115 protein-coding genes, 1 tRNA gene and 1 riboswitch (2 of these 117 cut by a window edge) are annotated in these 107,971 nt (G+C 71.8%); of the genes, 49 read left to right on the forward strand and 67 right to left on the reverse strand.

The window, feature by feature from the left end:
* The 4 genes from ychF to PHZ_RS15895 form a co-directional block, all read left to right on the forward strand.
* A protein-coding gene (gene ychF / locus PHZ_RS15880) for a redox-regulated ATPase YchF (protein WP_012523412.1) crosses the window boundary here: on the forward strand, window positions 1-1,051 show its 3' portion. The gene continues 47 nt to the left of window position 1, outside the view; the window shows 1,051 of its 1,098 coding nt (coding positions 48-1,098); the start codon falls outside the window, past its left edge; its stop codon occupies window positions 1,049-1,051.
* A 62-nt stretch (window positions 1,052-1,113) separates the two neighbouring features.
* Window positions 1,114-1,911 (forward strand): sulfotransferase family protein, encoded by a 798-nt coding sequence (locus PHZ_RS15885; protein ID WP_041373615.1) that lies wholly within the window; start codon window positions 1,114-1,116, stop codon window positions 1,909-1,911.
* Between the two features lie 93 nt (window positions 1,912-2,004).
* Entirely contained in the window at window positions 2,005-2,688 is a 684-nt protein-coding gene (locus tag PHZ_RS15890) for a dienelactone hydrolase family protein (RefSeq protein ID WP_012523413.1), read from the forward strand.
* A 14-nt stretch (window positions 2,689-2,702) separates the two neighbouring features.
* Window positions 2,703-3,383, forward strand: a complete 681-nt coding sequence (locus PHZ_RS15895) for a dienelactone hydrolase family protein (RefSeq protein WP_012523414.1) — start codon at window positions 2,703-2,705, stop codon at window positions 3,381-3,383.
* A gap of 26 nt (window positions 3,384-3,409) precedes the next feature.
* Here PHZ_RS15895 and PHZ_RS15900 read toward each other — a convergent pair whose 3' ends face one another.
* Window positions 3,410-3,877 (reverse strand): hypothetical protein, encoded by a 468-nt coding sequence (locus tag PHZ_RS15900; RefSeq protein ID WP_041373616.1) that lies wholly within the window; start codon window positions 3,875-3,877, stop codon window positions 3,410-3,412.
* 81 nt (window positions 3,878-3,958) lie between these two features.
* On the opposite strand from PHZ_RS15900, the gene PHZ_RS21860 reads away from it, so the two are divergent.
* Complete coding sequence (locus PHZ_RS21860) at window positions 3,959-4,762, forward strand: pepsin/retropepsin-like aspartic protease family protein (RefSeq protein WP_012523415.1); 804 nt, start codon at window positions 3,959-3,961, stop codon at window positions 4,760-4,762.
* Between the two features lie 7 nt (window positions 4,763-4,769).
* On the opposite strand, the gene PHZ_RS15910 is transcribed toward PHZ_RS21860, so the two are convergent.
* From PHZ_RS15910 to petA, 4 genes are all read right to left on the reverse strand, one after another.
* On the reverse strand, window positions 4,770-5,690 hold the full coding sequence (locus tag PHZ_RS15910; RefSeq protein ID WP_012523416.1) for a CPBP family intramembrane glutamic endopeptidase: 921 nt from the start codon (window positions 5,688-5,690) through the stop codon (window positions 4,770-4,772).
* 173 nt (window positions 5,691-5,863) lie between these two features.
* Window positions 5,864-6,709 (reverse strand): cytochrome c1, encoded by an 846-nt coding sequence (locus PHZ_RS15915; RefSeq protein WP_012523417.1) that lies wholly within the window; start codon window positions 6,707-6,709, stop codon window positions 5,864-5,866.
* A 7-nt stretch (window positions 6,710-6,716) separates the two neighbouring features.
* Complete coding sequence (locus tag PHZ_RS15920; protein WP_012523418.1) at window positions 6,717-8,039, reverse strand: cytochrome b; 1,323 nt, start codon at window positions 8,037-8,039, stop codon at window positions 6,717-6,719.
* A 5-nt stretch (window positions 8,040-8,044) separates the two neighbouring features.
* Complete coding sequence (gene petA, locus PHZ_RS15925; protein ID WP_407946685.1) at window positions 8,045-8,614, reverse strand: ubiquinol-cytochrome c reductase iron-sulfur subunit; 570 nt, start codon at window positions 8,612-8,614, stop codon at window positions 8,045-8,047.
* Window positions 8,615-8,818: 204 nt separating this feature from the next.
* On the opposite strand from petA, the gene PHZ_RS15930 reads away from it, so the two are divergent.
* Together PHZ_RS15930 and hemF are read left to right on the forward strand one after the other, a co-directional pair.
* The gene (locus tag PHZ_RS15930; RefSeq protein WP_012523420.1) at window positions 8,819-9,283 is read left to right on the forward strand and encodes a tRNA (cytidine(34)-2'-O)-methyltransferase; all 465 of its coding nucleotides are present in this window, start codon (window positions 8,819-8,821) and stop codon (window positions 9,281-9,283) included.
* Window positions 9,284-9,293: 10 nt separating this feature from the next.
* Window positions 9,294-10,184 (forward strand): oxygen-dependent coproporphyrinogen oxidase, encoded by an 891-nt coding sequence (hemF, locus tag PHZ_RS15935; protein ID WP_012523421.1) that lies wholly within the window; start codon window positions 9,294-9,296, stop codon window positions 10,182-10,184.
* A 159-nt stretch (window positions 10,185-10,343) separates the two neighbouring features.
* Here hemF and PHZ_RS23215 read toward each other — a convergent pair whose 3' ends face one another.
* The 7 genes from PHZ_RS23215 to PHZ_RS15965 are packed head-to-tail and all read right to left on the reverse strand — an operon-like array spanning window position 10,344 to window position 14,463.
* Window positions 10,344-10,484, reverse strand: a complete 141-nt coding sequence (locus PHZ_RS23215) for a hypothetical protein (protein WP_183280118.1) — start codon at window positions 10,482-10,484, stop codon at window positions 10,344-10,346.
* Complete coding sequence (locus PHZ_RS15940) at window positions 10,481-11,227, reverse strand: GMP synthase (RefSeq protein WP_012523422.1); 747 nt, start codon at window positions 11,225-11,227, stop codon at window positions 10,481-10,483. The genes PHZ_RS23215 and PHZ_RS15940 overlap by 4 nt, the downstream gene beginning before the upstream one ends.
* Complete coding sequence (locus PHZ_RS15945) at window positions 11,224-12,474, reverse strand: CCA tRNA nucleotidyltransferase (protein ID WP_012523423.1); 1,251 nt, start codon at window positions 12,472-12,474, stop codon at window positions 11,224-11,226. The genes PHZ_RS15940 and PHZ_RS15945 overlap by 4 nt, the downstream gene beginning before the upstream one ends.
* Window positions 12,471-12,734 (reverse strand): hypothetical protein, encoded by a 264-nt coding sequence (locus PHZ_RS15950; RefSeq protein WP_148216890.1) that lies wholly within the window; start codon window positions 12,732-12,734, stop codon window positions 12,471-12,473. The genes PHZ_RS15945 and PHZ_RS15950 overlap by 4 nt, the downstream gene beginning before the upstream one ends.
* Window positions 12,727-13,383: an NUDIX hydrolase gene (locus tag PHZ_RS15955; protein WP_041373618.1), complete on the reverse strand. Its 657-nt coding sequence runs from the start codon at window positions 13,381-13,383 to the stop codon at window positions 12,727-12,729. The genes PHZ_RS15950 and PHZ_RS15955 overlap by 8 nt, the downstream gene beginning before the upstream one ends.
* The gene (locus PHZ_RS15960) at window positions 13,380-13,910 is read right to left on the reverse strand and encodes a DUF1285 domain-containing protein (RefSeq protein WP_012523425.1); all 531 of its coding nucleotides are present in this window, start codon (window positions 13,908-13,910) and stop codon (window positions 13,380-13,382) included. The genes PHZ_RS15955 and PHZ_RS15960 overlap by 4 nt, the downstream gene beginning before the upstream one ends.
* A gap of 52 nt (window positions 13,911-13,962) precedes the next feature.
* Window positions 13,963-14,463 carry a GNAT family N-acetyltransferase gene (locus PHZ_RS15965; RefSeq protein ID WP_012523426.1) on the reverse strand — a complete coding sequence of 167 codons (501 nt, stop codon included), beginning with the start codon at window positions 14,461-14,463 and terminating at the stop codon, window positions 13,963-13,965.
* A 213-nt stretch (window positions 14,464-14,676) separates the two neighbouring features.
* Between PHZ_RS15965 and PHZ_RS15970 the strand changes: the two genes are divergently transcribed.
* Complete coding sequence (locus PHZ_RS15970) at window positions 14,677-15,930, forward strand: MFS transporter (RefSeq protein ID WP_012523427.1); 1,254 nt, start codon at window positions 14,677-14,679, stop codon at window positions 15,928-15,930.
* A gap of 3 nt (window positions 15,931-15,933) precedes the next feature.
* On the opposite strand, the gene PHZ_RS15975 is transcribed toward PHZ_RS15970, so the two are convergent.
* From PHZ_RS15975 to thrB, 10 genes are all read right to left on the reverse strand, one after another.
* A complete protein-coding gene (locus tag PHZ_RS15975) occupies window positions 15,934-16,548 on the reverse strand; it encodes a GNAT family N-acetyltransferase (protein ID WP_012523428.1) in 615 nt (204 codons plus the stop codon).
* Window positions 16,545-17,027 carry a GNAT family N-acetyltransferase gene (locus PHZ_RS15980; protein ID WP_012523429.1) on the reverse strand — a complete coding sequence of 161 codons (483 nt, stop codon included), beginning with the start codon at window positions 17,025-17,027 and terminating at the stop codon, window positions 16,545-16,547. Before PHZ_RS15980 ends, PHZ_RS15975 begins: the two co-directional genes overlap by 4 nt.
* Complete coding sequence (locus PHZ_RS15985) at window positions 17,024-17,908, reverse strand: SDR family oxidoreductase (protein WP_012523430.1); 885 nt, start codon at window positions 17,906-17,908, stop codon at window positions 17,024-17,026. The genes PHZ_RS15980 and PHZ_RS15985 overlap by 4 nt, the downstream gene beginning before the upstream one ends.
* Window positions 17,909-17,993: 85 nt before the next feature.
* Window positions 17,994-19,058, reverse strand: coding sequence for an MBL fold metallo-hydrolase (locus PHZ_RS15990; protein WP_041373619.1), 1,065 nt, complete (start codon window positions 19,056-19,058; stop codon window positions 17,994-17,996).
* Between the two features lie 52 nt (window positions 19,059-19,110).
* The gene (locus PHZ_RS15995; protein ID WP_012523432.1) at window positions 19,111-19,557 is read right to left on the reverse strand and encodes a MarR family winged helix-turn-helix transcriptional regulator; all 447 of its coding nucleotides are present in this window, start codon (window positions 19,555-19,557) and stop codon (window positions 19,111-19,113) included.
* Window positions 19,558-19,710: 153 nt separating this feature from the next.
* Entirely contained in the window at window positions 19,711-20,148 is a 438-nt protein-coding gene (locus tag PHZ_RS16000; RefSeq protein WP_012523433.1) for an RrF2 family transcriptional regulator, read from the reverse strand.
* Between the two features lie 81 nt (window positions 20,149-20,229).
* Entirely contained in the window at window positions 20,230-22,047 is a 1,818-nt protein-coding gene (locus PHZ_RS23220) for a DUF885 domain-containing protein (RefSeq protein ID WP_012523434.1), read from the reverse strand.
* 341 nt (window positions 22,048-22,388) lie between these two features.
* Window positions 22,389-23,735: an NADP-specific glutamate dehydrogenase gene (gene gdhA, locus PHZ_RS16010; protein ID WP_012523435.1), complete on the reverse strand. Its 1,347-nt coding sequence runs from the start codon at window positions 23,733-23,735 to the stop codon at window positions 22,389-22,391.
* A gap of 232 nt (window positions 23,736-23,967) precedes the next feature.
* Window positions 23,968-24,429: a ribonuclease HI gene (gene rnhA, locus PHZ_RS16015; RefSeq protein ID WP_012523436.1), complete on the reverse strand. Its 462-nt coding sequence runs from the start codon at window positions 24,427-24,429 to the stop codon at window positions 23,968-23,970.
* Window positions 24,426-25,397 (reverse strand): homoserine kinase, encoded by a 972-nt coding sequence (thrB, locus tag PHZ_RS16020; protein WP_012523437.1) that lies wholly within the window; start codon window positions 25,395-25,397, stop codon window positions 24,426-24,428. Before thrB ends, rnhA begins: the two co-directional genes overlap by 4 nt.
* Window positions 25,398-25,491: 94 nt before the next feature.
* On the opposite strand from thrB, the gene PHZ_RS16025 reads away from it, so the two are divergent.
* From PHZ_RS16025 to PHZ_RS16035, 3 genes are all read left to right on the forward strand, one after another.
* Complete coding sequence (locus tag PHZ_RS16025; protein WP_041373621.1) at window positions 25,492-25,719, forward strand: AbrB/MazE/SpoVT family DNA-binding domain-containing protein; 228 nt, start codon at window positions 25,492-25,494, stop codon at window positions 25,717-25,719.
* A gap of 72 nt (window positions 25,720-25,791) precedes the next feature.
* Entirely contained in the window at window positions 25,792-26,019 is a 228-nt protein-coding gene (locus tag PHZ_RS16030) for an AbrB/MazE/SpoVT family DNA-binding domain-containing protein (RefSeq protein ID WP_012523438.1), read from the forward strand.
* Entirely contained in the window at window positions 26,016-26,411 is a 396-nt protein-coding gene (locus tag PHZ_RS16035) for a type II toxin-antitoxin system death-on-curing family toxin (RefSeq protein ID WP_012523439.1), read from the forward strand. The genes PHZ_RS16030 and PHZ_RS16035 overlap by 4 nt, the downstream gene beginning before the upstream one ends.
* Here PHZ_RS16035 and ispH read toward each other — a convergent pair.
* Complete coding sequence (gene ispH, locus PHZ_RS16040) at window positions 26,408-27,352, reverse strand: 4-hydroxy-3-methylbut-2-enyl diphosphate reductase (RefSeq protein WP_012523440.1); 945 nt, start codon at window positions 27,350-27,352, stop codon at window positions 26,408-26,410. The two genes, PHZ_RS16035 and ispH, sit on opposite strands and share 4 nt — an antisense overlap.
* Window positions 27,353-27,470: 118 nt before the next feature.
* Between ispH and PHZ_RS16045 the strand changes: the two genes are divergently transcribed.
* The 3 genes from PHZ_RS16045 to PHZ_RS21865 all read left to right on the forward strand — a co-directional run bounded on the left by PHZ_RS16045 (window position 27,471) and on the right by PHZ_RS21865 (window position 32,225).
* On the forward strand, window positions 27,471-28,166 hold the full coding sequence (locus PHZ_RS16045; protein ID WP_041373622.1) for a hypothetical protein: 696 nt from the start codon (window positions 27,471-27,473) through the stop codon (window positions 28,164-28,166).
* Window positions 28,163-29,944, forward strand: a complete 1,782-nt coding sequence (gene argS / locus PHZ_RS16050) for an arginine--tRNA ligase (protein ID WP_012523442.1) — start codon at window positions 28,163-28,165, stop codon at window positions 29,942-29,944. The genes PHZ_RS16045 and argS overlap by 4 nt, the downstream gene beginning before the upstream one ends.
* 196 nt (window positions 29,945-30,140) lie before the next feature.
* Complete coding sequence (locus tag PHZ_RS21865) at window positions 30,141-32,225, forward strand: calcium-binding protein (protein WP_049758296.1); 2,085 nt, start codon at window positions 30,141-30,143, stop codon at window positions 32,223-32,225.
* 27 nt (window positions 32,226-32,252) lie between these two features.
* Here the strand turns inward: PHZ_RS21865 and PHZ_RS23225 are convergent, their stop codons facing one another.
* Window positions 32,253-32,420 carry a hypothetical protein gene (locus PHZ_RS23225; RefSeq protein ID WP_187149089.1) on the reverse strand — a complete coding sequence of 56 codons (168 nt, stop codon included), beginning with the start codon at window positions 32,418-32,420 and terminating at the stop codon, window positions 32,253-32,255.
* 302 nt (window positions 32,421-32,722) lie between these two features.
* On the opposite strand from PHZ_RS23225, the gene PHZ_RS16060 reads away from it, so the two are divergent.
* On the forward strand, window positions 32,723-33,760 hold the full coding sequence (locus tag PHZ_RS16060) for a DJ-1/PfpI family protein (protein ID WP_012523444.1): 1,038 nt from the start codon (window positions 32,723-32,725) through the stop codon (window positions 33,758-33,760).
* 67 nt (window positions 33,761-33,827) lie between these two features.
* Window positions 33,828-34,220 carry a VOC family protein gene (locus PHZ_RS16065; protein WP_012523445.1) on the forward strand — a complete coding sequence of 131 codons (393 nt, stop codon included), beginning with the start codon at window positions 33,828-33,830 and terminating at the stop codon, window positions 34,218-34,220.
* A gap of 15 nt (window positions 34,221-34,235) precedes the next feature.
* On the opposite strand, the gene PHZ_RS16070 is transcribed toward PHZ_RS16065, so the two are convergent.
* The gene (locus PHZ_RS16070; protein ID WP_041373623.1) at window positions 34,236-34,457 is read right to left on the reverse strand and encodes a hypothetical protein; all 222 of its coding nucleotides are present in this window, start codon (window positions 34,455-34,457) and stop codon (window positions 34,236-34,238) included.
* Window positions 34,458-34,672: 215 nt separating this feature from the next.
* On the opposite strand from PHZ_RS16070, the gene katG reads away from it, so the two are divergent.
* Complete coding sequence (gene katG / locus PHZ_RS16075; RefSeq protein WP_012523446.1) at window positions 34,673-36,910, forward strand: catalase/peroxidase HPI; 2,238 nt, start codon at window positions 34,673-34,675, stop codon at window positions 36,908-36,910.
* A gap of 75 nt (window positions 36,911-36,985) precedes the next feature.
* Here katG and PHZ_RS16080 read toward each other — a convergent pair whose 3' ends face one another.
* Window positions 36,986-37,240: a hypothetical protein gene (locus PHZ_RS16080; RefSeq protein WP_041373624.1), complete on the reverse strand. Its 255-nt coding sequence runs from the start codon at window positions 37,238-37,240 to the stop codon at window positions 36,986-36,988.
* A 159-nt stretch (window positions 37,241-37,399) separates the two neighbouring features.
* Between PHZ_RS16080 and PHZ_RS16085 the strand changes: the two genes are divergently transcribed.
* Both PHZ_RS16085 and PHZ_RS16090 read left to right on the forward strand, forming a co-directional pair.
* Window positions 37,400-37,843 (forward strand): membrane protein, encoded by a 444-nt coding sequence (locus tag PHZ_RS16085; protein ID WP_012523447.1) that lies wholly within the window; start codon window positions 37,400-37,402, stop codon window positions 37,841-37,843.
* Between the two features lie 268 nt (window positions 37,844-38,111).
* Window positions 38,112-39,431: a cation:proton antiporter gene (locus PHZ_RS16090; RefSeq protein ID WP_012523448.1), complete on the forward strand. Its 1,320-nt coding sequence runs from the start codon at window positions 38,112-38,114 to the stop codon at window positions 39,429-39,431.
* Here PHZ_RS16090 and PHZ_RS16095 read toward each other — a convergent pair.
* Entirely contained in the window at window positions 39,404-40,267 is an 864-nt protein-coding gene (locus PHZ_RS16095) for a DUF2189 domain-containing protein (protein ID WP_012523449.1), read from the reverse strand. The two genes, PHZ_RS16090 and PHZ_RS16095, sit on opposite strands and share 28 nt — an antisense overlap.
* A gap of 233 nt (window positions 40,268-40,500) precedes the next feature.
* On the opposite strand from PHZ_RS16095, the gene PHZ_RS16100 reads away from it, so the two are divergent.
* Window positions 40,501-41,241: a hypothetical protein gene (locus PHZ_RS16100; protein WP_148216891.1), complete on the forward strand. Its 741-nt coding sequence runs from the start codon at window positions 40,501-40,503 to the stop codon at window positions 41,239-41,241.
* Between the two features lie 10 nt (window positions 41,242-41,251).
* On the opposite strand, the gene PHZ_RS16105 is transcribed toward PHZ_RS16100, so the two are convergent.
* Window positions 41,252-41,503 carry a hypothetical protein gene (locus tag PHZ_RS16105; protein ID WP_041373626.1) on the reverse strand — a complete coding sequence of 84 codons (252 nt, stop codon included), beginning with the start codon at window positions 41,501-41,503 and terminating at the stop codon, window positions 41,252-41,254.
* A gap of 156 nt (window positions 41,504-41,659) precedes the next feature.
* Here PHZ_RS16105 and PHZ_RS16110 point away from each other — a divergent pair, with 156 nt between their 5' ends.
* Both PHZ_RS16110 and PHZ_RS16115 read left to right on the forward strand, forming a co-directional pair.
* Window positions 41,660-42,106: a DUF2231 domain-containing protein gene (locus PHZ_RS16110; RefSeq protein WP_012523450.1), complete on the forward strand. Its 447-nt coding sequence runs from the start codon at window positions 41,660-41,662 to the stop codon at window positions 42,104-42,106.
* A complete protein-coding gene (locus PHZ_RS16115; protein WP_012523451.1) occupies window positions 42,103-43,452 on the forward strand; it encodes a PQQ-dependent sugar dehydrogenase in 1,350 nt (449 codons plus the stop codon). Before PHZ_RS16110 ends, PHZ_RS16115 begins: the two co-directional genes overlap by 4 nt.
* A gap of 16 nt (window positions 43,453-43,468) precedes the next feature.
* On the opposite strand, the gene arr is transcribed toward PHZ_RS16115, so the two are convergent.
* Window positions 43,469-43,876, reverse strand: coding sequence for an NAD(+)--rifampin ADP-ribosyltransferase (gene arr / locus PHZ_RS16120; protein ID WP_041373627.1), 408 nt, complete (start codon window positions 43,874-43,876; stop codon window positions 43,469-43,471).
* A gap of 196 nt (window positions 43,877-44,072) precedes the next feature.
* Between arr and PHZ_RS23230 the strand changes: the two genes are divergently transcribed.
* Window positions 44,073-44,276 carry a hypothetical protein gene (locus PHZ_RS23230; protein ID WP_041373628.1) on the forward strand — a complete coding sequence of 68 codons (204 nt, stop codon included), beginning with the start codon at window positions 44,073-44,075 and terminating at the stop codon, window positions 44,274-44,276.
* A gap of 19 nt (window positions 44,277-44,295) precedes the next feature.
* Here the strand turns inward: PHZ_RS23230 and PHZ_RS16130 are convergent, their stop codons facing one another.
* The gene (locus PHZ_RS16130) at window positions 44,296-44,646 is read right to left on the reverse strand and encodes a DUF2200 domain-containing protein (protein ID WP_012523453.1); all 351 of its coding nucleotides are present in this window, start codon (window positions 44,644-44,646) and stop codon (window positions 44,296-44,298) included.
* 117 nt (window positions 44,647-44,763) lie between these two features.
* Here PHZ_RS16130 and PHZ_RS16135 point away from each other — a divergent pair, with 117 nt between their 5' ends.
* The gene (locus PHZ_RS16135; protein WP_012523454.1) at window positions 44,764-45,384 is read left to right on the forward strand and encodes a DUF938 domain-containing protein; all 621 of its coding nucleotides are present in this window, start codon (window positions 44,764-44,766) and stop codon (window positions 45,382-45,384) included.
* Here the strand turns inward: PHZ_RS16135 and PHZ_RS16140 are convergent.
* The gene (locus PHZ_RS16140) at window positions 45,381-46,028 is read right to left on the reverse strand and encodes a glutathione S-transferase family protein (protein WP_012523455.1); all 648 of its coding nucleotides are present in this window, start codon (window positions 46,026-46,028) and stop codon (window positions 45,381-45,383) included. The two genes, PHZ_RS16135 and PHZ_RS16140, sit on opposite strands and share 4 nt — an antisense overlap.
* Before the next feature lie 116 nt (window positions 46,029-46,144).
* Here PHZ_RS16140 and PHZ_RS16145 point away from each other — a divergent pair, with 116 nt between their 5' ends.
* Entirely contained in the window at window positions 46,145-46,366 is a 222-nt protein-coding gene (locus PHZ_RS16145) for a hypothetical protein (RefSeq protein ID WP_041373629.1), read from the forward strand.
* A 4-nt stretch (window positions 46,367-46,370) separates the two neighbouring features.
* Here PHZ_RS16145 and thiC read toward each other — a convergent pair whose 3' ends face one another.
* Window positions 46,371-48,206: a phosphomethylpyrimidine synthase ThiC gene (gene thiC / locus PHZ_RS16150; protein WP_012523456.1), complete on the reverse strand. Its 1,836-nt coding sequence runs from the start codon at window positions 48,204-48,206 to the stop codon at window positions 46,371-46,373.
* Between the two features lie 44 nt (window positions 48,207-48,250).
* A riboswitch (TPP riboswitch) is annotated at window positions 48,251-48,358 on the reverse strand.
* Between the two features lie 116 nt (window positions 48,359-48,474).
* Here thiC and PHZ_RS16155 point away from each other — a divergent pair.
* The 4 genes from PHZ_RS16155 (at window position 48,475) to cuyB (ending at window position 51,760) form a co-directional block, all read left to right on the forward strand.
* The gene (locus PHZ_RS16155) at window positions 48,475-49,497 is read left to right on the forward strand and encodes a DUF2804 domain-containing protein (protein ID WP_012523457.1); all 1,023 of its coding nucleotides are present in this window, start codon (window positions 48,475-48,477) and stop codon (window positions 49,495-49,497) included.
* Between the two features lie 72 nt (window positions 49,498-49,569).
* On the forward strand, window positions 49,570-50,007 hold the full coding sequence (locus tag PHZ_RS23235) for a DUF6491 family protein (RefSeq protein ID WP_012523458.1): 438 nt from the start codon (window positions 49,570-49,572) through the stop codon (window positions 50,005-50,007).
* A 23-nt stretch (window positions 50,008-50,030) separates the two neighbouring features.
* Complete coding sequence (cuyA, locus tag PHZ_RS16165; RefSeq protein ID WP_012523459.1) at window positions 50,031-51,050, forward strand: D-cysteate sulfo-lyase; 1,020 nt, start codon at window positions 50,031-50,033, stop codon at window positions 51,048-51,050.
* A complete protein-coding gene (gene cuyB / locus PHZ_RS16170) occupies window positions 51,047-51,760 on the forward strand; it encodes a cysteate racemase (protein WP_012523460.1) in 714 nt (237 codons plus the stop codon). Before cuyA ends, cuyB begins: the two co-directional genes overlap by 4 nt.
* 235 nt (window positions 51,761-51,995) lie before the next feature.
* Here cuyB and ypfJ read toward each other — a convergent pair whose 3' ends face one another.
* From ypfJ to PHZ_RS16195, 4 genes are all read right to left on the reverse strand, one after another.
* Window positions 51,996-52,835, reverse strand: a complete 840-nt coding sequence (gene ypfJ / locus PHZ_RS16175; RefSeq protein ID WP_012523461.1) for a KPN_02809 family neutral zinc metallopeptidase — start codon at window positions 52,833-52,835, stop codon at window positions 51,996-51,998.
* Between the two features lie 41 nt (window positions 52,836-52,876).
* The gene (locus PHZ_RS21870; protein ID WP_049758297.1) at window positions 52,877-53,260 is read right to left on the reverse strand and encodes a hypothetical protein; all 384 of its coding nucleotides are present in this window, start codon (window positions 53,258-53,260) and stop codon (window positions 52,877-52,879) included.
* 45 nt (window positions 53,261-53,305) lie between these two features.
* Window positions 53,306-53,878 carry a tetratricopeptide repeat protein gene (locus PHZ_RS16190; protein WP_041373632.1) on the reverse strand — a complete coding sequence of 191 codons (573 nt, stop codon included), beginning with the start codon at window positions 53,876-53,878 and terminating at the stop codon, window positions 53,306-53,308.
* Window positions 53,879-53,946: 68 nt separating this feature from the next.
* The gene (locus tag PHZ_RS16195) at window positions 53,947-54,543 is read right to left on the reverse strand and encodes a TetR/AcrR family transcriptional regulator (RefSeq protein WP_041373633.1); all 597 of its coding nucleotides are present in this window, start codon (window positions 54,541-54,543) and stop codon (window positions 53,947-53,949) included.
* A gap of 146 nt (window positions 54,544-54,689) precedes the next feature.
* Between PHZ_RS16195 and PHZ_RS16200 the strand changes: the two genes are divergently transcribed.
* The 3 genes from PHZ_RS16200 to PHZ_RS16210 all read left to right on the forward strand — a co-directional run bounded on the left by PHZ_RS16200 (window position 54,690) and on the right by PHZ_RS16210 (window position 59,396).
* Window positions 54,690-56,651: a type II and III secretion system protein gene (locus PHZ_RS16200; RefSeq protein ID WP_041373634.1), complete on the forward strand. Its 1,962-nt coding sequence runs from the start codon at window positions 54,690-54,692 to the stop codon at window positions 56,649-56,651.
* 29 nt (window positions 56,652-56,680) lie between these two features.
* On the forward strand, window positions 56,681-58,819 hold the full coding sequence (locus PHZ_RS16205) for a hypothetical protein (protein WP_012523465.1): 2,139 nt from the start codon (window positions 56,681-56,683) through the stop codon (window positions 58,817-58,819).
* A 67-nt stretch (window positions 58,820-58,886) separates the two neighbouring features.
* Window positions 58,887-59,396, forward strand: a complete 510-nt coding sequence (locus tag PHZ_RS16210) for a DUF6790 family protein (RefSeq protein WP_012523466.1) — start codon at window positions 58,887-58,889, stop codon at window positions 59,394-59,396.
* 7 nt (window positions 59,397-59,403) lie between these two features.
* Here the strand turns inward: PHZ_RS16210 and PHZ_RS16215 are convergent, their stop codons facing one another.
* The 8 genes from PHZ_RS16215 to PHZ_RS16250 all read right to left on the reverse strand — a co-directional run bounded on the left by PHZ_RS16215 (window position 59,404) and on the right by PHZ_RS16250 (window position 71,477).
* The gene (locus PHZ_RS16215; RefSeq protein WP_012523467.1) at window positions 59,404-60,312 is read right to left on the reverse strand and encodes a DMT family transporter; all 909 of its coding nucleotides are present in this window, start codon (window positions 60,310-60,312) and stop codon (window positions 59,404-59,406) included.
* Between the two features lie 80 nt (window positions 60,313-60,392).
* Entirely contained in the window at window positions 60,393-60,914 is a 522-nt protein-coding gene (locus PHZ_RS16220; protein ID WP_012523468.1) for a GNAT family N-acetyltransferase, read from the reverse strand.
* A gap of 50 nt (window positions 60,915-60,964) precedes the next feature.
* Entirely contained in the window at window positions 60,965-62,464 is a 1,500-nt protein-coding gene (locus PHZ_RS16225; protein WP_012523469.1) for a tryptophan halogenase family protein, read from the reverse strand.
* A 50-nt stretch (window positions 62,465-62,514) separates the two neighbouring features.
* A complete protein-coding gene (locus tag PHZ_RS16230; RefSeq protein WP_012523470.1) occupies window positions 62,515-63,546 on the reverse strand; it encodes a cupin-like domain-containing protein in 1,032 nt (343 codons plus the stop codon).
* Window positions 63,543-64,271, reverse strand: a complete 729-nt coding sequence (locus PHZ_RS16235; protein WP_041374323.1) for a SapC family protein — start codon at window positions 64,269-64,271, stop codon at window positions 63,543-63,545. The genes PHZ_RS16230 and PHZ_RS16235 overlap by 4 nt, the downstream gene beginning before the upstream one ends.
* 79 nt (window positions 64,272-64,350) lie before the next feature.
* A complete protein-coding gene (locus PHZ_RS16240) occupies window positions 64,351-67,464 on the reverse strand; it encodes a TonB-dependent receptor (RefSeq protein WP_012523472.1) in 3,114 nt (1,037 codons plus the stop codon).
* Between the two features lie 243 nt (window positions 67,465-67,707).
* Window positions 67,708-70,194 (reverse strand): glycoside hydrolase family 3 protein, encoded by a 2,487-nt coding sequence (locus PHZ_RS16245; protein ID WP_012523473.1) that lies wholly within the window; start codon window positions 70,192-70,194, stop codon window positions 67,708-67,710.
* Between the two features lie 239 nt (window positions 70,195-70,433).
* Entirely contained in the window at window positions 70,434-71,477 is a 1,044-nt protein-coding gene (locus PHZ_RS16250; protein ID WP_012523474.1) for a LacI family DNA-binding transcriptional regulator, read from the reverse strand.
* A 106-nt stretch (window positions 71,478-71,583) separates the two neighbouring features.
* Between PHZ_RS16250 and PHZ_RS16255 the strand changes: the two genes are divergently transcribed.
* The gene (locus PHZ_RS16255; RefSeq protein ID WP_041374324.1) at window positions 71,584-72,837 is read left to right on the forward strand and encodes an MFS transporter; all 1,254 of its coding nucleotides are present in this window, start codon (window positions 71,584-71,586) and stop codon (window positions 72,835-72,837) included.
* 4 nt (window positions 72,838-72,841) lie between these two features.
* On the opposite strand, the gene PHZ_RS16260 is transcribed toward PHZ_RS16255, so the two are convergent.
* Window positions 72,842-75,526: a glycoside hydrolase family 3 protein gene (locus tag PHZ_RS16260; RefSeq protein WP_236611846.1), complete on the reverse strand. Its 2,685-nt coding sequence runs from the start codon at window positions 75,524-75,526 to the stop codon at window positions 72,842-72,844.
* Between the two features lie 116 nt (window positions 75,527-75,642).
* Window positions 75,643-75,717: transfer RNA gene (locus PHZ_RS16265), tRNA-Gly, on the reverse strand.
* A 107-nt stretch (window positions 75,718-75,824) separates the two neighbouring features.
* Between PHZ_RS16265 and PHZ_RS16270 the strand changes: the two genes are divergently transcribed.
* A complete protein-coding gene (locus tag PHZ_RS16270) occupies window positions 75,825-76,616 on the forward strand; it encodes a tryptophan 2,3-dioxygenase (protein ID WP_012523477.1) in 792 nt (263 codons plus the stop codon).
* Window positions 76,592-77,788: a kynureninase/PvdN C-terminal domain-containing protein gene (locus tag PHZ_RS16275; protein ID WP_012523478.1), complete on the forward strand. Its 1,197-nt coding sequence runs from the start codon at window positions 76,592-76,594 to the stop codon at window positions 77,786-77,788. The genes PHZ_RS16270 and PHZ_RS16275 overlap by 25 nt, the downstream gene beginning before the upstream one ends.
* Window positions 77,789-77,923: 135 nt before the next feature.
* On the opposite strand, the gene PHZ_RS16280 is transcribed toward PHZ_RS16275, so the two are convergent.
* From PHZ_RS16280 to PHZ_RS16295, 5 genes are all read right to left on the reverse strand, one after another.
* Window positions 77,924-78,817: a TraB/GumN family protein gene (locus PHZ_RS16280; protein WP_012523479.1), complete on the reverse strand. Its 894-nt coding sequence runs from the start codon at window positions 78,815-78,817 to the stop codon at window positions 77,924-77,926.
* 18 nt (window positions 78,818-78,835) lie between these two features.
* Entirely contained in the window at window positions 78,836-79,033 is a 198-nt protein-coding gene (locus tag PHZ_RS16285) for a helix-turn-helix transcriptional regulator (protein WP_041373635.1), read from the reverse strand.
* Window positions 79,030-79,155 (reverse strand): hypothetical protein, encoded by a 126-nt coding sequence (locus PHZ_RS23790; RefSeq protein ID WP_269079162.1) that lies wholly within the window; start codon window positions 79,153-79,155, stop codon window positions 79,030-79,032. Before PHZ_RS23790 ends, PHZ_RS16285 begins: the two co-directional genes overlap by 4 nt.
* Window positions 79,152-79,574: a hypothetical protein gene (locus PHZ_RS16290; RefSeq protein WP_012523481.1), complete on the reverse strand. Its 423-nt coding sequence runs from the start codon at window positions 79,572-79,574 to the stop codon at window positions 79,152-79,154. The genes PHZ_RS23790 and PHZ_RS16290 overlap by 4 nt, the downstream gene beginning before the upstream one ends.
* Before the next feature lie 172 nt (window positions 79,575-79,746).
* Window positions 79,747-80,766 (reverse strand): 2'-deoxycytidine 5'-triphosphate deaminase, encoded by a 1,020-nt coding sequence (locus tag PHZ_RS16295; RefSeq protein WP_012523482.1) that lies wholly within the window; start codon window positions 80,764-80,766, stop codon window positions 79,747-79,749.
* A gap of 134 nt (window positions 80,767-80,900) precedes the next feature.
* Between PHZ_RS16295 and metZ the strand changes: the two genes are divergently transcribed.
* Window positions 80,901-82,085 (forward strand): O-succinylhomoserine sulfhydrylase, encoded by a 1,185-nt coding sequence (gene metZ / locus PHZ_RS16300; protein ID WP_012523483.1) that lies wholly within the window; start codon window positions 80,901-80,903, stop codon window positions 82,083-82,085.
* Here metZ and PHZ_RS16305 read toward each other — a convergent pair.
* The 4 genes from PHZ_RS16305 to PHZ_RS16320 form a co-directional block, all read right to left on the reverse strand.
* Window positions 82,082-83,005, reverse strand: a complete 924-nt coding sequence (locus tag PHZ_RS16305; protein WP_041373636.1) for an Hsp33 family molecular chaperone — start codon at window positions 83,003-83,005, stop codon at window positions 82,082-82,084. The genes metZ and PHZ_RS16305 overlap by 4 nt on opposite strands.
* A 50-nt stretch (window positions 83,006-83,055) precedes the next feature.
* On the reverse strand, window positions 83,056-83,994 hold the full coding sequence (argF, locus tag PHZ_RS16310) for an ornithine carbamoyltransferase (protein ID WP_012523485.1): 939 nt from the start codon (window positions 83,992-83,994) through the stop codon (window positions 83,056-83,058).
* Window positions 83,991-85,181 carry an aspartate aminotransferase family protein gene (locus PHZ_RS16315; protein ID WP_041374327.1) on the reverse strand — a complete coding sequence of 397 codons (1,191 nt, stop codon included), beginning with the start codon at window positions 85,179-85,181 and terminating at the stop codon, window positions 83,991-83,993. Before PHZ_RS16315 ends, argF begins: the two co-directional genes overlap by 4 nt.
* 142 nt (window positions 85,182-85,323) lie before the next feature.
* Window positions 85,324-85,815, reverse strand: coding sequence for a hypothetical protein (locus tag PHZ_RS16320; RefSeq protein ID WP_012523487.1), 492 nt, complete (start codon window positions 85,813-85,815; stop codon window positions 85,324-85,326).
* A gap of 150 nt (window positions 85,816-85,965) precedes the next feature.
* Between PHZ_RS16320 and PHZ_RS16325 the strand changes: the two genes are divergently transcribed.
* Complete coding sequence (locus tag PHZ_RS16325; RefSeq protein ID WP_012523488.1) at window positions 85,966-86,817, forward strand: helix-turn-helix transcriptional regulator; 852 nt, start codon at window positions 85,966-85,968, stop codon at window positions 86,815-86,817.
* Here the strand turns inward: PHZ_RS16325 and PHZ_RS16330 are convergent.
* A complete protein-coding gene (locus tag PHZ_RS16330) occupies window positions 86,807-87,625 on the reverse strand; it encodes an ABC transporter permease (protein ID WP_012523489.1) in 819 nt (272 codons plus the stop codon). The two genes, PHZ_RS16325 and PHZ_RS16330, sit on opposite strands and share 11 nt — an antisense overlap.
* Window positions 87,626-87,854: 229 nt before the next feature.
* On the opposite strand from PHZ_RS16330, the gene gcrA reads away from it, so the two are divergent.
* The 3 genes from gcrA (at window position 87,855) to PHZ_RS16345 (ending at window position 90,202) form a co-directional block, all read left to right on the forward strand.
* Window positions 87,855-88,355: a cell cycle sigma 70 cofactor GcrA gene (gene gcrA, locus PHZ_RS16335; RefSeq protein WP_041373637.1), complete on the forward strand. Its 501-nt coding sequence runs from the start codon at window positions 87,855-87,857 to the stop codon at window positions 88,353-88,355.
* A gap of 130 nt (window positions 88,356-88,485) precedes the next feature.
* Window positions 88,486-89,949, forward strand: a complete 1,464-nt coding sequence (gene xseA / locus PHZ_RS16340) for an exodeoxyribonuclease VII large subunit (protein ID WP_012523491.1) — start codon at window positions 88,486-88,488, stop codon at window positions 89,947-89,949.
* Window positions 89,950-89,977: 28 nt separating this feature from the next.
* Entirely contained in the window at window positions 89,978-90,202 is a 225-nt protein-coding gene (locus PHZ_RS16345) for a DUF2093 domain-containing protein (protein WP_012523492.1), read from the forward strand.
* Window positions 90,203-90,226: 24 nt separating this feature from the next.
* Here PHZ_RS16345 and PHZ_RS16350 read toward each other — a convergent pair whose 3' ends face one another.
* The gene (locus PHZ_RS16350; RefSeq protein WP_012523493.1) at window positions 90,227-91,156 is read right to left on the reverse strand and encodes a lysophospholipid acyltransferase family protein; all 930 of its coding nucleotides are present in this window, start codon (window positions 91,154-91,156) and stop codon (window positions 90,227-90,229) included.
* Between the two features lie 90 nt (window positions 91,157-91,246).
* On the opposite strand from PHZ_RS16350, the gene PHZ_RS16355 reads away from it, so the two are divergent.
* Window positions 91,247-91,621 carry a helix-turn-helix domain-containing protein gene (locus PHZ_RS16355; protein WP_012523494.1) on the forward strand — a complete coding sequence of 125 codons (375 nt, stop codon included), beginning with the start codon at window positions 91,247-91,249 and terminating at the stop codon, window positions 91,619-91,621.
* A 31-nt stretch (window positions 91,622-91,652) separates the two neighbouring features.
* Window positions 91,653-92,480 carry a histidinol-phosphatase gene (gene hisN / locus PHZ_RS16360; protein ID WP_012523495.1) on the forward strand — a complete coding sequence of 276 codons (828 nt, stop codon included), beginning with the start codon at window positions 91,653-91,655 and terminating at the stop codon, window positions 92,478-92,480.
* A gap of 51 nt (window positions 92,481-92,531) precedes the next feature.
* On the opposite strand, the gene PHZ_RS23240 is transcribed toward hisN, so the two are convergent.
* The 4 genes from PHZ_RS23240 to PHZ_RS16380 all read right to left on the reverse strand — a co-directional run bounded on the left by PHZ_RS23240 (window position 92,532) and on the right by PHZ_RS16380 (window position 96,293).
* Entirely contained in the window at window positions 92,532-94,052 is a 1,521-nt protein-coding gene (locus PHZ_RS23240; protein ID WP_012523496.1) for an alpha/beta fold hydrolase, read from the reverse strand.
* A gap of 11 nt (window positions 94,053-94,063) precedes the next feature.
* Window positions 94,064-94,372: an SCP2 sterol-binding domain-containing protein gene (locus PHZ_RS16370; protein ID WP_012523497.1), complete on the reverse strand. Its 309-nt coding sequence runs from the start codon at window positions 94,370-94,372 to the stop codon at window positions 94,064-94,066.
* 108 nt (window positions 94,373-94,480) lie between these two features.
* Window positions 94,481-95,362 carry a class I SAM-dependent methyltransferase gene (locus PHZ_RS16375; protein ID WP_012523498.1) on the reverse strand — a complete coding sequence of 294 codons (882 nt, stop codon included), beginning with the start codon at window positions 95,360-95,362 and terminating at the stop codon, window positions 94,481-94,483.
* Window positions 95,363-95,444: 82 nt separating this feature from the next.
* Entirely contained in the window at window positions 95,445-96,293 is an 849-nt protein-coding gene (locus tag PHZ_RS16380) for a class I SAM-dependent methyltransferase (RefSeq protein ID WP_012523499.1), read from the reverse strand.
* A 217-nt stretch (window positions 96,294-96,510) separates the two neighbouring features.
* Here PHZ_RS16380 and PHZ_RS16385 point away from each other — a divergent pair, with 217 nt between their 5' ends.
* Complete coding sequence (locus PHZ_RS16385; RefSeq protein WP_041374331.1) at window positions 96,511-96,963, forward strand: Hsp20 family protein; 453 nt, start codon at window positions 96,511-96,513, stop codon at window positions 96,961-96,963.
* Between the two features lie 62 nt (window positions 96,964-97,025).
* Here PHZ_RS16385 and PHZ_RS16390 read toward each other — a convergent pair whose 3' ends face one another.
* Genes PHZ_RS16390 through gpmA form a run of 4 tightly spaced genes read right to left on the reverse strand, consistent with a single transcriptional unit; the run spans window position 97,026 to window position 100,713 of the window.
* A complete protein-coding gene (locus PHZ_RS16390) occupies window positions 97,026-98,225 on the reverse strand; it encodes a pentapeptide repeat-containing protein (RefSeq protein WP_148216894.1) in 1,200 nt (399 codons plus the stop codon).
* Window positions 98,226-98,229: 4 nt separating this feature from the next.
* Window positions 98,230-99,495 carry a pentapeptide repeat-containing protein gene (locus tag PHZ_RS16395; protein WP_012523502.1) on the reverse strand — a complete coding sequence of 422 codons (1,266 nt, stop codon included), beginning with the start codon at window positions 99,493-99,495 and terminating at the stop codon, window positions 98,230-98,232.
* A gap of 48 nt (window positions 99,496-99,543) precedes the next feature.
* Complete coding sequence (locus PHZ_RS16400) at window positions 99,544-99,993, reverse strand: bifunctional diaminohydroxyphosphoribosylaminopyrimidine deaminase/5-amino-6-(5-phosphoribosylamino)uracil reductase RibD (protein WP_041373638.1); 450 nt, start codon at window positions 99,991-99,993, stop codon at window positions 99,544-99,546.
* 9 nt (window positions 99,994-100,002) lie between these two features.
* Entirely contained in the window at window positions 100,003-100,713 is a 711-nt protein-coding gene (gene gpmA, locus PHZ_RS16405) for a 2,3-diphosphoglycerate-dependent phosphoglycerate mutase (protein ID WP_012523504.1), read from the reverse strand.
* An 84-nt stretch (window positions 100,714-100,797) separates the two neighbouring features.
* Between gpmA and PHZ_RS16410 the strand changes: the two genes are divergently transcribed.
* The 5 genes from PHZ_RS16410 (at window position 100,798) to PHZ_RS16430 (ending at window position 105,349) form a co-directional block, all read left to right on the forward strand.
* On the forward strand, window positions 100,798-101,097 hold the full coding sequence (locus PHZ_RS16410) for a DUF6968 family protein (RefSeq protein ID WP_148216895.1): 300 nt from the start codon (window positions 100,798-100,800) through the stop codon (window positions 101,095-101,097).
* Between the two features lie 33 nt (window positions 101,098-101,130).
* Window positions 101,131-101,376, forward strand: a complete 246-nt coding sequence (locus PHZ_RS16415) for a hypothetical protein (protein ID WP_012523505.1) — start codon at window positions 101,131-101,133, stop codon at window positions 101,374-101,376.
* On the forward strand, window positions 101,373-102,338 hold the full coding sequence (locus PHZ_RS16420; protein WP_012523506.1) for a KpsF/GutQ family sugar-phosphate isomerase: 966 nt from the start codon (window positions 101,373-101,375) through the stop codon (window positions 102,336-102,338). Before PHZ_RS16415 ends, PHZ_RS16420 begins: the two co-directional genes overlap by 4 nt.
* Window positions 102,339-102,466: 128 nt before the next feature.
* Window positions 102,467-103,969 (forward strand): phosphomannomutase/phosphoglucomutase, encoded by a 1,503-nt coding sequence (locus PHZ_RS16425; RefSeq protein WP_012523507.1) that lies wholly within the window; start codon window positions 102,467-102,469, stop codon window positions 103,967-103,969.
* A gap of 75 nt (window positions 103,970-104,044) precedes the next feature.
* Window positions 104,045-105,349, forward strand: coding sequence for a UDP-glucose dehydrogenase family protein (locus tag PHZ_RS16430; RefSeq protein ID WP_012523508.1), 1,305 nt, complete (start codon window positions 104,045-104,047; stop codon window positions 105,347-105,349).
* Between the two features lie 18 nt (window positions 105,350-105,367).
* On the opposite strand, the gene PHZ_RS23245 is transcribed toward PHZ_RS16430, so the two are convergent.
* Window positions 105,368-105,526 carry a hypothetical protein gene (locus PHZ_RS23245; protein ID WP_183280173.1) on the reverse strand — a complete coding sequence of 53 codons (159 nt, stop codon included), beginning with the start codon at window positions 105,524-105,526 and terminating at the stop codon, window positions 105,368-105,370.
* A gap of 165 nt (window positions 105,527-105,691) precedes the next feature.
* Complete coding sequence (gene glmM, locus PHZ_RS16435; RefSeq protein ID WP_012523509.1) at window positions 105,692-107,044, reverse strand: phosphoglucosamine mutase; 1,353 nt, start codon at window positions 107,042-107,044, stop codon at window positions 105,692-105,694.
* A 123-nt stretch (window positions 107,045-107,167) separates the two neighbouring features.
* Here glmM and glmS point away from each other — a divergent pair, with 123 nt between their 5' ends.
* Window positions 107,168-107,971, forward strand: partial view of a glutamine--fructose-6-phosphate transaminase (isomerizing) gene (gene glmS / locus PHZ_RS16440; RefSeq protein ID WP_012523510.1) — the start only. The gene runs 1,014 nt beyond the window's last position; only the first 804 of its 1,818 coding nucleotides appear in the window; the start codon lies at window positions 107,168-107,170; its stop codon lies off the right edge, out of view.

The following is a 107,971-nucleotide window of genomic DNA, read 5'->3' on the forward strand; positions in this document are numbered from 1 at the left end:
GACCCTCTTTAACGCGCTCACCCAGACCGCCGCGGCCCAGGCCGCGAACTATCCCTTCTGCACCATCGAGCCTAACGTGGGCGACGTGGCCGTGCCCGAGCCGCGCCTGGAGGCGCTGGCCAAGATCATCCCGTCCAAGGAGATCATCCCGGCCCGCATCAACTTCGTGGACGTCGCCGGCCTGGTGCGCGGCGCGTCCAAGGGCGAGGGCCTGGGCAACCAGTTCCTGGCCAACATCCGCGACTGCGACGCCGTCTGCTTCGTCGCCCGCTGCTTCATCGACGACGACATCACCCACGTCGAGGGCCGGGTCGATCCGCTCGCCGACCTCGACACCATCGAGACCGAGCTGATGCTGGCCGACATGGAGAGCCTGGAGAAGCGGGTGGTGAACCTCGAGAAGCGCGCCAAGGTCGGCGACAAGGAGGCCGCCCAGACGCTGCGCCTGATCAAGCTGGCGCTCGCCGAGCTGAACGAGGGCCGCCCGGCCCGCGTCGCCAAGATCGCCGCCGAGGACGAGAAGGCCTGGCGGATGCTTCAGCTCCTGACGTCCAAGCCGGCCCTCTACGTCGCCAACGTCGACGAGGGCTCGGCCGCCACCGGCAACGAGCTCTCGAAGGCCGTGCAGGAGCGCGCCGCCCGCGACGGGGCCGACAGCGTCGTCATCTCGGCCAAGATCGAGAGCGAGATCGCCCTGCTCGAGCCCGAGGAGCGCGCCGAGTTCCTCGAGACCCTGGGCCTGGAGGAGCCGGGCCTGAACCGCCTGATCCGCGAGGCCTACCACCTGCTCGGCCTGCAGACCTACTTCACCGTGGGTCCCAAGGAGGCGCGCGCCTGGACGATCCACAAGGGCGACACCGCCCCCCAGGCCGCCGGCGTCATCCACACCGACTTCGAGAAGGGCTTCATCCGCGCCGAGACGATCGCCTACGAGGACTACGTCCGCCTGGGCGGCGAGGCGGGCGCGAGAGACGCCGGCAAGCTGCGCTCGGAAGGCAAGGAGTACGTCGTCAAGGACGGCGACGTGATGAACTTCCGCTTCAACGTCTAGGACGGTATCCACGCAGAAGCTGGTCGCAGCGCCACGCGAGCAGAAACCAACAGGGGAGCGTGATGTCGGCTGAAGAGACCTTTCCGGCGAAGCTCGTCTTCGTGGGCGGCGCGCCGCGCTCGGGGACGACCATCGCCCATGCGCTGCTCTGCACAGCGCCGGGCGCCAGCCCCTATACGCCGGAAATCAGCTTCTTCTCCTTCATGGTGCAGGCTTACTGGGCCGGCACGGCGAACTGGGACATCCACACCCACGGCCTGTTTCCCGACAGGGAGACGTTCCGGCGGGTTCTGGCCGACGGCGCCCGGAGCGCCCTGGCCGGCATCTGGCGGCATCTGGGCGAGCCGCAGATCCTGTGCCTCAAGGATCCCATGCTCACGCCCCACTTCCCGGTGCTGAGCGAGCTGCTCCCGGAGGCGAAATTCGTCACGATCTGCCGACATCCCCACGACGTGGTCCGTTCGCGGCAGGAGGTGCACGAGAAGGGCGGGCGCGGAGTTTTCGGCCCTGACGACGTGAAGCAGGTCGCCGAAGAGTATCGGCATTTCTACTGGACCATCTTCGAGCACAATTTCGGCGAGCGGAACTTCATCTTCCGCTACGAGGACATGGAGGACGCGGGCCTCCAGGCGCGGCTGGCCGCCTTCGTGGGCGCCTCCGGATTCGACCATAGCCGCCTCTGGGTGATGGCCGACGGGAAGAAGCGGGACACCGAGGCTTCGCAGGCCGACCCGACCCACTCGCCGAAGTACAGCGGCGGCCTCGACCTCTCCCCCCGGCTCGACGCCCTGCGGCCCGATTTCCAGGAAGTGGTGACCGCCATCTGCAATCCCATCATGCGGCCGATGAACTACTGCTGACGCCCCGGTCCCTGCGCGAGACCGTTGCGTGCGGAGGCCCCCGGTGTTCAGGATCGGGCCCGGGACGCCGCTGAACGAGGGAGACGCGTCGACATGGCCGAGACGATCACCATCGCCGGGGCGGACGGCTTCGAGTTCTCCGCCTACCACGAGCCGGCGTTCACGCCCCGCAAGGGCGGGGTGATCGTGCTCCAGGAGATCTTCGGCATCGACCGGCACGTCCGCGCCGACGTCGGCCGCTGGGCCAAGATGGGTTACGAGGCGATCGCGCCGGCCCTGTTCGACCGCCGCCAGCGCGACTTCCACGCCGAGCATGACGATGCGGGCATCCAGGCGGGCCTCGCCCACGCCCGCGCCACGCCGCTGGACCAGGCGCTGTCCGACATCGCCGCCTGCCGCGATTTCCTCGCCCAGCATGGCGGCAAGGTCTGCGTGGTGGGCTACTGCTACGGCGGCTCGCTGGCCTGGCTCGCCGCGGCGCGGGTCGAGGGGATCGCCGCCGCGTCCAGCTACTATGGGAGCCTCGTCAAGCAGTTCGCCGCCGAGCCGCTGAAGTGCCCCGTGGTCGTCCACCTCGGCCGCACCGATCCCGGCATCGACGCCGACGAGGTCGAGGCCGCGGTCCGCGCGCACCATCCGAAGACCCCGGTCCACATCTACGAAGCCGCCGGCCACGGCTTCAACAACCAGAGCCCCGAGCGGTACAACGCCGAGGCCGCAGACCTCGCCCGCCACCGCACCCTCGAACTCTTCGACCGGGCCTGCAGGGGGGCCTGAAGGGGAGCCAGACCATGGGCGAGACGATCACCCTGCAGAGCCGCTTCGACGGCTTCGAGCTGTCCGCCTACCACGCCGCGCCTCAGGACGCCCGGCGCGGGGGCCTGCTGCTGATCCAGGAGATCTTCGGCGTCACCGACCACATCCGCGAGCTGGCCGACGGCTTCGCCGCCGACGGCTATGAGGTGATCGCCCCGTCGTTCTACGACCGGCTCGAGCGGGACTTCCAGGCCGACTACAGCCAGCCGTCCATCCAGAAGGGCGTGCAATACTCCACCGCCACGCCGTGGGACCAGGTGGCCGGCGACGCCCAGGCCGCCATCGAGGCCCTGCGTCCGCCGGTGTTCGTGACCGGCTACTGCTGGGGCGGCGCGGCGACCTGGCTGGTCGCCTGCCGCTGCGAGGGCGTGGCCGCCGCCGCCTGCTTCTACGGCCGGCGGATCAGCGAACTCGTGGACGAGACCCCGCGCTGCCCCACCATCCTGCACTTCGGCAAGACGGACGCCTCGATCCCGATGGAGAAGGTGGACGAGATCCGCGAGAAGCATCCCGACCTGCCGGTCTATCTCTACGACGCCGGCCACGGCTTCGTGTCGGACCGCCGCTCCGACTACCACGCGGACTCGGCGCGCCTGGCGCGCCTGCGCACCCTGCAGCTCTTCGCCCGCGCGGGCGGCGGCAAGGCCGAGGCGTAGGGGTCCCTCCCCTCCCGGGGAGGAGGTCAGGCCTCGATCTCCTTCTTCACGTCGGGATGCTGCTCCAGCACCCGCACCAGAAGCGCCTGGGCGGCCAGGATGCCGATGCCAGCCGCGTAGCCCGAAAAGACGCCCGCCGGATAGCGCCCGCCCGCCGCCGCCCCGGCGATCTGCCAGTACATGAACAGGGCCGCCCCCAGCAGCAGGCCCACCCCCAGCACGACCGAGCCGGGGGTCTGGCCGAAGCCGGCCTTGAAGCTCATCCAGACGTAGCGGACGAGCGGGCGGCGCAGGACGCCCACCGCCAGCGGCAGCCCCAGCGACAGCAGCAGGAAGATCCCCGGCCAGACCAGCGTCCGCTGGACGATCAGCGCCGTGCTCCCGGGCAGACGGTCGAAGGCGTGCAGCACCGCGCCGGCGTAGATCAGCCCCGCCGCGGCCACGGTGATGTCCTGCATGCGCTTGAAGTTCCGCCAGGCGGGAATATGGGCCATCGCCCAATGTAGTCAGGCCGGTGCGGCCCGCGTAAGGCGCCCCGCCTGGGAAAAAGGGGCTCGGCAAGGTTATGGTCGGTCGTGGCGCGGGCGCGACTCACCCTCCTTCCGGTCCTGGCGGCGCTGGCCGTCCCGGCCGCCCTCCCCGCGCCGGCGCGCGCGGGCGAGGTCGCCTGCGCCTTCCAGGGCGGGGTGGTGGTGGTCCCGGCCCAGGTCGCCGGGATCGCCGGGGACTACATCCTGGACACCGGCGCCCCGCGCACCCTGCTGCACGACACCAAGGCCCGGGCCGAGGGGATCGAGGCCGAGGCGCTGATGGGCGAGGTGCGGCTGGCCGGGCTCGCCCTCGCCGCCCGCCCCGTCGGGGTGGCCGACCTCGACGTGCGCGGCTGGAACCTGCCCACCCCGATCGCGGGGCTGGTCGGCGCCGACGTGCTGAAGGACTTCGTGGTCGACGTGGCCTTCGCCCCCTGCCGGGTGGGGATCTGGCGCCGGGGCGCGGCCCCGCCGTTCCGCGCCGCCCGCAGCCTGCCGCTGGCGTGGGACGCCGGCCGGCCCGCCGTGCGCGCCTGGGTCGGCGACGAGGCGCGGACGCTGGAAGGACTGTTCGTCGTCTCCACCGGAGCGAACACCGCCGTGCGGCTGGCCGAGGATCTGGCCGCCGCGCCCGGCGCGCCTGCCGGAGAGATCGGTCCCGACGGCCGCTGGCTGGCGCGCCTGGCCGAACTGGGCTTCGCCGGCCGCACGCTGCGCGATGCGGGCGCGGGCCTCACGCCCCCCGAGGGGGAGGCGGCGGGCGTCATCGGCGGGCCGGCCCTGGCGGGGCCCGCCTTGCGCTTCGATTTCCCCGCCGGGCGGCTGCGGGTGGCCCCCGCACCGCGCTAGCGGGCCCCTAGCGAGCCCACGTCTCGATGAATTCCGGCATGTTCGGCAGCACGTCCACGCTGGCGTGCAGCAGCACGACCAGCAGGAGGCTGCGGGTGCGCGCCCACAGGGTCCCGAACAGCAGGGAGATCGGCGACAGCGTGGCGATCGTGAAGGCGACCACCTGCAGGGGGTCTGTGGACCAGCCGTCCACGCCGGGCTCCCCGCGCAGGAACAGGCCGGGGGCGTGCGCCAGGGCGAACAGCACCGAGCCCACGACCACCGCGCCGGCCTCGCTCTTCAGGAAGGCCGCCAGCCGCGTCTGCAGCACCGCCCGGAACAGGAACTCCTCGCTGAGCCCCGCCTCCAGGGCGAGCCAGAGGAAGGTCGCCGGCGCAGCCCAGGCCAGCAGCGCCGCCGAGGGCTGCAGGGCGGCGATGTTGCGCAGCGACGGGCTGACGACCGCGAGCAGCGCCAGGAGGATCAGGCCCAGCACCACCAGCGGCGGCCAGAAGCCCGGCCGGCCCGCATGGGCGCTGAACAGCGGCCGCACCGGCGCCCGCAGCGCCAGGAGCAGCAGCACTGGGATCCCCACGTGGACCGCCAGCTTCAAGGCCAGGACCAGCAGCTCCTGCCCCTGGCCGGGCGGCAGGGCCGCGCGGGCCGCGCCCATGCCCCAGCCGAGGAAGCCGACGGCGTAGAGCGCCAGGAACGCCAGCAGCGCGCCCAGCTCGAGCTTCGGCCGCGGGACCGGCGCGGCCGGCGGCCGCGCCTTGCGGGTCAGCAGCACCGCCAGGCCCGTCAGCCCCAGGCCGAACACGCCCATGGAGATCAGCGGAAAGGTCCAGTCAGCGCCCTTCACGGCCAGATAGGCGGTGGCCGCGGCCCAGAGGGCGGCGTAGGCGGCGACGAGCGCGGCGCCGCGGCCGCGCGGAAGCGAGATGGTCATGGCGGGTCCCCCCCAGGGACTTTGTCGAATGTCGCGCCGCCTTAGGCGCAGGGCCCGCCCGCCCCAACTTAAGTCTCGTTCATGACCTTTCCGTCATGGGGCCACAGCATGGGCCGGAACGCAAAAGGCCCCGGCTTTCGCCGGGGCCTTCGAAGCGCGTCGCGCGGTCGCCGCTAGTGGGCGACGTTGCGCCAGATGCGGCGGTAGCTGAACCACAGCAGCACCGAGAACAGCAGCAGGTAGATCATCGCGCCGAAGCCGAACTGCTTGCGCTCGATCATCTTGGGCTCGGCGGCCCAGGTCAGGAACGCGGTGACGTCCTTGGCCTGCTGGTCGATGGTCGACTTGGTGCCGTCGTCGAAGGTCACCTTGTCGGGCGCCAGCTGCGGCGGCATCGCCAGGGTGCCGCCCGGCGGCACGTGGTGGGCGTCGCCGCTCCAGTAGGCCGTCAGGTCGCCCGGGAAGTAGGGGTTGTAGTAGGCGCCCGCCGGCACCGTAAGGCCCGCGGGCGGGTTCACGTAGCCGGTCAGCAGCGAGTAGATGTACGCCGGGCCGCCCGAACGGGCCTTGGTGATCACCGACAGGTCCGGCGGATAGGCGCCGCCGTTCGAGGCGCGCGCAGCGGCCTCGTTCGGGAACGGCGCGGGGAACCGGTCGGCCGTGGTGGCCGGACGCTGGATCACATCGCCCGTCTCGGAATCGATGTCGTTGACCTGCACGTCGGCGGCCAGCGCCTTCACGTACGGGTTGTCGTTCGGGTTCGGGTACTTCGGGTCGTAGAACGGCCCGCCCTTCTCGGCCAGGGTCCGGAAGTAGACTAGGTCCATGGAGTGGCAGGCCGAGCAGACCTCCCGGTAGACCTTGTAGCCCCGTTGCAGCTGGGCCTGGTCGAACTTGCCGAACGGTCCCTCGAAGCCCCAGGACACGTCCCTGGGCTCCTTCGGGTGCGTAGCCGACAGGGCCGGGCCTGCGAGGAAGGCGAGCCCCAGCGCCGCGAGCGCGATACCTTTGCGCAGCATCTTAGGCTCAACCCCTCTTTTCAGGCGACGCCACGGCGCCCGCGGGCGTGGTGGCGGGATGCGACAGGACAGGCGCGGAGATCGACTCCGGCACCGGAAGCGGCTTCTCGGTCAGGCCGAGGATCGGCAGCACGAGCAGGAAGTAGGCGAAGTAGTAGGCGGTCGCGACGCGGCTCAGCCAGACGTAGCTGTTGATGTTCGCGTCCAGCAGCTGGAAGCCGCCGCCCACGCCCGGGATCACCGGATCGTCGGGGAGCTTCGCGCCGCACAGGCCCAGCACGATGCAGGCCAGCACGAAGATCAGGAAGTACAGCCGCGCCGTCGGCCGGTAGCGCATCGAGCGCACCTTGGACGTGTCGAGCCAGGGCAGCACGAACAGCACGCCGATCGCGCCGAACATGGCCAGCACGCCGCCCAGCTTGTCCGGGATGGCCCGCAGGATCGCGTAGAACGGCAGGAAGTACCATTCGGGGACGATGTGGGCCGGCGTCACCAGCGGGTTGGCCGGGATGTAGTTGTCGGCGTGGCCCAGGATGTTCGGGTTGTAGAACACGAAGCTGGCGAACAGGATCAGGAAGATGCTGATCGCGAAGCCGTCCTTCACCGTATAGTACGGATGGAAGGGAACGGTGTCCTCGCTGGACTTCACGTTCACGCCGAGCGGGTTGTTGTTCCCCGGCACGTGCAGCGCCCAGATGTGCAGGCCGACGAGGCCAGCGAGCACGAACGGCAGCAGATAGTGCAGCGAGAAGAAGCGGTTCAGCGTCGGGTTGTCGACGGCGAAGCCGCCCCACAGCCAGGTGGTGATGCTCTCGCCGACGATCGGCAGGGCGCCCAGCAGGTTGGTGATCACGACGGCGCCGTGGAAGCTCATCTGGCCCCAGGGCAGCACGTAGCCCATGAAGGCGGTGGCCATCATGACGAGGTAGATCAGGCAGCCGATGATCCACAGCACCTCGCGCGGGGCCTTGTACGAGCCGTAGTAGAGGTTGCGCAGGATGTGGATGTAGACGGCCACGAAGAACATCGAGGCGCCGTTGGCGTGCATGTAGCGGATCAGCCAACCGTAGTTGACGTCCCGCATGATGCGCTCGACCGACGCGAAGGCGTGGTCCACGTGGGGCACGTAATGCATCACCAGCACGATGCCGGTGACGATCTGGACGCCCAGCATCAGCGCCAGGATGCCGCCGAAGGTCCACCAGTAGTTCAGGTTCTTCGGGGTCGGGAAGGCGACCACGCTGTCATAGGCCAGCCGGATGACCGGCAGGCGCATGTCCATCCAGCGCTCGAAGCCGGTCTTCGGCTCGTAAGTCGAATGTCCGCTCATCGCCCTTAGCCGATCTTGATCTTGGTGTCGGAGACGAAGTCCCAGGTCGGGACCTCGAGGTTCTTCGGCGCGGGGCCCTTACGGATCCGGCCCGACACGTCGTAGTGCGAACCGTGGCACGGGCAGAACCAGCCGCCGTAGTCGCCGCCGCCGAAGGTGGGCACGCAGCCCAGGTGCGTGCAGGTGCCGACCAGCACCAGCCACTCGGGCTTGCCGGGCTTGTGCCGCGCCTCGTCGGGCTGCGGGTCGGGCATCGGCGCGCCGTCGTCCTTGATCGCCGCGGCGATCTGCTGGGGCGTGCGGTTGCGGATGAACAGCGGCTTGCCGCGCCACTTCACGACCACCTGCTGGCCCTCGGCGACCTTGCTCAGGTCGAACTCGATCGAGGCCAGGGCGAGGGTGTCGCCCGAGGGGTTCATCTGGTCGATCATCGGCCAGGCGAGCGCGGCCACCGCGCCCACCGCGGCCGCGCCGGCCGCGATGTGGATGAAGTCGCGCCGGTTCGGGTCGCCCTCCGAAGAAGACGCGCCCGAGGCGTGCGGATCGGGATTTTCGCCCACGACGGTGTCGGCCACCTTTAAGCTACCCTTCGATGACGGCCATCCGAGCGTTGGAAGGCCAGAAGCTTCCGGCCCCCGCCAGGCGACTGGTATGGGCCGTTTTCCGAAACCCGGTCGTGGGAAGGACATGCTCCACGGAAGGCTGTCGAACTTCGCGAACGCCTGCCCGTGATTCTCTGTCTTTGCGCCCCGGCCTAGTCCCGTGGCGGGTGCCTTAGAATGCGTTTGGCCCTTTTTCAACCGGACATTCCGCAAAACCTCGGCGCGGCGGTGCGGCTGGCGGCCTGCCTGGGCGTCCCGCTGGACGTGATCGAGCCCTGCGGCTTCCCCCTGAGCGACCGCGCCGTCGCCCGCGCGGCGATGGATTACGCGGCCCGCGCCGACGTCGTCCGGCACGCCGGATGGGGCGACTTCCGGGCCGCGTCCCAGGGGCGGCTGGTGCTGTTCACCACCCGGGCCGCCCAGCCGTTCCAGGACTTCGACTTCCGGCCGGGCGACGTCCTGCTGTTCGGGCGCGAGAGCGCCGGCGTCCCAGACGAGGTGCACGCGGCCGCCGACGCGCGCCTCTTCATACCGCTGGTCGCCGGTGCAAGGTCGCTGAACGTCGTCACCGCCGCGGCCATGGCCCTTTCCGAAGCGCTCCGGCAGACCGGCGGCTTCCCAACCCCCGCCGCGGCGGAGTAGCAGAGCGGCCATGTCCGAGCCCGCCCCCACCCTGCCGCCCGAGATCCTCGCCCGCCGCGACCGCGCCAAGGCCTGGTTCGAGGATCTGCAGGCCCGCATCTGCGCCGAGCTGGAGCGGCTCGAGGACGAGGCCCCGCCCGAGCTCTACCCGGACGCCCCGGGCCGCTTCGAGATGCGCCCCTGGACGCGGGAGACCGGCGTCGGCGGCGGGACCGGCGGCCACCTCAAGGGCCGGCTGTTCGAGAAGGCCGGCGTCCACACCTCGGCCGCCACCGCGCGCTTCTCGCCCGAGATGGCCGCCCAGATGCCGGGCGCGGACAAGGACCCGTCCTACGTCTCGGCCTCGATCAGCCTGATCGTCCATCCGGTAAGCCCGCGGGTGCCCACCGTGCACATGAACACCCGCTTCCTCTCCACGGCCGAGAGCTGGTTCGGCGGCGGCGCCGACCTCACCCCCATGCTGGACGAGCAGCGCAGCCAGGACGCCGACGACGCGAAGCTCTTCCACGCCGCCATGAAGGCCGCCTGCGATCCCTTCGATCCCGAGTGGCACCCCCGCTACAAGGCCTGGTGCGACGAGTACTTCTTCCTGCCGCACCGGGGCGAGCCGCGCGGCATCGGCGGCATCTTCTACGACCGCCACAACACTGGCGACTTCGAGACCGACTTCGCCTTCACCCGCGCCGTCGGCGAGGCGTTCCTGGACGTCTATCCGAAGATCGTCCGCCACCGGATGAGCGAGCCTTGGACCGACGCCGACCGCGCCGAGCAGCTCGTCCGCCGCGGCCGCTACGTCGAGTTCAACCTGCTCTACGACCGCGGCACCATGTTCGGCCTCAAGGCGGGCGGCAACATCGAGACCATCCTCTCGTCCATGCCCCCCCTGGTCGCCTGGCCGTAGGCGCCGCCGCCCTCCTCCCTCCATCGGGGGAGGGGGACCGCGAAGCGGTGGAGGGGGCCCGCCCCATCCGCCGCGCTCCCGGCAAGCCCGCACCACCATGCTGCGCATGGTCCCCCTCCGATGGGGAGGAGGGCGCGGCCTGCCCAGTGTGAAGGCCTCCTAGTTCAGCCCCGACAGGCTCTGCGCGGCGGCCAGCACGTCCTGCGGCCGGCCGTCCCGGGCGGTGTCCACGCCCACGCCGAACACCAGGGCGGCCAGGGCCGCGGCGGCGATCAGCGCATAGCTCCAGGGCTGCTTCATCCGGCGTGAACCCCTCGCCCGTCCAGGAAGTTGCGGATCCAGCCCCCGACGCGGGCCCGGTCCCGATGAGTGAGGTCGTCCGGGCCGCCGTAGCTGGCGATCGCGGCGTCGGCCTGGACGTCGGGATAGACCCGCCCGCGCCGGGCCTCGATCAGGGCGACGGCATAGTCCGGCTCGAACTCGGGATGCAACTGGATCGAGATCGCCGGCTGGTCCCGCCAGGCCAGCGCGCCGAACGGCGTGAAGTCGCTGGCGGCGATCACCTCGGCGCCCGGCGGGGCCTTCACCACCTGGTCCTGGTGCGAGGCCGGCAGGCGGACCGCGTCCGCGCCCGGCGTCATCCACGCCTCGCGCGAGATCACCTGGTAGTCGTGCGCGCCGATGGCCCAGCCCTTGTCCGACTTGACCACCTCGCCGCCGAACGCCTGGGCCATGGCCTGGTGGCCGAAGCAGACCCCGACCAGCTTGGCCCGCCCCCTGGCGGCCCGCAGGAAGTCCATCAGCTCGCCGACCCACGGCTCGGGATCGTAGACCCCGCAGGCCGAGCCGGTGACGATGTAGGCCTCGCACGCCTCCGGGCTCTGCGGCCACTCGCCCTCGTCCGCCGCGTAGGTGCGCCAGTCGTAGGCGTCGGCGCCCAGCAGGCGCATGAACATCTCGGGATAGGTCCCGAACCGCTCGATCGCCGGCTTCGGCGGCCGGCCGGTCTTGAGGATTCCGATCCTCCGGCGGTCCGGCCTCAATACGCCATCCCCTGCACCACGGCCTTCAGCTTCTCGATGGCGCTGAGCTTGTCGTCGAGGAAGTCGTGGTCGATCCACCAGTCCTCCACCTCGCGCAGCACCTGGCCCACCATCGGCCCCTTCGGCGCGCCGGCCTTCATCACGTCGTCGCCGGTCAGCGGGAAGGCCGGCGGGCTCCAGCCCTCGGCCAGGGCGATCATGCCGCGCCACTGGGACGCCGCCGCGCTCTCTGGCGCCCGCGCCCAGGCGAGCTTGGCCCGGTCGCGGAACGCCGCCTGGCCCTCGCGGTAGACCGCCCGGCGGATCTCGCGCGGGCTCATCCAGCTCTTCAGCGCCGGCGAGGTCGCCAGGGCCGCCACGATCCGATCGCGGTCGGCGTTCGACAGCCGCAGCCGCTCGGCGAGCTTGGCCGCGGCCAGCTGGTCGGCGGGCAGCAGGGCGGCCAGCCGCAGCACCGCCTCGGTCTCGAACAGCTGCTCGCTCTCGATGGCGACCAGACCCTCGAAGCGTTCCAGGTCCGGCGCCGTCCCCAGGATCAGCGGCAGCACGCCCGCCCCATCCATCAGCCGCACGGCGGCGCGCGGGTCGTCGGCGGCCAGCAGCTTCAGCAGCTCCTTCGAGATCCGCTCGGCCGCCAGGCTCTGGATGTTGTCCTTCGCCGCCGCGCAGGCGGCCACCGCCGCCGCGTCGGGCTCGCCCTTCCCGTACCAGGCGTAGAAGCGGAAGAAGCGCAGGATGCGCAGGTAGTCCTCGGCCAGCCGCTGGGCGGGCTCGCCCATGAAGACGATCCGCCCCGCCTTCGCGTCGGCGACGCCGTGGCCGGTGGGGTCGAAGATGGTCCCGTCGCGGCGGGCGTAGAGCGAGTTGAGGGTGAAGTCCCGCCGGTCGGCGTCCTCCATCCAGTCGTCGGTGAAGGCCACGGTGGCGCGTCGCCCGTCGGTGCTGACGTCCCGGCGCAGGGTGGTGATCTCGTAGGGCCGGTGATTGGCCACCGCCGTGACCGTCCCGTGGTCGATCCCGGTGGGCACGGGTCGGATCTTCGCGGCCTGCAGCGCCGCCGTGACCTCATCGGGCGTCAGCCGCGTGGCGATGTCCACGTCGTCCACCGGCGCGCCGATCAGCGTGTTGCGCACGCAGCCGCCGACGAAGCGGGCGCAGTCGGCCCCGCCCGCCGCCTCGAGGGCGTCCATCACCGCCACGGCCTCGGGCGCGGTCATCCACGCCGGCTGTCCCAGAGTATCGCTCATCGGTCCTCGTAGCGGCCCTCGGTGACCCGGCCGTCGGCCGTCACCTCCCCGGGCACATAGGTCTGCCCGCGGGTGTCCTTATGGAAGACCGCCGTCGCCATCAACGACAGGCCGAGCAGGACGCCGGCGATCCCCACCAGCCAGGCCCAGGGCGTCTCGCCGGGGTCGCGCCCGTTGCGCCGCGCCCAGGCCCGCCAGGCGAACCACAGCACGAAGGGCAGCGCCATCAGCGCCGCCCGCAGGAGCAGCACCCTAAGCAACGGCGGCCCCATACAGCCGGTCGTACAGCGCCCGCAGGATGCCCGCGGTGGCGCCCCAGATCAGCCGTTCGGCATGGGTCATGGCGTAGAATCTGCGCCGCTCGCCGTTCGGCAGCTCGCGCTCGTGCTCCTCGTAGTTCTTCGGGTCCATCAGGAAGCCGAAGGGGGTCTCGAAGATGTCGGCCACCTCATGCGGGTTGGGGACCAGGCTGAAGCCCGGCGTCACGAAACCCACCACCGGGGTGATCAGGTAGCCGGTGCCGGTCTGGTAGGGCGTGGACAGTCCCGCCAGCGAGACGAAGTGGCGCTCCAGCCCGATCTCCTCGTGGCTCTCGCGCAGCGCGGTCTGCCAGGGCGTCTCGCCGGGATCCTGCCGCCCGCCGGGAAGCGCCACCTGGCCGGTGTGCCGGCGCAGGGTGTCCGAGCGGCGGGTGAGCAGGACGCTGTAGCCCTCCTCCCGTTCGACGAGGCCGATCAGCACGGCCGCCGGCTTCAGGGGCTCGTCGGGCGCGGCCGACCAGCCGCCGGGCGTGAGGTCGTAGTCCGACCGGGGCCGGACGCCGGCCACGCCCGCGCCGTCGTCCAGCGGGTCCAGGTGGTCGGCGATCCAGCTTCGCAGCCTGTCGCTGGGCGGGGACAGGGCGTTCATGCCGGGCCCAGCCCGAACCAGGCGCCGTTGGAGACGACGCCCAGTTCCCCGCCCCGTTCCTGCGCCATCTCGGCCAGCTCGTAGAACACCGGACGGGTGATCAGGGCCTCCAGCCCGCCGCGCACGTGGACATAGGGCCGCGGCTCGCCATCCGCCCCGGTCTCGATCCGGATCGGATGGTCCAGCCCCGCCTCGACCTCGTCGCCGACGTTGGTCGTAAAGCGCAGCGCCTCGCCGGCCCGGTCGACGCGCACCGCCGTGAAGGGCGCGTCCTCCACCGTGATCCGCAGCTTCTCGACCGGCGTGACCAGCCAGGTACCGTCGGGGTCCTTGCGCAGGATGGTCGAGAACAGCCGCACCAGCGCCTCGCGCCCGATGACGCCGCCCTCGTGCACCCAGCTCCCGTCCTTGCGGATGACGATGTCGATGGTCCCCGACCGCTCGGGCTTCCACAGGTGCACAGGCGGCAGGCCGCGCTTGGGGCTCGCCGCCCGCGCCAGGTCGTCCAGGTTGGTCTTGCCAGTCACGCCTGCAAGGTAAGGGCCCGGCCCCGGCGCCTCAATACGGCGTCTCCTCCACTCAGCGCGGCCGCACCGGCCCCGACAGCGCCACGTCGGCGAAGCGCAGGGCCAGCACCCGCGCGCGGTCCACCGGCCCCGGCATCACCGCGTCGGGCGCGCCCTCGAATCCGAAGCGGGCGAAATAGGGCGGATCGCCCACCAGCAGCACCGCGGCCTCGCCCGCTGCCTTCGCCGCCGCGCAGGCGCGCTGGACCAGCAGGCCGCCGACCCCGCCGCTCTGCAGCTCGGGCTCGACCGCGAGAGGCCCCAGGAACACCACAGGCGTTTCGCCCACGTTCACCCGCCACATCCGCACCACCCCGGCCAGCCGGCCGTCCTCACGGGCGCAGAACGACAGCTCGGGGGCGAAGTCGGCGAACTCGCGCACCCGCTCGGACGACTTGGCCAGGCGGCCGGGGCCGAAGGCGCGGTCCAGCAGCGCCTCGATGAGCGCGGCGTCGGCGGGGTCTTCAGGGGTCAGGACAGGCGCCGGCGGCGGCGCGCAGGGTTCGGCGGACATTTCGGGCGGAATCTCGAGATGCGGGGCTGACGACGGCGGCCGGGCGGCTTCAATGCCGGGCCGGCGGGAAGGTTCATGGCGCTAGGCGCGCGGACGTCGTCGCATCTCGGGGCCCTCCGGGCCGTGGAAGAGAGCCGCGCACATAGGGCCGGCCGCCCCCCTCGTCAACGAGATTGCCCGCCGGCCCGACGCAGGGCAGCTTCCGCTGCGCCCATGGCCGACGTCCCGCCCGAACCGTCCCCCTCCGCCCGCGAGCTGCTGGGCCATCGGGACTACGTCTTCTTCTGGGGCTCGCGCTGGGCCGGCGCCTTCGCCGCCCAGATCCAGTCGGTGGCCATGGGCTGGCACATGTACGTGCTGGCGCGCGAGACCCGCTCGGTCGAGGAGAGCGCCTTCCTCGTCGGCATGATCGGCCTGGCCGCCTTCCTGCCGGTGCTGCTGCTCACCCTGCCGGCCGGCGAGGCCGCCGACCGCTACGACCGCCGCAAGGTGCTGCTGCTGTGCCTGACCGGCGAGATCGCCAGCGTGCTCTCCCTCGCCATCGCCACCGTCAACGGCTGGGCCTCGCCCGCCCTGCTGCTGGCCATCGCCGTGGTGTTCGGGGCAAGCCGGGCCTTCTTCGCCCCGGCCAACACCGCGCTTGGGCCCATGCTGGTGCCGCGCCGCCTGCTGCCGCGCGCCATCGCCTGGAACTCGCTGGCCTGGCAGACCGCCTCCATCGCCGGGCCGGCGGCGGGGGGCTTCCTGCTCGCCCACGCGCCCCAGACGGCCTACTTCACCACCTTCGGGCTGTACGCCCTGGCGATGGTGTTCGTCGCCTCGATCCGCGGGAACACCCGGCCCGAGGTGAACCCCGGCTCGCGCTGGCAGCTGATGAAGGAGGGCCTGGCCTACGTCTGGCGCCAGAAGATCGTCTTCGGCGCCATCTCCCTCGACCTGTTCGCCGTTCTGCTGGGCGGGGCGACGGCCCTGCTGCCGGTGTTCGCCCGCGACGTGCTGCACGTGGGCTCGGAGGGCTTCGGCGTGCTGCGGGCCTCGCCGGCCATCGGCGCGACCCTGGTGGCCCTGTGGCTCGCCGCCAATCCCCTGCGCCGCTACGCCGGCGGCTTCATGTTCGCGGGCGTGGCGGTGTTCGGCGCGGCCACCGTCGTGTTCGGCCTCTCCAAGGCCATGTGGCTGTCGGTGGCGGCCCTGATCGTGCTCGGCGGCGCCGACATGCTCAGCGTCTACGTGCGCCAGACCCTGGTCCAGCTCGTCACCCCCGACCAGATGCGCGGCCGGGTGGCGGCGGTCTCATCGGTGTTCATCGGCGCCTCCAACGAGCTGGGCGAGTTCGAGAGCGGCGTCGTCGCCCGCATCCTCGGCCCCGTGGGCGCGGCGGTGTTCGGCGGGACGGGCGCGATGATCGTCACCGCTCTCTGGGCCAAACTGTTCCCCGACCTGCGCCGCGCCGACCGGCTGGAGTAGCCGCTACAGCCGGTGGACCCGCCGCCACTCCTCGGCGGTCATCTCCCAGTACAGCGAGCGCCGGGTCGTCCCGTCGGGCCGCACGGCCTCGCGCTCGCCCATCGGCCGGAAGCCCGCCGCCTCGATCAGCTTCGCCGAGCGGACGTTGTCCAGGGCCGCGGTCAGGCACATCAGCCGCACGCCGAGCCGTTGGAAGATCCAGCCGAAGGTGTGGGCCGCCCCGCTGCCGCCCTGGCCGCGCCCCTGCAGGTCGGCGCGCATCGCCCCGGCCAGCTCGGCCGAGGCCCGCTCGGGCCAGACGGTGATCATGGAATAGCCCGCGACCTCGCCGGCCGGGTCGAGGTTCACCACCAGCAGCCCCTCGCCGGCCAGCGCCCTGGCCTGGGCCTCGGCGACCCAGCGGGTGACGCTGTCCTCGGTGATCGGCCGCGGCAGGTCGTACAGCGGCGCCGAGACCTGCGGGTCCGACAGCAGCGCCAGGAGGCCGGGGACGTGCTCCATCCCGGCCCGTACGCGCCCTGGGCCCGGTTCGGCGACGTCGGCCGTGCGCACCGCCTGCCGGATCGCCGCGGCCTCGGCGTCAGAGGCGTGCAGCACCGTCTTGGGCGGGGCGCTCATGAGGCGGCGAGCCGGGTCAGGGCCTCCCCGTCCAGCCGCCGCACCGTCCAGTCGGTCATCGCCCCCGCCCCGAGGCTGTCGTAGAAGGCGATCGACGGCGCGTTCCAGTTCAGCACCGCCCATTCCAGGCGCCCGAGATCGGCCTCCACGCACCGTTGGGCCAGCCGGCGCAAGAGGGCCTTGCCGGCCCCGATCCCCCGCGCCTCGGGCCGCACGAACAGGTCCTCCAGGTAGATCCCCGCCCGGCCGCGGAAGGTCGAGTAGTTGTAGAACCACAACGCGAAGCCCACGGGGACGCCGTCCGCCTCGGCGATCTCGCAGAAGCAGCGGGGGTTCTCGCCGAACAGGTCGCGGCGGATGTCGGCCTCGGTCGCCTCCACCTCGTGCAGCAGCCGCTCGTACTCGGCCAGCTCCCGGATGAACGACAGGATGAGGGGCGCATCCCCCACCGTCGCGACGCGGATGGTCACCTGGCTCATGCTTGCGACGGGCTCCCGCCGCCGACGATGACGCCCGGCGGCGGCGGAATGTCCTCGGGGACGAAGAAGTCCGGCATCAGCGGCGCGGTCGGGTCGACCCGGTACTGCTCGAAATCCCGCACCCCCTCGCCGTGCAGGAAGGTGTCGTCGATCAGGAAATTGCCGCTGAACTCGCGCGCCGGCTTGACGAAGATCGCGTGCGCCGCGTCGGCCATGATCTCGGGCGTGCGGCAGGCCCGCATCCCCTCCTCCCCCGCCAGGGCGAAGCGGATCGCCGCCGTGGCGATCCCCGTGCGGGGCCACAGCGCGTTGAAGGCGATCCCATCGGACCGGAACTCCTCGGCCATGCCCAGCACGCACATGCTCATGCCGAACTTGGCCATGGTGTAGGCCACGTGCGGCCCGAACCACTTCGGGTTCATGTCCAGCGGCGGCGACAGCATCAGCACGTGCGGATTGGCGCTGCGCTTCAGGTGCGGGATGCAGGCCTTCGAGGTCACGAACGTCCCGCGCGTGTTGATCTGGTGCATCAGGTCGTAGCGCTTCATGTCCGTGCCCAGCGTGCCGGTGAGCTGGATGGCCGAGGCGTTGTTGACGCAGATGTCGATGCCGCCGAACCGCTGGACCGTCTGCTCGACGGCCTCCACGACATTGTCCTCGTCGCGCACGTCGACGATCAGCGGCAGGGCCTGGCCGCCGGCCCTCTCGATCTCCTCGGCGGCCGAATAGATCGTCCCGGGCAGGTGCTTGTGCGGCTCGGCGGTCTTGGCGGCGACGGCGACGTTCGCCCCGTCCCTGGCCGCCCGCAGCGCGATGGCCAGGCCGATGCCCCGGCTCGCCCCGGTGATGAACAGGGTCTTGCCCTTCAGCGTCTGCGACATGTCTGGTGCTCCCGTCGCCGAACCTTAGCCATTCCGTCCGGCGCAGGAGAACCCCTTCCCGCGCCGCTTCGCGCCGCGCCCCCGCCTACGCCGCCCGGTACCAGTCGATCCCCTCGGCGTCCCGCTTGCGCACCGCCAGGCCCCGGCCGATCAGGCAGGAGAGGTGCGCCAGGCTCTCGCCCGTCGCCAGCCCGAGCAGCTCGGGGCCGATCGGCCGGCGGAACAGCACGTGGAAGACGTCCACCACCCGCCGCGGCTCGGCGAGCTCTGCGGCCAGCCGCTTCAGGCCCCGCTCGTGACCGGCGATAAGGTGGTCGAGCCGCGCGTGCAGGCCGTGGAACGGCTCGTTGTGGGCCGGCAACACCAGGACGTCGTCCGGCACCCGCGCCTTGATCCGGGCCAGCGAGTCCAGCCAGTCGCTCAAGGGGTCGGCCTCGGGCTCGGTGGGGAACAGCGAGACGTTCGACGAGATCTTCGGCAGCACCTGATCGCCCGAGATCATCAGCTTCAGGTCCCGGCAGTAGAGCGAGGCGTGCTCGGGACTGTGGCCGGAGCCGACCACCACCTCCCAGTCGTGGCCGCCGATCTCGATCCGCTCGCCGTCGGTCAGGCGCCGGAAGCTGTCGGGCAGCACGTGCAGGCCGCGGCCGAAGCCGCCGAACTTGGCCTTGTACTGGTCGAGGGCGTCCTCGTCCCAGCCGGCGGCCTTGTAGAACCGCAGCGCCACCTCCGGCGCCTCGCGGCCGGTGTCCAAGGCGAGCGACCGGCAGGTCACGAACTCCAGGCGCGTGATCCAAAGCTGGCAGTCGAACTTGCGGGTCAGCCAGCCGGCCATGCCGATGTGGTCGGGATGCATGTGGGTGACGAACACCCGCGTCACCGGCCGTCCCTCCAGCGGCCCGACGAAGGCCGCGCGCCAGCCGTCGCGGGTCGCCACCCCGCCCATGCCGGTGTCGACGATGGCCCAGCCCTCTCCCTCGCGGATCGCCCAGACGTTGATGAAGCCCAGGGGGCCGCCCAGCGGCATGCGCAGCCACTTCACGCCCGGCGCCACGTCCACCGCCTCGCCGGTCTGCGGGACGGTCTCGAAGGGATAAGTCAGCCTGGGCCGCGGAAGGTCCGCCGCCGTTTCCTCGATGCCGTCGCGCACGCCCGAACTCCTGTTTTCCGTAGTGTCCGCCGGCTTCCCCTGCGGAGCGCAATCAGCCCTGTTCCGTCATCCAGACCCGCAGGGCGCGAAGGAACGGCAGGGCCTCGCGGAACTCCTTCTGGGTGAAGGCCTCGCGCAGCTTCTCCATCTTGGGTCGGATCGCCGCCATGGAGCGGCCATAGGCTTCGCGCCCCAGGGCCGTCATCCGCACGCGCTTCTTGCGTCGGTCGGCGCCGCACGGTTCCAGGACGATCAGCGCCATGGCCTCCAGCCGCTGCAGGGTGTTGGTGATCGCCCCCGGCGTCATCTGCAAGGCCGTGGCGATCCGCGCCGGCGTCAGGTCCTCGCCCCGCCGGGCGATAAGGTTCAGCACTTCGAACTGCGGATAGCTGAGCCCCACCGGCAGGCAGCCGCCGATCACCGTGCGCACCCCGTGCTCGATCATGCTGATCTCGTCGAACACCTGGACTTCCGGGTGCTCCTCGACCACCGCCGCCATCCGCCGATCCCTCCGCCCACTGAAGCTTCAGGATTTTAGCATTCGCGCGGAAACGCAAGATATTCGTTCGATGTTGAAGGACTGGGGCCGCCATCTCCCTCCTCCTCGCGCCCTCGTCGTGGGCCGGGATGACGAACCGGAGGGTGGCGCGCCCTAGAGCCCCGCGAGCGGATCGCGGCCGGTCTGTTGGGCGGTCTCCAGCGTCCAGGTCTCCAGCACCGCCGCCACGGCGTCCCGCGCCTTGGCCAGCGCCGGATGCACGGGACAGTCCTCGACCGTGGGGCAGGTCTCGCATGGCCGATAGGCGGTCTTGGACGCGCAGGGCGCCAGCGCCAGCGGCCCGTCCAGGGCGCGGATCACGTCGGCGAAACTGATCTCAGAGGCCGGCCGCGCCAGCCGGTAGCCGCCGAAGCGCCCGCGCGTGCTGACCAGCAGCTGGCGGCGCTTCAGCTCCAGCAGGATGGCTTCCAGGAACTTGCGCGGCGTCGCCGCCGCCTCGGCGATCTCGGCGATGGCCGCGGGTCGCCCGTCGGTGCGGCCGGCGAGGTGGACGAGCGCCCGGAGCGCATAGCGTGACCGCTGCGACAGCATGGCTTGCTTCCGTAGAGGCTGGCGCCGCGCGGCGCCAGCCCTCCCCGCCTAGTCCGGCGACCTATGAGAGCCCGGACGGGCTCAGGCCGCCTTCCGCGCCGCGGCCCAGCGGCGCACGCGGCTCTCCAGCACCGGCAGCGGCAGCGAGCCGGCGCCCAGCACCACGTCGTGGAAGCCTTTCAGGTCGAAGCGCGGCCCCAGCTCGCGCTTGGCCTCCTCGCGCAGGGCCAGGATCTTCACCATGCCCACCTTGTACGAGGTCGCCTGCCCCGGCATCACGAAGTAGCGGCGGATCTCCGAGCGGATCTTGCCCAGCGGCTGCGGCGAGTTCGCGCTGTAGAAGTCCAGCGCCTGCTGCTCGCTCCAGCCCTTGGCGTGGATGCCGGTATCCACCACCAGCCGGATCGCCCGCCAGATCTCGCGGCCCAGCCGGCCGAAGTCGCTGTAGGGGTCCTGGTACTGGCCGGCCTCCTTGGCCAGCAGCTCCACGTAGAGCCCCCAGCCCTCGATGTAGGCGCCGTAGCCGTACTGGCCGCGGAACGCGGGCGTTCCGGTCATCTCCTGGGCCAGCATGATCTGCATGTGATGGCCCGGCCAGCCCTCGTGGTAGCTGGTGCCCTCGATCTCGTAGATCGGGGTCGCCCGCGTATCGGCCAGGTGGACGTAGTAGATCCCCGGCCGCGAGCCGTCCGGCGCGCCCGAGCTGTAGTGCGCCGCCCCGCCCGGCTCCTCGCGGAAGCTCTCGACGCGCTTGACGATCAGGTCGGTCTTCGGGATGCGCCCGAAGTAGGCCGGCAGCTTGGCCTTCATCGCCGCGAGGTAGTCCTCGGCCATCTTCAGGTACTGCGCCCGGCCGGCGTCGGTGTTCGGCACGTAGAACCGGTCGTCCGTCCGCAGGTGGACGAAGAACTCCTCCAGCGTGCCGGAAAAGCCGATCTTGGCCTTCAGCGTCTCCATCTCGCCGCGGATGCGCTTGACCTCGGCCAGGCCCAGCTCGTGGATCTGGTCGGCGGTCATGTCCGTGGTCGTCTGCAGGCGCAGCATGGCGTTGTAGAACGCCGCCCCCTCGGGGAGCGCCCCGGCGCCCTGCGGCTCGGGCGAGGCGCTGGCCGCATCCGCCTCCAGCCAGGCGGCCAGCCGGTCGTAGGCCGGCTTCATCTTCGCGGTCATCGCTTCCGACAGCGCCCGGGTCAGCCGCTCGGCCTCGGCGGGCGGCAGGTTCAGCGCCGCGATCTTCGCCTTGCCGTCGGCGAACAGGGCCGAATCCTTGCCGCCCCCCTCGTTTCCGGCGAACGGCGCGCCGGTCGTCAGGCGACGGACCTCGGTGAGCGACTGCTCGTAGGCGAACCTGGGCATCCGCACGCCCTTCGCCGCCGACGCCTGCGCCTGCGCCAGCTGCTGGTCGATCACCCCCGCGATCGCACCCACGCGGGCGACGTAGGCCTGCATGTCGGCGGGCGTATCCACCCGGTGCTGGTTGATCATGAAGTTGGGCAGGCCGGTGTGCGGCCCGTTGCGGTCGAAGATGTAGCCGTGGCCGCGCCAGCGCACCTGCGTCTCGGCCCGGTCCAGCTCCAGGGCCCACATCTCGAACGAGGTGCGCGCATCCTCCGAGAGCTTGGCGGGGTCGAAGCGCCGCTTCATCTCCGCCACGCTCGCGCGGCGCCAGGCGAGCTCGCGCTGCGCGGCCGCGTCGCTGCGGTCGGTCAGGCGGTCGTACTGCTCCTTGCGGCCCAGGCGGGTCAGCCGCTCGGGGTCCATCTGCAGCTCTTTCTCGAACTCGGCGTCGAGGAAGGCGGTGAGCTGGCGGTCCAGGTCCGAGCCCTGCGCCCGCGCCGCGAGGGGAACCAGCCCCAGCGCCGCCACGCCCAATCCGAAGTCACGCCGGGAAAGCCGCATGCGGAGGAATCCTTTCACTGAAACGGCGCGCACCTTAGCCGCCTTCACCCCCCTCGCGTCCAGCCGCCGCCTGCTGCTTCGGGGCTTGAGGATCCAAACGGCGAGCGCCCCCCTCCTCCCCCATCGGGGGAGGGGAACCCACGGTTCGCCTTCCGGCGAACCGCGACCAAAAGAGATCCGGGTCGCGAGCGACCCGGTGGGCGGTGGAGGGGGCCGGCCCCATCCGCCGAGCTTCCGGCAAGCCCCCACCACCATGCTGCGCATGGTCCCCCTCCCCCGACGGGGGAGGAGGGGTTGGCCGGCCGCTCCCCCAAGGGCCGGCCCGAACGGCAGGATCCTCGTCAGATCACCCCGAAGGCCCGCATGGCCTCGGCCACGCGCACGAAGCCGGCGATGTTGGCGCCCAGCACATAGTCGCCCGGCGCGCCGTACTCCTCCGCCGTCTCGGCGCACAGGTCGTGGATGCCGCGCATGATGTGGGCCAGCCGCGCCTCCGTCTGATCGAAGGACCAGCTGTCACGCGAGGCGTTCTGCTGCATCTCCAGGGCCGAGGTCGCCACCCCGCCGGCGTTGGCCGCCTTGCCGGGGGCGAACAGCACGCCGGCCTCCTGGAAAATCCGCACCGCCTCGGGCGTGGACGGCATGTTGGCGCCTTCGCCCACCACCACGACGCCGTTGCCGACCAGGGTCTTGGCGTCCTTGCCGGTCAGCTCGTTCTGGGTCGCCGACGGCATGGCGATCTCACAAGGGACGTCCCAGATCGAGCCGCCCTCGACGTACTCGGCGCCGGCGCCCTTCAGCTCGGCGTACTCCGAGATCCGCGCCCGGCGGACCTCCTTGACCTCCTTCACGAGCTCGAGGTCGATCCCGGCCTCGTCCACGACGTAGCCGTTGGAGTCCGAGCAGGCGACGACGAGCGCGCCGAGCTGCTGCAGCTTCTCGATGGTGTAGATCGCCACGTTGCCCGAGCCCGAGACCACCGCCCGGCGGCCCGCCAGGTCCTGGCCGCGCGAGCCCAGCATCCGCTCGACGAAATAGACCGCCCCGTAGCCAGTGGCCTCCCGCCGCGCGCGCGAGCCGCCGTAGACGAGGCCCTTGCCGGTCAGGACGCCCGCCTCGTAGCGGTTGGTCAGGCGCTTGTACTGGCCGAACATGTAGCCGATCTCGCGCCCGCCCACGCCGATGTCGCCGGCCGGCACGTCGGTGTACTCGCCCAGGTGCCGGTGCAGCTCGGTCATGAACGACTGGCAGAAGCGCATCACCTCGCCGTCCGAGCGGCCGCGCGGGTTGAAGTCCGAGCCGCCCTTGCCGCCGCCGATCGGCATTCCGGTCAGGCCGTTCTTGAAGGTCTGCTCGAAGCCCAGGAACTTGATGATCCCGAGGTTCACCGAGGGGTGGAAGCGCAGCCCGCCCTTGTAGGGGCCCAGCGCCGAGTTGAACTGCACTCGGAAGCCGCGGTTGATCTGCACCTGGCCGGAATCGTCCACCCACGGCACCCGGAAGATGATCTGCCGCTCGGGCTCGCAGATCCGCTCGATGAGGGCGTCCTCGGCCCAGTCGGGATGTTTGGCGATCACCCGTCCGAGGCTTTCCAGCACCTCGCGAACGGCCTGATGGAACTCCGCCTCGCCGGCGTTGCGGCTCAGCACCTGGGCCAGGATCGGCTCCAGCTTCTCGTCGATCTGCACCACTAGACTCGAACCCTTACGGCCGGCGCTGCAAGCCGCCGGCGACCACGCCACAGGACAGCGGAGGGGCAGGTTCTTCCGCCTTGGCGCCCGATCCGCGGGCGCCAATTGCTCACCAGATAGGCGCCCGCGCAAATCGAGGCATTTTCTCCCGCGGCGCAGGGCGCCCGGCGCAAGCCTAGCCCCTTTCCGCCGCGTCCTCGCGGCAGGCTGCGCCGCCTCGGGTTCTGCGTCAGGCGCCGCCGGCCGCCCGCGCCGCGGCGGCCTCGCTCAGGCCCTTGCGGGCCAGGGCGTCTGCGCGCTCGTTCAGCTCGTGCCCCGCATGGCCCTTCACCCACCGCCAGTCGACGTGGTGGCGCAGGCGGGCGGCGTCCAGCCGCTTCCACAGGTCGTCGTTCTTCACCGGCTTCTTGTCGGCGGTCAGCCAGCCGCGCTTCTTCCAGCCGTGGATCCACTCGTGGATACCCTTCTGGACGTACTGGCTGTCGGTGTGCAGCTCGACCCGGCACGGCCGCTTCAGCGCCTCCAGCGCCTGGATCGCCGCCATCAGCTCCATGCGGTTGTTGGTGGTCGCCGCCTCGCCGCCGCAGAGCTCCTTCTCCCGCTCGCCGTGGATCAGGATCGCGCCCCAGCCCCCGGGCCCCGGATTCCCCGAGCAGGCCCCGTCCGTGTAGATCACCACCTCCGGCGTCATTCCGCGGCCGCGGCTCCGAACAGCACCAGGTCGGGCGAGGTGCGGTGCACCGCCAGCTTGCGCTCGTACTCCAGCGGGTCCTTGGGCTTCACCAGCGCCCCCGCGGGCGTGGCGTGCCAGTCGTGCAGTCGGGTCAGGAAGAACCGCAGCGCCGCGCCGTGGGCCAGCACCGGCAGGGCCGCCCGCTCGGCCTCCGAGAGCGGCCGCACCGCCTCGTAGCCGGCCACCAGCGCCCTGGCCGCCGTGATGTTGAAGCTGCCGTCGGCCTCGAAGCACCAGGCGTTCAGCGCCACGGCGATGTCGTAGGCGCGGATGTCGTTGCAGGCGAAGTAGAAGTCGATCGCCCCCGCGAACACCCCTTCCTTGAAGAAGACGTTGTCCGGGAAGTAGTCGGCGTGGATCACGCCCTCGGGCAGGCCCTGGGGCCAGCGGTCGGCCAGGTCGGCCACGTCGCGGGCGATCACCTCGGCGAGCCCCGGCTTCAGCCGCTCGGCGTCGTCCTTCAGCCGCTCGAACATCGGCGCCCAGGCGCCCTGGCCCAGGTCGTTCTCCCGCCGCATGGGGAAGCCGTCGGCGGCGTTGTGCAGGGCCGCCAGCCCCTTCCCCGCCTCGCGGCAGTGGGCCACGGTCGGGCGCCGCACCGACAGGCCGGGCAGGAAGCTGACGATGGCGCAGGGCTTGCCGCGCACCGTCTTCAGCATCTCGCCGCCCCGGTCCGCCATCGGCAGGCCGCTCGCGAAGCCGTGCTCGGACAGCCAGCGCATCAGGCCCAGGAAGAACGGCAGGTCCTCGGCGCGCACCCGCTTCTCGTAGACGGTCAGGATGAACCGGCCGCCCTCGGTCTCCAGCAGGAAGTTGGAGTTCTCGACGCCCTCGGCGATGCCCTTGAACGACAGCGGCGCGCCCAGGTCGAAATCGGCCAGAAGCTTGGCCAGTTCGTCGTCCGTTATGTCCGTGTAGACCGCCATGGCCCGCGGCATGGGGTAGGTCGCGCAGGCGGTCAAGCGCTGACCCCGCGACCGCCTCGTGGTAGAAATGGATCAACCTCTGTGGAGGAGCCCGATGATTGCCCTGAAGGTCGAGAAGATCGGCGACCGGGTCGCGGTCGTCCTCACCGAAGAAGCCCTGGCCCAGCTGAACCTCGGCGTCGGCGACGTCCTGCACGTCGAGCCCTCGCCCGACGGCGCCATCCAGCAGGTCACCCGCGAGACCTGGATCGAGGACCCCCACGCCCGCGGCCGCGCCTTCCTGCGCCGCTACAACAAGTCCTTCGAGCGGTTCGACGGCTGAGGCGCCGCCTCCGCCGGCCTTGCAACTCCGCGTCGTATTACGTACGTTATAACGACGTGCGCGGAGGTCGCCATGATCGCACTGAAACTCACCCAGGTTGGCAATTCCGTCGGCGTGGTGCTGCCCAAGGAAGCCCTGGCTAAGCTGGGAGTCGAGAAGGGCGACGTGGTCTATCTCGTCGAGGCGCCTGGAGGTGAGATGCGGATCTCAGCCTACGATCCCTCCGTCGCGGAGGAGATCGCCGCCGGCGAAGCGTTCATGGACGAGTATCGGGACACCTTCCGCGCGCTCGCGAAATGACGGCCGAGCCACGCTGGATCAGCCGCGAGGCGATCCTCGTCCTGCACGACCGCAGCATCGCTCTGCACGGCGGCGCGCAGGGCCTGCGCGACGAGGGGTTGCTGGACTCCGCCCTGGCGCGTCCGCTCAACCGTTTCCATTACGAAGGCGAGACCGACATCCACGTGCTTGCGGCGACCTATCTCGTCGCGCTGGCGGGCAATCATCCCTTCGCCGACGGCAACAAGCGCGCGGCCTTCCTCGCCGCCGGCCTCTTCCTGCGTCTCAACGGCTGGCGGCTGACGGCCGCCCAGGCCGATGCGGCCCGCACGGTGCTGGCCGTGGCCGCCGGAGACCGCGACCTCGAGCCGCTCGCCGCCTGGCTTCGGCGGTTCTCCGAGCCCTTGCCCTAGCCCGCCAGCGCCCGCGGCAGCTTGAAGGTCACCGTCTCGCGGGCGGTGTCGGCCTCGGTCAGGGTCACCTCGAAGCGTTCGGCCAGGCGGTCCAGCACGCCCTGCACCAGCACCTCGGGCGCCGAGGCGCCGGCGGTGACGCCCACCGTCTCCACGCCCTCCAGCCAGGTGAAGTCCAGCCCCTCGGCGTCGTCGATGAGGTAGGCCCTCGCCCCGGCCCGGCGGCCCACCTCGGCCAGCCGCACCGAATTGGACGAGTTGGCGCTGCCCAGCACCACCAGCACCTGCGCCTTCGCGGCGATCGCCTTCACCGCCTCCTGGCGGTTGGTGGTGGCGTAGCAGATGTCCTCCTTGTGCGGCGCGGCAATGGCCGGGAACCTTGCCCGCAGCGCCTCGACGATCTCGGCCGTGTCGTCCACCGACAGCGTCGTCTGGGTGACGAAGGCCACGTTGGCCGGATCGCGCGGCTGGAAGGCCATGGCGTCCGCCACCGTCTCGATCAGCGCCACCGCGCCCTCGGGCAGCTGGCCCATGGTGCCCACCACCTCCGGGTGGCCGGCGTGGCCGATCAGCACGATCTCGCGGCCGGCGTCGAAATGCCGCTGGGCCTCCACATGCACCTTCGAGACCAGCGGGCAGGTGGCGTCCAGGTAGAGCATCCTGCGCGACTTCGCCGCCGCCGGCACCGACTTGGGCACGCCGTGAGCTGAGAACACCACCGGCCGGTCGTCGGGCGCCTGGTCCAGTTCCTCGACGAACACCGCCCCCAGCGCCTTCAGCCGCTCGACCACGTGGCGGTTGTGGACGATCTCATGGCGCACGTAGACCGGCGCGCCGTACTTCTCGATCGCCCGCTCGACGATCTGGATCGCCCGGTCCACCCCCGCGCAGAAGCCGCGCGGGCTGGCCAGGAGGACGGTGAGGGGCGGACGGCTCGGCATGGCGCGGAACCTAGTGTCCCGAAGGCCCGCGCGCCAGCCGCGTTGCCGCCGCAATCGTGAGGCTGTAACTAGGCCCCGACCCGCGGGGCCCCCCGCGCCCTCTATCCTGGACGCCTCCATGCGCCGCCTGCTGATCTGCGCCGCCGCCCTCGCCGTGGCCGCCACGTCCCTGCCCACCCTCGCCGAGGCGCAAGGCCGCGGCCGCCAGGACCAGCAGCGTCAGCAGGAGGAAGAGGCCGCCAAGAAGCGCAAGCGCGACGCCGAGTGGGGCAACCGCCAGTCGCCGCTGCCGCAGCTGCGCAATGCCGGCCCCTGCCCGTTCGTGAAGACGCTGTACGACGCGGCCCGGTACATCGAGTTCAAGGACGGCCGCGAGGCCTCGGCCAACGTCGGCTTCACCGGCGAGATCCAGGGCATCTCGGCCGGCTGCGAGTACAAGGACGATGAGCCCATCGAGCTGGCCATGGAGGTGCTGTTCGAGCTGGGCCGCGGGCCCCAGGCCGAGGGGCGCTCCAAGACCTTCCGCTACTGGGTCGCCGTCACCGACCGCAACCGCTCGGTGCTGGCCAAGGAGTACTTCTCGCTGCCGGTGACCTTCAAGGAAGGCGAGGACCGCACCTTCGTGCGCGAGAATCTCAACCGGATCGTCATCCCGCGCGCCGAGATGACCACCTCGGGCTCGAACTTCGAGGTGCTGATCGGCTTCGACGTCACCCCGCAGATGGCCGCCTTCAACCGTGAGGGCAAGCGCTTCCGCCTGAACGTCGGCGCGCCGACCGAGACCGCGCAAACCGGAACCGCCCCGCCGCAATGAGCGACCTGAAGACGGCGCTCGGCGAGGCGGTGGAAGCCGCCTTCGCCGCCGAAGGCGTTCCCGCAGAGCTCGCCCGCGTCACCGCCTCCGACCGCCCCGATCTGGCCGACTTCCAGTCGAACGGCGCCCTCGCCGCGGCCAAGCGCGTGGGGAAGAACCCGCGCGAGATCGCGACCGCCGTGGCCGGCCGCCTGCAGGGCGATCCGCGCCTGGCCTCGGTCGAGATCGCCGGCCCGGGCTTCCTGAACCTGAAGGTGGCCGACGCCGCCCTCGCCGCCCGCGCCGACGCCATCGCCGCCGACCCGCGCGCCGGAGCCGGGACCGTGCCGGCGCCCCGCCGGGTGATCGTCGACTACGGCGGCCCCAACGTCGCCAAGCCGATGCACGTGGGCCACCTGCGCGCCTCGATCATCGGCGAGTCCGTCAAGCGCCTCTACCGCTTCCGCGGCGACACCGTGATCGGCGACGCCCACTTCGGCGACTGGGGCTACCAGATGGGCCTGCTGATCGGCGCCGTCTGCGACGAGGACGCCGAGATCCGCGCCCTGGTGGACCAGCTCAACGCCTCTGGGGATCCAAACGGCGAGATCCCGGCCGCCTTCGAGCGCGTCACCCTGGCCGACCTCGACCGGCTCTATCCCCTGGCCGCCGCCAAGGGGAAGGAGGACCCCGCCTACCGCGACCGGGCCCGCAAGCTCACCGCCGACCTCCAGGCCCACAAGCCCGGCTGCTACCTGCTGTGGCGCCGCTTCCGGGACGTGACCCAGGTCGCCCTCGAGCGCGACTTCCATGCCCTGGGCGTCGACTTTGACTGGTGGAAGGGCGAGAGCGACGTCGACCATCTGATCCAGCCCATGGTGGCCGAACTCGCCGACAAGGGCCTGCTCGTCGACGACCAGGGCGCCCGGATCGTCCGTGTCGCCCGCGAGGGGGACAAGCGCGAGCTGCCGCCGCTGCTGGTGGTCTCCTCCGAAGGCTCGGCGATGTACGGCACGACCGACCTGGCCACCATCCTCGACCGCAAGCGCGAGTTCGATCCGCAGCTCGTCATCTACTGCGTCGACCAGCGCCAGGCCGACCACTTCGAGATCGTCTTCCGCGCCGCCTACCTCGCCGGCTACGCCGAAGAGGGCCAGCTCGAGCACATCGGCTTCGGCACGATGAACGGGACCGACGGCAAGCCCTTCAAGACCCGCGAGGGCGGCGTCCTCAAGCTCGCCGACCTCATCGAGATGACCAGGTCCAAGGCCCGCGAGCGCCTGCACGAGGCCGGCCTCGGCGAGGACCTGCCGGCCGAGGAATTCGAGGACATCGCGGGCAAGGTGGCGGTGGCGGCCCTGAAGTTCGCCGACCTCTCCAACTTCCGCGGCACCTCCTACGTCTTCGACCTCGACCGCTTCACCAGCTTCGAGGGCAAGACCGGCCCCTACCTGCTCTACCAGGCGGTGCGGGTGAAATCCCTGCTGCGCAAGGCCGAGGCCGAGGGCGCCCAGGCCGGCCCGGTCACCGTGGCCGAGCCCGCCGAGCGCGACCTCGTGCTGACCCTCGACGCCTTCGAGACCGCCCTGCAGGAGGCCTACGACAAGAAGGCCCCCAACGCCCTGGCCGAGCACGCCTACCGGCTCTCCCAGGCGTTCTCGAAGTTCTACGCCGCCTGCCCGATCCTGGCCGCCCCGCCGCCGGTCCGGGGCTCGCGCCTGACCCTGGCCCAGGCCACGCTGCGCCAGCTCGAACTGGCGCTGGACATCCTCGGCATCGCGGTCCCCGAGAGGATGTAGGGGATATAACGACAATATATAACGTCGTTATTTGGATTAGTTCTGTAGGTCGACTCCGCCTCTTCTGATCTCAAGGCGCGCCCGGCTTGTCTGGACTCCAGAGAGCGCCGTTATGACTGTTGTCGCCCAGGCTTGACTGCTGCAGATTGATGCCTCGTGCGGCCACGCTGGCCGTCTTGCCAGCAGGAGCGCGCCGATGACGCCGACCGCGACCAACCTCACCCAGACCGTCGGCCTGAACGAGGACCAGGCTTCCGCCGCCCTCGGGGACATCGTGGTCACCGACACCGACCTGGGCGAGACCATCACCGCTACGCTCGTCCTGTCCGGCGCCGGCCAGCTCACGACCGGGACCTACGGCGCGGCCACCTCGACCTTCGATGCGGCGACCAAGACCTGGAGCGTCACCGGCTCGGTCGCCGACGTGAACGCCGCCCTCGCCGCTGTCGCCTACCGCCCCGCCGAGGACCAGACCGGCTCCGTCACCATCACCACGCACATCGAGGACGCCGCCGGGACCGGGCCTGCCGACGGCACGATCACCCTGAACATCACGGCGGTGAACGACGCGCCCGAGGTGGCTGCGCCGGAGTCGATCGCCGTCACCGCCGGGGCGAGCAAGACGCTCACGGGGATCGTGCTGTCCGACGTCGACGCCGACGCCGGCGCGATGACCGCCACCATCACCGTTCCCTCGGGCGCCCTGTCCGCGACCTCGGGCGGCGGCGTCACGGTGGGCGGGACCGCCGCGGCGCTCACCCTGACCGGCACGCTCGCCAACCTCAACAGCTTCCTCTCGGGCGGCGGGGTCACCTACGCCCCGGCCGGCGGGGTGACGGGCGAGGTCATCCTGCGGGTCGAGCTGAACGACGGCGGAAACACCGGCTCGGGCGGCGCCCAGAGCCATGGCAAGAACATCACGCTCGAGATCTCGGCGCCCGCGCCCGATCCGGAGCCGCCGCCGGCGCCCCCGCCCCCGCCGCCCGTCATCGAGTACGTCGACGGGGTGCCGGTGCAGGTGCGCACCTACACCGGCCCCGACGGGCAGCCGCACCAGTCGATGGAGATTCCGGCACAGCGCCCCCCCGCCGTCACCGGCAACACCTCGGTCGAAACCGCGCTCGACAATCTGGGCCGGGTGACCGGCCAGATCGCCGAGAACGTCGGCCTGAAGGCCTCCGGCCCGATCAACGGCAAGGCGCCCGGGCAGATCCTTCCGACGCTGCGGTCCGACCCCGCGTTCGCCGAGAAGTTCAACGACCCCAGCATTCCCCGCGGCCTCGACCGGGTCGCCGGCGCGGACCCCTCGGCCTCCACCGTGGTCCTCAAGCTCGAGACCGTGCTCACGGGAAACAATCCGCCCGCCGGGCCGCTGGTGATCGAGGGCAGGCCCGACGCTGGGCCGGCGGTCGTGACCATCGACACGGCCAGCTCCGTGCTCTCCCAGCTCGCCATCACCATCGAGCTGCAGCGCATCGCCATGGCTTTCATCAAGGGGCTGGCGCGCCTGATGGGCGGCGAGGGCCCGCAGATCGTCTTCGCCGACGACGCCCCCCAGCACATGGTCCTGGGCGAAGGCGACGACGAGCTGCACGGCGGCGGCGGGGACGATGTGGTCGGCTCGGAGCACGGGAACGACAGCCTGTTCGGCGACGCCGGCCGCGACACCGTCTTCGGCGGCGAAGGCGCCGACCAGCTCTGGGGCGGGACCGAGGCCGACCACCTGCACGGCAACATCGGCGACGACTTCGTCCACGGCGGCGAAGGGGCGGACACCCTCCACGGCGGCCAGGGCGACGACGTCGTGCGCGGCGGCCAGGACGACGACGTCGCTCTGGGCGACCTCGGCGCCGATACGGTCTTCGGCGACCGCGGCCACGACCTGCTGCTGGGCGGCGAGGGCGACGACCTCGTCCACGGCAACCTCGGCGACGACTCCGTGGCCGGCGAGGCCGGCGACGACGTGCTCCACGGCGGACAGGGGGCGGACACGGTCTCGGGCGGCGACGGCGCCGACACGCTGTCGGGCGACCTCGGCGACGACCTGCTGATCGGCGGCGCGGGCGCCGATGTCTTCCGGATCTCGGCCGAGGGCGGGCGCGATGTCATCGCCGACTTCGACGCCGCCGCCGGCGACCGCCTGTGGCTGGACCCGGGCCTGACCTACGAGCTGCGCCAGGACGGGGCCGACACGATCCTCGACTTCGCCGCCGGCCACCGGGTGGTGCTGAAGGACGTGCAGGCCGCGGCCCTTCCCGACGGCTGGATCGTGGCGGGCTGACCCTGGGCGGGGCCGGATCGTCGCCGGCTACCGCTCCACGTCCGGCGGCGGGCGCATCTCGCGGCGCACCTGGTCGGCGCGGCGGTCGCGGCGCGCCTGGCGCCAGCCGCTGAACGCGCTCAGCACGAAGAAGAAGACGACCGCCACCGCGGCCAGCCCCAACAGCCACCAGTAGGTGTTCAGCCCGTCCAGCATCGTCCGGACGCCTCCTCGCCGCCTCGCGCGGCTTCACCCTCGACGCACAAGGCGCCCCAATTGCGGCGTCCTCGCTGCGCCCCGGATGGGCGCCCCTGCACGTTCGTCATGGCCCGACCTGTTCGGGCCACCCATCCGGAGTCTCTCCGCAGCAGGAGCGGCGGCGCGTCAGGCTGAGTCGCCCGGACGCGCCGGGCGATGACGAGGAATGGGTGAACGCCTGGCAGAAACCGTTGGAACCTTGTCATTCCAGACAGCACCCGCCCCGGCGCATCCTCTCCCCGAAAGGAAAGGAGCCTGCCATGCCCCGCCTGACGATCCTCTTGGCCGTCCTCGCCGCCGCTCTCAGCCTCGCCGGCGCCGCGGCGGCCCGGCCCTTGGTCGCCATCCTCGCCGACGCCCGCGGCACGGTGGCTACCGACCTGATGGCGCCCTATGCGATCCTCGCCGAGAGCGGCGCCGTCGACGTCCAGGTGGTCTCGGCCACGCGGGGGCCGGTGCGCCTCACGCCCGGCTACGCCTGGGTCCGGCCGCAGGCGAGCCTGGCCGACCTCGCGCGGCGGCCGCCCGACGTGATCATCGTCCCCGCTCTCGAGGTGGAGGACGATCCCGCCCGGGCCGCCTGGCTGCGGGACCAGCTCGCCCGCGGCGCCCGCATCATGTCCATCTGCAACGGCGCCCGGACGCTCGCCGCCGCCGGCCTGCTGGACGGGCGGCAGGCCACCGTCCACTGGTACAGCCGCAACGAGATGCGCAAGCGCCATCCGAAGGTCCGCTGGCGCGAGGACCGCCGCTGGGTCACCGACGGCCCGATCACCACCACCGCCGGGATCAGCGCGGGCGAGCCGGCCACCCTCCAGCTCCTGCGCGAACTGGCCGGCGAGGACGTCATGCGGGCCACGGCCGCGCGCCTGTCCCTGCCCCTGCCCGACTCGCGCCACGACGGCGCCGCCTACCGGCTGACGCTCGGCGCCATGCGCCACGCCGCCTTCAACCGGCTGGCGTTCTGGACGCACGAGGACGTGGCGGTGCCGCTGTCCCCCGGCTTCGACGAGATCGCCTTCGGCACAGCCATCGACGCCTGGTCCCGCACCTGGCGCTCGACGGCCTGGGCGAGCGGCGCCCCCGCCACCGTCTCGCGCCACGGCCTGGTGGTCTACCGGGCGCAGACCCCGCCGGGCCGCTTCGACCGCCGCGCGCCCCTCCCCCGCCCGGACGTGATGCTCAACACCTTCGCCCAGGTCCGCCGCGCCTACGGCGGGGCCACCGCCCGCTTCGTCGCCCTGCAGTTCGAGCACCCCGGTTTCCAACATCTCGGGGCCGCCGCCGGCCGCCGCTGAGCGGAGGACCCTGGAAGTGCTCGGGCCGGCCCGGCTAGGGTGCGGGCGACCTGAGGGAGGACGAGGCATGCTCAACCACGTGATGGTGGGATCGAACGACATCGAGCGCTCCAAGCGCTTCTACGACGCGGTGCTGGGGACTCTGGGGGCGGGCGAGGCGTTCCGCCACGTGGCCGACACCGGCCACACGCGGCTGTTTTACATGCACGACGGCAGCACCTTCTGCGTCAGCGAGCCGATCGACGGCCAGCCGGCGACCTACGCCAACGGCGGCACGATCGGCTTCAAGTGCGGCTCGCCCGAGCAGGTGAAGGCGTTCCACGACGCGGCCCTGGCCCAGGGCGGCGTGTCGATCGAGGATCCGCCGGGCCTGCGCGAGGGCAGCCTGGGGGCGATGCACCTGGCCTACGTCCGCGATCCGGACGGCAACAAGCTGTGCGCCATCCACCGGCCGGGGTGACAGCCGGGCGCTGGCTCAGTGGCGCTGGGCGTCGGCCTCGGCGCGGTCGAGCTGGGCGATGGTGAGGGCGAGCTGCAGGCCGGCCTCGAGGTCGTCGTAGGCGGCCCCCGGGAACATCCGCAGCATGGCCACCCGGAGCGGGGCGGCGTCGCCCTTGCGGCCCGTCCCGCACAGGTCGGTGAGGGCGAGGGCGCCTTGCGAGGCGATCAGGGCCTGCGCGATCTCCACCGGTTTCACCGGTTTGTCCTTCTGTTCGGGCCGGCGCCCGTACGCGGAACAGGCCGGGCGGCCGGCGTTTCCTCTCCGCTTTTGACGGTAGCGCCGAAACGATGGCCGGCCAACGGCGAAGGCGATCTTTCGGGATTGAAAGATTTGATGGGTTCCATCGAATCTTTCGCTTTGCCACGGCCAAGGCGCAGGTCGCCTAATGCCCTCCCCACGGGAGGAACGAGATGGACGACGCCAGCCCCCTGAGCAATCCCGCCAAGGAACCCGCCGCGCTGCGCTCGCTGCTGGGTCGCACGAACCGCGACTGGTGGCCCAACCAGCTGTCGCTGGACATCCTTCACCAGCATGGTCGCCACGGGAACCCGATGGGCGACGACTTCGACTACGCCGAAGCGTTCAAGACCCTCGACTACTTCGCGGTGAAGCGGGACCTGCACGCGCTGATGACCGACAGCCAGCCGTGGTGGCCGGCGGACTACGGCCACTACGGCCCGTTCTTCATCCGCATGGCCTGGCACAGCGCCGGCACCTACCGCACCGGTGACGGCCGCGGCGGGGCCAACTCGGGCAACCAGCGGTTCGCGCCGCTGAACAGCTGGCCCGACAACGCCAACCTCGACAAGGCGCGGCGGCTCCTGTGGCCGGTGAAGAAGAAGTACGGCGCCAAGCTGTCGTGGGCCGACCTGATGATCATGGCCGGCAACGTCGCCTTCGAGAGCATGGGCGCGCCGGTGTTCGGCTTCGGCGGCGGCCGGGCCGACATCTTCGAGCCCGAGAAGGACGTCTACTGGGGCACCGAGGAGCAGTGGGTCGGCAAGGGCGCCAAGACCCGCATCGTCGAGGGCAAGGCCTTCGAGGATCCGCTGGCGGCGGTGCAGATGGGCCTCATCTACGTCAATCCCGAAGGGCCCGACGGCAGCCCCGACCCCTGGGCCTCGGCCCGGGACATCCGCATGACCTTCGCGCGGATGGGGATGAACGACGAGGAGACCCTGGCGCTCACCGCCGGCGGCCACACCTTCGGCAAGTGCCACGGGGCCGGCGACGCCGCCAAGATCGGCGCCGAGCCCGAGGGCGCCGACATCGCCCAGCAGGGCCTGGGCTGGACGTCCAGCCATGAGAGCGGCATGGGCGACCACACGATCACGTCCGGCCTGGAAGGGCCGTGGACGCCCACGCCGATCAAGTGGGACATGAGCTATTTCCACATGCTGCTCGACTACAAGTACGAGCTGGTGCGCAGCCCCGCCGGGGCCAAGCAGTGGCAACCAGTGAACCCGAAGCCCGAGGACCTGGCGCCCGGCGCGCACAGTCCCGACCGGCGCGTGCCCACCATGATGACCACCGCGGACCTGGCTTTCGCCATGGACCCCGAATACCGCAAGATCGCAGAGCGGTTCCGCGACAATCCCGACCAGTTCGCCGACGCCTTCGCCCGGGCCTGGTTCAAGCTGTGCCACCGCGACATGGGGCCGAAGAGCCGCTACCTCGGCCCCGAGGTGCCGGCCGAGGACCTGATCTGGCAGGACCCGATCCCGCCGGTGGATCACCCGCTGGCCGAGGCGGCCGACATCGCGTCCCTGAAGGCCAAGCTGCTGGACAGTGGGCTGTCCGTCGCCGACCTCGTGCGCACCGCCTGGGCCTCGGCGGCCACCTACCGCGGCTCCGACCACCGCGGCGGCGCCAACGGCGCGCGCATCCGCCTGGCCCCGCAGAAGGACTGGGAGGTCAACGAGCCCGAGAAGCTGGCCCGGGTGCTGGGCGTGCTGGAGAAGGTGAAGGCCGACTTCGACGCCTCGGCGGGCGGCGGCAAGAAGATCTCGCTGGCCGACCTGATCGTCCTCGGCGGCTGCGCCGGGATCGAGAAGGCCGCCAGGGACGCCGGTCATGCGATCGAGGTCCCGTTCGCGCCGGGCCGCACGGACGCCAGCCCCGAGCAGACCGACGTCGAGAGCTTCGAGGTGCTCGAGCCCAAGGCCGACGGCTTCCGCAACTACCTGCAGGTGCGCTTCAGCGTGCCGACCGAGGAGCTGCTGATCGACCGCAGCCAGCTCCTAGGCCTGTCGGCGCCCGAGATGACGGTGCTGGTCGGCGGCCTGCGCGTGCTGGGCGTCAATCACGGCGGCTCGAAGAACGGAGTGTTCACCGACCGGCCGGGCCAGCTCACCAACGACTTCTTCGTCAACCTGCTCGACATGGGCACGGCGTGGAAGCAGGTGGACGACAAGGCCGACGACCTCTTCGTGGGCACGTGCCGCCGGACCCACGAGGAGAAGTGGACGGCCACCCGCACCGACCTGGTGTTCGGCTCGAACTCCCAGCTGCGGGCGCTGTCCGAGGTCTACGCCTCGGACGACGCGGGCGAGAGGTTCGTGAAGGACTTCGTCCGCGCCTGGACGAAGGTGATGAACGCCGACCGCTTCGACCTGCCCAGGGCGCAGCGGCTGGCCCGGGCCGCGTAGGGGGCGACCCCGAAACGAACGACGCCTCCGGCCCGCGAGGACCGGAGGCGCCTTTCGTCCCGAGGGAAGCCCGACTTACTTCGAGGGGCTGGTGTCCGGGGTGTTCTCGGTGGTCATGCCGCCGTCGGCGTTGCCGGCCTGCTGCTCGACGGCGTCGGCCTGGGCGTTGAGGGCCTTCTCCTGCGCCTCGTTGGGGGTCGCGGCGGCCTGGGATTCCAGCTGGTCGGCCTGGGCCTCGGCGGCCTGGTCCTGCTGGCTGTTGCCGCAGGCGGCGAGCGAAAGGGCGGCGATGGCGGCCACGGCGGCGCCGACGGTGGTGCGGAGTTTCATAGGGGAACACCCCTCCATTTGTTGACAGCTTCGCCGTAACGGCGACGGCGGAGGTTCTGTTCCCGCACCGGCGCGGAAAAAGCGGCCGCCCCGGATCGGAAGCCGGCGCCGGCGGTTGTGCTGCCGACGCCCCCACCGGCGCCGCACAGGGAGCCCTCCATGATCCGATCCGTCCTCATCGGCCTTGTCGCCGGGATGCGCGCGATGACCCCGCTGGCGGCGGTGAGCGAGGCGGCGCGCAGAGGGACGCTACCCTCGGACAACGGCGCCCTGCCGCTGCTCGGCCATCCGCTGGCCGCGGCCGGGACCAAGGCGCTGGCGGCCGGAGAGCTGTGGGGGGACAAGCTGGCCTCGGCGCCCGACCGGATCGTGCCGGCGGGCCTCGCCGCACGGCTGGTCACCGCCGGGATCGCAGGGGCGGCCCTGGCTCCCCGGCGGCAGGCGCTGCTGGGCGCGGCCCTGGGCGCCGGGGCGGCGACCGCGGCCGCCTACCTGACCTTCGGCCTTCGGATGCGGGCCATGCGCCGGTGGGGCCAGACCGCCACCGGCCTCGTGGAGGATGCGGTCGCGCTCGGCGCGACACGGACCATCGTCGGGCGCTGAGCGGCGGCGGGCCTAGATGGCCAGGATGAGGGCGATCAGGGCGGGCAGGCCCAGGCCGATGAGGGCGGCCAGGACGCCGGTCTGCATCTTGTCGTTCGCGTACACGGTCGGCTCCATTCCTCGCACGGCGCCTTGGGGAAAGGGGGGCGGCGCCTGACGCCCCTGATATAGGGATGCGGGCCCCGTTTCGCCCGTCCGGCGACGCCGCCGCTTCACACGCCCCGCCCCTCATGGTAGCGATAACATCGTTGTCCGGACGGGGGCGTGCATGGCGCCGGCGGAACTGAGCGTCGTCTTCTTCGCCGGGCTGGCGGTGATCGTGGCCACGGCCCGGCTCGTCGGCTGGCTGGGCCGGCGCTTCCTGGGCCAGCCGCAGGTGATGGGCGAGATGGTCGCCGGCGTCCTGCTGGGTCCCTCTCTGCTCGGCCTGCTGGCGCCCGGCGTGCAGGCGGCGCTGTTCCCGGACGAGGCCCGCGACAGCCTCTACGTCTGCGCGCAGCTGGGCGTCGGTCTCTACATGTTCCTGGTCGGGCTGGACTTCGACCGCGACCGCTTCGGGGCCCACGCGGCGAGCGCGGGCGCGGTGGCCCTCGCGGGCCTGGCCGTCCCCTTTGCGGCCGCCGCGGCCCTGACGCCCTGGCTGATGACGACGCCCGGCTTGTTCGCCCCGCAACTGGGCGGGCTTCAGGCGACGCTGTTCCTGGGCGCCTGCATCTCGATCACCGCCTTCCCGATGCTGGCCCGGATCGTCGAGGAGCGGGGCCTGTCGGGCTCGCCGCTCGGAACGCTCACGCTCTCGGCGGGGGCGATGAGCGACGCCTTCGCCTGGGCGGTCCTGGCGCTGGTGCTGGCCGGCGCGGGCGCCGGCTCGGCGGTGAAGGCGCTGGCCGGCGGGGCGGCCTTCGCGGCCCTGGTCCTGGGGCTGGGGCCCCGGCTGCTGCGGCCCCTGGGCCGCGCCGCCGAGCGGGGCGGCGGCGTGGACGCGGGCCTCCTGTCGACGGCGCTGGCGCTGTTCCTGCTGGCCGCCGCCGCGGCGGACTGGCTGGGCCTCCACGCGGTGTTCGGCGGCTTCGTGCTCGGCGTGGCGATGCCGCGCGGGGTCCTGGCGCGCGAGCTCCGCGCCCGGCTGGAGCCGTTCACCGTGGCCCTGCTGGCGCCCCTGTTCTTCGCCTACTCGGGGCTGAGCACCCGGCTGGACCTGATCGCCGACCCGGGCCTGCTGGCCGCGGGCGCGGCGATCCTGGCGGCCTCGATCCTGGCCAAGGGCGGGGCCTGCTGGGCCGCGGCGCGGCTGACGGGCCAGGACAACCCCGCCGCCCTCGCCATCGGCGCGCTGATGAACGCCCGCGGCATGATGGAGCTGATCGTCATCAACATCGGCCTGCAGCGGGGCCTGATCGGACCGGGCCTGTTCTCGGTGCTGGTGCTGATGACCTTGGTCACGACCCTGATGGCCGCGCCGGTGCTCGAGGCGGCGTACGGCCGCCGCGCGCGAGCCCGGGGCGAGTTGGGAAGGCTGCGCGATCCGGCGGCAGGGACGCCCCCGGCCGGGGCCGACGCTCAGACGGGCGCGACCGCCCGGCGGTAGAGCCGCCAGCTCGCGTGGCCGAGGACGGGCAGGACCACGATCAGCCCGAGCAGCGCCGGCAGCGAGCCCAGGACCAGCAGGCCGGCGACGATCAGGCCCCAGAGCGCCATGGTCCCGGGGTTCTCGCGCACCACCCGCAGCGAGGTTCCGATCGCCACGTCGAGGTCGGTGTCGCGGTCGAGCAGCAGGGGGAAGGTCACGACACTGAGCGCCAGGGCCACGACCGCAAACACAAAGCCCACCGCGATCCCGATGGCCGCCATGGCCCAGCCCTCGCCGGTGGCGAACACCTGGGCGAGGAAGCTCTCGAGCGTCACCGGCGGGGCGTCGGCGAAGGCGATCAGGCTGATCTGATAGGCAGTCGCCAGCCAGAGCAGGAACAGGCCGACGAGGATCAGGCCCATGCCGGCGACGGAAGGCAGGGCCGGCGAGCGCAGCACGGCGGCGGCCTTCGTCCAGTCGGCGGGCTCGCCCGCCTCGCGGCGGCGGCTGATCTCGTAGAGGCCCACGGCGGCCAGCGGCCCCAGCAGGGCGAAGCCGGATAGCAATGGGAAGATCATCGGCAGGAGGTCATTGCGGAAGGCGATGGCCGCCAGCACCAGCCCGGCCAGCGGATAGACGATGGCGATGAACAGGACGTCGTCGCGCGCCGCCATGAAATCCTCGAAGCCTTCGCGGAGGGAAGCCCTCAGGTCGGCGGCCGAGACGCGCAGCACCTGCGGCCGGGCCCGCGCCGCCGCCCGGGCGGCCGGGTCGCTGGTCCTGTGGGAGAACGGGGCGAGCAGCCCCTTGAAGACATACTCGACCGGGTTCTCGACGTGATTTTGGATCGCCATGCGAACGCCTCCGTCCCTGATGGGCCGCGAGATCCGCGCCAGGCCGTCCGCCGCCGAGTGCTGGGCGGGCGCTCCCTTGCGAGGCCGCGGCTCCGTACTTCGACGCCGGCAAGCCTAGCACGCCGCGCGCCGGCGAGGTCATCACGGGCGCGTGCGGAGGTTGCGCACGTCCGCATAGCATCGTTACCTCGGACGCGGACGTGGGAACGTCCGGCGGGAAACGGGGGGACGGGATGACGGCGGGAGCTTGGGCCGCGGGCGCGGCGGCGGGACTGATGCTGGCGGGAAGCGCTGCGTGGGCCCAGCCGGCCGGCGGCCAGAGCACGGTGCAGAACACCTCGTGCAAGCGCGACGTCGCCCAGACCGACATCTGCGACTGGGCGCCCTGGGTGATGGGACCGAGCGGGGCGGTGCTGATCGCCGACCTGAAGACCCCGGCGACCTACCAGGTATGCCGCGACCAGTTCCAGAACGAGCCCGACGACCAGGCGCTGACCGTGCTGGCGACGGGGGCGAGCGTCTCCGCCCCGCCGGGGACCCGGGTCGGCCTGCCCCGGTATTCCTGCGCCCTGATCACCGGCGCGAAGATCGTGCTGCAGGCGAGCGGGACGCCGAACCGGCGGATCAACGGCTTCTTCCGGCCGCTGGACCTGCCGCCGTTCAAGGGCGCGCTGCAGTGGTCGGCCTATGTCCACACGCCCGCCGCGCCGAAGGTGACGACGCCGATCCTGGCCGGCGCGGCCGAGCGCCGGGTGCGGGTCTGTCAGCCGCCCATCGTGCCAGAGCTGCCGCCCGCCGCCTGGCGCAAGGAGCGGCGGATCTTCCGCGACGGGGCCGCGGTGACGGCCGCCGGCTCGGCGCCGGCGGGCTTCGCCATGGGCGGCTGCGTCGACCTCGAGGCGAAGTCCCTGACCATCGACCCGAACTGGGCCGATGCGAACGACCGGGTCACGAACGGCTACATCGCCTACTAGCCTCCCGCCCCTACGGCGCGACCAGCACCGTGCGCCAGCGCATGCGGTTGCAGCCAGGGCACGGCCAGTGGATGTGCGTCGCCACGCTCGCCACCGGGGTCATGGTCCCGCCCCACTTGCGGGCCCGCAGCCGCGCGGCGATCCGCTCGGGATCGTAGGTCTTCGACCAGCCGCAGGCGCCGCAGAACAGCTTCAGCCGCGCCCCAGGATAGCCCCGCCAAGTCGCCAGCGGGGCGTGCGCATTGATCTCCAGCAGCTTCATGGCGCCGGAACATAAAGAGAACCCGCGCCGCCTGCGACTCCACCCAGGCTGCGCCCGCCGACGGCCGCAACCACCGATCGCCGCGCCCGCCGGGAACCGCCGTGGCCGCCGCGCCTTCCCTAAGCTCAGCCGGTCCCTGCACAGGAGGAAGACGCCGTGGTCGCCGTCCCCGACCCGTCCAGAGCCGCCAGCCCGCTCCACGCGATGCTGCTGGCCTGGACCTTCCCGCTTTACCTGGGCGGCCTGGTCGCCGACATCGCCTACGCGCGCACCTACGAGATCCAGTGGCTGAACTTCGCCGCCTGGCTGATCGCCGGCGCCATGGTGTTCACGGGCCTGGCCCTCGCCTGGTCGCTGTTCGAGGCCTTCCGGCGCTCGTTCCGCGACCGGCGGACGCTGATCGTCCTGCTGCTGGTCGCCGCGATGTTCGTCGTCGGCCTGCTGGCCTCGTTCCAGCACGCCCGCGACGCCTGGGGGGCGATGCCCGGCGGCCTCGTCCTGTCGTTGGTCGTCACCTTGCTGTCGGCGGCGGCGGCCGTCGTCCTGATCCTCGCGCCCCGCCCGACCCACCACCGGGCGTCCCGTGAGGAGATCCGGGCATGAGCCGCGCCGGCCTCCTCTCCCTGGCCGCCGCGGCGGCCCTGCTCGCCGGCTGCGGCGGCGGCGGCGGCGAGCCGCAGATGTACGGCCCCGATCCCCAGTTGCCCGAGCCGCAGCGGGGCCTGCTGCCCGACATGCAGGTCGCCGACCCGGCGCCCTGGGGCGAGGCGCGGCCCGCCGCCCCGCAGGGCTACACCGTCACCGCCATCGCCACCGGCCTGCGCATCCCGCGCCAGACCCTCGTGCTGCCCAACGGCGACATCCTGGTGGCCGAGGGCCGCGGCGGCGGGGCTCCGGCCCTACGCCCCAAGGACGTGATCGCCAACGTCATCAAGGCCCGCGGCACGACCTCGGTCGAGAGCGGCGACCGCCTGACCCTGCTGCGCGACGCCGACGGCGACGGGACCTACGAGGGCCGCAGCGTCTTCGCCGAGGACCTCAACGCGCCCTACGGCCTGGCCCTCGTGGGCGGCCAGCTCTACGTGGCCAACCAGGACGCCCTGGTGCGCTTTTCCTACACGGTCGGCCAGACCCGCGCGGATGCGCCGCCGGTCAAGGTCGCGGGCCTTCCGTCCTACATCAACCACCACTGGACGAAGGCCCTGGCCGCCAGCCCGGATGGCCGCTTCCTCTACGTGGGCATCGGCTCGAACAGCAACATCACCGAGCGCGGCATGCCGGCCGAGGCGGACCGGGCGATGATCTGGGAGGTGGACGCCGCCACCGGCGCGCACCGCCCCTACGCGACGGGCCTGCGCAACCCCACCGCGCTGGCCATCCAGCCGGGGACCGGCCAGCTCTGGGCGGTGGTCAACGAGCGCGACGAGATCGGGCCGAACCTCGTCCCCGACTACCTCACCTTCGTGCGCGACGGCGGCTTCTACGGCTGGCCCTACAGCTACTGGGGCCGGAACGTCGATCCCCGCGTGCGCCCGCAGGACCCCGGCAAGGTCGCCTCGGCCATTCGCCCGGACTACGCCCTCGGCGCGCACGTCGCCGCCCTGGGCCTGTCGTTCTCGAGCCCGGCGATGGGGCCGCGGTTCGCCGAGGGCGCCTTCGTCGGCGAGCATGGCAGCTGGAACCGCAGTCCGCCGTCCGGCTACAAGGTGGTCTTCGTGCCGTTCCGCAACGGCCGCCCCGCCGGCCCGCCGGTCGACTTCCTCACCGGCTTCCGCGGCGAGGACGGCAAGACCCGCGGCCGCCCGGTCGGCGTCACCGTCGATCCCCGCGGCGCGCTGATCGTCGCCGACGATCTCTCCAACACCGTCTGGCGCGTCACCGCCCCGCGCGGGGCTCCCTCGGGACTCCCTTCAGGCGTTGCGGCCCCGGCGGGCGCCGGCCGCCCCTAGCCGACCCCGGAGGCGCTCACTCCTCGATCGCCTCCACCCCCAGCCGGGCCAGCTCGGCCAGGTGGTCGCGCATCGCCTGCAGCTGCTCCGGCGCGTGGCCGACCCAGCCCAGCACCTCGCCGACCACGCACAGCGGGTAGCGCGTGCGGTAGGACATCGTCGGATTTCCCGGAAAGCGCCTGTCGGTCAGGTTCGGGTCGTCCTCGATCGGCCCGGTCGGCTCGACGAAATAGATCCTCCCCCGCCCCTCGCCCACGGCCAGTTCGGCGCCCCAGGTCGCCGCCTCCAGCGTCGCGGTCAGGTAGACGAAGGCCGCCACCCCCCGCCTCCCGTAATTCGAGGCGTATCCCGGCCCGATCAGGTCCCCCGGCCGAAGGTCGGCCTTGGTCCCATGGTAGTACGGTCCCGTGCTCCCAGCGGTCATCCCAGCCCTCCAGCCTGCTTCGAGGGCGCCACAACCTGCGCATATTTCGCCGGCCGCCAATTCTTGAACCGAACTATTTTCTCCCCAGATCTGGACGGGCGGGGACAGGCCCCCTCTCCTCGGCGAAGCGGAGCGCGAGAGGGGAGCGCTTGGTGGCAGGACGGATAGCCGGCCCGGAACCTGCACGGCCAGGCGCATGATGTTCGAGACCGAGACAGCCCGCCTGCTGGAGATGCGCCTGGCCGCCCGCGGCCAGCCCGTGCTCACCGCCCAGATCGATCACGCCCTGTGGGTGATCGCCCGCCTCGCGGACGCCGAAGACGACGGCGAGCTGGACGAGCTGGAGGTGGCCATCGAGGCCCTGGCCGGCATGGTCGGCGCGCCGGGCACGCGGCACTAGCCCCCTTGGTCGCGGGCCGTCAGCCGCGCAGGATCTTCTCCATCAACTTGCCCCTGGCGAGCTCGTCCACCAGCTTGTCGAGGTAGCGGATCTCGCGCATCAGCGGCTCGGCCACCTCCTCGACGCGCACGCCGCAGACCACGCCCTTGATCTCGGCGCGGGCGGGGTTGAGGCGCGGCGCCTCGGCGAAGAAGGCGCGGAAGTCGGTCCCGGCCGCCAGCCGGGCCTCGAGCTGGGGCTGGTCGTAGCCGGTCAGCCAGCGGAGGATCTCGTCGACCTCGGCCTTGGTGCGCCCCTTGCGCTCGGCCTTGGCGACGTAATGCGGATAGACGCTGGCGACGCTGGTGGTGAAGATCCGGTGCTCGGTCATCGGCTCTGCTCCAGGCTCTGCGACGCCGAAGGGTTAGCACGGTCCACCGCCCACGGCAGGCCTGGTCCGATGACCGTGGGGCTGGACCTCGCCGCCCGGCGGGGCGAAGGGGAAGGCATGAGCGAGCAGCCCCTTCCGCCCGGCGCGCGGACCGCGCCGTCCACCGCCCGCAACCGCGAGCCAATCCTCGACGTGCTGAAGCGGCATCTGCCCAAGCAGGGGCTGGTGCTGGAGATCGCCGCGGGGGCGGGCGAGCACGCCCTCTACAACGCCGCGGCCCTACCCGGCCTGACCTGGCGGCCGACCGACCTGGACGAGGGGGCGCTGGCCAGCATCGAGGCCTGGCGCGAGCACGCCGGGCCGCCGAACCTTCTGCCGCCGCTGCGGCTGGACGCCGCCCGGCCCGAGGACTGGCCGGTCCGGCGGGCGGACGCGATCGTCGCCATCAACATGGTCCACATCAGCCCCTGGGCGTCGACCCTGGGCCTGATGGCGGGCGCGGGCCGGGTGCTGCCGGCCGGCGGGGTGCTGGTGCTGTACGGCCCCTACCTGGAGGACGGCGTGGCGCCCGCCCCCAGCAACCTGGCCTTCGACGCCGACCTGAAGCGGCGCAACCCCGAGTGGGGCCTGCGGCGGGTGGCGGACGTGGCGGCGGCGGCCGCGGCGCACGGCCTCTCGCTGGCCGAGCGGGTGGAGATGCCGGCCAACAACCTGACGCTGGTGTTCCGGAAGGGCTAGGCGGGCGGGTTCAGCCACTCGGTCAGGCCCTCGCGGCGGCAGACCTCGAGGAAGGCCGGGCGGGCGCGCAGGCGCGTGACGTAGGCCGAAAGGTTCGGCCAGGACGTGGCGGGCCGGGGCATGTTGCGCGACCAGCGCATCAGCATCAGCGCAAGGAAGTCGGCGCAGGTCAGGTCCGGTCCCAGCAGGTGCGGGCGGCCGCCCTCGAGGCGCGCGTCCAGGGCGGCCAGGCCCGCCTCGATGCGGCGACGGGCGAGGTCGCGGACCGCCTCGGCCCCGGCCGGCTCGCCATCCTTGTCGGCGTAGAACCAGTCGCGCATGGGCGGCAGAAGGTTGTTGGCCAGCCAGACCATCGTCTCCAGCCACTTGGCCCGCCGCGGATCGCCGGGCGGCGGGGCGAGGCCCGCCTCGGGATGCCGCTCGGCCAGCAGCATCAGCAGGGCCGCGGATTCGCGCACCGGCCGGCCGTCGACCACCAGAGTGGGGACCCGCCCCTGCGGGTTGAGCCGCAGGTAGTCGGGGTCGCGCTGGGCGCCGGCGTCGAGGTCGACCGGGCGCGCCTCGAAGGGGACGCCCAGTTCGAGCAGCATCCAGTGGACGGCCAGGCTAGCGGCGCCGGGGGCGTAGAACAGGGTGTAGTCCATGGCCGAGCTTTAGCCGCGCCCGCCGCTGCGCGCCATGGTCGCATCGCCTCGGGCGGCGGCTTTTGGCATTCACCACCTTCGCACGACCAACGCCGCCAAGTCGGGGAGCCTTCCGCATGTCGCAGCCGATCACCAAGCAGTCGCTCGCCGAGTGGGGCTCCGCCGGCCTGGTGCTGCTGTCGGGCGCGACCGCCGGACATTTCGCGGCCCTGGGCATGAGCCCCTCGCAGTGGCTGGGCGCGGCGGCGGCGGTGTTCGGCTCGGTCGGCGTCGCCGTGGCGGTGCGCACCTGGCCCTCGCCCCAGAAGGCCGAGGCGAAGGCCAAGGCGCGCGACTGAAGGCCTACTCCGCGGGCGTGAGCGGCACCTGGATCTCGCCGCCGGCCTCCCGGAACTTCTTCGCCATCTCCTCCATGCCCTGATCATTCGTCAGGTCGTTCTGGGCCCGCGCGGCCTCGCGGATGTCCTGGCTGATCTTCATCGAGCAGAACTTCGGGCCGCACATCGAGCAGAAGTGGGCGGTCTTGAACGCCTCCTTCGGCAGGGTCTCGTCGTGGTAGGCCCGCGCGGTCTCAGGATCGAGGCCGAGGTTGAACTGGTCCTCCCAGCGGAACTCGAACCGGGCGCGTGAGAGGGCGTCGTCCCAGGCCCGCGCGGTCGGATGGCCCTTGGCGAGATCGGCGGCGTGGGCGGCGATCTTGTAGGCGATCACCCCGTCCTTGACGTCCTGCCGGTCGGGCAGCCCCAGGTGCTCCTTGGGCGTGACGTAGCAGAGCATGGCGGTGCCGAACCAACCGATCATCGCCGCCCCGATGGCGCTGGTGATGTGGTCGTAGCCGGGGGCCACGTCGGTGGTGAGCGGGCCGAGCGTGTAGAACGGCGCCTCGTGGCAGTGCTTGAGCTGCTCTTCCATGTTGGCCTTGATCTTGTGCATCGGCACGTGGCCGGGGCCCTCGATCATCACCTGGACGCCGTGCTTCCACGCCACCTTGGTCAGCTCGCCCAGGGTTCGCAGCTCGGCGAACTGCGCCTCGTCGTTGGCGTCGGCGATCGAGCCGGGGCGCAGGCCGTCGCCCAGCGAGAACGAGACGTCGTAGGCCCGCATGATCTCGCAGATCTCGGCGAACCGCTCGTAGAGGAAGTTCTCGCGGTGGTGGGCCAGGCACCACTTGGCCATGATCGAGCCGCCGCGCGAGACGATGCCGGTCACGCGGTTGGCGGTCAGCGGGATGAACGGCAGGCGCACGCCGGCGTGGATGGTGAAGTAGTCCACCCCCTGCTCGGCTTGCTCGACCAGGGTGTCGCGGAACACCTCCCAGGTCAGGTCCTCGGCGATCCCGCCCACCTTCTCCAGCGCCTGGTAGATCGGCACCGTGCCGATCGGCACCGGGCTGTTGCGGACGATCCAGTCGCGGATGTTGTGGATGTTGCGGCCGGTGGACAGGTCCATGACCGTGTCGGCGCCCCAGCGGATCGCCCACACCATCTTGTCCACCTCGTCGGCGACGGTGGAGAGCACCGCCGAGTTGCCGATGTTAGCGTTCACCTTGACCAGGAAGTTGCGGCCGATGGCCATCGGCTCGAGCTCGGTGTGGTTGATGTTGGCCGGGATGATCGCCCGGCCGCGGGCCACCTCGTCGCGCACGAACTCGGGGGTGCACAGGTCGGGGATCTCGGCGCCGAAGGACTCCCCGTCGCGGATGCCCGGCGCCTGACGGCGCAGGTTCTCGCGGATGGCGACGTATTCCATCTCGGGCGTGACAATCCCCCGGCGGGCGTACTCCAGCTGGGTGACCGCGGCGCCGGCCTTGGCCCGGTAGACGCGGCGGGGGGCGGAGAACTGCGGCGCCAGGTGCTCGCCTTGTGCGAAGCCGTTGTCCTCGGGCTTCACCTGGCGAGGATCGGCCACGATCTCGACGTCGCCGCGGGAGACGACCCAGGGCTCGCGGACCTTGGGCAAGCCCTTCTCGATGTCGATGGCCGCGTGCGGGTCGGTGTAGGGCCCGGAGCTGTCGTACATGGTCACCGGCGGCTCGTTCGCCGAGGGATGCACCGCCACCTCGCGGAACGGCACGCGGATGTCGGGCCACAGCGCGCCGGGCTGGTAGACCTTCTTCGAGCCGGGACGCTCGCCGGTCGGGATCGCGGCGGGTTCGAGGGGGCCTGCAGGCTTGTTCATGGCGCATCACGCTCCGGTTGGACGGATCACGGGCGTCAGGACGGGTTTGCGGACAGGCCCTTCCCTTCGCCGGCATGACCCGGATCAGGTTCGACGGGTCGTGGGCTCACCCACCTCTCAGCCGCTTGCGCGCGGCCCCCCGAGGATTGGCGCGAGCCTAGGCCGGAAGGCGCCGGCGGGGAAGGGCCAAAAACCGGGATCGGCGAACGGGCCTTGAACTCCCTCCCCCGCAACTGCAGAGCTTGCGGACGGGACGGGGGAGACAGTCATGGCGCAGATCGAGCTGGAGGCCGGCGACCTGCTGGATGGCCGCGGACGGCTGGCGCAGGCCGGCTGGGCGAGGCGCGAGGCGCGGCGCTACAGCCGCGCGGCGATCGCCGCCTCGCCGCTCAGGATCAAGGAGTGGGACTACTACTGCGTCCTGGCCGGCGACCATGGCGTCGCCGCAGTGGTCGCCGACAACGGCTACATGGGCCTCCTCTCGGTGGTCTGGCTGGACTTCGCGGCGCGCCGGTTCTGGACGCAGAGCGAGATCGTCCCCTTTCCCTTGGGGCGGATGGGGATGCCGGAAAGCGCCGATGCGGGCGACGTCGTGCAGGCGCGCAAGGGCCTGAGCCTGGCGTTCCGGCATACGGCGCTGGGCAGGCGGCTGACCCTCGACTGCCCCGGCTTCATGGGCGGCAAGGGCCTGAGCGGGACGCTGGACCTGGCCCAGCCGCCGATGGACCGGATGATGATCGCCACGCCGTTCCCGGGCGCGCCCAAGGCGTTCTACTACAACCAGAAGATCAACTGCATGCCGGCCAGCGGCGAGGTGGTCGTGGCGGGGGAGGCCCACCGGTTCGCGCCGGACAGCGCCTTCGCGGTGCTGGACTGGGGCCGGGGCGTCTGGACCTACCGCAACACCTGGTACTGGGGCTCCGCCTCGGGGCTGGTGGACGGCAAGCCGTTCGGCTTCAACATCGGCTACGGCTTCGGCGACACCTCGGCCGCCTCCGAGAACATGGTCTTTCTGGGCGGCATCGCCCACAAGCTGGATGAGGTGACCTTCCACCTGCCGGACGGCACCTGGGACGGCGCGCCCTGGCGGTTCACCAGCAACGACGGGCGCCTCGAGATGACCTTCGAGCCGATCCTCGACCGGGCCGACGCAACGGACCTGAAGCTGCTCCGTTCGATCACCCATCAGGTGTTCGGCCGCTTCTCGGGGACCGCCGTGCTGGACGACGGGCGCAAGGTCGCCTTCCGGGACCTCCTGGGCTTCGCCGAGAAGGTGGAGACCGCCTGGTAGGCCGATCGCGCGGGCTGGCTGGCGCCGGCCGTTCGGTCGTAGGATCGCACCGAAGCCTCCGGAGGACCGCCGATGAAGCTCGTGATCGCCCCGCTCGCCGCCCTCGGGCTGACCGCCTGCGCCGCGCCCCTTCCCCCGCCGCCGCCGCCAGCGCCGCCGCTTGGCCCGCCGCCTGGGGCCGCCCTGGCTCCGGCCCTGCCCCCGGGGGACTGCTTCCGCTCGAGCGACATCCGCGGCCACACGATCGGGGACCGCCAGACGCTGTACCTGCGGGTGCGGCAGTCCGAGGTCTACCGCGTGGGCATGGCGGGGAGCTGCCTGGCCGGCGCCATCTCGTCCGACCCGCTCGTCATGCGCCAGCCGCCGGGATCGTCCATCGTCTGCCGCCCGATCGACCTGGACGTGGGCGTCAGCCGCGACGGGATGATCGCCACCACCTGCATCGTGCAGTCCATCGTCAAGCTGACCCCCGAGCAGGTCGCCGCCCTGCCGCGGAGATTGCGGCCGTAGGGGGAAGGGTCTAGGGCGAAGCCATGCACCTGGCCCGATACAACCCCGTCCGCTTCGCCCACCTGCCCACGCCGCTGGAGCCCCTGCCCGGCCTGACCGAGGCGCTGGTCATGCCCGGCGGCGGCGGGCCGACGCTGTGGATCAAGCGCGACGACTGCACCGGCCTGGCCGGCGGCGGCAACAAGACCCGCAAGCTCGAGTACCTGCTGGGCGACGCCCTGGCCAACGACGCCGACACCCTGGTCACGCAAGGGGCGGTGCAGTCGAACCACGTGCGCCAGACGGCGGCGGCCGCGGCCCGTTTCGGCCTGAGGTGCGAGGTGATCCTCGAGCACCGCACGGGCTCCAAGGCGCTGGACTACAACCTGTCGGGCAACGTGCTGCTGGACGAGCTGCTGGGCGCGAAGATCCGGCACGTGCCGGCCGGGACCGACATGAACGGGGCCTTGGCGGACGTCGCCCAGGAAATCGCCGACGCCGGCGGGCGGCCCTATGTGATCCCCGGCGGCGGCTCGAACTGCATCGGCGCGCTGGGCTACGCCGAGTGCGCCCTGGAGCTGGTGGCCCAGGCCAACGAGCTTGGCCTGGAGATCGACCGCATCGTCACCGCCACCGGCAGCGCGGGCACCCACGCCGGCCTCGTGGCGGGGCTGGCCGTGATGGGCGCGGACATCCCCGTGCTGGGCATCGGCGTGCGCGCGCCGAAGGAGCAGCAGGAGGCCAGCGTCTACAAGCTGGCCCGCGAGACCGCCGCGCTGCTGGGCCACGAGGACCGTGTGACCCGCGAGATGGTCGAGGCCGACTGCGACTACGTCGGCGAAGGCTACGGCCTGGTCGACGAGGGCGTGATCGACGCGCTGAAGATGGCCGCGCGCGCCGACGCCATCCTGCTGGACCCGGTCTATACGGGGAAGGCGATGAAGGGCCTGATCGCCCTCTCCCGCTCGGGCGCGTTCGACGGCGAGACGGTGGTGTTCCTGCACACCGGCGGCGCGCAGGGCCTGTTCGGCTACCAGTCCGAACTGGAAGGCAAGCTCGGATGAGCGAGGACGACGACGGCTCCCTCACCCTGGGCGTGCTGGGCGGCATGGGCCCGGCGGCGACGCTGGACTTCCTGGCCAAGCTGCAGGCCTACACCCCGGCCAAGCGCGACCAGGACCACATCCGGGTGATCGCCGACATCAACCCCAAGGCGCCGGACCGCAACGTGCCCGGCTCGGGCGCGGGCAACGTCCTGGCCGAGATGGCCGGGGCCCTGCGCGGGGCGGGCGCCGACGTGCTGGCCATGCCCTGCAACACCGCCCACGCCCATTCCGACCTGATCCAGCGGGCCTCGGGCCTGCCGCTGATCGACATGATCGATCTGGCCGCCGAGGCGGCGGCGGAGTCGGGCGCCGTGCGGGCGGGCGTCCTGGGCACCAAGGGCGCCCTGAAGCTCTACCGGGAATACCTGGCCGCCCGCGGCCTCGGCATGGTCAGCCTGCCGCCCGAGCGGCAGGAGGCGTTCATGGAGACGCTCTACCGGATCAAGGGCGGCGATCTCAGCCCCGAGGTTTCGCGCCAGATGAAGGCCTTCGCCGACGAGCTGGTGAAGGGCGGCGCCGAGGTGCTGGTGGCCGGCTGCACCGAGCTGCCCCTGGTGCTGGACCCGCAGGACGTGAAGGTCGAGCTGGTGGACCCCGCCGACCTGCTCGCCCGCCGCTGCGTGGCGGTGTGCCTGGGCTACGAGGCCGTGCCGCAGGTGGGAGCTTAAGGGGCGGCGTCCTTCGGCGGGCAAGAAGGGTCCACGAACCACACGAACCACACGAACGGGGGTCGCCCCCTTTCGTCATCGCCCGGCTCGTCCGGGCGACCCAGCCCGGTGCGGCGCCGCTGGCGCTGCGGACGGGCGTCAGGATGGGTGGCCCGAACACGTCGGGCCACGACGAGGAGGAGGTTCGGGTGGTTCGTGGCCGATCCGGCGGCGCCCCCGCCACCGCCTCGCGGATCTAGAGCGTGCGGGCGGCGAAGGTGTCGCAGGCGGCAGGATCGCCGGTCTCGGCGCCGCGGCGGAACCAGCGCATCCGCTGTTCGGATGAGCCGTGGGTGAAGGCGTCGGGCATCACGCGGCCCTGAGCCTGGCGCTGGAGGGCGTCGTCGCCGACGGCCGCGGCGGCGCGAAGGCCGTCCTCGATGTCCCGGGGATCGAGCGCCACCTGGCCGTTCGAGACGGCGGCGGCGTGGGCCGCCCAGACGCCGGCGTAGCAGTCGGCCTGCAGCTCGAGCCGCACCGAGCCGCTCTCGGCGCCGCGCGCGCCCATCCGCTGGGCGCGGTCCGAGGCGCCGGTCAGGTTCTGGACATGGTGGCCAATCTCGTGGGCGATGACATAGGCGCGGGCCGCCTCGCCCGAGGCGCCGAACTTGCCCTCCAGCTCCTGCCAGAAGGTGAGGTCCAGATACACCTTGCGGTCGGCGGGGCAGTAGAACGGCCCCATGGCCGACTGGCCCATCCCGCAGCCGGTGCCGGTGGCGCGGTCGTAGAGGACGATGGCGTCAGCCGGACGATAGCCCTCGAGCTGGGCCTTCCAGACGTCGTCGACGTTGGTGGCGACCACGTCCACGAAGCGTCCGGCCTCGTCGGCGGGGCCGCCGCGGACGCCTTCCTGCTGCTGGACCTGGGCGCCGCCGCCCAGGACGCTGGTGGTCGTCGACGGATCGACGCCGAACACGAAATAACCGATCAGGGCCAGGATCAGCCCCCCGGCGCCGAGGCCGCCGACGGCGCCCGCGGGCCCAAGGCCACGACGGTCCTCGATATTGCCGGAGCCCCGGCCGCCCGACCAACGCATAGCGACGCCTCCTGAACCTGCGCCAGCCTAACGCGAAGCTGTCAGCGGGGGTTCTTGGATATCTCGCGGACGCGGCGGTTGGATTCCGCCAGCGCCTCGTCGGGGATGCTGGGCAGGCGTGACGTGTCGATCTGCGCCGGCGGGCCCGAATAGGGCGTGCGCGGCAGGACCGTGGGCGCGCGCTGGGCCTCAAGGGTGCGAGCCGCCTGCTCGGCGCGCAGGCGTGCGTCCAGCGCCATCAGCTCGTTGTGCTGGGCGACCGAGCGCTGCTGGTCGAGCTGCTGCTGCAGGCGCAGGGCGTCGAGCTGCATCTGGGTGGTCGCGCCGAAGTCCTGCGCCGCCGCGGGGGCGGCGAGCGCCAGGCTCGCGACCAGGCCTGCGACCAGGCTCGCGACGGGACCGGCGATGAGGGCGAGCGCGCGCATGGGACGGATGTGGGGATCCGGCGACGCGGCGGAAAGGGGCGCGCGTCAGCGCCGCTGGACGGTGAAGCGGGCGAGTTCGCGCTGGGGATCCTGCCAGTCCGGCTTCAGTTCGACGGCCTTGCGGTAGTCGAAGTAGGCGGACGTCATGTCGTCGAGCCCCTCGTGCGCCAGCGCGCGGTTGTAGTAGGCCTTCTCCGGCTCCTCGAGGCCGAGCTCGATGGCGCGGGTGAGGTCGGCGAGCCCCTCGGCGTAGCGGCGGGCGCCGACCGCCGCCGCGCCGCGGTTGACGTAGGCCTCGCCCAAGTCGGGCTTCAGGGCCACGGCGCGGTCGAAGTCGTCGCGGGCGGCGCCGAACTCCTTGCGGCGCAGCTTCATCACCCCGCGGTTCACGAAGGTGCCGGCGCGGTCGCGCGTCGACAGCAGCTCGGTGTCCAGCGCCAGGGTGCAGACCGCCTCGAAGCGGCGCTCGGACTCGCCGGCCAGGGCCGCGTCCGAGCACTGACGGGCCATGCCGCCGCCCAGCACCGTCACCGACTGGGCCGAGGCGCCGGACGCCAGGACGCCGGAGCCCAGGACGACGGCCGCGGCCGTGACGGAAAACGCCAGGGATCTCAGCATCGGACCAGCTCCCGCACGGGACGGGAGAAGGGTCCGCCCGGAACAGCGGTCTGTCAAATCACACCGCCTCACACAGGGACGAACAGGCCCTCGATCATCCGGCGGACGGTGGGGATCAGCGCCTCGGCGCAGCCTGCCGGATCCGTCGAGTCGGCGATGGTCAGGGCGGCCTGGTTCAACGCCCCGGAGAGCAGCGTCAGCATGGCGTCGCGCTGGTTGCGGTCGGTGACGCCGCGCTCGTCGCAGGCCGCCTCGATCCCGACGCGCAGGTCGCCCATGGCGTATCGCATGTCGATCTCCCACCACCGGCGCCAGCCCACGACGGCCGCCGCATCGATGAGATAGATCTGCAGGATCTCCGGGTCGGCGCAGACCCGCAGCTGCGCCTCGCAGCCCTTGATCAGCCCGTCCAGATAGCTGGTCGCGCCGACGGTCTCGGCCATCAGCCGCCCGCTCACCTCGGCGCAGACGGTCTCGAGCACCGCATCGAACAGCGCCTGCTTGTCGGTGAAGTGGTGGTAGAGGGCGCCGCGGGTGACGCCGGCGGCCTCGAGGATCTCCTGGGTCGAGACCGCGGCGTAACCCTTCGACGCGAAGAGCGCCCGCGCCTCGGCGATCAGCCGCGCCCGGGTGGCGTTTCCGCGATCGTGACGGCCGTCCACCATCGATCTCCTCGCCGCAGACATGGGCGCGTCTCGCCCTCCCGGCAACACATCTTCGCAATTCCGCGCTTGAAAGCAAACAGACAGTATGTTTGTTTCTTTGCTCGGTGATCGGCGTTCGGCCGGCGGCAGGCGAAGGGGGCGGCGGGGTGCGGACTGCGGGGGCATATCTGGCGATCGCACTGGCCGCCGGCGTGGCGACGGGCTGCGCCACCACCGGCTTCGCGGCGCCGCGACGGGGCCCGCCGGCGCAGGCCGGAGCCGCCGAGCAGATGCAGGAGGCCGCAGTCGCGGCCCTGCGCCGCAACGATCCCGCGTCCGCGAACCGGCTGCTGACCCGGGCGCTGCAGCGCGATCCCGAGAATCCGACGCTGCATGCGCTCAACGGCCTGGCCCACCACCAGCGGGTCCGCGACGGCCAGCGCGAGCACTTCCAGCTCGCCGAAACGGCCTATCTGGTGTCGCTTCAGAGCCAGCGGGACTCCTTTCCCGTGGCCCTGGAACTGGCCCGGCTCTACGTCGAGAACGGCCGCTACGGCGCCGGAAAACGCGCCGCCGCCTACGCCCTGGACCTGGAGCCGGGCTCGGCGGACGCCCTGCAGGCGCTCGCGGCGGCGGCCTACTACGACGGGGACCTCGAACTGGCGGCCTGGGCCGCGGCGGAGGCGAGACCGGACGACGCCGCGATGGCCCCCATCCGCCCGCTCGTGTTCGCCGCCGCGGGACTGCCCGCCGAGGCGGACCAGGCCCTCGCCCAGGGGCTGGCCGCGGGCGCCATTCCCGACCAGCGCCGCGAGGCCCTGGCGCGGCGGCTCGGCCAATGGCGCGATCTGCATGTGCAGGCCGCCTTCCAGCGCCCGGCCGGCACGCTTCCTGACGCGCCGCCCGGCGCCATCGGAGGGGCCGCCCCCGCGCAGGCGCCCGCATCCCTGCCCGGACTCCCGCTTGCGGACCCGCCGGACGCGCCGGCGCCGGAGCCCGCGTCGGGCGCGGCGAGCTACGCCTGGTGGGACTGCCAGCAGCAGCTGAACCCCGGCGGATTCGCCGCCCCGCCGCCTTCGTTCAGCTACGGCTACGGCGCCTCGACGTCGGCGGACGAGACCTCGGCCCTGCCCGCTCTGCCGGCGCCGTGCCGCGGCCAGCCCCTGCCGCGGATGGCGATGGTCGACGCCGTGATCCTGCGCACCGACGACACCCGCTCGGCCACGAACGGGGTGAACCTGCTGAAGAACCTGTCGGCCTACGTCGGCAACGGGATCACCGTCACGCGGAGCTGGAGCACCGGCCAGCCGGCCACCAAGACCAGCGTCGTCACCCAGAACCTGGGGCTCGGCTCGTCGGTCGGCGGGGTGCTCTCGTACTCGCTGAACATCGCCAACGCGACCGAGCAGCGGGCCGAGATCCTGGCGCAGCCGACCCTGCTCGCGCTGGACCGCCAGCCGGCGCAGTTCTTCTCGGGCTCGAACGTCACCATCGCGCTGAACGGCGGCCCGGGCAGCTACGGCAGCGTGCAGAACCAGCCGGTGGGCGTGAGCCTGTCGGTGACGCCGACCTTCGTCGACGACGACAGCATGCTGGTCAGCGTCAAGGCCGTCCGCTCGTTCTTCGAGGAAACCGCCGACAGCGCCACCTTCGTCCAGTCGGTCCAGACCTCGCGCAACATGGTGACGGCCAACGTCCTGCTGCGCTTCGACCAGACGCTGGTCCTGTCGGGCCTGAGCGAACGCGAGGTGACCAGCATCGACAGCCGCACGCCGCTGCTGGGCGACATCCCCGGCGTCCAGCACCTGTTCGCCACCAAGGAGGACCGCGACTACACGCGCTCGGTGGTGATCATGCTGACCCCGCGCCGGGTTCCCGGGCTGGCGGCGCAGCTCGCGGAGGCGGCCGCGGCGGCGACGCCCGAGCCCGCCGCCCTGCGCGACGCCCGGGCCCGGGCCCGGACCGGCCTGGCCGAACAGTGGCCGAACCTCACCGCGGCGCTGGCGCACATGGACCGCAACCGCCTGTTCCGCGCCCTGCGCGCCGGCGACATCGACGTGCGCGGCTGGCGCGAGCGGGACCGCGTCGAGCAGGCGCTGAACGACTTCACCCGGCTTCTCGCCTTCTGAGTCCGACCCAACACCGAAAAGGGGACCTCATGCTGTTCAGGATCGATCGACTGCTGGCGGGCGCCGGATGCGCCCTCGCCGCCTTGGGCTCCGCAGGGCCGGCCCTGGCCCAGGCCGGCCCGAGCGAGACCCGCATCCTCAGCTATCCCACCCCGGGCGTGGACCTGGGCGCCGGCTGGGACAGCCAGGGCGTGCAGCCCAAGACCTCCAAGTGCGTGAGCTTCGTCGCCTCGCAGCAGCCCGGCTCGCCGCAGGACGTGCGCCATGAGCGCACCCTGGTGTCCGACAAGTACGGCTATTCGAACGCCCTGAACGTCTCGGCGGACGTGCAGGTGAAGTCGATGACCGGCGCGGCGGTCGACGTGAAGGCGACCTACGCCAACAAGAAGACCTTCAACTCCACCTATCTGAACGTCGTCGACCTGGTCTACGTCGACAACGGCTGGACCTACACCGATGCGCCGAAGCCCGGCGCCGCCCTGAACTCCCCCCTGGGCGCCCCCCTGGGCGCCCCCTTGGGCGCGACCGCGCCGACGGCCCTGGGACGACCGCCGGTGGACGCCTCCGACGCGGTCTATTTCCAGGCCGCCGTCACGGCCAAGTCCATGCGCCAGCGGGACGCCGCCATCGTGTCCGGCCTGGAGCGGATGATCGGCCAGGGGGCCGGCGGGCCCGCCGCCGCCTCGCCCGCGGCGCTGATGCCGCTGCGCGGACCGGCCGCGCCGCCGCCGGGCGCCGTGCTGCGGGACGCCCCCTCGATCACCGCCAGCGTGCTGCTGACGCCCGAGGCGCTGAAGCTGGCCCAGACCAACCCGGACCAGTTCCGCGCCCAGTGCGGCGACGGCTTCGTGGCGGCGATCAACTCCGGCGGCGAGATGGCCGTCACCTACACCTTCATGACCACCTCGCAGGAGGAGCAGCAGCAGATCGGCGCCTCGCTGAACGTCAGCTACGGCACGCCGTTCACCAATGTGGCCGCCAGCGCCTCGGTCGCCCAGGCGATCGGCTCGTGGGGCAAGACGATCAGCACCAGCATCGACTTCTACCGCAGCGGCGGCAGCGGCGAGGTGATCCCGACGACGCTCGAGCAGATCGACGCGCAGGTGCAGAGCTTCGCCGCAGCCGTCCAGCGCGCGCCGCAGCCGTACAAGATCATGGTCATGGACTACCGCCGGCTGGCCAACTACCCGCAGGGCGGCATCGGCATGCCTTCGCTCAGCCCGTTCGAGAAGCTGGCGTGGGAGTACGGCAAAGCCAACACCCTCTACACGACGGTCAGCCAGATCATCAGCGACCTGGGCGACCCGCAGGCCAAGGCCAGGTACCTGACGGCGCGGTGGGGTTCGCAGGCCGGGGCGCTCAACAACACCCAGCAGGCGGCCGGCCAGCGGATGACGGCCCTGCAGAACGTGGCCAAGGCCTGCATGGCGGCCAGCCCCAGCCAGGCGGCAAGCGTCTGCCAGACCACCCAGTTCGACGACCTGTCGCCGCGCACGGACTTCCCGCTGCCGATCGGGCCGGGCAACGTCAGCGACGTGGTCAACGGCCTCTGGAGCGACGCCGACGCCTACCGCACGGTGGTCTTCAACCGCTGGATCAACCAGGTGAACCAGAACCGCTGCTGGTCGCACCCGGCCGACCCGACCTACTGCCGCTACAGCAGCGAGCTGGCGCCGCTCCGGCAGCGGATCAACGTCGCCGCGCCGGGCTACGCCGCGCTGGAGCTGGTGGACCAGCCGGGCCGCTGCCTGAACGTGGGCACGATCACCAGCTACGTCTCGGCCCAGCCGTGCCCGTCCAGGCCGACGGACGCCGGCTTCTTCGTGAAGTGGGACCCGGTCCAGCAGACGCTGGTCTCGGAGGAGCCGAACCGGTGCGTCTACGCCATGCGCACGGCGACCACGACGCCGGGCTTCGCGATCGTCGGCCTCGCCGTCTGCGGCGCGACCAACAACCAGGAGGACATCAGCCGGACCTGGACGTTCCGCGACTCGACCGACGCGGGCGGCCGCTGGGACAACACCGGCGCCTACCTCGTCGTCGCCGACCGCAGCACGCCCTCGCAGCTGAACTCGTGCCTGGACAGCTACAGCCCCACCAGCACGTGGGTGGCGCCCTGCACCCAGCCCAAGCGGGTGCGGATCTGGATGGCCAAGCCGGGGACCTGAGGGTCGCCCGAACGGCCGAAGGGGGATCGGGGGCCCGCGGGCCCCCGATCTTCTTGGGAGGGATCGCATGGAAGCCTTGATCCGATACGCGTTGTCGAACTTCACCCTGACGCTGCTGGCGGCGGGATTGCTGGCCGCGGCGATCGCCCTGGCGGCGGGGCCGAGGCCGGTCACCCGCGGGCGGGTCCTTGAGGCGGTGTTCGCCTGGGGACTGCTGGTCTCGGTGGGGATCGGCTTCTTCTACAACTTCGTCATGCACGTCTTCTTCAGCGAGACGGCGGCCGCGTTCATCGGCTGGGAGACGAGCCCGTTCCAGAAGGAGGTCGGGTTCGCCAGCCTCGGCTTCTCGGTGCTGGGCTTCCTGGCCTTCCGCGGCGGCTTCGAGATGCGGCTGGCGGCCGTGAGCGGGATCGCGTGCTTCCTCTGGGGCGCGGCCGCCGGCCACGTCGTGCAGATGGTGGAGGCCCGCAACTTCGCGCCGGGCAACGCCGGCCCGATCTTCTACACCGACCTCTTCCTGCCGCTGGCCGGGTTCGCCCTGCTGGCGGCCCAGCGCCGGCTGCGGCCCAGGGACTGAAGGCCCGTCAGGCCGGGGCGCGGAACTTCCGCAGCTCGCGGTGGAGGATGTAGACGCCGCTGGCGGCGACCAGAAGGGCGCCGACCAGCGTCGCCACGTGCGGCAGCTCGCCCCAGATGAGGAAGCCCAGCCCCGCGGCCCAGACGAGCTGGGTGTAGTCGAAGGGCGCCACCACGCCGATGGGGGCCGCCCGCAGCGCCTCGGTCAGCAGCATCTGGGCGACGCCGCCGACGATCCCCGACAGCACCAGCATGCCCAGGGTGAGCGGATCGGGCGTCATCCAGCCGAACAGGGCCGCGCCCGCCAGGCCCAGGGCCGAGCCGGCCAGGGTGAAGTAGAAGACGATGGTGGGGCCGCGCTCGGTGTCGGAGATCTGGCGGATCGCCACCATGGCGCCGGCGGCGCCCAGGGCGCCGAGCAGGCCGAAGACGACGCCCGGCACGTTCATGTGTCCGGGCACGGGGCGGGCCATGATCATCACGCCCACGAAGCCGACGATCACCGCGCCCCAGCGGTGGCGGCCCACCGGCTCGGCCAGCAGCAGGGCCGAGAGCGCGGTCATGAACAGCGGAGAGGCGAACTGCAGCGCCGTGGCCTCGGTGAGCGGCAGGTGCTGCACGGCCGAGAAGCCGCAGACCATCCCGCTCAGCCCGACCGCCGAGCGCACGAGGTGACCCATCGGCCGCTTCGTCCGCAGCACCTCGAAGCCGGTCGTGCGCCAGATGTAGAGGCCGAGCGGCAGGAAGGCGAAGGCGTTGCGGAAGAAGATGATCTCGAAGATCGGCACGCCGCGCTCGCCGCACCACTTCACCAGCGCCCACAGCAGGGCCAGGCACACCATCGCTCCGATGCGGAGCGCGATGCCGAGCAGCGGCCGGTGCGTCGGCGCGTGCGGATGGGGAGGAGCGGCGGCCACGGCGAGGGGGTTTGGGCGGATGCGGCGGCCCGGTCAACGGCCAGTTCGCCGCGGCGCGGTCCGCCCGGCTAGACGACCGGCTAGAGGACCGGCCGGCGCATGAACACCCGCCGGCTCTCGTCGAGGCCGCGGGCCTCGTGGGCCGCGCGGATCGCAGCCAGGCCGGGCGTGAGGACATCCAGGACCTCGAACCCCAGCCGTGCGTACCACGGCGCGTTCCACGGCACGTCGCGGAAGGTGGACAGCGTCAGGGCCGAGGCGCCGCGCGCGCGGGCCGCGTCCGCCACCGCGTCGATCAGGGCCGCGCCGATACGCCGTCCGGCGTGGCTGGGCAGGACGTCCACCTGCTCGATGTAGAGCCCGTCCTCAACCGGCCGGAAGATGATCGAGGCGACCGGTGCGTCGTCGGCCTCGCACGCGACGATCAGCGCGCCCTGAGCCGCCCGCTCGGCCAGGAGCTGGGGCGCGGTGGGCTCGTCGTCGGCGATCCAGGCGTCGGGCGTGCCGCGGAACCGGTCGGCCGACACGCGCTCGATCTCGCGCACGGCGTCGATGTCGGAAGCCCGGCCGGGCCGCAGGCGTATGGCGGAGTCCGATGACATGGCTTGACCATGCGCGGTCTCCGCCGGCCGGCGCAATGCCGGCCGAGCGGTCAGGCCGCCGCCTCGGCGGGCGAGACCGGGCAGTAGCGGTCCAGGAATTCCTGGTGGCTGGGCAGCTTTCCGACCGCACGGTCGACGTTGCCCTTCAGGTCGCCGAGGGCGCCGCGCAGCCGCTCGGGCGGCATCAGGGCGCCCATGCGGTGATGGGTCTTCGGCCGGATCCGCTGGCCGAGCATCACCTGCAGCCAGGAGTCGATCAGGAACAGCTCGCCCGGCACGTGGTAGAGCTGGGCCGTCTCGCGGAAGAGCTCGATCCGCTCGGCGAGGGAGTCCGGGATCTGCATGGTGCGGCAGCGGTCCCAGTAGGGGCTGTCGGTCCGCTCGGTCGCCTTGTAGTGCAGGATGATGAAGTCGCGGACGCGCTGGATCTCCTGGTCGGCCAGGAAGTTGAAGCGCGTCTGCAGCGCCGCGTTGACCCCGGCGAAGGGGAAGAGCTGCAAGAGGCGCGTGATGGCGATCATGGTGATGTGCAGCGAGGTGGCCTCGAGCGGTTCGATGAAGCCGCCGGCCAGGCCGATGGCGACGCAGTTCTTGTCCCACGCCTTCCGGCGCCGGCCGGGGCGGAAGCGCAGGAACCAGGGCTCGGTCAGCTTCTCGCCCTTGAGCTGGCCGAGGAACGAGTCCCGCGCCTCGTCGTCCGACATGAACTCCGAACAGTAGACCCAGCCGTTGCCCTCGCGGTGCTGCAGCGGGATGCCCCACTGCCAGCCGGCGCGGTGGGCGATGGCGCGGGTGAGCGGCAGCGGCGGCTCGCTCGTGGCAGTCTGGACCGCGACGGCCCGGTCGTTGGGCAGCCACTGGCCCCAGTCCTCGAAGCCGGCCTTCAGCGTCTGCTCGATCAGCAGGCCGCGGAAGCCGGTGGCGTCCACGAACAGGTCGCCCTCGACCCGCTCTCCGGACTCCAGGACGAGGGCGGTGATGAAGCCTGTCTCGGGGTGCTGCTCGACGCGCTGGATCTTGCCTTCGACCCGGCGCACGCCGTTGTTCTCGCAGCGCCGGCGCAGGAAGCGGCCGAAGCGGGTGGCGTCGATGTGGTAGGCGTAGTTCATCGGGAAGTCGTCGGCGGCGTAGAACTTCCCCTCCTCCGACGCCCGCAGCTCCAGGCAGTAGTCGCCGAGGTCGCCGCCGAAGCCCTGGGCCCTGGCCTCCATCCACATGTGGTGGAAGTGGGCCATCAGCGTGGACTTCCCCACCTGACCGAACGAGTGGATGTAGCGGTCGCCCACCTCGCCCCAGTTCTCGAACAGGATGCCCAGCTTGAAGGTGGCGCCCGTCTCGCGCATGAACTCGCGCTCGTCGAGGCCGAGCAGGGCGACGAACGTCCGCGCCGTGGGGATGGTGGACTCGCCCACGCCGACCGTGCCGATGGCGTCGGATTCCACGAGGGTGATGTCGAGCAGGCCCCCGAGCTGGCGCGACAGCGCGGCGGCCGCCATCCAGCCCGCCGACCCGCCGCCGGCGACCACGACCTTCTTCACGACCTGTTCCATGGGTCCCCCCTTCAAGGGCTTTGGCAAGGGCTTGGGCAAGGGTTCTGGCTTCAACGGTTCATGCGGTGGAGCAGCTGGGCGCGCAGGCGCCGGGCCTTCATCTCGTCCAGCGGGCCGAGCGGGCCGCGGGCGGGCTCGGGCAGATGGCCGGCGGCGGCCTCGGCCGGGCCGAAGACATAGAAGTCGAACAGCGCCTTCCAGGCCTGCTTCTCGTGCTCGGGGCGGTCGCGCAGGCTGAGCAGCGCGTGCAGCAGCGTCGTCTGCGGCGTGTCCATGAACCCCGGCGAGGGGTTCCACCAGTAGTTCACCAGGATGTTGAACGGCTCCAGCGCCTCGACCTGGTGCCACCACAGGGCCGGGTAGACGAGGACGTCGCCGGGCTCGAGGTCGGCCACCTGGGCCGCGGCCAAGGCCTCGCGGGCCTTCGGAAAGCGGTCGAGGTCCGGGTCGCGCAGATCGACGAGGCTGACGACCTGGCCGCCGGGGGTGGGCTCCAGCGGCCCGGGATAGAGGTTCGCGGCCTGGTCCGGCGGGAACAGGGTGAAGCGGCGGCGGCCGGCCACGCAGACGGCGATGTTGTTCGACATGTCGTAGTGGGCCGCCGCGACCGTGCGGTTGCCGATCCAGATGCTGACGATGGGTTCAGCCCCGAGGACGGCGGCGTCCAGGCCCAGGTCGTTCTCCTGGCGCAGGCCGGGCAGGTAGGTGTCGATGTCCGTGGAGCCGATGTAGAGCGAGGGGCCGTCCGGCTCGTCCAGCCCGGCCGCCATGCGGTCCAGGAAGGCGCCGAGCCCCACCTGCTCGGCCCGGAAATTGAGCTGCGTCAGCGCCTCGTCGGCGTAGAAGAACCGGCCGCCGATCTCGGGCCGGCCCGTGTAGCCGGTGACCGGCCGCCCCGCGTCCCAGCGCTTGAGGCAGGCGATGGCGTCCCCGGCCGAGGAGAGCCCGGCCCGCACCAGCGGCCAGTCCCGCGCGAGACCGCGGTAGACCGTCGGCCGCTGACCGGCCAGCAGCGCATCCAGCGGGATGTCCCCCGCCCCGGCGGCGGCCCCCTCCGGCACGGCCTGAAGGGCGGCGCTCACCGCCCCGCCTCCTTGCAGACCTTGGCGTCGATCAGGCGCTGCAGGTTGGCCATCGAGGATCGCACGGCGTAGGCCGCGCGCAGGGCGCCCGAGCGGTGCAGCCGCTCCAGGTCCTCGCCGCCCAGGGCCGCGAGGCCGGCCTCCCCCACGGTGAACAGGCCGGGGATCACATAGGTCCGCCCGCCTTCGACCTGCGCCTCGACCTCGACCGGCTCGATGAGGCCCAGGCCGTCCAGCGCTGCGAAGAACGGGCCGCCCACTTCCAGCCCGTCGTAGATGGCGCCCAGCACCCGCGAGACGTGCTGCAGGTACGGCGCGTGGCCTCCGGCGGGCAGGAACAGCGGCTCGCCCTCCTCGCGGCTGATCCGCGGATGGTCCAGATCGACGTGGATCATCGGCTGGGGCTCGCCGCCCTCGCCCGCCCGCGGCGGCTGCAGCACGATCGAGAAGGGCCCCCGCTGCTGGACGGCGGGCACGTAGCGGGCGTTCCAGCCGCCGCCGTCCAGGAACAGGTTCTCGTCGCGGTCTAGGCCCAGGAGGACGATGGCCTGGAAGGCGCCGTTGGCGTCCTTGCGGAAGAAGATGGGGTACTCGCGCTGCAGCGCCTCGAACTCGGTCGGGAACACCAGCGCCTGGTTGATCGCGTCGCCGAACTCCGGCCCATGCCGGGCGATCACCCGCAGGTCCGCATGATCGACGTTGTTGAGCAGCACCCTGTTCGTCACGTTCGCCTCCACGCCCGGACGAAAGAGGCCGCTGCGCCGAGCGGCCTCTCCCGTTCCGGTCCGGTCCCAGAGGGGGAGGCTAGAACCGGTACCGCGCGCCCAGAAGGTATCGCGTGTCGAGTTCCTGAACCATCCAGAGCTGGTTCTTGTCGCGGCCATGGGTCCGCAGGCGCTCCTTGAAGATGTTGATCGCCTCGAAGGAGACCGCCAGGTCCTCGGTGATGTCGTAGCTGACGTTCAGGTCGACCTGGTCGAAGGCTTCCACGAACACCGGGTTGCGGTCCCCGCCCCGGTTGGTCTGGGCCAGGAACTTGTCCCGCCAGTTCCAGGCGACGCGGGCCGAGACGCCGTACTTCTCGTAGATCAGGGTCACGTTGGCCGTGTCGCTGAGGCCGAGGAGGGCGAACTGGTCCTCGCCGGGGTCGGCGCCGATGTCGAAGCCGATGTCCCCGTCCACGAAGGTGTAGGCGGCGGCGACGCCGAAGCCCGTGTCCCCGAAGAAGTGGGCGCCCGCCAGCTCGAAGCCCCAGATCTTCGCCTGCCGGGTGTTGATCGGCTGGGCGATCTGGAAGTTGAACAGCGGGTCGCTGGCGTTGGCCTCGATGTCGACGGACGACAGGATCTGGTCGACGAACCCCTGGTTCAGGTCGCCGAGGCCGCCGCCGGGCAGCGGGGTCCGGTTGGCCTGGAACTGCGCCTGGGCCGCCGCCACGTCGCCGCCGTTCTGGATGATCAGGGCGGTGGCGGTGAACAGGTTGACGTCCGTCTGGTCGGCGCCGACGTCGGTCAGCATCTGCCGCGCCAGGCCCGACCGCGTGCCGGCGGCGCCGGAGGCCGGATCGCGCAGGTCGAACAGCGGCCCCTCGAAGGTCCCCTGGCCGACGAAGTTGTCGACCCGCTTCTCGAACACGCCGGCCGAGATGAAGCTGCCGGGCTTGTAGTACCACTCCAGCGAGAGGTCGAAGTTGTCCGAGACCAGGGGCTCGAGGTTCGGGTTGCCCGAGTCGGCGAGCGGGATCGCTCCGTTGGCCGTCGGCCGGTTGGGCGCGTCGGCGTCGATGGAGGCGAAGAGCTGGCCGAAGTCGGGTCGTGCGATGGTTCGGCTGAACGAGGCGCGGGCGACGAGGTCCTCCCGCAGCTCGACGCGGAAGTCGAGCGCCGGCAAGAGGTTGTTGTACTTGCCCTTGCCCGAGACCGGCTCCTCCTGGTCAGACGTCGAGACGATGAAGTCGTTGTCGGCCGTCCAGACGATCGCCCGCGGCACCAGGATCAGCGACGTGGCGTCCACCTCGGTCCGCTCGTAGCGGACGCCGGCGACCATGCTGGCCGAGCGGCCGGCGATCTCGCCGTTCCAGGTCAGCTGGCCGTAGGCGGCCCAGATCTTCTCGCCGACCCGGTTGTCGGTCTGCTCGTTGATGTTGATCGCGTTGCCCTGCGCCAGATAGGCGGCGGAGAGCGTGTCGTAGAGGGCGATCGGGTCGGCGCGGAACGAGATCAGGCCGGCGCCGCTGAGGCCCGGATCGAGGTCGTCGAAGGCGCAGGCCTGGCAGAACTGTTCGACCAGCCCCGGGGCGAGCGCCTCGACGTCGCGCGGATTCGAGATGCCCCAGCTGCCGAGGTCCTGCTGGGTGACGGTGTTCGCCTGGCGCATGTCGGAGTCGCGGTAGTTGACCCCGAAGTCCAGCCGGCTGCCGTCGTCGTCCAGCTCCCACACCACATCGGCGCGGACCTCCTTCACCTTCTGCGACTGGCGCTGCGAGAAGGTGCGGCCCACCTGGCTGCCCAGGTCGCCGGCGTCGAGCACGCCGTTGCCGTTGCCGCGCGGCAGGGCGTCGTTGATGGTGATGGTCTGGACCGGGGCCTCGCCCGAGAAGTCCACCGAGTGGGCGGCGATGATCGGCGCCCCGATCGACACCAGGGTCGAGTTGGTCCCGTTTCGGGCGCCGGGCTTGCTGTTGGCCTTCGAGATGTGGCCGTCGAGCGAGACGGTGATCCGGTCGTTGAACCGCCACTGCCCGTTCAGGCCGTAGGATTCCAGGGTGTCGTCGGTCGCCCGGTACTGCTGCTCGAAGCCGGCGTCCTTGGTGCCCGACAGGGCCTCCTGCAGGAAGATGGCCGTCGCCACCACCGGGTTGTCGTCGAAGGTCACCCGGTCGAACGGACGGTTGAACCAGTTGGCCTGGTCGTTCCGGTGCTCGCGGACCTTGTTCTTGGCGTAGAGGGCGTCGGCCGTGAGGGTGAAGTTCTCGGTCGGCTGGAATTGCACGGTGGCGTAGCCGTTCAGCCGTTCGCGCTCGCCCTCGGCGAAGTGGTAGCGGCTGTCGTTCGGGATCGCCACCAGGGTGTCCGGGTCGGTCGGCGCGTTGGTGATCTGCGTCGTGCCGTTGTTGCGGACGAACCCGTTCGCGGGATCGATGAATTCGGAATAGCGGCGGATGTTCCAGTCGTTGGCGGTGGCGCTGCGGCTGGTGAAGTTCCGCTTCTGATAGCTGCCGAAGAGGCTGACCCCGAACATGTCGCTGGGGTCGCTCCAGGTGACCACGCCCGACAGCTCGGGCGTGATCTTGTCTGCGCCGTCGAGGCTCTCCTCGACCCCGGTGTCGTAGAGGCCCTTGACGCCGATGCTGCCCGAGAGGCCTTCGGCCGCGTCGAGCGGGCGGACGGTGCGCACGTTGATCGTGGCGCCGATGCCGCCCGACGGGATCGCGGCGCGGCCGGTCTTGTAGACCTCCAGCGCGCTGACGCCTTCCGAGGCGACGTTCGAGAAGTCGAACGAGCGGCTGGTGGCGGCCTGGAACTCGGCGTTCTGGTCGCCGCCGACCGTCTGGACGTTGGCGGTCGGCAGGGTGCGGCCGTTCAGGGTCACCAGGTTGAAGCCGCCGCCGAAGCCGCGGACGGTCACCTCGCTCCCCTCGCCGTTGCTGCGGTCGATGGCCACGCCCGGGATGCGCTGCAGCGACTCGGCCAGGTTGGTGTCGGGGAACTTGCCGATGTCCTCGGCGACGATCGCGTCCACCACGCCGCTGCTGCTGCGCTTGATGTCGAGCGCCTGCTCGATCGAGGCCCGGAAGCCGGTGACCACAATCTCCTCGACCTCGGCCGGAGCCTCCTGGGCGGCGGCGGCGCCGGCGAACAGAGCCGTCGAGATCGCAAGCAACGAAGCAGAATTACGAAGACGTTTACGCCGGATCATGGGCCATCCCCCCGGTGTTATGAGCCAAAAGGTCGCGTATATTTTTGCAGTGCAACATTACCGCGCGCCGTTTACTGGTCGCAGGCGGCGCGTTTTCTCATTCGTCCGTGATATGGTAGCGTTATCACTAACATTTCAGCCCCGTCAATCTGAAGAGCGTTGTTTTTTGACCACACCGCCACATTTCCGTCATGGGAGCGGATGCGGTTTTGCCGAGCGCGGCAGACACGCGGGGGCGGGCGGTCACGGGCACACCCCGTCGTTCTGGTTCGGCGCAAGGCGCAGCTCGCCCAGCGAGAGTTCGAGGCCGGCGCCGGCCTCGATCCAGGCCGGGCTCGCCACCGCCGAAAGGTCGTCGCCGGCGGCGCGGAAGCAGGCCAGCCGGACCTTGATCGTCCGCCACTCGCCCACGGGCGCGGCCGCCAGGATCCCCCCGAGCGGCACGCTGGCGCGGCCGACGCCCAGGCGCACCTCGCCGGCCGGCCGCCGGTCGACCCGGTAGGCGGCCAGCAGGGTCATGTCGCCGTTCGCCTGGCGGCTGAGGTCCGCCGCCGGACCTGAGAACGCGGCGCGGCCCGGGCCCGTCCAGGAGAAGGCGCGGCCCGCGCCCTGCACGCCGCCCGCATCCACCAGCCGGACGGACAACGCCCCGCCGGGGGAGGCCGCCTCGCCAGCGCTGGGCGCGATCGCCTCGCCGGCAGCGTCGCGCAGCACGAGCCGCCAGGGCTCCACCACCCGCCCGCCGACGAGATAGCGGTCCAGGTTCTCCACTCCGGCAGCGACGCCGGGGTCCTCCGAGAGGGCGGGAACCTCGGTCCGGTCGCCATAGGCGAGGCCGTAGCCGTAGGCGAACAGCGGATCGTAGCCGGGATCGCCCCGGTTCAGCCGGTACTGGTCGGCCCGCCTGGGCCAGGAGAACGAGAGCTTGCCGCGGAAGTCGTGCCGCGGTCGGCCGCGGGCGTCGCCGATCAGCACGTCCGCCACTCCGCCGCCCTCGGTCCCCGGCTGCCATGCGGCGACGAAGGCGTCGGCCGCGTTCAGTTCGGGGTTCACCCACATCGGCCGGCCCGAGAGGAACACCGCCACCACCGGCAGGCCGTGGGCCTTCAGCCTGCGCAGCAGGGCGAGGTCGGACTTGGCGCCCGGTTGGTACTCCAGCGTCGGACGGTCGCCCTGGAACTCCGCATACGGATCTTCCCCGAAGACCACGACGGCCACGTCGGGCCGCTCCTGGAACTCGCCGTCCGCCCTGAATTCGGCCCGGCCGCCGCCGGCCTCCACCGCCTGGCGAATCCCGTCCCAGATGGTCTCGCCGTTCGGGAAGTCGGACGGCCTGTTGCCGGTCCCCTGCCAGCTGAGGGTCCAGCCGCCGGTCTGCTTGCCGAAGTCCTGCGCCCCCGAGCCGGCCACCAGCACGCGGGCCGAGCCGCGCACGGGCAGCACGCCACCGTTGTTCTTGAGCAGCACGAGGGACTCGCGCACCGCCCGGCGCGCGACCGCGCGGTGCTCGGGCGCGCCCACGAGGTCGAGGCGGCCCTCCAGCGGCCGGGGACCGAACAGGCCCGCCTTGACCTTCACCCGGAGGATGCGGCGCACGGCGTCGTCCAGCCGCGCCATCGGAATCGCGCCGGACCGCGCCTGGGCGAGCGTGTTGTCGTAGAGCCCCTTCCAGCTGTCGGGGGCCATCAGCATGTCCATGCCGGCGTTGAAGGCCTGGGGACAGGTCTCGGTGGTGCAGCCCGGCGCCTGGCCGTGGGCGTTCCAGTCGCCGACGACGAAGCCCTCGAAGCCCATCCGACCCTTCAGCACGTCGGTGAGCAGGCCCCGGTGGGTATGCAGCTTCTCGCCCCGCCAGCTCGAGAACGAGGCCATCACCGTCATGACCCCGGCGTCGATCGCCGCGGCGTACCCCGGCGCGTGGACGCGGGCGAGGTCGGCCTCGCTGTCCTTATTGTCGCCCTGGTCCCGGCCGTTCTCGGTGCCGCCGTCGCCCAGGAAGTGCTTGGCCGACCCGACCACCCGCCCGTTCCGCAGGGCGGGCCAGTCGCGCGGCGCCCCCTGCAGCCCCTCGACCAGGGCGCGGGCGTAGGTGGCGACGAGCTGCGGGTCCTCGGAATAGCTTTCGTAGGTGCGCCCCCAGCGGTCGTCGCGCACGACGGCGACGGTGGGCCCGAACGCCCAGTCGATCCCGACGGCGGCGGCCTCGACGGCGGTGACCTCGCCGATCCGGCGGATCAGCTCGGGATCGCGCGTCGCGCCCAGGGCGATGTTGTGGGGGAAGACCACCGCGCCCACGACGTTGTTGTTCCCGTGCACGGCGTCCAGGCCGAAGATCGGGGGGATGTAGGGGCGTCCCGGCCGCAACTCCTGCGCCGCCTTGCGGAAGGCGCGGGCGGTGTCGAGCCAGGCCTGGCCCGGCGAGCGGTCGGGCGCGCCCAGGGGCGGGCTGTCTCCGCCCGCCAGAACCGATCCCAGGGGATAGTCGCGAAGGTCCTCGGGGCGGACGGTGGTCGTGTCGCCCTGGATTAGCTGGCCCACCTTCTCCTCGAGGCTCATCCGGCCCATCAGCTCGTCGACGAACGCCTCGGTGCGCGGATCGACGAGGCCGCGGCTGCGCGCGGCCGGCCACAGGGCCGGGTCGATCGCCTCGGCGGGCGCGGCCGGGCCGGGCGCGAAGCCCGTGGCCAGGGCCGCCGCGGCGCAGGCCAGGCGCAGGAGCCGCTCCCCCATCCCCCGTCCGCCTCAGGCGCGGAAAAAGGACGGCGCGGCGACGAGCCCGCCGCGCCAGGTAGTGGGGAAGCAAGACAGGAAGCCGAACGCGGTCGCGTCCCGGCGGTCGCCAGGCGGGATCATCATGTTTCCTCCCGGCCGTCGTTGGGGTCGCGGCCGTCGTTATGATGCAACCCTGCGGCGCATTGACAGCGCTGTCAACATTTTTCGGTAGCGGTAACATTCACCGTGCGGCCGCCTCAGCCGCGAGGCGCGGCCGTCGAGTCGCGCAGGACCAGGGCGTAGGCCACCTCGGCCGGACCGGGCGCAGCCTGGCCCGCCGCGCCTGCGATCAGCATGCGGGCCGCCGCCTCCGCCATCTCGGACACCGGCTGGCGGACGGTCGTGAGCTGGGGCGTGGAGAACTGGGCGCCGGGCGCGTCGTCGAAGCCGGCGACCGAGAGGTCCCGCGGGATCGACAGGCCCAGCCGCGCGGCGGCCTGCACCACGCCGAAGGCCATGTCGTCGTTGCTGGCGAAGATCGCCGTCGGTCGCCGGGCGGCGCCCAGGATCCGCTCGGCGCAGGCCAGCCCCGAGGGGAAGGTGAAGTCGCCCTCGGCGACCCACTCGGCCCGCACGGCCAGCCCGTGGTCGCCCATGGCCGCCTCGAACCCGGCGCGCCGGGCGCGGCTGGCGGCGTAGCGCGGATGTCCGACGACGAAGCCGATGTCACGGTGCCCGAGGCGGATCAGGTGGACCGTCATGTCGTAGGCGGCGCGGCGGTCGTCCATCCAGACCCGGCCGCCGCGCGAGGGCTCGCGCTCGGCGCCCAGGCGCACATAGGCCGCGCCGCGGCTGTCGAGGGCGTCGAGGACCACGGTGGAATCCGACACCGGCGGCGTCAGGATCAGCCCGTCCGGCCGCAACGAGGAGACCATGGCCAGGATGTCCCGCTCCAGGGTCGGCGAGGCGACGTCCACCAGCTCGATCAGCAGGTGGTAGCCGGCCTGGCGGCACTCCATCAGCGCCCCCAGCTCCATGCGGCTGAGGTAGTCGTTGCCGCGCCCCGAGCGCCAGTGCTCGATGGTCAGCTCGGCGTCCACCAGGGCGGCGATCAGGTACGAGCGCGCGCCGGCCAGGCCGCGGGCCGACAGGCTGGGACGGTAGCCCAGGGCGTCGGCGGCCTCCTGCACCTTGCGGCGCAGCTCCTCGGTCACGTTAGGCCGGCCGTTCAGCACCCGCGAGACGGACTTGATGGAGACGCCCGCGCGCTCCGCCACGTCGTAGATCGTCACCGCGCCCACTTGCGTCTCCCGGCCGGGATGGGGATGGACCGCGCCGGCCGCGGCCCCCTTGCAGGAACCCGCCGGCCGATTGCGCGACGGCGGCGCCCGTCCCAGGATGCCGCCCGTGTCCAGCGCTTTCCTTGCAGATGTCCCGCCCCGGCCGCAAGCGGCCAGCGCCGGCTTCATCGCCGCGCTCGCGGTCGCGCAGGTGGGCGCCTTCCTCTCGTTCATGCCGCTGCTCACGATCCTCGCGCCGCTCAAGGCCTCGGCGATCGACCCCGGACAGAAGGCGTGGATCCTGGCCCAGGTCAGCTTCTGGGGGGCGCTGACCGCGGGCGCCTCGAACATCCTGGCCGGGGCGCTCAGCGATCGGACCCGCTCGCGCTTCGGGCGTCGCCGGCCCTGGATCGCGCTCGGCGCGGCGGGCACCGCCGGCTCCTATTTCGCGATCATGATGGCTGGGACCACCGGCGGGCTGGTGGCCTCGGTGCTGCTGTTCCAGCTGTGCCTGAACCTGATGTTCGGGCCGCTGCTGGCGCTGCTGGCCGACCGCGTGCCGACGGCCCAGCGCGGCCGCGCGGCGGCGTTCATCGGCCTGGCGCCGCCGGCCGGGGCGATGGCGGGCGCGCTGCTGGCGGGGATGGCCCTGCCGCAGGACGGCGTCCGCTACGGCGCTATCGCCGCCCTGCTGCTCGCCTCGGCCCTGCCCATCCTGCTGCTGGCGCGCGAAGCGCCCACCGGGCCGGGCCTGCTGCAGCTGAGCGGCCCGCCGCGGCTGAAGCGGAGGGCCGCCGCTGCCCCGCCCATGACCCGGGACTTCGCGGCCGCCTGGGCCTCGCGCCTGCTGATCCAGACCGCGATCACCATCGTGACGCTGTTCGCGCTGTTCAACATCCAGGACCGGGTCGCGCCGCCCGGCGGCCTCGCGCCCGAGGCCCTGCTGGCGCTCCTGGTGGTGGGCTCGAGCCTCGTGCAGGCCATCGCGGGCCTCGCCGGCGGTTTCCTCTCGGACCACCTCGCCCGCCGCAAGCCCTTCGTCCTCGCCGCCGGACTGCTGACGGCGGTGGCGTCACTCGCCCTGGCCTTCGGTCCCGACTGGCGGCTGATGGCCCTGGCCTTCGCCGTGTTCGGCGTCAGCTACGGCCTCTTCCAGGCGCTGGACGCGGCGCTGATCACCGAGGTGCTGCCCTCGGCGCGGGACGCCGGCGCCTACCTGGGCCTCAGCAACCTCGCCAACACCCTGCCGCAGATGATCGCGCCGCTGGCCGGGGCGGCGCTGCTGGAGGCCGCCCACGGCTACGCCTGGCTGTACGCCGCCGCCGCAGCGGCCGCCGCAGCGGGCGGCCTCGCCGTACTGGCCGTCCGCCGCGCGCGCTGAGGCGCTAGCGCGGGAGGGTCTTGGAGCCGGTGATCCGGAACTCCGCCTTCCCGCCAGCGACCTCGGGAAGTCCCGGCCGGGAGACCGGCTGGCCGCCGCCGACCCAGACCTCGACGCGGCCCGGCTCGACGCGCCGGTTTCCCTCGGCGTCCACCACGCTGAGCTGGCGGTCCTTGAGGGTGAAGCTGACCGGCCTGGTCTCCCCGCGCTTCAGGCCGATCCGCTGGAAGCCCTGCAGGGCGCGGATCGGGGTCCCGTCCCTGCCGGGATGCGAGACATAGAGCTGGACCACCTCCTCGCCGTCCATGCCGCCGGTGTTGGTCACCTGGGTCGTGACGGTGATCTCGCCATCGGCGGACACGCTGCGGGCGGACAGCTGCGGGGCCCCGTAGCTGAACCGCGTGTAGGATAGCCCGTAGCCGAAGGGATAGAGGACCTCGCCGCCGAAGTAGCGGTAGGTGCGGCCCTTCATGGCGTAGTCGGCGAACGGCGGCAGGTCGCCGGCCGAGCGGTAGAAGGTGACCGGCAGGCGGCCGGCCGGGCTGTAGTCGCCGGCCAGCAGCTGGGCGACGGCGTGCCCGCCCTCCCCGCCCGGATACCAGGCCTCGACGATGGCCGGCAGGTTGGCGTCGGCCCAGTTCACCGACAGCGCGCTGCCGTTCATCAGCACCAGGACGACCGGCTTGCCGGTGGCGTGGAGGCGTCTCAGCAGGTCCTGCTGCGGCGCCGGCAGGTCGAGGCTGGTGCGGTCGCCCCCGGCGAAGCCCGGAACCTGCAGCTTCATCTCCTCGCCCTCGACGCGGGCGGTGAGGCCGCCCACGAAGACCACCAGGTCGGCGGCCTTGGCTGCGGCCACGGCGTCGCTTCCGTCCTGGCCCGGCGGGCTCCAGATCAGCCGCTGACGGCCCTTCACCCCCCGCTGGAACCCCTCGACGCGGATCGGGTAGCGCTTGCCGGCCTCGAGCCGGATCGCGCCGTCGAGGATCGAGGGCGCATCGCCCACGCCCCACTCGTCCACCACCGGCTTGCCGTCGATGAAGACCCGGTAGCCGTTGTCGCTGGCGAAGCGGAACCGGTGCTCGCCGGTCCTGGTGGGGGTGATGTAGCCGGTCCAGCGGGCCGAGCTCTGGCGGTCGCCGGTCCAGTCGAAAGTCGCGTTGGCGACGGTGCGGGTCTCGACCGGCGCGCCCTCCAGCGCCACGCCTTCGAACACCTCCTGCTTCAGCCCCTTCGTGCGGCAGGCGGCGTCGGCGCAGAGCACCGCGTCCGGCACCGGCAGGGAAGCGGGACCCACGAGGCCCGTCCCCTCGGCGTAGACTACCTCGGCCTTCGGGAAGCGGGCGCGGATCCCGGCCAGCACCGTCACCGGGTTCGACGGCGTGCCGTAGTAGTTGCCGATCAGGGCGTCTACGCTGTCGGCGTTCGGCCCGACCACGGCGATGCGGCGCGGCTCGCCCTTCAGCGGCAGGACCCCGTCGTTCTTCAGCAGGGTCATCGAGGCCTTGGCCATCTCCAGCGACATGGCCCGGTGCTCGGGGGTGTCGTTCTGGGCGGCCGTGATCTTCGAGAACGGGACCTCGGCGGGCGGGTCGAACAGGCCAAGCCGGATGCGGTCGGCGAACAGGCGCACGAGCGCCCCGTCCAGCACGGTCTCGTCCAGCATCCCCTTGCGCACCGCCGAGACGGTCGCCTCGGCCTCGGTGTTCCAGTCGGCGCGGTAGTCGCCGCAGACGAGGTCCATGCCGGCGTTCAGCGCCCGCGTGATCCCCTCCTCCGGGGTCTTCACATAGGCGAGGCTGTCCTCGCGGTAGATGTTGGCCGCCGCGCCGCAGTCCGACACCACGTGGCCCGAGAAGCCCCAGTCCCGGCGCAGGCGCTGGTCCATCAGGTCCTCGCTGGCGCAGGCGGGCACGCCGTCCACGGCGTTGTAGGCGCACATGACCGCCTGGACCTTGCCCTCCGTGACCGCGGCGCGGAACGCCGGCAGGTAGGTGTCCTCCAGGTCGTAGGCGCTGGGGTGGACGTCCTCGCGGTGGCGGTTGGACTCCGGGCCCGAGTGCACCGCGTAGTGCTTGGCCGTGGCGATGGTCTTGAAGAAATTCGGGTCCTGGCCCTGCAGCCCGCGGATGAAGGCGACCCCCATCCGCCCCGTCAGGTACGGATCCTCGCCGTAGGTCTCCTGCCCCCGGCCCCAGCGCGGGTCGCGGAAGATGTTGATGTTGGGCGACCAGACGGTGAGCCCGCGGTACCAGTCCGTGCTCCCGTCCGGGTGGACGCGCTCGGCGTACTTGGCGCGGAACTCGGTGCCGATGACATCGGCGGTCCCGCGCATGCGGTCGACGTCCCAGGTGGCGGCCATGCCGATGGCCTGGGGGAAGACCGTGGCGATCCCGGCGCGGGCGACGCCGTGCAGCCCCTCGTTCCACCAGTTGTAGGCCGGCACGCCCAGGCGCGGGATGGCCGGCGCCGTGTGACCGATCTGGCGGGACTTCTCCTCCAGCGTCATGCGGGCGACGAGGTCGGCGGCGCGCCGTTCGGCCGGCAGGCGCGTGTCGCGGTAGGCCGGCTGGCCCTGTTCGGCCTGGGAGCCTTGAGGGGCCTGCGGGGCCGCCGGGGCCTGGGCGAGCGCGGGTTCGGCCAGCATCGCGGCCGCCGCGGCGGCGCACAGCATCCATCCTTTGCGGGTCATCGTTCCTCCCAACCCTTCTTCGTTAGGGCGACCGTAGCAGCGAAATGATAGCGCTACCAGCCCCTCCGGCAGTGCAGCGGCGAGGGAGGCGTCGATGCGGTTAGGCGGTGGGAAGTTGGAGCGGGTGAGGGGAATCGAACCCCTGACATTCAGCTTGGGAAGCTGACGTTCTACCTCTGAACTACACCCGCGCGCGGCCTCTGCGGCCGGGTCGATTGCCTTAGCCCGTCTTTGTGGCGGCCTCAAGCCGTTCACGCGGCGCTTCATGCGGGGCGGGGGCTGGCATAGGGTCCGCGCCATGTCCGAACCCATGACCTATGCGCGTTACCTCGCGCTCGACGAGCTGCTCGCGGCCCAGAAGCCGCTGAGCGACCGTCACGACGAACTGCTGTTCATCGTCATCCACCAGACCAAGGAGCTGTGGCTCAAGGAGATCATCCACGAAGTGAACCTGGCCAAGCGCCTGGTGGCCGCCGGCGACCTGGAGCCGGCCTACAAGGCCCTGGCGCGGGTCTCGCGCATCCAGACCATCATGACCCTGTCGTGGGACGTGCTGGCGACCATGACGCCCGCCGACTACCTGAGCTTCCGCGGGAGCCTGGGGACCAGCTCGGGCTTCCAGTCGCACCAGTTCCGCACGCTGGAGTACCTGCTGGGGCTGAAGGACGAGAGCTTCCTGCGCTTCCACGCCGAGCGCCCCGAGGCCCTGGCCGAGCTGACGGCGGCGCTGGAGGCGCCCAGCCTCTACGACGTGGCCATCGCCCAGCTTCCGAAGCACGGCCTGCCCGTGCCCGAGACGGTGCTGAACCGCGACTTCGCCAAGGCGTACGAGGCCACGCCCTCAGTGGAGGCGGCCTGGCTGGAGGTCTACCGCGACACGGCGAGGTACTGGGAGCTCTACCAACTGGCCGAGAAGCTGGTGGACCTGGACGACGCCCTGGTCACCTGGCGGCACAAGCACGTGCTGACCGTCGAGCGGATCATCGGCGGGCGGCCCGGCACCGGCGGGACCGAGGGGGTCGGCTACCTGGCCAAGACCCTGCGCCGGCGCTGCTTCCCCGAGCTGTGGTCCCTGAGGACCAGACTTTGACGGCTCGAAAGGACCTGTTCTCCCGCGCCCTGGCCGCAGATCCCGGGCGGCTGCACATGGCCGCCCACAGCCACCACCTGTGGCCCGACGCCACCTACGAGGCCCACATGCAGGCCTGGGAGGACGCCGCGCGCCTGGCCGACCGCAAGTGGGACCGGGCGCTAGGCGAGGTCTACCCGCAGGCCCAGGCGCTGGTGGCCCGGGAGCTGGCCCTGCCCTCGCCCGACAGCGTGGTCTTCGCGCCCAACACCCACACGCTGCTGGCGGTGCTGGTCTCGGCGATCGAGCGGCGGCCGGCGCGGGTGCTGGCCACCGACGGGGAGTTCCACTCGTTCCGGCGGCAGGCGGCGCGCTGGGCCGAGACCGGGGAGATCGAGCTGACCCTCGTGGCGGCCGAGGCGCCGGATTTCGCCGAGCGTTTCCTGGCCGCGGCGCGCGGCGGCGGCTTCGACCTGATCCTGGCCAGCCACGTCTTCTTCAAGAGCGGCTTCGTGTTCGACCGGGTGTGGGAGCTGGCCGAGCTGTCGAAGCCGGAAGGGCCCTGGGTGGTGGTGGACGGCTACCACGGCTTCCGGGCGATCCCGACGGACCTGTCCGCCGTCTCTGACCGGGTCTTCTACATCGCCGGCGGCTACAAGTACGCCATGGCCGGCGAAGGCGCGGCCTTCCTGCACGCCCCGCCGGGCTTCGCGCCGCGGCCGGCGCTGACCGGCTGGTACGCCGAGTTCGGCGACCTGGAGGGGCCGCCGGGCGGCGTCGGCTACGCCCGCGACGCCAGCCGGTTCCTGGGAGCCACCTTCGATCCCTCGGGCTTCTACCGGTTCGTGGCGGCCGGGCGGATGCTGGAGGCCGAGGGGCTGACCACGGCGGCGGTGGCCGACCACGTCGGCGGCCTGCAGGCGCGGCTGCTGGAGCGGATCGCCTCGGGGGCGGCCTCGGGGGCAGGCCGGCGGCTCGCGGAGGCGCAGGTGATCAATCCGCCGGACGGGCGGCCGCACGCCAGGTTCCTGGCCCTGCGCCACCCGCGGGCGCCGGCCTGGAAGCAGGCGCTGATGGAGAAAGGCGTGGTGACCGACGTGCGCGACGACGTGCTGCGGATCGGCCTCTCCGTCTACCACGACGCCGGGGACATCGACCGGGTCTGCGGGATCTGTGGAGAGGTGCTGGGGTAGCGCCGCCCCTCCTCCGAGGGACAGGACCCTGTGCGGCAGGGTGGCGGGGCTTGCCGGCGGGCGCGACGGACGGGGGCCAGCCCCCTCCACCGCTTCGCGGTCCCCCTCCCCCGATGGGGGAGGAGGGAGAGCCTGCTATCGCCGCTCGACGGTGACGCCGCGCTTCGCGAGCTCGGCCTGCACGCTGTCGGGGCCGACGAGATGGCCGGCGCCGACGGCCACGAAGCTGACGCCCGAGCCGGCGAGCTTCGCCTTCAGCTGGTCGGCCCAGTCGCGGTTGCGGCGGGCGGCGAGCGCCTCGTAGACCTCGGGGTGCTTCTCCCGCATCTCGGTGACGAATTCCCGCTCGAGCAGGTCGAGGTCGGCGTCGGCCCAGGCCTTGACCAGGGCGTCGAGCTTGGCGGGGCCCTCGTCCACCTCCTCCAGCGTGCTCTTCAGCATGGCCAGCTCGGTCTCGGGCGGCAGGCCGGCGAAGAAGCCGATCTGCTGCTCCAGCGTCTCCAGCCCCTCGACCGGCCGCCCCTTCGCCCTGGCCTCGGCGGTCAGCACCGTCTCCACCCCGCTGCCGACCCGGTAGCCGGCCTTGATCACCGGGGCGATCGACAGGGACATGGCGGCCAGCCACGGGCGCAGCGGCTCCAGCGCCTGGGGCGGCAGGCCCGCCGCGGCCGCCGCGGCCTCCAGCCGGGCCTGGTCCTGCGGCGACAGCTTGGACGACAGCGGACCGTCTGTGCTGACGCCGTACTTCAGGATCAGCGGCCGGGCGGCGGCCGGATCGTCGGCGCCCAGCACCTCGATCACCAGCTCGTCGCTCTCGGCCAGGGCCGCCTCGATCCCCGGCGTGCGCCAGGCGGTGTCGGGGCGCAGCACGTGCACCGTGCCGAACAGGTAGATGGTCGAGTCCGCGTCCCGGATCGCCCACAGGGCGGGCGCGGCGGCGGCGGGCGCGGCCAGGCCGGAAGCGAGCGCGGACGCGAGGGCGAGGGCGGCGGCGGTCCGGCGGGCGAGGCGATTCAGGCGGGCGAGCATCAGGTCCTTCGTCGGGGTTCAGGCGCCGCCGTCCTCGAAGATCGCCTCGATCGGCAGTCCGAAGACCCGGGCGATCCTGAAGGCCAGCGGCAGGCTGGGGTCGTACTTGCCGGTCTCGATGGCGTTGACGCTCTGGCGCGAGACGCCCAGCCGTTCGGCGAGGTCGCCCTGGCTCCAGTCGCGCTCGGCGCGCAGCACCTTCAGGCGATTCTTCATGGCAGCATCCTCGCGATGACCGCGTACGGCGGCGCGATCTGGGCGGCGGCGAACCCGGCGCAGAAGAGGCCGATCACCAGCGCCGAGGCGGCGAGCGTCAGGTTGGCGACCCGGTCGCTCATCGCATCCTCCACCACCAGATGGCCCAGGCGATGAAGAAGCCCACGAGCTGGGAGGCGAGGACGGCGATGGCGCCTGCCTGGACGAGAACCGCCGCGGGGGCGTCCGGCGCCACCCAGCCGCCGAGGGCGGGGTCGCGCATCGCCAGCGCCGTGACCGCGGCGAAGCCCAGGATGGCGCCGCTGCCGCTGCCCCAGAACCAGGCGGACTTCTGGGCCTCACGGGCCGCCTCGTCGATCTGGCGCCAATAGGCGAGGGTCAGCCAGACGGCGATCACCAGCGAGACGGCGAAGACGCCCCAGCGCAGCGCGGGCGAGAGCTCCAGCCCCGCGCCGCGGGCCAGAACGAGGCCGACGGCGAGGCCCATCAGGCCGAGGAGCCCAAGCTTGGGCAGGACGCCTCCGGGAAGAAGTTTCGACATAGCAAGTCTCCTTGTCTAGATGACAAGGAAGCACGACACTTCCCGCCTGTCAAGGATACGCGACATAAAGAGTGGCGTGCTTGACGGAAAAGCCTCAAGAGAGCGCCGGGGCGGCCCCTTGCCGCCCCGGCGGCTCCCGCCCCCGAAAGGCGGTCCTAAGCTCTCCGGCCGCCTACTCGCTCCAAACCTTGAAGTGCTTGGATAACTTCAGTCCCTGACGCTGGTAATGCGACCCGAGGTCGCCGTAGAGGCGCGTCGGGCGCTCGGTCAGCGGCTCGTACACCAGCCGGGCGACCGTCTGGCCGTCCTCCAGGATGAACGGCGTCTCGTGACTGCGCACCTCGAGCACGCCCTTCGAGCCCTTGCCGTGCGCCTCGTCGGTGCCGAAGCCCGGATCGAAGAAGCCGGCGTAGTGGACCCGGAACTCGCCCACCGACGGGTCGATGGGGGTCATCTCGGCCGCCTCCAGCACGGGGATCTCCACCGGCTGCTTGGACGCCAGGATGTAGAACTCGCCCGGATCGAGCAGCAGCTGGCCGTTGCGGGGGACCAGCGGCTCCCAGAAGTCGCGCGGGTCGTGGCCGTCCACGTGGTCGAGGTCGACGACGCCGGCGTGGCGGCGGCCGCGGAAGCCGGCGACCTCGCCGGTCAGATCGACGCCGACGCTCTCGATGCGCAGGCGCTCGGGGACGCCGGCCTTCAGCCGCAGCTGGTTCAGCCGCGTGCCGGTGCGCACCAGCACCGAGAAGGTCTGCGGCGCGATCTCGATGAAGGCGGGCCCGACGTAGCCCTCGGCCACGTCGTCGAAGGCGGCGCCGGCGTCGGTCAGCAGGCGGACGAACACGTCGACCCGGCCGGTGGAGCTCTTGGGATTGGCGCGCGCCGAGATCCCCGGCGGCAGCGCCAGCCGCTCCTGCAGCTCGGCGATGTAGACGCAGCCGCGCTCCAGCACCGCGCCGCGGGTGAGGTCCAACTCGTGCATGGCCACCTCGGCGATGCGCTCGCGCACCGTGTGGCGGCCGGGCAGGAACGAGGCCCGCACCCGCCAGACGCGGGCGCCCAGGCGCAGGTCCAGGCTCGCCGGCTGGACCTGGTCGGGATCGAAGGGGCTTTCAGAGACGATCGCGCCCTGCGCGATCAGGCTCTCGATGGACTGGCAGGGCAGGATGCCCGGGCGGTTGGCTTCGCTCATGGGCGGCGCAGACTTAGCCGAGAACGGCGATGTGGCAAGGGCGATGGCGCCGCTTGGCCGAAACCGGCCCTTGACCGCCCAGGCGCCGGGGCGTTCCTGCCCTCAGCTTTTTCGAAGAGGCGCTGGAGGCCGTGATGGCGGAGGACCCGCAGGATTGGGAGATCGAGACCCAGGCGGTGCGCGGCGGCCTCGCACGCACGCCCTACGGCGAGATCTCGGAAGCCCTCTTCCTGACCCAGAGCTTCGCCTACGAGTCGGCCGAGGCGGCCGACCGGCGCTTCTCGGGCGAGGAGCCCGGCTTCATCTACCAGCGCTTCGGCAACCCCACGACCGACATCTTCGAGCGCCGCCTGGCGCTGATCGAGGGCGCCGAGGCCTGCCGGGCGACCGCCTCGGGCATGGCGGCCGTGCAGCTTTCCCTGATGGGCCTGGTCCGCGCTGGCGACCACATTGTCGCGGGCCGGGCCCTGTTCGGCTCGTGCCGCTGGATCCTGTCGGAATGGATGCCGAGGTTCGGGGTCGAGACGACCTATGTGGACGCCACGGACCTCTCCGCCTGGAAGAACGCGGTGCGGCCGAACACCAGGGCGTTCCTGATCGAGAGCCCGGCGAACCCGCTGCTGGAGGTGACCGACATCGCCGGCGTGGCCCAGATCGCCCGGGAGGCCGGCGCGAAACTGGTGGTGGACAACGTCTTCGCCACGCCGGTCTTCCAGAAGCCGCTGGCGCTGGGCGCCGACGTGGTCGTCTATTCGGCGACCAAGCACATCGACGGCCAGGGACGGGTGCTGGGCGGGGCGATCCTCGGCTCGGCCGAGCTGATCACCGAGGCCTACAAGGACATGCATCGGCACACGGGCCCGGCCCTGTCGCCGTTCAACGCCTGGGTGCTGCTGAAGGGGCTGGAGACCATGGACCTGCGGGTCCGCCGCCAGACCGAGACCGCCGCGACGGTGGCCGACGCCGTCGCCGCCCACGCCAAGGCCCGCCAGGTGGTCTACTGCGGCAGGGACGACCACCCGCAGGCGGCCGTGATCGCCCGCCAGATGAGCGGCGGCGGCAACGTCATCGCCTTCGACCTCGGCAGCCGCGAGGCGGCGTGGCGGTTCCTGGACGCGCTGGAGATCGTCGACATCTCCAACAACCTGGGCGACGCCAAGTCGATGGCCACGCACCCCTCGACCACCACCCACCGCTCGATGCCCGAAGCCGAGCGCGAGGCCATCGGCCTGACGCAAGGCTGGGTGCGGATGAGCGTCGGCCTCGAAGGCGCCCGCGACCTCGTGCGCGACGTGACCCGGGCGCTGGACCGGGCCTAGGCCGCCGTCTCGAGGGACGCCGGCTCCACGGCGTAGACGCGCGAGCAGTACTCGCAGGTCACGTGGATCTTGCCGTCGGGCTCGACCATGCCCTCGCGGTCTTCGGCCGGGAACGACTTCAGCACCGTCTCGATGCGGCTCTGCGAGCAGCGGCAGAAGGCGCGGAGCATCTTCGAGCCGAACACCCGCACGCCGTCCTCGTGGAAGAGGCGCCAGAGCAGGGTGTTGGACGGCAGGTCGACGTCCAGCAGCTCCTCCTCGCCCAGGGTCTCGAAGAGGGCCTGGGTGCGCTCCCACGCCTCGATGGTCGAGCCGCGGGACTCGTCCTCGGCGATGTACTGGATGAGGAAGCCGCCGGCGCGCCAGGCCTGCCCGCCTTCGCCCGGGCCCTCGCCCGGGGCGGCCTGGCCCACGGCCAGCCGCACGCGGGTGGGCGTCTGCTCGGACTGGGCGAAATACTGCTCGGCGCACAGGGCCAGGGTCTCGCCCTCGATGGCGGTGATGCCCTGGTAGCGGTCCATGTCCGCGCCCTGGTCCACCGTCATCATGAAGACGCCGTCGCCCAGCAGGCTGCGGGCGCCCGGTCGCTGGAAGCCCTGGCTGGCGGCGGCGACCTCGTCGGCGTCGTAGCGGCAATAGCCGCGCAGGCCGCCGGAGGTGTCGTAGTCGGCGACCACGTAGCGCACGGCGCCCGAGCCGCGGGCCTCGACGATCAGCCGGCCGTCGAACTTCAGGTTCGAGCCCACCAGGGCGGCGAGCGCGCAGGCCTCGCCGAGCAGGTTCGCCACCGGCTCGGGGTAGTCGTGGCCGCGCAGGATCTCGTCGATCGCGGGCCCCATGCGGGCCACGCGGCCGCGCACGGGCTCGCCTTCGATCTGGAAGGCGCCGACCAGGTCGTCGGGAACGGGAGGATTGGACATGGGCGCCAATATAGGATGCGTCGCGCCGGTTGCGAGCGCGGCGCTCCGCCTCAGATCGCGCCGAAGCACCAGGCCAGGATTGACTTCTGGGCGTGGAGCCGGTTCTCGGCCTCGTCCCAGACCAGGCTCCTGGGCCCGTCGATCACCGAGTCCGTCACCTCCTCGCCGCGGTGGGCCGGCAGGCAGTGCAGGAACACGGCATCCTCGGCGGCCTCGTCCATCAGGGCGTCGTCCACCTGATAGGGCTCCAGCGCCTCGAAGCGCTCGTCGTGGTCGGTGTCGCCCATCGAGACCCAGGTGTCGGTGACGATGCAGTGCGCCCCCCGGACCGCCTCGCGCGGATCGGAGGTGGTCGTCACATGGCCCTGCTGCTCGGCGGCGCGGGCCAGGTCGACGAGGTCCGGGTGGTAGATGGCCGGGGTGGCGATGTTGAGCTTGAAGCCCAGCTTCGGCGCGGCGTGAATGAAGCTGGCGCAGACGTTGTTGCCGTCGCCGATCCACGCGAAGGTCCGGCCGTGGACCGAGCCGCGATGCTCCTCGAAGGTCATCAGGTCGGCCATGATCTGGCAGGGATGGCTCCTGTCCGACAGGCCGTTGATCACCGGAACCGACGACCAGTGGGCGAAGCGCTCGACGTCCTCGTGGACGTTCGAGCGGATCATCACCGCGTCGACCATCCGCGACAGCACCCGGGCGGTGTCCTCGATCGGCTCGCCGCGGCCGAGCTGCATATCGACGGCGTTCGAGATGATCACGTCGCCGCCCAGCTGGCGCATGGCCGCGTCGAACGAGAAGCGCGTCCGGGTGGAGTTCTTCTCGAAGATCATCGCCAGGGTCCGGCCGGCGGCGGGGCGATCCTCGTCGGGGCGGCCCTTGGGCCAGCCGGCGCGGGCCGCCTTGCGGGCCTTGGCGTCCTCGAGGATCGTCCGCAGCTCGGTCCCGTCGAGCTTCCACAGATCGATGAAGTGGCGGGGAGGCTGAACGCTCACGCTGCGGCCTCGGCGTTCCGGGCCTTGGCGCGGGCGGTCTCGCAGGCGCGCTCCAGCTTCTCGATCGCCTCGCGGGCCTCCTCGAAGGTGAGCGTCAGCGGCGGCAGCAGGCGCACGCAGTTGTCGCCGCCCCCGGCGATCAGCAGCTTCTCGTCACGGGCGTGCTGCATGAACTCGCGGTTCGGCGTGACGAGCTTCACCCCGATCAGCAGGCCCTTGCCGCGGATGTCGGCCACCACGTCGGGGTAGCGGTCCTTGAGCCCCGAGAGCTGCTGGCCGAAGTAGCCGGCGAGCTCGCGCACGTGCGCCAGGAGTTCGGGCTTCACCAGTTCCTCGACCGAGGCGATGCCCACCGCCATGGCCAGCGGGTTGCCGCCGTAGGTCGAGCCGTGGGAGCCGGGGGTCATGCCGCTGGCCGCCTCGGCCGTGGCCAGGCACGCGCCCACCGGGAAGCCGCCGCCCAGGGCCTTGGCCACCGCCATGATGTCGGGATCGGCCTGCCCGTCGGCCCACTCGTGGGCGAAGAGCTTGCCGCTCCGGCCCAGGCCGCACTGGATCTCGTCGTAGATCAGCAGGGTCCCGGTCTCGTCGCAGAGCCGGCGGATCTCCTTGAGCTGGGCCTCGGTCCAGTGCCGCGCCCCGCCCTCGCCCTGCACGGGCTCGAGCAGGATGGCCGCGGTGGTGGGGCCCACCAGCGCCTTCAGTCCTTCGAGGTCGCCGAACTTCGCCCCCACGAAGCCGGGGGGCGGCGGGCCGAAGCCTTCCACGTAGGACGGGTTGTTGGCGGCGAAGATGGCCGCGATCGTCCGGCCGTGGAACGAGCCGTCGAAGCCGATGATGTCGATGCGTTCAGGCTGGCCCTTCGCCCAGTGATACTTGCGCGCGGTCTTGATCGCGCACTCGATCGCCTCGGCGCCAGAATTGGTGAAGAAGGCCACGTCCGCGAAGGTGTTCCGCGTGAGCAGGTCGGCCAGCTTCTCCTGGTTCGGGATCCGGAAGATGTTGGAGGTGTGCCAGAGCTTGTCGGCCTGGTCCTTCAGCGCCTGGATCAGCCGCGGATGGCTGTGGCCGAGGGCGTTGACCGCGATGCCGGCCATGCAGTCCAGGTAGGCCTCGCCCTCGGCCGTGTAGAGGCGCGCGCCCTCGCCTCGCTCGAACGCCAGCGGGGCGCGCGCATAGACGCCCATGATGTGGTCGCTGGGGACGGGCGCGGCGGCTTGGCTCGCGGTCTTCTCGGACAAGGGAGGGGCCCTCCAAAACGGAAGCGTCCCCGCGCGTTCGCTGCGGGGACCGGAAGGCCTGGCCTTTTCGGCTTCGAACGCCGTGATGTCAATGATTTGGCTTCGGCGCCGTCCTGGAGACCGCCCACGCGATGGCGAGCCCCACGCCCACGTGCGCCGCCATGTCCGCCGCCGAGCGGGCGCCCTCCCATTTCGGGAACGCCCCGGGCCAGCGCAGCGGCAGCACCAGGCCGTACATCACCCCGTAGAGCCCCAGGCCGTAGACCGCCCCGCACGCGAGGGGGCGCCGGCGCAGGATCGGCAGGCGGGCGGCGGCGACCGCGTAGGTCCCCGCCATGGCCGTCGCAATGCCGAAGTGGGTGGCGATGCCCAGCGCCGCCGAGGCCCAGCCGTGGTCGCCGGCCGCCCGGCCCATCCAGCCCGAGGCGACGCCCTGCCAGACCTTGAGCACGCCGCGTCCGTCCAGGGCTCCGACGGCGCTGGCGTAGACGAGGTCCACGAGGCCGCCCGCGAGGGCCGCCGCGGCGATGCTCCGGCCCGGGAGCGGGGCGGGGTCCGGCCCCGCGGCGACGCTGGTCATGGGACGCCTCCTTGTCGGGGGTCAGGCTGGGCCGTGCGTGGCGGCCGCGCGAGCACGTTCCGATGACGGCGTCGCTCCCGGGCGGCGCCGGAGCCTGCTGGGCGTTTGACAGCGCGCGGGCGAAGGCGTGGTGTCGGGGGCGAGGCCTCGATGACCTACGTCCACCGGTTCCGCGACACACCCCATCCGCATCTGGCGTTCGGCCCTACGCGCGCCTGGGAGGGCCTGAGCGCCGTGCGCGTGCGCGCCAGTCCCGGCCGGCATCCGGGCGCGGCGAGCGGCGAGCACCGGCTGCTGTTCTACCTGACCTCGGACGTGCGGGCCGACTGCGCCTGCGAAGGCGTCGGCGGCGGCCGGGTGCTGGCCGCCGCGGACTTCGACCTCGTGCCGGCGGGCGCCTCGGGCGTCTGGGAGGACCACGGGCCCGTGGACTTCATCTCGGTCCGCCTCGCGCCGGCCGTGGTGGCCGAGGCCGCCGAGGCGCTGGGCGTTCCGGAGGCGCGGGCCGATCTCGCGCCGCGGCTTGGGGCCCGGGACCCGCTGGTGAGCCGCCTCGTCTTCGCCCTCGCCGCCGAGGTCGAGGCGCCCGAGGGGGCCTCGCGCCTCTACGCCGACAGTCTGGCGCTCGCCCTGGCCACGCGGCTGCTGCAGGAGGCCCCCGAGGCGCGCGGCGGCCGCCAGACCCTGTCCAAGCCGCAGCTGCGGCGCATCGTCGAGCACGTGGAGGCCAACCTGGAGGGCGAGCTGACCCTGGCCGGGATCGCCGCCGTGGCCGGCCTCAGCGTGCCGCACCTGACCAGCCTGTTCCGGCGGACCATGGGCCAGTCGGTCCACGCCTATGTCATGGAGCGACGGGTGTGCCGGGCCAGGGACCTGCTGCTGGCCGGCCGCACGAGCATCGCCGAGGTCGCCATCGAGAGCGGCTTCGCCCACCAGAGCCACCTCGCCCGCTGGACGCGCCGGCTGCTGGGCGTGACGCCGGGCGAACTGCTCAGGTCTTGATCTTGTAGCCGACGCTGAACAGCCGCAGGCAGGCGAAGCCGAGGCCGAAGACCAGCGCGGCGGTCATGACCGCGCCGACCCAGAGGTTGCTCTCGGCCTGGCCCACGAAGCCGTAGCGGAAGCCGTCGATCAGGTAGAAGAACGGGTTGTAGTGGCTGGCCGTGCGGAACGGCTCCGGCAGCCGCTCGACGAGGTAGAAGGTGCCCGACAGGAAGGTCATGGGCATGATCACGAAGTTGGTCACCGCGGCCATGTGGTCGAACTTCTCGCTCCACAGCCCGGCCATGATGCCGACGAACCCCATGATCAGCGCCGCGCCGACGCCGAAGTAGGCGATGGCCCAGGGATGGGCGACCGGCAGGCGCGCGAAGGGCAGCACCGCGGCCAGGCTGATCGCCCCGACCAGCACGCCGCGCGTGGCCGCGCCCGCGCCGAAGCCCACAACATGCTCGGCCGGCGTCAGCGGCGGGGTGAGGAAGTCGCCCATCAGCCCGTTGAACTTGGCCTGCAGCAGCGAGGACGAGGAGTTGGCGAACGCGTTGGAGAGGATCTGCATCATCACCAGGCCGGGGGCGACGAAGGTCCCGTAGTCGACGCCGTGCACCTCGCGCCCGCCGCCCACGGCGACCACGAACACCAGCATGTAGAGCAGCGCGGTGACGACCGGCGCGGCCAGGGTCTGCATGCCCACCTTCATGAAGCGGCGGACCTCGCGCAGGTACAGGGTCTTCAGCCCCTCCCAGTTCACGCCCGGATAGGCGCGGGGAGCGGGCGGCAGGGCGACTTCGGCGTCGGGCAGGTCTCGCATGGCGCAGACATGCGCGCTGCGGACCCGGGCCGCAAGGGTGCGACCGTCCGGCGCAGCAACGTCCTCTACATCTAGTTCCTGTGGACGAACGATAGGGCGCCTATTGTGGCTCTTAAGGAGTTGTTTACTACTGATAGTGGCTGGTGGGCGGCGAGAGAGCCGGGCGCCACAAGATGTTGAATCCCGAGGACGTGGGGACGTCCTCGGCCCTCTGGGTGGGAGGCGAGAGATGGGCTGGACCGACGAACGCGTCGAACTTCTGAAGAAGCTCTGGCAGGACGGCCTTTCGGCCAGCCAGATCGCCAAACAACTGGGCGGGGTGACCCGCAACGCGGTGATCGGCAAGGTGCACCGCCTGGGCCTCTCGGGCCGGGCGACGCCCTCGAAGCCGCAGCGCACGGTGTTCAAGGCGCCGCGGCCGGCCCGGGTGGCCACCGCGGCCCCGTCGGCTCCGCGCCGCATCGCCGAGCCGGCGGCGGCGGCCCCGGCGCCTGCGCCGGTCCGCTACGTGGACGAGGCCCCCGGCATGGCCACCGTGCTGACTCTGGGCGCCCACATGTGCAAGTGGCCGATCGGCGACCCGGCCCTCGACAACTTCACCTTCTGCGGCCGGCGCACGGACGAGGGCCCCTACTGCTGCGAGCACGCCCAGGTGGCCTACCAGCCGGCCCAGGCGAAGAAGAAGTCCGGCGCCGCCGAGCTCGCCCGCAGCCTGCGCCGCTACATCTGAGATCCGCGCGAACGCGCGGCCTGACCGATCCGTTGGGGATGGGGGGCGCGTCCGGCGCCGGGGCGGCCTCCGCCTCCGGCGCCGGACGCGCCCCTTTCCCATTCCGCCCCCGGCTCGCTACCTTCCGACGATGAGCGAAGCGCACGCCACCACCGACGCCGCCGGCCCCACGGATGGGAACGCCCGGCCCTACTCCGTCTCGGAGCTGGCGTTCGCGCTGAAGCGGACGCTGGAGGACGCCTACGGCTTCGTGCGCCTGCGCGGCGAGCTGTCGAAGGTGACCCACCACTCCAACGGTCACGTCTATCTGACGCTCAAGGACGACAAGGCGGCGATCGACGGCGTCGTCTGGAAGGGCCAGGTCCGCAACCTCTCCATCCGCCCCGAGCAGGGGATGGAGGTCGTGGTGACGGGCAAGATCACCGCCTATCCGCAGGGCTCGCGCTACCAGATCGTCATCGAGACGATGGAAGCGGCCGGCGTCGGCGCCCTGCTGGCCCAGCTCGAGCGGCTGAAGGCGCGGCTGGCGGGCGAGGGCCTGTTCGCGGCCGAGCGCAAGAAGCCGCTCCCCACCATGCCGTCCGTGGTGGGGGTGATCACCAGCCCGACGGGCGCCGTCATCCGCGACATCCTGCACCGCATCCGCGACCGCTGGCCCTGCCACGTGGTGGTCTGGCCGGTGGTGGTGCAGGGCGACGCGGCGGCCGGCCAGGTCTGCGCCGCGATCCGCGGCTTCTGCGCCCTGGATCCGGCGGGCCCGGTACCGCGCCCCGACGTGCTGATCGTCGCGCGCGGCGGCGGCTCGGTGGAGGACCTGTGGCCCTTCAACGACGAGACCCTCGCGCGCACGGTCGCCGGCTGCACCATCCCGCTGATCAGCGCGGTGGGCCATGAGACCGACACCACCCTGATCGACTTCGTCTCGGACCGCCGCGCGCCGACGCCGACCGCCGCCGCCGAGATGGCGACGCCCGTGCTGTCCGAGCTGAAGGCCGCCGTCGGCGACCACGGCGCGCGCCTGCACCGCTGCGCCGGGCGCGTGGTCGAGGACCGCCGCGGGCGCGTGCAGCACGCGGACCGGGCGCTGAAGCGCGTCCCCGACCTCGTGGAGCTGGCGGCCCAGCGGTTCGGGATCGTCTCGGGCCGGCTGGCGGCGGGGCTGTCGCGCAACGCCGCCGCCCATGAGCGCGACCTGGTGCGAGTGGCTTCGCGCCTGTCGCCGCTGCTGCTCCAGCGGCCGCAGGCGGTGCAGCGCGAGCGGCTCGAGGCCCTGTCGGTGCGGCTGAAGCCCTGCATGGACCGGCGGCTGGAGCGGCTGTCCGAACGGCTGGACGCGCTCGCCAAGCTGTACGCCAGCGTCGATCCCGACCGGCCGCTGCAGCGCGGCTTCGCGCGGGTGACCCGCGCGGACGGCTCGATCGTCCATGCCGGCGCCTCGCTCGCCAGCGGCGAGGAGGTGGCGATCAAGTTCGGAGACGCGGTGACCCGGCAGGCGGTGATCGACGGCGCCGACGGCGCGCCGCCGGCGCCCCCGACGCCCGCGGCGGCGAAGAAGCCGAAAATGACGCCGCCCCTGCAGGGCGACCTGTTCTGAGGCCCGAAGGCGGACTAAATAGGCGGCCATGAACGCCCACGACAGCGACTTCGCCGGCGCCGAGATCGCCAAGCTGCACTACGGGGACGGCGACTTCGCCGTGCTCAAGCCCGGCCGCTACGTGGTCTGCGCCGTCACCGGCCAGAAGGTGCCTCTGGAGCAGCTCCGCTACTGGAGCGCCGAGCTGCAGGAGGCCTACGCCGGCCCCGGCGAGGCCCTGAAGCGCTGGCGCGAGACGCACCCGAACGTCTGACGCGCCGGTTTGCTGGCGCGGCGCTCAGCGCTTGTAGATCTCGTTCGGCCAGCGCTTGTGAACCCAGAACCACTCGTGGGGCCGGGCGCGCACCCGGTCCTCGATGAAGGCGTTCACCTTCCGCACGCCGGCTGCGATGTCGGCGTCGCGATCGCCCGTGTCCTCCAGGTGGATGGGAGGATGCACGATCACCTTGAACCGCACCCGGCCGATCCGCTGCACGCTCATCGGCTGCAGCGGCACGCCGAACCGCAGGGCGAAGGTGGACGGCCCCGGCGCCGTGTGGGCCGTCAAGCCGAACAGGGGCGCGGCCACCCCGCCGTTGAACTTCTGGTCGTTCATCAGGGCGACGGACTCGCCCCGGCCCAGCGCCCGCATCAGCTCGCGCGCGCCCTCCAGCCCCTTGGGCGCGAACAGGCGCACGCCGTAGCGGAAGCGGCTGCGGCGCACCCGGGCGTCCACGTACGGGTTGTTCATCGCCCGATAGGTGATCTGACATGGCACGCCCGCGCGCACGATCACGGCGGCCATGATCTCGAAATTGGACAGGTGACCCGAAATGAACACCACCGGCCCCGCGCCGGCGGCGATCTCGGCCAGCCGCTCGGCGCCCTCCACCTCCAGCCGTGAGGGGTCGGCGACGATGCGGTCCAGGATCGGGAATTCGGCGATCCAGCGGCCCAGCTCCTCCCACTGGAGGGCCAGCAGGCGGGCGATCTCGGCGTCGGACGCCTCGGGGAAGGCGATCCTGAGGTTCCGCTCGGCGACGCGGCGCGCGCCCGTCAGCGGCCCCACGGTGCGGAAGAACCAGGCCCCGAAGTCCGAGACTGTCTCGACCGGAAACAGGCGGGCGAGCCCCGCGACGGCGTCGAAGGCGAGCGCCTCCAGCCGCCAGGCGAACCGCTGGGCGAGCTCCTGGGCGACGTCTCGGGCGAAGGCGGAGGTCTCGGCCATCGCCCCTCCTTAGTGGCGCCCGGTTTGCCGGGAAAGACCCGCGGCGTCCCGATCCGGGACGTCCGGGGGGCAATGCGTAGGCGTCATCGCATGGACGAAATCGACCTTCACCTCGGCCGCAAGCTTCGGCGGCGGCGCAAGATGCTCGGCCTCACCCAGCAGGAGCTGGCGGGGGCCTGCGGCGTCCGCTTCCAGCAGATCCAGAAGTACGAGTGCGCCGCCAACCGCATGTCGGCGGCCCGGCTGTGGAAGCTGGCCGAGATCCTCGACGCGCCCGTCAGCTACTTCTACGAGGGCCTGTCCGAGGCCCAGCGGCAGGCCCACGAGGCGTTCCGCGAGCCGGACGACGTCTTCACGCGCAAGGAGACCCGCGAACTCATCCAGGCCTACTACGCTCTGGACGAGCGCCCGCGCCGGCAGCTGCTGGAGCTGGCCAAGGCGATGAACGGCGACGGCGAGGGTTAAGTCCGGGCGCAAGGCGCGCTAAAGCGGGCGCATGCCGCTCTCCCCCGCCCGCCTCGCCGAATTCGACGCCTTCCTGCTGGAGCTGAACCGCGCGGCGGGCGAGGCGATCCTGCCGCTGTTCCGGGCCGACCACGGCCTGCACGACAAGGGGATCGCCGGAGCGCAGGGCTACAAGGCCTTCGATCCCGTCACCGAGGCCGACCGCGGCGCCGAGCGGGCGATCCGCGCGCTGATCGCGCAGCGCTACCCCGAGCACGGGATCATCGGCGAGGAGTACGGCGAGGACCGCCCCGACGCCGAGTTCGTCTGGGTGCTCGACCCGGTGGACGGCACGCGCGCGTTCATTTCGGGCCTGCCGCTGTGGTGCGTGCTCGTCGGGCTCCGGCACGAGGGCCGGCCGGTGCTGGGCTCGATCGGCCAGCCGTTCCTGGACGAGGTCTACATCGGCTCGCAGGCCGGCTCGCGGCTGGTGTCGCGGGGCGCGGAGACGCCGCTGAAGGTCAGGCCCTGCCCGCGGCTGACCGACGCCGTGATCGCCACGACGGACCCGGAAGGCTGCTTCACCGGCGCCGAACTGGGGGCCTGGACCCAGGTGCGGGCCGCCGCGCGCCTGGCCCGGCTCGGCTGCGACGCCTACGCCTACGCCATGGTGGCGGCGGGGACGATGGACATGGTCATCGAGGCGGGCCTGCAGGCATGGGACATCGACGCCGCCATCCCCCTCATCGAGGGGGCGGGCGGGGTGGTGACCGACTGGCGCGGGCGGCCGGTGGGCCCGAACGGCGGCCAGATCGCCATCGCCGGCGACCGCGCCTGCCTCGAGGAGGCGCTGGTCGCCCTGAGACGGTCCGCGAACTGAAGCGGTCGGCCGACCAGAAACGCCCTCCCCCCGAGGGGGAGGGACGCAGGATCACTTCTTCGCCGGGGCCTTCTTGGCGGCCGGCTTCTTAGCGGCGGCAGGCTTCTTCGCTGTCGGCGCCTTGGCGGCGGCGGCGGGCTTGGCGGCCGCAGGCTTCTTGGCCGCCGCCGGCTTGGCGGCCGGCTTCTTCGCCGCGGGAGCCTTCTTGGCCGCGGCCGGCTTGGCCGCCGCGGGCTTTGCCGCAGCCTTGGCCGCCGGCTTCTTCGCCCCGGCGGGCTTCTTGGCCGGAGCGGCCTTGGCGGCGGCAGGCTTGGCCGCGGCCGGCTTGGCGGCCGCCGGAGCCTTGGCGGCCTTCGCCGCGGCGGGCTTCTTCGCGGCCGCGGGCTTCTTGGCGGCGGCCGGATTCTTGGCCGCAGCAGGTTTCTTGGCCGCAGCAGGCTTCTTGGCCGCAGCGGGCTTCGTCGCCGCCGGCTTGGCCGCGGCGGCGGCCGCGGGCGCGGCGGCCGGAGCCGCAGCCGGGGCGGGCGCGGGCTTCGGCGCCTCGACGGGCTTGGGGGTTTCGGCCGGCTTGGGCGGCGTCGCCGCGGCGGCCTTGGGGCCTTCGGAGGGCTTCGGCGTGGTCTTGCCGGTGAGCGCGTCGAAGACCTTCAGGAAGATGTTACGCATGTGGTCCGTCTCCATCAGGATTTCGTGGTAGGCGCCGGGCACGGTCACGAGCCGTCCCTGCGGTAGGTTTCGGGCCGCCGCGGCCTGCGCGGCGTTGTCGACCAGGCGGTCCTCGGCCGCCGAGACGATCTCGATCGGAATGGTGATCCCGCGCAGCCGCTCGGGCCGCGCGAGGAAGGCGGTGGCGCGGAGCGCGAAGTCCAGCCAGCCCCAGGTCGGCGCGCCCAGCGCCAGGTCGGGATTGGCCGCCACCTGCGCCCGGTAGCGCTCGAAGCGCCGCCGGTCGTGGGTGAGCACGTTGCCCTCGAACGCCTCCTCCAGCGGCTTGCCGGGACCGCCGGGCGTGTAGCGGCCGGCGCCGCCGAACAGCATGTTGAGCCGCGTGCGCGCCAGCACCGCGAACCGCGGGTTCCTGCCGAACTGGACCCCCAGCATCGGCGCCGAGAGCACCGCGCCCGAGAAGCGCTTCTCCCCGTGCGCCAGGGCGAGCAGGGTCAGGCAGCCGCCCATCGAGTGGGCCACGGCGATCCACGGCTTCGGCAGCCGCGCCTCGTAGGCGTCGAGCAGGCGGCGGAAGTCCTCCAGGAAGGCGCGGTGGCCGCGGGCGTGGCCCTTCAGCCGGTCGGGCAGCTCGCGGACCGAAAGGCCCTGGCCGCGCCAGTCGTGCGCCAGGACGACGAAGCCCCGGTCCAGGAAGTCGCGGATGGTCTCGTAGTACTTCTCGATGGGTTCGGTGCGGCCGCCGGACAGCACGACCGACCCGCGCGCGCGCGCCCCCACATACCCCTTGGGCGTGAACAGCGCGGCGCGCAGCTTGGCGCCGCCCGCGCCGGTGAACCACTCGGCGACGCCGCCGGGCGGGACCGGGTCCGCAGGGATGTCCAGAAGGGGCGCAAGCTCTGCCATGGGGCGCTCGCTTACACGGCCTTGGAAAACAGAGCCTGAATCTGCGGCTGCAGGCTGAAGGCCAGTCCCATGTCCGACAGCCGCAGCCGCCCGGTCATCATGGCGCGCGTCGGATCGAGCTCGCCCTTGCCCAGCGCCGTCAGGTCGGCGCGGCTGATGGTGACCGTCAGGTCGGCGGGACGGTCGTCGTTGGTGACCGTGGGCCCGTCCAGGTGGATGACGCCCTCGCCCTTGAGGTCGATCTTGACCGTGCGCGACAGGCCCGCGCCGGACGCGGCCGCCGCCCGGATGCGCTCGGTCAATTCCTCAAGCGTGGCCATGCGCCCCCCAGCGCCTCTCCCCGACTCAGGGTGAGCTTCGCCTTAGGCGCGAAACCTGTAAACCGCCCGTTACGCGCGCAGTCGATTGGCCGCAGCGGGGAACCCGCGTCAGGCGGGCTTCACCAGCCTCAGCGTCATGCGGTCGCTTTCGCCGATGGCGTCGTACCTGGCGTGGTCGAAGGCCGGATCGGCGGGCTCGCCGAACGCGGAGGAGCGCCGCACCGGCGGCAGGGTCCAGACCCCGAACGGATGGTCCTTGGTGTCCTTCGGATTGGCGTTGATCTCGCTGGCGGCCGCGAGGCGGAAGCCCGCTTCCTCCGCCAGCTTGATCGCATAGGCCTGCTCGACATAGCCGTCCTCGGCCAGCAGGTCGGGCACCCCGCCAGGCGTGGCGCGGTGCTCCTCGATCCCCAGCACGCCGCCCGGTTTCAGCGCCACGAAGGCGTCGCGGAACGCCTTCTCGGCGATGCCCAGGGCCATCCAGTTGTGCAGGTTGCGCAGGAAGAGGACGAGGTCGGCCGAGCCGGCCGGCGCCACCGGTCCGCTGGTGGGACCGAACGCCGTCATCTCCACCTTGCCGTACAGCCGCGGGGTCCCGCCGAAGCGCGCCGTATAGGCGTCGATGATGGCGCGCGTCGCGGTGTCGGCGGGGTCGGTGACCTGCTGCTGGGCGGCATAGAGCTTGCCGCCCGTGGCCGCCAGGAACGGGGCCAGGATATCGCTGTACCAGCCGGCGCCCGGCCAGAACTCCACCACCGTCTGTCCGGGCTTCAGGCCCCAGAACTTCAGGCTCTCCACCGGATGGCGGAAGGGGTCGCGGGCGCGGTCGGCAGGCAGGCGCCAGCCCCCGGCCACGGCGCCCTCGATGGTCCGCGGGTCGGCCTTCTTCGGCGCAGGCGGCGCCTGGCCCTTCTCGGCCGGAGCCTTCGGTCCACAGGCGGCGAGCGCAGCCGCGCTCGCCAGCACCGCACGGCGGGAAAAGCTGGTCATCGGCCCTACCTGTCTCGTCCGCCCCCCGGCAGCCGACGTCCGGACCTAGCCCGGATCGGCGCCGCGGGTCAAAGCGTCAGGCTCAGCCAGCCTTCACGAAGCGCAGCGTCATGCGGTCGCTCTCGCCGATGGCGTCGTACTTCGTGCGGTCGAAGTTCGGATCGGCCGGCTGGCCGAACGGCGAGGTGCGGCGGGTGGGCGGCAGGGTCCAGACGCCGAACGGATGGTCCTTGGTGTCCTTTGGATTGGCGTTCGCCTCGGACCTGGCCTGCAGCTTGAAGCCGGCCTTCTCGGCGGCGGCGATCACCGTCGCCTCCGACATGTAGCCGTCCGACCAGTTGGCGGCCTCGGGCTTGGGGTCCTTGCGGTGCTCCTCGACGGCCAGGACGCCGCCCGGCTTCAGCACGTCGTGGAAGTCCTTCATGGCCTTGTCCAGCATCCCGGGCTGGGTCGCCCAGTTGTGGAGGTTGCGCGCCGTCAGCACGAGGTCGGCCGAGCCGGGGGCGCCCAGCGGCTTCGACGCCGGGCCGAAGCCCACGTAGGTGATCTGGCCGTACTTGTCGGCGTCGGCGTACTTGGCCTCGAAGTCGGCCCGGCCCTTGCGCGCGCCGTCCGAGAGCTTCGGATTGTCGAGGTCGGCGACGGCCGCCACGTACGTCCCGCCGGTCGCCTTGGCGTAGGGCGCGAGGATCTCGGTCCAGTAGCCCGACCCGGGCGAGATCTCGACCACCGTCTGGTTCGGCTTCAAGCCCCAGAAGCTCAGCGACTCGACGGGATGGCGGTGGGCGTCGCGGGCCTTGTGCGCCTCGCTGCGCTGGGGCCCGGCGACGGCGGCCTGCAGCTGGGCGTCGGCGGCGTAGGCGGCCGGGGCGTAGGCGACGGGCGCGAGGACCGCCACCGCGGCTGCGGCTGCGAGGATCGGACGGAGCATTGCAAAGCCTCCCTGGGCGTTTTCCCGGTGTTCTTCGGCGGCGAGCCTACGTGGCGACGCTTGCGGCGCAAGGCCTTGAACGCGGTTTTGCGGCGCCTACCTCTTCGAACGGAAGGCGCTGGACATCCGGGCCTTCCGGGCCGCCGCGAGGCCGATCCCGGCTCGCGCAGGCTCCACCCATACGCAACCTTGCTTGATGAAGAAGGATGTGAACCGCATGCGTACGATCGACTTCTCCCCCCTCTATCGCTCCGTCGTGGGCTTCGACCGCCTGGCCTCGCTGCTCGAGACCGCCGCCGCCGACGCCGCCACGGGCTATCCGCCGTACAACATCGAGCGGACCGACGAGAACGCCTACCGCATCGACATCGCGGTGGCGGGCTTCCGTCCCGAAGAACTCACCGTCGAGGTGAAGGAGAACCTCCTCACCGTCCAGGGCCGCAAGGCCGCCAACGAGGACGACCGCCGGTTCCTGCACCGCGGCCTGGCCGAGCGCAATTTCGAGCGCCGGTTCCAGCTGGCGGACTACGTGGTCGTGACCGACGCCAACCTAGCCGACGGCCTGCTCTCGATCTCGCTGAAGCGCGAGCTTCCCGAGGCGCTGAAGCCGCGCCGGATCGAGATCACCAGCGGCCAGTCCAAGCTGATCGAAGGCGAGAAGGCCGCCTAAGGCGCCTTCGGCCTCTCAGTCCGAACCGGGCGGCGTCCTCGCGGGCGCCGCCCTTTTCGTGCTCAGCGCAGCGGCGGACGGCAGCCGCGGACGTCGGCGCCCTCGAGGCAGGCGCCCGTCAGGTTGGCCCCCTCGAGGCGGGCGTAGCGCAGGCGCGCGCGCGAAAGGTCGACGGGGGTCTCGCGGCCGGACCCCAGCGGCAGGGGCGAGAGCAGCGCATCGGTCAGGTCCGCGCGGGTCAGGTTCGCGCCTGCCAGCCGCGCCCCGCGCAGATCGGCGCCGGCCAGCCTGGCGGCGGTCAGGTCCGCGCCCTCCAGGTTCGCGCCCTGCAGGTGCACGCCCGTCAGGTCCAGTCCCGCCAGCTGCGCGCCGCGGGCGTCGACGGCGGTGAGGCGCAGGCCCTTCAGCCGGTGACCGGCGGGACGCAGGTCCTCGCCTTCCAGACGAACGGGCTTGCCTTCCTTGCCGCCGGAGCGGACCCAGGCGTCGTGCGCCACGGCCTGCCGCACGAGTTGTTCGCAGCGGCGGAGCGCTGGGCCGCCCGGCGGCGCCTTCACAGCCCCTAGCCTGGCGCCGCGGGTGCGCGCCGTGGCCAGGACGACGCCCGAGACATCGGCGTCCGAGAGATCCGCGCCCTCCAGATTGGCGCCGCCCACGTCCGCCCCGGCGAGGAGCGCCCCGGTCAGGTTGGCCCCCCGCAGGTTGGACGAGGCGAGCCGCGCGCCTCTCAGCGAGCAGTCGGTGAAGTCCGCCTCCACCGCATGCAGCTCCTCGAGCAGCGCGCCGTCGAGGGTGGCGCCCGCCAGGCGCGTTCCGTCCATGAACCCGGCGCGGGGCTCCTCCACCACCGCCGGGAAGCCCCGGCTGGGGTGGGGCTTGGCGACCTTGCCGGGGCGCACGTCGGCTCCGGTGAGGTCCGCCCCCGACAGGTTGGCGCCCGACAGGCAGGCGCCGCGCAGGTTCGCCCGGCTGAGGTCGGCGCCCCGCAGGTCGGCGCTGCGCAGGTCGCAGCCCGAGAGGTCCGCGCCGGCCAGCTTCGTCCCCGTCAGCCGCGCGCCGTCGAACACCGAGCCCGAAAGGTTGGCGCCCGACAGGTCCCGGCCGGACAGATCGAGGCCGGTGAAGTCCACGAAGGGCAGCGAGGCCCGCTTGCCGCCCCGGCCCGCCGCATGGCGCCCGTGGGCGTCCAGCAGCAGCTCCAGCTCGCCCTCCGACAGGCGGCGGCGCCCCGGCAGGGCGGCCTTTTCCGTCACGGCGTTCACGGGCTCAGATGACCTCGTCCAGGCCGCGGGCGCCTTGCCGCGTGACGCCGGTGACGTTGGCCTGGCGCATCAGGGCGCCCTGGAAATTGGCCCGGCTGACGTCGGCGTTGATCAGGACCGCCTGGCGCAGATCGGCCCCCGAGAGGTCGGCGTTCTTCAGCTGGGCCCCCGTCATGTCGCAAGGCAGCACCCGGTCGCCGCCCAGCAGGAGCGGTCCCATCTGGGCCTCGCGAAGGTCGGAGCCCGAGAGCTTGGCGCCCACCAGCCGCGCGCCGCGCAGGTCGGCCCGGCGCAGGTTGCAGTTGCGCAGGTCCGCGTTCTCGAGATGGGCTCCCTGGAGCTGCACGCCTTCCATGTCGAGCCCGTAGAACACCGTGCCCTTCGCCGAAAGCGCCGTCAGGTTGAAGCCGCGGATGCTGGTGAGCCCCCGCAGGTCGGCGCCGTCGAACACCGAGGGCGCGCCCTCCTCCCCGCCGGTCTCGCACCAGCGGGCGTGGTCGCGGATCATCTTCTCGTACGGCAGGTCGGCCAGGACCTTGCCCGCCGGCTCGTCGGTCAGCACGCCCGAGAGGTTGGCGTCGGTGACGTTCCAGGCAGTCATCACGGCGCCCACCAGAACCGCGTCCCGCAGGTCCGCCCCGGCCAGATCGGCGCCCGACAGGTCCGCGCCCGAGAGATTCGCGCCCTTCATCGAGGCCTGCTTCAGATTGGCCCGCACCAGCTTGGCGTCGCGCAGGATGGCGTCGGTGAAGTCGGCCCGGAAGGCCATCACCCCCGACAGGCGCGAGCGCTCGAGGTTGGCGCCCGCCAGGATCGCTCCCTGCACCTCGCCCGGCGCCACCGGATGGCCCGTCTCCAGGCGCCGGAAGCCGAACTTGCGGTCGGCGGCCGCCATGGCGCCCTCGCGCAGGTCGGCCTCGAACAGGTCGGCCCCGGTCAGGTCCGCATTGCGCAGGCAGGCGCCGCGCAGGTCCGTCCGGCGCAGGGAGGCGTCGACGAGGCGGGCGTTCTGCAGGTCGGCGCCGAACAGCGTGGCGTTGTCCAGCCGCGCGCCGTTGAGCCGGCAGTCGGTCAGGATCGCGCCCGTGAAGTCGGCGTCGCAGAGATTGCGGCCCGACAGATCAAGGCCGGTCAGGTCCTTCCAGGCGAACACCGCGCGGGCGCCGCCCGGCTTCGACAGCCACAGCCGGTCGTGCTTGGCGCAGACCGCGTCCACCTCGGCCTGGCTGAGGCGCGCGGTGACGAGGTTCCTGGCGTGGGTGACGGGCATCCGGCGGGGCCATCCCTGTGGAACTCGACCGACGGTATCGCCGACGGATTAACGACGAATTTCCAGAGATTTAGCCGCTACGTAGGAGGCGTAGAGGGGAGCCGCCTCGGCCTCCAGCAACCCCTGGTCGAACACGATCCCCGCTGCACGCAGCCGGGCCGCCCCGCCGCCGGCGGCGAACACCGAAGGATCGGCGCAGGCGACCACCACCCGGGACATCCCCGCGGCCGCGAGCCTCTCGCTGCAGGACGCCGCACCCGACGAGCGCTCGGCGCAGGGCTCGAGGGTCACGAAGGCCGTCGCGCCGCGGGCCGCCTCCCCCGCCTGCGCCAGGGCCAGTTCCTCCGCATGCGGACGACCACCGTCGCCGGTGGCCGCCTCGCCAAGCACGCGGCCGTCCTTGAGGATCACGCAGCCGACGGCCGGGTTCTCGCCGGTCCGCCCCACCTGGGGCCGGGCCAGCGCGATGGCCCGGCGCATGGCCTCCTCGTCCGTCATGGGACGAGCCTAGACCTGCGGCAGCGCCTGCGCACGGTCCGCGTCGAGGTATCTGGCCGCCGTCGGCTTCAGGTCCGCATCCAGCTCGACCACCAGCGGATTGCCCGTAGGGATCTCGACGCCGACGATGGCCTCGTCGCCCACGTCGAACAGCAGCTTGACGATCGCCCGCAGCGAATTGCCGTGCGCCGCCACCAGCAGGGTCTCGCCCGCCTGCAGGCAGGGGACGATGTCGCTCTCCCAGTAGGGCTGCACGCGCTCCAGGGTGGTCTTCAGGCTCTCGGTGTCCGGCAGGTCGGCGCCGGCGTAGCGGCGGTCCTTCGAGAAGTCGTACTCCGAGCCGGCGGCCAGCGGCGGCGGCGGGATGTCGTACGAGCGGCGCCAGATCTTGACCTGCTCTTCGCCGTGCTTCTCGGCGGTCTCGGCCTTGTTGAGGCCGGTCAGGCCGCCGTAGTGGCGCTCGTTCAGCCGCCAGTCCTTCACCTCGGGCACGAAGGTCTGGCCCGCGGCGGCCAGGGCCAGCCACGAGGTGCGGATCGCCCGCGTCAGCACCGAGGTGAAGCAGCGGTCGATCGCCAGGCCCGCCTGCCCGATCAGCTCGCCGCCCTTGGCGGCCTCGGCCTCGCCCTGGGCGGTCAGGTCGACATCCACCCAGCCGGTGAAGCGGTTCTCGAGGTTCCACTGGCTCTGGCCGTGACGCAGCAGGATCAGGGTGGGCAAGGCGGGCTCCTTTACGACGGGCGGTGGGTCCGGCTAGGCAAGGCGGGGGGCTTCGTCAAGCAACGAGCGCGAAGGACCATGGCCATGATCGAGCGCCTCTTCGAGGCCGGCGACGAGACGATCCGGCTCGTCGTGGAGGCCCCGCAGCCCGACGGGCAGGACTTCCGATGCGCCTTCACGCTGCAGGGCGCCGGCTTCGATCGGCGGGACCACGCCATGGGGATCGATCAGGTCCAGGCGCTGGTCCTGGCATTGGCCAAGGCGCACATCGACCTGCTGCAGGCCCGCCGCGACGGGCTGGCGGTCACCTGGCTGGGCGGCCGCGACCTCGGCCTGCCGCTGCCGCCGCACCTGACCGTCGCCGACATCGAGACCGCGGATTAGCGGCGCGGCCGCGCAGGCGCTATAGAACCCCCGATGCTGGATCGCCTCTACCTGCCGTTCCTCGCGCTCGCCGCGCTCGCGGCCGTCGCGCTGTCGCTGGTCTGGCCCCAGGGCCTGGGCGACCGCTCGCCCGAGCCGTTCGGCCACACGCCGGTGCAGCGCACCCCCGAGATGCAGGCCGCCATGAAGCGCGAGCACGAGGCCTCGATGCGCCGGGTGGAAGAGGCGCGCGAGGCGGTCCGCAACCTCCAGAACCAGGCGATCGCCCCCTCCCAATGAGCCGCGACGACACCCTCGCCGTCGGCCGGCGCGTGCTGCAGGCGGGCGCGGCGGCGCTGACCGCCCAGGCCGCCGCCCTGGACGCGGCCTTCGCCCGGGCCGTGGACCTGCTGTTCGCCGCCGAAGGCCGGATCATCTGCACCGGCATGGGCAAGTCGGGGCACGTGGCGCGCAAGCTCGCCGCCACCTTCGCCTCCACCGGAACCCCGGCCTTCTTCGTCCATCCCGCCGAGGCCAGCCACGGGGACCTCGGGATGATCGGCCCGGCCGATGCGATCGTCGCCCTGTCGAAGTCGGGCGAAGCGCGCGAGCTGGCGGACGTGCTGGCCTACGCCGGCCGCTTCTCGATCCCGCTGATCGCCATCACCGCCGATCCCTCCAGCGCCCTGGGCCGCGCCGCCGACGTCGTGCTGCAGCTGGCCGACAGGTCCGAGGCGACGGCGCAGGTGAACGCGCCCACCACCTCCACCACCCTGCAGATCGCCCTCGGCGACGCCCTGGCCGTGGCCCTGCTCGAGCGGCGGGGCTTCAAGGCCCAGGACTTCCACGTCTTCCACCCGGGCGGGAAGCTGGGGGCCATGCTGCGCACCGTACGCGACCTGATGCACGGTCAGGACGAGCTGCCGCTCGTTCCGGAGGGCGCGCCGATGCGCCAGGCCCTCCTGGTGATGACCGAGAAGCGCTGGGGGATCGTGGGCGTGCTGGACGCCGACGGCCGCCTGATCGGCGCGATCACCGACGGCGACCTGCGCCGGCACATCGACGGCCTGATGGATCACACCGCCGGCGAGGTGATGACCCCGGGCCCCCGCAAGGTCGTGCCGCCGGGCATGCTGGCGTCCGAGGCCCTGGCCCTGATGAGCGATCCGCCGCCGCCGGTCACCGTGCTGTTCGTCGTCGAGGACGGCCGGCCGGTCGGCGTGCTGCACGTCCACGATCTGCTGCGCGCCGGCGTCATGTAGAGGCGCCAATCGGCGACCCCCCGGATCAAATGACAGGGACGGACCCAAGCTGCGCCTTGTGCGTTCGGCTGGCCGGGGATCATTCCGCCAACTAATAGAGACCCGCGACCCGTAACGCCGGAGTTCCGATGCTGTCCGCACCTCGCGCCGACCTGAAGCCGAACACCTTCGACTACGAGAACCTGCCGCTGGTGAAGGCCACCGGCTTTCGGGAATACGACGCGCGCTGGCTGTTCGGACCCGAGATCAACCTGCTGGGCGTCCAGGCGCTGGGCCTGGGGCTGGGGACCTACATCCACGAGCTGGGCCAGAAGCGGATCGTGGTCGCCCACGACTTCCGGTCCTATTCGCTGTCGATCAAGCAGGCGCTGACCATCGGCCTGGTCGCCGCCGGGTGCGAGGTGATCGACATCGGCCTGGCCGTCTCGCCGATGGCCTATTTCGCCCAGTTCGACCTGGACGCCCCGTGCGTGGCCATGGTCACCGCCAGCCACAACGAGAACGGCTGGACCGGCGTGAAGATGGGCGCCCAGCGCCCGCTGACCTTCGGGCCGGACGAGATGGGCCGGCTGAAGGAGATCGTCCTGAAGGGCGAGTGGAAGCAGCGGCCCGGCGGCTCGGTGGCCCACGTCGCCGGCGTGGCCGAGCGCTACATCGCCGACGTCGCCTCGCGCGCCAGTCTGACGCGGCCGCTGAAGGTGGTGGCCGCCTGCGGCAACGGCACCGCCGGCGCCTTCGCCCCCGAGGCCCTGCGCCGGATGGGCGTGGCCGTGGTCGTCGAGATGGATTGCGAGCTCGACTATACCTTCCCGAAGTACAACCCGAACCCCGAGGACAGCGTCATGCTGCACGCCATGGCCAAGGCCGTGCGCGAGTACGACGCCGACGTGGCGCTGGGCTTCGACGGCGACGGCGACCGCTGCGGGGTGGTGGACGACGAGGGCGAGGAGATCTTCGCCGACAAGATCGGCCTGATGCTGGCCCGGGACCTGTCGGCCCTGCACAAAGACGCGACGTTCGTGGTGGACGTGAAGTCCACGGGCCTGTTCGCCACCGACGAGGTGCTGAAGGCGAACGGCGCCAGCACGGTCTACTGGAAGACCGGCCACAGCTACATCAAGCGCAAGACCGCCGAGCTGGGCGCCCTCGCCGGCTTCGAGAAGAGCGGCCACTTCTTCTTCAACCCGCCGATCGGCCGCGGCTACGACGACGGCCTGGTCGCGGCGGCCGCCATCCTGTCGATGCTGGACCGCAACCCCGGCAAGAAGCTGTCCGACCTGAAGAAGGCCCTGCCGGTCGCCTTCACCTCGTTGACCATGAGCCCGCATTGCGCCGACGAGGAGAAGTACGGCGTCGTCGAGGACGTGGTCCGCGAGTACACCGAGTTCGCCAATGGCGGCGGGACCATTCTGGGGCGGAAGATCACCGACCTCGTCACCGTCAACGGCGTGCGCGTCGCGCTGGAGGACGGCTCGTGGGTGCTGGTGCGCGCCTCGTCCAACAAGCCCGAGCTGGTGGTGGTGGTCGAGAGCACCCAGTCCGAGGACGACATGCGCCGGCTGTTCCGCGAGGAGGTGAAGCCCAGGCTCGCCAGGCGCTCCCAGGTCGGCGCCTACAACCAGGAAATCTGAGGTGGCGACCTCGCCCGCCGCGTGCCAAAGCGCGGCCGTAGCAGCACGCCGTAACATAGGTCGGGGATACCGCGCATGAAGGTTGCGATGATCGGGACGGGCTACGTGGGCCTGGTCAGCGGCGCGTGCTTCGCCGACTTCGGCCACACCGTCACCTGCATCGACAAGGACGCCGGCAAGATCGACCGGCTGAAGTCGGGCGGCATTCCCATCTACGAGCCGGGCCTGGACGTGCTGGTGGCTCAGAACGTCAAGGCCGGCCGCCTGTTCTTCACCACCGAGGCCAAGGACGCGGTGCGCGAGGCCGACGCGGTGTTCATCGCCGTCGGCACGCCCTCGCGGCGCGGCGACGGCCACGCCGACCTCTCCTACGTCTACGCGGCGGCCGAGGAGGTGGCGGGCCTGGTGGACGGCTTCACGCTCGTGGTCACCAAGTCCACCGTGCCGGTCGGCACCGGCGACGAGATCGAGGCCATCTTCCAGCGCGTGCGGCCCGACGCCGACGTGGCCGTGGTGTCGAACCCCGAGTTCCTTCGCGAAGGCGCGGCGATCGAGGACTTCAAGCGTCCCGACCGGGTGGTGGTGGGCACCGACGACGAGCGGGCCCGCGAGGTGATGCGCGAGCTGTACCGCCCGCTCTATCTGAACGAGACGCCGATCCTGTTCACCAACCGGCGCACCAGCGAGCTCATCAAGTACGCCGGCAACGCCTTCCTGGCGATGAAGATCACCTTCATCAACGAGATGGCCGACCTGTGCGAGGCGGTCGGCGCCGACGTGCAGCAGGTGGCCCGCGGCATCGGCCTCGATGGGCGGATCGGGGCGAAATTCCTGAACGCCGGCCCCGGCTACGGCGGCTCGTGCTTCCCGAAGGACACCCTGGCGCTGGTGCGGACCGCCCGCGACGCCGGCGCGCCCGTCGAACTGATCGAGACCACGGTCAAGGTGAACGACGAGCGCAAGCGCGCCATGGCCCGCAAGGTCGTCCGCGCCCTCGACGGGGAGCTGAAGGGCAAGACGGTCGGGGTCCTCGGCCTGACCTTCAAACCCAACACCGACGACATGCGCGACGCCCCGTCGCTGGCGATCATCCCGGCGCTGCAGGACAAGGGCGCGCAGGTGCAGGCGTTCGACCCCGAGGGCATGGCCGAGGCCCGGCACATGCTGCAGGGCGTGACCTTCAAGGACGACCCCTACGCGGTCGCCGAAGGCGCCGACGTCCTGGTGATCATCACGGAATGGGATCAGTTCCGGGCGCTGGACCTCGACCGGATCAAGCTGATCATGCGCAAGCCCGTCCTGGTGGACCTGCGGAATATCTACAAACCCGAGGACATGCGCGTCCGCGGGTTCGTCTACAGCAGCGTGGGCCGACTGTAGAAAGCGGGTGCGGCCGCTCTAGAAGCCCATGCTGGCCAGCGGCAGGAACGCCTGGACGATCCGCACGGCTCCGGCCCAGAAGGCGACCGCCAGCAGCGCCACGAAGGCGAGACAGGCGATCGAGCTGGCGGGACGCCAGGCCTGCCGCGCCGCACCTCGGAAGACGAGGTCGCGCATCAATTCCTCCCCAAGTCTTGCTCTGTCTTGTCTAGACACCGGCGGGTCGAGCCGCCGGATGCTTCCAGACTGACATAAGAATTAAGCCTTGGGTAGGGTTGCCACGGCCCAGCCGTGACCTTGGCCTGGCCTTGGGAGATCAGGTCATCGTGAAGTTACGTAGCGTCAGGCGGCGACCTTCTTCACGGCGCCCACGATCTCCTTCACCACCTGGCTGACCAGCTTCTCGTCGTCGCCCTCGGCCATCACCCGGATCAGCGGCTCGGTGCCCGAGGCGCGGACCACGATCCGGCCCGAGCCGTTCAGGCGCTGCTCGGCCTCGGCCAGGGCCTTCTTCACCGCGTCGTGCTCCAGCGGCTTGCCCGAGCCGAAGCGGACGTTCTCCAGCTTCTGGGGCACCGGCTCGAACTGGCGGGCGAGCGCGCTCATCGGCCTGTCGCTTTCCTGCAGCACCGCCAGCACCTGCAGCGCCGCCAGCAGGCCGTCGCCCGTGGTGGACAGGTCGGAGAGGATCACGTGGCCCGACTGCTCGCCGCCCACGTTGAAGCCGCCCTCGCGCATGCGGGCCATGACGTAGCGGTCGCCCACCTGGGTCCGCTCCAGCTTCAGGTTCCGGGCCTTCAGGAACCGCTCGAGGCCGAGGTTCGACATCACCGTGGCCACCACGCCGCCGCCCTGCAGCCGGCCGGCCTTGGCCCAGCTGTCGGCGATCAGCGCCATGATCTGGTCGCCGTCCACCACCTGGCCCTTCTCGTCGCAGATCACCAGCCGGTCGGCGTCGCCGTCGAGGGCGATGCCGATGTCGGCGCGGTACTCCTTCACCAGCCGCGACATGGCCGCCGGATGGGTGGAGCCGCACTCCTCGTTGATGTTGAAGCCGTTGGGCTCGACGCCGACCCGGATCACCTCGGCGCCCAGCTCGTACAGCGTCTCGGGGGCCACCTTGTAGGCGGCGCCGTTGGCGCAATCGATGACGATGCGCATGCCGGCCAGGCTGAGCCCCTTGGGGAAGGTGGCCTTGGCGATCTCGACGTAGCGCGCCTGGCAGTCGTCGATCCGCTGCACGCGGCCCAGCTTGTCCGGCGTGGCCAGGCCCTCCTGCAGGCCCTGGTCCATCAGGGCCTCGATCTCCAGTTCCTTCTCGTCCGAGAGCTTGTAGCCGTCGGGGCCGAACAGCTTGATCCCGTTGTCGGCGAAGTGATTGTGCGAGGCCGAGATCATCACGCCGAGGTCGGCGCGCAAGCTGCGGGTCATCATCGCCACGCCCGGCGTCGGCAGCGGGCCGAACAGGCGCACGTCCATCCCCACGCTGGTGAAGCCGGCCACCAGCGCCGGCTCGATCATGTAGCCCGACAGGCGTGTGTCCTTGCCGATCACCACGAGGTGGCGGCGGTCGTCCTTGGACATGAACAGCTTGCCGGCGGCCATGCCGACGCGCAGCGCCACCTCGGCCGTCATCGGGTGCCGGTTGGCCTGGCCGCGGATGCCGTCGGTGCCGAAATAGGCGCGCTTGCTCATCGGTTGCCCTCGAAACTATCGGAAACGCAGATTTAGTGGCTGGGAGCTTAGCCGATGCTAAAGCCCCGGCGTTACAGGCCCCGTGCGCAAGTCGGCGCTCTACCATAAAGGAATCAAGCCCTCATGTGCGGCATCATCGGCATCGTCGGCGCGAGTCCCGTCCAGGATCGGCTGATCGAAAGCCTGAAGCGCCTGGAATACCGCGGCTACGACTCGGCCGGCGTGGCCGGCTTCACCAAGGACGGCGTCCAGAGGCGGCGCGCCTCCGGCAAGCTGAAGAACCTCGAGGAGGTGCTGGCGGCCCAGCCGCTGGAGGCGGTCGTCGGCATCGGCCACACCCGCTGGGCCACCCACGGTCCGCCGACCGAAGGCAACGCCCACCCGCACCACGCGGGGCGCGTGACCCTGGTCCACAACGGCATCATCGAGAACTTCGCCGAGCTGAAGGCCAGGCTGCAGGCCGAGGGCCGGACGTTCGACACCGACACCGACACCGAGGTCGTGGCCCAGCTGCTGGACCGCGAGCTGGCGTCCGGTAAGGCGCCGATCGACGCCTTCAAGGCGACCCTGGACCAGGTGCGGGGCGCCTTCGCCCTGGTGATCATGGTGGAGGGCGAGGAGGGCCTGCTGCTGGGCGCCCGCCGCGGCCCGCCCCTCGTCGTCGGCTACGGCCAGGGCGAGATGTTCCTGGGCTCGGACGCCCTGGCGGTCGGCCCGTTCACCAACCGCGTCGCCTACCTCGAGGACGGCGACTACGTGGCCCTCAGCCGCGACAAGGCGCAGATCTTCGACGAGGACGGCAAGCCGGTGGAGCGGCCGGTGCAGGTCGTGCCCCAGTCCCCGGCGCTCATGGAGAAGGGCAACTACCGCCACTTCATGGAGAAGGAGATCCACGACCAGCCCGAGGGCTGCCAGCGGACCATCGCG

This window comes from Phenylobacterium zucineum HLK1 (assembly GCF_000017265.1).
In the GTDB taxonomy this organism is placed as follows: domain Bacteria; phylum Pseudomonadota; class Alphaproteobacteria; order Caulobacterales; family Caulobacteraceae; genus Phenylobacterium; species Phenylobacterium zucineum.

Coding starts and splice junctions, on each gene's coding strand:
- PHZ_RS16385 (WP_041374331.1), top strand. CDS start 96,511: ATGCGTACGATCGACTTCTCCCCCCTCTATCGCTCCGTCGTGGGCTTC.
- metZ (WP_012523483.1), top strand. CDS start 80,901: ATGGCGGAGGACCCGCAGGATTGGGAGATCGAGACCCAGGCGGTGCGC.
- PHZ_RS16270 (WP_012523477.1), top strand. CDS start 75,825: ATGTCCGAACCCATGACCTATGCGCGTTACCTCGCGCTCGACGAGCTG.
- PHZ_RS16280 (WP_012523479.1), bottom strand. CDS start 78,817: ATGCTCGCCCGCCTGAATCGCCTCGCCCGCCGGACCGCCGCCGCCCTC.
- PHZ_RS15965 (WP_012523426.1), bottom strand. CDS start 14,463: ATGTCCGCCGAACCCTGCGCGCCGCCGCCGGCGCCTGTCCTGACCCCT.
- PHZ_RS15975 (WP_012523428.1), bottom strand. CDS start 16,548: ATGAGCGCCCCGCCCAAGACGGTGCTGCACGCCTCTGACGCCGAGGCC.
- thiC (WP_012523456.1), bottom strand. CDS start 48,206: ATGAACAAGCCTGCAGGCCCCCTCGAACCCGCCGCGATCCCGACCGGC.
- PHZ_RS15890 (WP_012523413.1), top strand. CDS start 2,005: ATGGCCGAGACGATCACCATCGCCGGGGCGGACGGCTTCGAGTTCTCC.
- PHZ_RS15995 (WP_012523432.1), bottom strand. CDS start 19,557: ATGGCGGCGGTGGTCGAGGAGCACCCGGAAGTCCAGGTGTTCGACGAG.
- PHZ_RS16410 (WP_148216895.1), top strand. CDS start 100,798: ATGATCGAGCGCCTCTTCGAGGCCGGCGACGAGACGATCCGGCTCGTC.
- PHZ_RS16260 (WP_236611846.1), bottom strand. CDS start 75,526: ATGACCCGCAAAGGATGGATGCTGTGCGCCGCCGCGGCGGCCGCGATG.
- PHZ_RS16290 (WP_012523481.1), bottom strand. CDS start 79,574: ATGTCGAAACTTCTTCCCGGAGGCGTCCTGCCCAAGCTTGGGCTCCTC.
- glmM (WP_012523509.1), bottom strand. CDS start 107,044: ATGAGCAAGCGCGCCTATTTCGGCACCGACGGCATCCGCGGCCAGGCC.
- PHZ_RS15920 (WP_012523418.1), bottom strand. CDS start 8,039: ATGAGCGGACATTCGACTTACGAGCCGAAGACCGGCTTCGAGCGCTGG.
- PHZ_RS15895 (WP_012523414.1), top strand. CDS start 2,703: ATGGGCGAGACGATCACCCTGCAGAGCCGCTTCGACGGCTTCGAGCTG.
- cuyA (WP_012523459.1), top strand. CDS start 50,031: ATGCACCTGGCCCGATACAACCCCGTCCGCTTCGCCCACCTGCCCACG.
- PHZ_RS15930 (WP_012523420.1), top strand. CDS start 8,819: ATGCGTTTGGCCCTTTTTCAACCGGACATTCCGCAAAACCTCGGCGCG.
- PHZ_RS23230 (WP_041373628.1), top strand. CDS start 44,073: ATGATGTTCGAGACCGAGACAGCCCGCCTGCTGGAGATGCGCCTGGCC.
- PHZ_RS16035 (WP_012523439.1), top strand. CDS start 26,016: ATGACGGCCGAGCCACGCTGGATCAGCCGCGAGGCGATCCTCGTCCTG.
- PHZ_RS15900 (WP_041373616.1), bottom strand. CDS start 3,877: ATGGCCCATATTCCCGCCTGGCGGAACTTCAAGCGCATGCAGGACATC.
- PHZ_RS16190 (WP_041373632.1), bottom strand. CDS start 53,878: ATGCTGAGATCCCTGGCGTTTTCCGTCACGGCCGCGGCCGTCGTCCTG.
- PHZ_RS15945 (WP_012523423.1), bottom strand. CDS start 12,474: ATGAGCGATACTCTGGGACAGCCGGCGTGGATGACCGCGCCCGAGGCC.
- PHZ_RS16355 (WP_012523494.1), top strand. CDS start 91,247: ATGGACGAAATCGACCTTCACCTCGGCCGCAAGCTTCGGCGGCGGCGC.
- PHZ_RS16210 (WP_012523466.1), top strand. CDS start 58,887: ATGGAAGCCTTGATCCGATACGCGTTGTCGAACTTCACCCTGACGCTG.
- PHZ_RS16000 (WP_012523433.1), bottom strand. CDS start 20,148: ATGCTGTCGCAGCGGTCACGCTATGCGCTCCGGGCGCTCGTCCACCTC.
- ypfJ (WP_012523461.1), bottom strand. CDS start 52,835: ATGCGTTGGTCGGGCGGCCGGGGCTCCGGCAATATCGAGGACCGTCGT.
- PHZ_RS16305 (WP_041373636.1), bottom strand. CDS start 83,005: ATGTCCAATCCTCCCGTTCCCGACGACCTGGTCGGCGCCTTCCAGATC.
- PHZ_RS23220 (WP_012523434.1), bottom strand. CDS start 22,047: ATGCGGCTTTCCCGGCGTGACTTCGGATTGGGCGTGGCGGCGCTGGGG.
- PHZ_RS16140 (WP_012523455.1), bottom strand. CDS start 46,028: ATGGACTACACCCTGTTCTACGCCCCCGGCGCCGCTAGCCTGGCCGTC.
- PHZ_RS16130 (WP_012523453.1), bottom strand. CDS start 44,646: ATGACCGAGCACCGGATCTTCACCACCAGCGTCGCCAGCGTCTATCCG.
- PHZ_RS15980 (WP_012523429.1), bottom strand. CDS start 17,027: ATGAGCCAGGTGACCATCCGCGTCGCGACGGTGGGGGATGCGCCCCTC.
- PHZ_RS16220 (WP_012523468.1), bottom strand. CDS start 60,914: ATGTCATCGGACTCCGCCATACGCCTGCGGCCCGGCCGGGCTTCCGAC.
- PHZ_RS16325 (WP_012523488.1), top strand. CDS start 85,966: ATGACCTACGTCCACCGGTTCCGCGACACACCCCATCCGCATCTGGCG.
- rnhA (WP_012523436.1), bottom strand. CDS start 24,429: ATGACGCCGGAGGTGGTGATCTACACGGACGGGGCCTGCTCGGGGAAT.
- PHZ_RS16030 (WP_012523438.1), top strand. CDS start 25,792: ATGATCGCACTGAAACTCACCCAGGTTGGCAATTCCGTCGGCGTGGTG.
- PHZ_RS23245 (WP_183280173.1), bottom strand. CDS start 105,526: ATGCGCGACCTCGTCTTCCGAGGTGCGGCGCGGCAGGCCTGGCGTCCC.
- PHZ_RS16395 (WP_012523502.1), bottom strand. CDS start 99,495: ATGCCCGTCACCCACGCCAGGAACCTCGTCACCGCGCGCCTCAGCCAG.
- PHZ_RS16025 (WP_041373621.1), top strand. CDS start 25,492: ATGATTGCCCTGAAGGTCGAGAAGATCGGCGACCGGGTCGCGGTCGTC.
- PHZ_RS16155 (WP_012523457.1), top strand. CDS start 48,475: ATGGCGCAGATCGAGCTGGAGGCCGGCGACCTGCTGGATGGCCGCGGA.
- PHZ_RS23215 (WP_183280118.1), bottom strand. CDS start 10,484: ATGAAGCAGCCCTGGAGCTATGCGCTGATCGCCGCCGCGGCCCTGGCC.
- PHZ_RS16415 (WP_012523505.1), top strand. CDS start 101,131: ATGCTGGATCGCCTCTACCTGCCGTTCCTCGCGCTCGCCGCGCTCGCG.
- PHZ_RS21870 (WP_049758297.1), bottom strand. CDS start 53,260: ATGCGCGCGCTCGCCCTCATCGCCGGTCCCGTCGCGAGCCTGGTCGCA.
- PHZ_RS16225 (WP_012523469.1), bottom strand. CDS start 62,464: ATGGAACAGGTCGTGAAGAAGGTCGTGGTCGCCGGCGGCGGGTCGGCG.
- PHZ_RS15915 (WP_012523417.1), bottom strand. CDS start 6,709: ATGCTGCGCAAAGGTATCGCGCTCGCGGCGCTGGGGCTCGCCTTCCTC.
- PHZ_RS16350 (WP_012523493.1), bottom strand. CDS start 91,156: ATGGCCGAGACCTCCGCCTTCGCCCGAGACGTCGCCCAGGAGCTCGCC.
- PHZ_RS16080 (WP_041373624.1), bottom strand. CDS start 37,240: ATGAAACTCCGCACCACCGTCGGCGCCGCCGTGGCCGCCATCGCCGCC.
- PHZ_RS16245 (WP_012523473.1), bottom strand. CDS start 70,194: ATGGGGGAGCGGCTCCTGCGCCTGGCCTGCGCCGCGGCGGCCCTGGCC.
- PHZ_RS16100 (WP_148216891.1), top strand. CDS start 40,501: ATGACGGCGGGAGCTTGGGCCGCGGGCGCGGCGGCGGGACTGATGCTG.
- hisN (WP_012523495.1), top strand. CDS start 91,653: ATGCCGCTCTCCCCCGCCCGCCTCGCCGAATTCGACGCCTTCCTGCTG.
- PHZ_RS16105 (WP_041373626.1), bottom strand. CDS start 41,503: ATGAAGCTGCTGGAGATCAATGCGCACGCCCCGCTGGCGACTTGGCGG.
- thrB (WP_012523437.1), bottom strand. CDS start 25,397: ATGGCGGTCTACACGGACATAACGGACGACGAACTGGCCAAGCTTCTG.
- PHZ_RS16085 (WP_012523447.1), top strand. CDS start 37,400: ATGATCCGATCCGTCCTCATCGGCCTTGTCGCCGGGATGCGCGCGATG.
- PHZ_RS15910 (WP_012523416.1), bottom strand. CDS start 5,690: ATGACCATCTCGCTTCCGCGCGGCCGCGGCGCCGCGCTCGTCGCCGCC.
- PHZ_RS16205 (WP_012523465.1), top strand. CDS start 56,681: ATGCTGTTCAGGATCGATCGACTGCTGGCGGGCGCCGGATGCGCCCTC.
- PHZ_RS16145 (WP_041373629.1), top strand. CDS start 46,145: ATGTCGCAGCCGATCACCAAGCAGTCGCTCGCCGAGTGGGGCTCCGCC.
- PHZ_RS16375 (WP_012523498.1), bottom strand. CDS start 95,362: ATGACCAGCTTTTCCCGCCGTGCGGTGCTGGCGAGCGCGGCTGCGCTC.
- PHZ_RS23240 (WP_012523496.1), bottom strand. CDS start 94,052: ATGGCAGAGCTTGCGCCCCTTCTGGACATCCCTGCGGACCCGGTCCCG.
- ispH (WP_012523440.1), bottom strand. CDS start 27,352: ATGCCGAGCCGTCCGCCCCTCACCGTCCTCCTGGCCAGCCCGCGCGGC.
- PHZ_RS16320 (WP_012523487.1), bottom strand. CDS start 85,815: ATGACCAGCGTCGCCGCGGGGCCGGACCCCGCCCCGCTCCCGGGCCGG.
- PHZ_RS21865 (WP_049758296.1), top strand. CDS start 30,141: ATGACGCCGACCGCGACCAACCTCACCCAGACCGTCGGCCTGAACGAG.
- katG (WP_012523446.1), top strand. CDS start 34,673: ATGGACGACGCCAGCCCCCTGAGCAATCCCGCCAAGGAACCCGCCGCG.
- PHZ_RS16295 (WP_012523482.1), bottom strand. CDS start 80,766: ATGAGCGAAGCCAACCGCCCGGGCATCCTGCCCTGCCAGTCCATCGAG.
- argS (WP_012523442.1), top strand. CDS start 28,163: ATGAGCGACCTGAAGACGGCGCTCGGCGAGGCGGTGGAAGCCGCCTTC.
- PHZ_RS16285 (WP_041373635.1), bottom strand. CDS start 79,033: ATGAAGAATCGCCTGAAGGTGCTGCGCGCCGAGCGCGACTGGAGCCAG.
- PHZ_RS15985 (WP_012523430.1), bottom strand. CDS start 17,908: ATGTCGCAGACGCTGAAGGGCAAGACCCTGTTCATCACCGGGGCGAGC.
- xseA (WP_012523491.1), top strand. CDS start 88,486: ATGAGCGAAGCGCACGCCACCACCGACGCCGCCGGCCCCACGGATGGG.
- PHZ_RS16090 (WP_012523448.1), top strand. CDS start 38,112: ATGGCGCCGGCGGAACTGAGCGTCGTCTTCTTCGCCGGGCTGGCGGTG.
- PHZ_RS23235 (WP_012523458.1), top strand. CDS start 49,570: ATGAAGCTCGTGATCGCCCCGCTCGCCGCCCTCGGGCTGACCGCCTGC.
- PHZ_RS16095 (WP_012523449.1), bottom strand. CDS start 40,267: ATGGCGATCCAAAATCACGTCGAGAACCCGGTCGAGTATGTCTTCAAG.
- PHZ_RS15885 (WP_041373615.1), top strand. CDS start 1,114: ATGTCGGCTGAAGAGACCTTTCCGGCGAAGCTCGTCTTCGTGGGCGGC.
- PHZ_RS16370 (WP_012523497.1), bottom strand. CDS start 94,372: ATGGCCACGCTTGAGGAATTGACCGAGCGCATCCGGGCGGCGGCCGCG.
- PHZ_RS16420 (WP_012523506.1), top strand. CDS start 101,373: ATGAGCCGCGACGACACCCTCGCCGTCGGCCGGCGCGTGCTGCAGGCG.
- PHZ_RS16060 (WP_012523444.1), top strand. CDS start 32,723: ATGCCCCGCCTGACGATCCTCTTGGCCGTCCTCGCCGCCGCTCTCAGC.
- PHZ_RS16330 (WP_012523489.1), bottom strand. CDS start 87,625: ATGCGAGACCTGCCCGACGCCGAAGTCGCCCTGCCGCCCGCTCCCCGC.
- cuyB (WP_012523460.1), top strand. CDS start 51,047: ATGAGCGAGGACGACGACGGCTCCCTCACCCTGGGCGTGCTGGGCGGC.
- PHZ_RS23225 (WP_187149089.1), bottom strand. CDS start 32,420: ATGCTGGACGGGCTGAACACCTACTGGTGGCTGTTGGGGCTGGCCGCG.
- PHZ_RS16135 (WP_012523454.1), top strand. CDS start 44,764: ATGAGCGAGCAGCCCCTTCCGCCCGGCGCGCGGACCGCGCCGTCCACC.
- PHZ_RS15970 (WP_012523427.1), top strand. CDS start 14,677: ATGGCCGACGTCCCGCCCGAACCGTCCCCCTCCGCCCGCGAGCTGCTG.
- PHZ_RS16400 (WP_041373638.1), bottom strand. CDS start 99,993: ATGACGGACGAGGAGGCCATGCGCCGGGCCATCGCGCTGGCCCGGCCC.
- PHZ_RS16240 (WP_012523472.1), bottom strand. CDS start 67,464: ATGATCCGGCGTAAACGTCTTCGTAATTCTGCTTCGTTGCTTGCGATC.
- PHZ_RS16430 (WP_012523508.1), top strand. CDS start 104,045: ATGAAGGTTGCGATGATCGGGACGGGCTACGTGGGCCTGGTCAGCGGC.
- PHZ_RS16315 (WP_041374327.1), bottom strand. CDS start 85,181: ATGGGCGTCTATGCGCGCGCCCCGCTGGCGTTCGAGCGAGGCGAGGGC.
- gcrA (WP_041373637.1), top strand. CDS start 87,855: ATGGGCTGGACCGACGAACGCGTCGAACTTCTGAAGAAGCTCTGGCAG.
- PHZ_RS16065 (WP_012523445.1), top strand. CDS start 33,828: ATGCTCAACCACGTGATGGTGGGATCGAACGACATCGAGCGCTCCAAG.
- PHZ_RS16195 (WP_041373633.1), bottom strand. CDS start 54,543: ATGGTGGACGGCCGTCACGATCGCGGAAACGCCACCCGGGCGCGGCTG.
- PHZ_RS15955 (WP_041373618.1), bottom strand. CDS start 13,383: ATGAACGCCCTGTCCCCGCCCAGCGACAGGCTGCGAAGCTGGATCGCC.
- PHZ_RS16380 (WP_012523499.1), bottom strand. CDS start 96,293: ATGCTCCGTCCGATCCTCGCAGCCGCAGCCGCGGTGGCGGTCCTCGCG.
- hemF (WP_012523421.1), top strand. CDS start 9,294: ATGTCCGAGCCCGCCCCCACCCTGCCGCCCGAGATCCTCGCCCGCCGC.
- arr (WP_041373627.1), bottom strand. CDS start 43,876: ATGACCGCTGGGAGCACGGGACCGTACTACCATGGGACCAAGGCCGAC.
- PHZ_RS16045 (WP_041373622.1), top strand. CDS start 27,471: ATGCGCCGCCTGCTGATCTGCGCCGCCGCCCTCGCCGTGGCCGCCACG.
- PHZ_RS16115 (WP_012523451.1), top strand. CDS start 42,103: ATGAGCCGCGCCGGCCTCCTCTCCCTGGCCGCCGCGGCGGCCCTGCTC.
- PHZ_RS16425 (WP_012523507.1), top strand. CDS start 102,467: ATGCTGTCCGCACCTCGCGCCGACCTGAAGCCGAACACCTTCGACTAC.
- PHZ_RS23790 (WP_269079162.1), bottom strand. CDS start 79,155: ATGAGCGACCGGGTCGCCAACCTGACGCTCGCCGCCTCGGCGCTGGTG.
- PHZ_RS16345 (WP_012523492.1), top strand. CDS start 89,978: ATGAACGCCCACGACAGCGACTTCGCCGGCGCCGAGATCGCCAAGCTG.